General features: G+C 64.7%; 117 protein-coding genes, 4 tRNA genes and 1 pseudogene (2 of these 122 only partly in view). 30 read left to right on the top strand and 92 right to left on the bottom strand.

Annotated elements, in window-relative coordinates; all coding sequences use genetic code 11:
* Positions 1-618, top strand: the 3' portion of a protein-coding gene (locus Q7W51_05185; GenBank protein MDO8847761.1) for a diacylglycerol kinase family protein. It extends 342 nt beyond the left edge of the window; the window shows 618 of its 960 coding nt (coding positions 343-960); the start codon falls outside the window, past its left edge; its stop codon occupies positions 616-618.
* A gap of 384 nt (positions 619-1002) precedes the next feature.
* Here Q7W51_05185 and Q7W51_05180 read toward each other — a convergent pair whose 3' ends face one another.
* Positions 1003-2271, bottom strand: coding sequence for a hypothetical protein (locus tag Q7W51_05180; protein ID MDO8847760.1), 1269 nt, complete (start codon positions 2269-2271; stop codon positions 1003-1005).
* A 323-nt stretch (positions 2272-2594) separates the two neighbouring features.
* A tRNA-Val gene (locus tag Q7W51_05175) sits at positions 2595-2669 on the bottom strand.
* Between the two features lie 152 nt (positions 2670-2821).
* On the opposite strand from Q7W51_05175, the gene Q7W51_05170 reads away from it, so the two are divergent.
* The 11 genes from Q7W51_05170 to Q7W51_05120 all read left to right on the top strand — a co-directional run bounded on the left by Q7W51_05170 (position 2822) and on the right by Q7W51_05120 (position 10064).
* Positions 2822-2897, top strand: a tRNA-Gly gene (locus Q7W51_05170).
* A 93-nt stretch (positions 2898-2990) separates the two neighbouring features.
* Positions 2991-3064, top strand: a tRNA-Cys gene (locus Q7W51_05165).
* A 124-nt stretch (positions 3065-3188) separates the two neighbouring features.
* Positions 3189-3719, top strand: coding sequence for a Na+/H+ antiporter subunit E (locus tag Q7W51_05160; protein MDO8847759.1), 531 nt, complete (start codon positions 3189-3191; stop codon positions 3717-3719).
* Positions 3719-3979: a monovalent cation/H+ antiporter complex subunit F gene (locus tag Q7W51_05155; GenBank protein MDO8847758.1), complete on the top strand. Its 261-nt coding sequence runs from the start codon at positions 3719-3721 to the stop codon at positions 3977-3979. The genes Q7W51_05160 and Q7W51_05155 overlap by 1 nt, the downstream gene beginning before the upstream one ends.
* A complete protein-coding gene (gene mnhG, locus Q7W51_05150; GenBank protein MDO8847757.1) occupies positions 3979-4296 on the top strand; it encodes a monovalent cation/H(+) antiporter subunit G in 318 nt (105 codons plus the stop codon). Before Q7W51_05155 ends, mnhG begins: the two co-directional genes overlap by 1 nt.
* Complete coding sequence (locus tag Q7W51_05145) at positions 4293-4577, top strand: DUF4040 domain-containing protein (GenBank protein MDO8847756.1); 285 nt, start codon at positions 4293-4295, stop codon at positions 4575-4577. The genes mnhG and Q7W51_05145 overlap by 4 nt, the downstream gene beginning before the upstream one ends.
* A complete protein-coding gene (locus Q7W51_05140; GenBank protein ID MDO8847755.1) occupies positions 4570-5262 on the top strand; it encodes an MnhB domain-containing protein in 693 nt (230 codons plus the stop codon). The genes Q7W51_05145 and Q7W51_05140 overlap by 8 nt, the downstream gene beginning before the upstream one ends.
* Positions 5259-5576, top strand: coding sequence for a cation:proton antiporter subunit C (locus tag Q7W51_05135; protein MDO8847754.1), 318 nt, complete (start codon positions 5259-5261; stop codon positions 5574-5576). The genes Q7W51_05140 and Q7W51_05135 overlap by 4 nt, the downstream gene beginning before the upstream one ends.
* Complete coding sequence (locus tag Q7W51_05130; protein ID MDO8847753.1) at positions 5573-7054, top strand: proton-conducting transporter membrane subunit; 1482 nt, start codon at positions 5573-5575, stop codon at positions 7052-7054. Before Q7W51_05135 ends, Q7W51_05130 begins: the two co-directional genes overlap by 4 nt.
* Positions 7051-8520, top strand: a complete 1470-nt coding sequence (locus Q7W51_05125) for a proton-conducting transporter membrane subunit (GenBank protein ID MDO8847752.1) — start codon at positions 7051-7053, stop codon at positions 8518-8520. Before Q7W51_05130 ends, Q7W51_05125 begins: the two co-directional genes overlap by 4 nt.
* The gene (locus Q7W51_05120; GenBank protein ID MDO8847751.1) at positions 8508-10064 is read left to right on the top strand and encodes a proton-conducting transporter membrane subunit; all 1557 of its coding nucleotides are present in this window, start codon (positions 8508-8510) and stop codon (positions 10062-10064) included. The genes Q7W51_05125 and Q7W51_05120 overlap by 13 nt, the downstream gene beginning before the upstream one ends.
* A gap of 39 nt (positions 10065-10103) precedes the next feature.
* Here Q7W51_05120 and Q7W51_05115 read toward each other — a convergent pair whose 3' ends face one another.
* From Q7W51_05115 to Q7W51_05045, 15 genes are all read right to left on the bottom strand, one after another.
* Complete coding sequence (locus tag Q7W51_05115; GenBank protein MDO8847750.1) at positions 10104-10256, bottom strand: hypothetical protein; 153 nt, start codon at positions 10254-10256, stop codon at positions 10104-10106.
* Positions 10257-10374: 118 nt separating this feature from the next.
* Positions 10375-10863 (bottom strand): YqhA family protein, encoded by a 489-nt coding sequence (locus Q7W51_05110; GenBank protein ID MDO8847749.1) that lies wholly within the window; start codon positions 10861-10863, stop codon positions 10375-10377.
* Positions 10860-11453 (bottom strand): UbiX family flavin prenyltransferase, encoded by a 594-nt coding sequence (locus tag Q7W51_05105; GenBank protein ID MDO8847748.1) that lies wholly within the window; start codon positions 11451-11453, stop codon positions 10860-10862. The genes Q7W51_05110 and Q7W51_05105 overlap by 4 nt, the downstream gene beginning before the upstream one ends.
* An 85-nt stretch (positions 11454-11538) precedes the next feature.
* A complete protein-coding gene (locus Q7W51_05100; protein ID MDO8847747.1) occupies positions 11539-12246 on the bottom strand; it encodes an HAD-IA family hydrolase in 708 nt (235 codons plus the stop codon).
* The gene (locus tag Q7W51_05095) at positions 12243-12809 is read right to left on the bottom strand and encodes a nitroreductase family protein (protein MDO8847746.1); all 567 of its coding nucleotides are present in this window, start codon (positions 12807-12809) and stop codon (positions 12243-12245) included. The genes Q7W51_05100 and Q7W51_05095 overlap by 4 nt, the downstream gene beginning before the upstream one ends.
* Positions 12810-12883: 74 nt before the next feature.
* Positions 12884-13672, bottom strand: a complete 789-nt coding sequence (locus Q7W51_05090; GenBank protein ID MDO8847745.1) for an anti-sigma factor antagonist — start codon at positions 13670-13672, stop codon at positions 12884-12886.
* Positions 13673-13727: 55 nt separating this feature from the next.
* The gene (locus Q7W51_05085; protein ID MDO8847744.1) at positions 13728-16973 is read right to left on the bottom strand and encodes a SpoIIE family protein phosphatase; all 3246 of its coding nucleotides are present in this window, start codon (positions 16971-16973) and stop codon (positions 13728-13730) included.
* An 82-nt stretch (positions 16974-17055) separates the two neighbouring features.
* Positions 17056-17781 carry a cytochrome c biogenesis protein CcdA gene (locus tag Q7W51_05080; GenBank protein MDO8847743.1) on the bottom strand — a complete coding sequence of 242 codons (726 nt, stop codon included), beginning with the start codon at positions 17779-17781 and terminating at the stop codon, positions 17056-17058.
* A 90-nt stretch (positions 17782-17871) separates the two neighbouring features.
* Positions 17872-18096 carry a heavy-metal-associated domain-containing protein gene (locus Q7W51_05075; GenBank protein MDO8847742.1) on the bottom strand — a complete coding sequence of 75 codons (225 nt, stop codon included), beginning with the start codon at positions 18094-18096 and terminating at the stop codon, positions 17872-17874.
* 25 nt (positions 18097-18121) lie between these two features.
* Positions 18122-18478 carry a zinc ribbon domain-containing protein gene (locus tag Q7W51_05070; GenBank protein ID MDO8847741.1) on the bottom strand — a complete coding sequence of 119 codons (357 nt, stop codon included), beginning with the start codon at positions 18476-18478 and terminating at the stop codon, positions 18122-18124.
* Positions 18479-18558: 80 nt separating this feature from the next.
* Positions 18559-19908: a sigma-54 dependent transcriptional regulator gene (locus Q7W51_05065; GenBank protein ID MDO8847740.1), complete on the bottom strand. Its 1350-nt coding sequence runs from the start codon at positions 19906-19908 to the stop codon at positions 18559-18561.
* Positions 19908-21431, bottom strand: coding sequence for an ATP-binding protein (locus tag Q7W51_05060; protein ID MDO8847739.1), 1524 nt, complete (start codon positions 21429-21431; stop codon positions 19908-19910). Before Q7W51_05060 ends, Q7W51_05065 begins: the two co-directional genes overlap by 1 nt.
* Complete coding sequence (gene rpoN, locus Q7W51_05055) at positions 21428-22822, bottom strand: RNA polymerase factor sigma-54 (GenBank protein MDO8847738.1); 1395 nt, start codon at positions 22820-22822, stop codon at positions 21428-21430. The genes Q7W51_05060 and rpoN overlap by 4 nt, the downstream gene beginning before the upstream one ends.
* Positions 22823-22870: 48 nt before the next feature.
* Positions 22871-23875: an EamA family transporter gene (locus Q7W51_05050; protein ID MDO8847737.1), complete on the bottom strand. Its 1005-nt coding sequence runs from the start codon at positions 23873-23875 to the stop codon at positions 22871-22873.
* Entirely contained in the window at positions 23875-24813 is a 939-nt protein-coding gene (locus Q7W51_05045) for a cation diffusion facilitator family transporter (GenBank protein ID MDO8847736.1), read from the bottom strand. The genes Q7W51_05050 and Q7W51_05045 overlap by 1 nt, the downstream gene beginning before the upstream one ends.
* Positions 24814-24908: 95 nt before the next feature.
* On the opposite strand from Q7W51_05045, the gene Q7W51_05040 reads away from it, so the two are divergent.
* Positions 24909-25211: a metal-sensitive transcriptional regulator gene (locus Q7W51_05040; GenBank protein ID MDO8847735.1), complete on the top strand. Its 303-nt coding sequence runs from the start codon at positions 24909-24911 to the stop codon at positions 25209-25211.
* Positions 25212-25221: 10 nt separating this feature from the next.
* Here the strand turns inward: Q7W51_05040 and Q7W51_05035 are convergent, their stop codons facing one another.
* Genes Q7W51_05035 through trxA form a run of 3 tightly spaced genes read right to left on the bottom strand, consistent with a single transcriptional unit; the run spans position 25222 to position 26139 of the window.
* Positions 25222-25581, bottom strand: a complete 360-nt coding sequence (locus Q7W51_05035; GenBank protein ID MDO8847734.1) for a DUF302 domain-containing protein — start codon at positions 25579-25581, stop codon at positions 25222-25224.
* Positions 25582-25614: 33 nt separating this feature from the next.
* Positions 25615-25809, bottom strand: a complete 195-nt coding sequence (locus Q7W51_05030; protein MDO8847733.1) for a zinc ribbon domain-containing protein — start codon at positions 25807-25809, stop codon at positions 25615-25617.
* A 9-nt stretch (positions 25810-25818) separates the two neighbouring features.
* Positions 25819-26139: a thioredoxin gene (gene trxA, locus Q7W51_05025; protein MDO8847732.1), complete on the bottom strand. Its 321-nt coding sequence runs from the start codon at positions 26137-26139 to the stop codon at positions 25819-25821.
* A gap of 132 nt (positions 26140-26271) precedes the next feature.
* On the opposite strand from trxA, the gene Q7W51_05020 reads away from it, so the two are divergent.
* Positions 26272-27519 (top strand): ferrochelatase, encoded by a 1248-nt coding sequence (locus Q7W51_05020; GenBank protein ID MDO8847731.1) that lies wholly within the window; start codon positions 26272-26274, stop codon positions 27517-27519.
* On the opposite strand, the gene Q7W51_05015 is transcribed toward Q7W51_05020, so the two are convergent.
* The 8 genes from Q7W51_05015 to Q7W51_04980 all read right to left on the bottom strand — a co-directional run bounded on the left by Q7W51_05015 (position 27509) and on the right by Q7W51_04980 (position 36562).
* Positions 27509-28231 carry a CehA/McbA family metallohydrolase gene (locus Q7W51_05015; GenBank protein MDO8847730.1) on the bottom strand — a complete coding sequence of 241 codons (723 nt, stop codon included), beginning with the start codon at positions 28229-28231 and terminating at the stop codon, positions 27509-27511. The two genes, Q7W51_05020 and Q7W51_05015, sit on opposite strands and share 11 nt — an antisense overlap.
* Before the next feature lie 130 nt (positions 28232-28361).
* Positions 28362-29531, bottom strand: coding sequence for a pyridoxal phosphate-dependent aminotransferase (locus Q7W51_05010; protein MDO8847729.1), 1170 nt, complete (start codon positions 29529-29531; stop codon positions 28362-28364).
* Positions 29524-30810, bottom strand: coding sequence for a radical SAM protein (locus Q7W51_05005; GenBank protein ID MDO8847728.1), 1287 nt, complete (start codon positions 30808-30810; stop codon positions 29524-29526). Before Q7W51_05005 ends, Q7W51_05010 begins: the two co-directional genes overlap by 8 nt.
* Positions 30803-31510, bottom strand: coding sequence for a hypothetical protein (locus Q7W51_05000; protein MDO8847727.1), 708 nt, complete (start codon positions 31508-31510; stop codon positions 30803-30805). Before Q7W51_05000 ends, Q7W51_05005 begins: the two co-directional genes overlap by 8 nt.
* Before the next feature lie 73 nt (positions 31511-31583).
* Positions 31584-32180 (bottom strand): hypothetical protein, encoded by a 597-nt coding sequence (locus Q7W51_04995; GenBank protein ID MDO8847726.1) that lies wholly within the window; start codon positions 32178-32180, stop codon positions 31584-31586.
* 97 nt (positions 32181-32277) lie between these two features.
* Complete coding sequence (locus tag Q7W51_04990) at positions 32278-33201, bottom strand: peptidoglycan DD-metalloendopeptidase family protein (protein ID MDO8847725.1); 924 nt, start codon at positions 33199-33201, stop codon at positions 32278-32280.
* Between the two features lie 131 nt (positions 33202-33332).
* Positions 33333-35021 carry a carbamoyltransferase C-terminal domain-containing protein gene (locus tag Q7W51_04985; protein MDO8847724.1) on the bottom strand — a complete coding sequence of 563 codons (1689 nt, stop codon included), beginning with the start codon at positions 35019-35021 and terminating at the stop codon, positions 33333-33335.
* A 488-nt stretch (positions 35022-35509) separates the two neighbouring features.
* Positions 35510-36562 (bottom strand): site-specific integrase, encoded by a 1053-nt coding sequence (locus Q7W51_04980; GenBank protein MDO8847723.1) that lies wholly within the window; start codon positions 36560-36562, stop codon positions 35510-35512.
* Positions 36563-36865: 303 nt separating this feature from the next.
* Between Q7W51_04980 and Q7W51_04975 the strand changes: the two genes are divergently transcribed.
* The 3 genes from Q7W51_04975 to Q7W51_04965 all read left to right on the top strand — a co-directional run bounded on the left by Q7W51_04975 (position 36866) and on the right by Q7W51_04965 (position 39363).
* Positions 36866-37855 (top strand): hypothetical protein, encoded by a 990-nt coding sequence (locus tag Q7W51_04975; protein ID MDO8847722.1) that lies wholly within the window; start codon positions 36866-36868, stop codon positions 37853-37855.
* A complete protein-coding gene (locus tag Q7W51_04970; protein MDO8847721.1) occupies positions 37852-38742 on the top strand; it encodes a hypothetical protein in 891 nt (296 codons plus the stop codon). The genes Q7W51_04975 and Q7W51_04970 overlap by 4 nt, the downstream gene beginning before the upstream one ends.
* Positions 38743-38880: 138 nt before the next feature.
* Positions 38881-39363: a hypothetical protein gene (locus tag Q7W51_04965; protein MDO8847720.1), complete on the top strand. Its 483-nt coding sequence runs from the start codon at positions 38881-38883 to the stop codon at positions 39361-39363.
* 5 nt (positions 39364-39368) lie between these two features.
* Here Q7W51_04965 and Q7W51_04960 read toward each other — a convergent pair whose 3' ends face one another.
* Positions 39369-39857 (bottom strand): JAB domain-containing protein, encoded by a 489-nt coding sequence (locus tag Q7W51_04960; protein ID MDO8847719.1) that lies wholly within the window; start codon positions 39855-39857, stop codon positions 39369-39371.
* An 80-nt stretch (positions 39858-39937) separates the two neighbouring features.
* Positions 39938-40207: a hypothetical protein gene (locus tag Q7W51_04955; GenBank protein ID MDO8847718.1), complete on the bottom strand. Its 270-nt coding sequence runs from the start codon at positions 40205-40207 to the stop codon at positions 39938-39940.
* 183 nt (positions 40208-40390) lie between these two features.
* On the opposite strand from Q7W51_04955, the gene Q7W51_04950 reads away from it, so the two are divergent.
* Positions 40391-40879: a hypothetical protein gene (locus Q7W51_04950; protein ID MDO8847717.1), complete on the top strand. Its 489-nt coding sequence runs from the start codon at positions 40391-40393 to the stop codon at positions 40877-40879.
* A gap of 231 nt (positions 40880-41110) precedes the next feature.
* Here Q7W51_04950 and Q7W51_04945 read toward each other — a convergent pair whose 3' ends face one another.
* The 28 genes from Q7W51_04945 to Q7W51_04810 all read right to left on the bottom strand — a co-directional run bounded on the left by Q7W51_04945 (position 41111) and on the right by Q7W51_04810 (position 70722).
* Positions 41111-41620 carry a hypothetical protein gene (locus Q7W51_04945; GenBank protein ID MDO8847716.1) on the bottom strand — a complete coding sequence of 170 codons (510 nt, stop codon included), beginning with the start codon at positions 41618-41620 and terminating at the stop codon, positions 41111-41113.
* A 371-nt stretch (positions 41621-41991) separates the two neighbouring features.
* The gene (locus Q7W51_04940; GenBank protein MDO8847715.1) at positions 41992-42981 is read right to left on the bottom strand and encodes a phage Gp37/Gp68 family protein; all 990 of its coding nucleotides are present in this window, start codon (positions 42979-42981) and stop codon (positions 41992-41994) included.
* 178 nt (positions 42982-43159) lie between these two features.
* The gene (locus Q7W51_04935) at positions 43160-43630 is read right to left on the bottom strand and encodes a hypothetical protein (protein MDO8847714.1); all 471 of its coding nucleotides are present in this window, start codon (positions 43628-43630) and stop codon (positions 43160-43162) included.
* Positions 43631-43901: 271 nt separating this feature from the next.
* Positions 43902-44786 (bottom strand): hypothetical protein, encoded by an 885-nt coding sequence (locus Q7W51_04930; protein ID MDO8847713.1) that lies wholly within the window; start codon positions 44784-44786, stop codon positions 43902-43904.
* A 101-nt stretch (positions 44787-44887) separates the two neighbouring features.
* Positions 44888-47566, bottom strand: a complete 2679-nt coding sequence (locus Q7W51_04925) for a DEAD/DEAH box helicase family protein (GenBank protein ID MDO8847712.1) — start codon at positions 47564-47566, stop codon at positions 44888-44890.
* Entirely contained in the window at positions 47566-49842 is a 2277-nt protein-coding gene (locus tag Q7W51_04920) for a site-specific DNA-methyltransferase (protein MDO8847711.1), read from the bottom strand. The genes Q7W51_04925 and Q7W51_04920 overlap by 1 nt, the downstream gene beginning before the upstream one ends.
* Before the next feature lie 357 nt (positions 49843-50199).
* The gene (locus tag Q7W51_04915) at positions 50200-50712 is read right to left on the bottom strand and encodes a DUF5706 domain-containing protein (protein MDO8847710.1); all 513 of its coding nucleotides are present in this window, start codon (positions 50710-50712) and stop codon (positions 50200-50202) included.
* 4 nt (positions 50713-50716) lie between these two features.
* Entirely contained in the window at positions 50717-51538 is an 822-nt protein-coding gene (locus tag Q7W51_04910) for a hypothetical protein (GenBank protein ID MDO8847709.1), read from the bottom strand.
* 481 nt (positions 51539-52019) lie between these two features.
* The gene (locus Q7W51_04905) at positions 52020-52487 is read right to left on the bottom strand and encodes a hypothetical protein (protein MDO8847708.1); all 468 of its coding nucleotides are present in this window, start codon (positions 52485-52487) and stop codon (positions 52020-52022) included.
* A 44-nt stretch (positions 52488-52531) separates the two neighbouring features.
* Complete coding sequence (locus Q7W51_04900; protein MDO8847707.1) at positions 52532-53725, bottom strand: DUF262 domain-containing protein; 1194 nt, start codon at positions 53723-53725, stop codon at positions 52532-52534.
* Positions 53706-54254 (bottom strand): hypothetical protein, encoded by a 549-nt coding sequence (locus tag Q7W51_04895; protein ID MDO8847706.1) that lies wholly within the window; start codon positions 54252-54254, stop codon positions 53706-53708. The genes Q7W51_04900 and Q7W51_04895 overlap by 20 nt, the downstream gene beginning before the upstream one ends.
* A 241-nt stretch (positions 54255-54495) precedes the next feature.
* Positions 54496-55338: a hypothetical protein gene (locus tag Q7W51_04890; GenBank protein MDO8847705.1), complete on the bottom strand. Its 843-nt coding sequence runs from the start codon at positions 55336-55338 to the stop codon at positions 54496-54498.
* A 203-nt stretch (positions 55339-55541) separates the two neighbouring features.
* Positions 55542-55627: transfer RNA gene (locus tag Q7W51_04885), tRNA-Leu, on the bottom strand.
* A 57-nt stretch (positions 55628-55684) separates the two neighbouring features.
* A complete protein-coding gene (locus Q7W51_04880) occupies positions 55685-56728 on the bottom strand; it encodes a dipeptide ABC transporter ATP-binding protein (protein ID MDO8847704.1) in 1044 nt (347 codons plus the stop codon).
* Positions 56728-57747 (bottom strand): ABC transporter ATP-binding protein, encoded by a 1020-nt coding sequence (locus Q7W51_04875; GenBank protein ID MDO8847703.1) that lies wholly within the window; start codon positions 57745-57747, stop codon positions 56728-56730. The genes Q7W51_04880 and Q7W51_04875 overlap by 1 nt, the downstream gene beginning before the upstream one ends.
* 1 nt (position 57748) lies before the next feature.
* Positions 57749-58630: an ABC transporter permease gene (locus Q7W51_04870; protein MDO8847702.1), complete on the bottom strand. Its 882-nt coding sequence runs from the start codon at positions 58628-58630 to the stop codon at positions 57749-57751.
* Positions 58631-58728: 98 nt separating this feature from the next.
* Positions 58729-59700, bottom strand: a complete 972-nt coding sequence (locus tag Q7W51_04865) for an ABC transporter permease (protein MDO8847701.1) — start codon at positions 59698-59700, stop codon at positions 58729-58731.
* Positions 59701-59816: 116 nt separating this feature from the next.
* Positions 59817-61481, bottom strand: a complete 1665-nt coding sequence (locus Q7W51_04860; protein ID MDO8847700.1) for a peptide ABC transporter substrate-binding protein — start codon at positions 61479-61481, stop codon at positions 59817-59819.
* Between the two features lie 274 nt (positions 61482-61755).
* The gene (gene secG / locus Q7W51_04855) at positions 61756-62001 is read right to left on the bottom strand and encodes a preprotein translocase subunit SecG (GenBank protein MDO8847699.1); all 246 of its coding nucleotides are present in this window, start codon (positions 61999-62001) and stop codon (positions 61756-61758) included.
* A gap of 96 nt (positions 62002-62097) precedes the next feature.
* On the bottom strand, positions 62098-63645 hold the full coding sequence (gene gpmI / locus Q7W51_04850) for a 2,3-bisphosphoglycerate-independent phosphoglycerate mutase (protein MDO8847698.1): 1548 nt from the start codon (positions 63643-63645) through the stop codon (positions 62098-62100).
* A 1-nt stretch (position 63646) separates the two neighbouring features.
* Entirely contained in the window at positions 63647-64414 is a 768-nt protein-coding gene (gene tpiA / locus Q7W51_04845) for a triose-phosphate isomerase (GenBank protein ID MDO8847697.1), read from the bottom strand.
* A gap of 8 nt (positions 64415-64422) precedes the next feature.
* Positions 64423-65613: a phosphoglycerate kinase gene (locus tag Q7W51_04840; protein MDO8847696.1), complete on the bottom strand. Its 1191-nt coding sequence runs from the start codon at positions 65611-65613 to the stop codon at positions 64423-64425.
* Positions 65614-65700: 87 nt separating this feature from the next.
* The gene (gene gap / locus Q7W51_04835) at positions 65701-66702 is read right to left on the bottom strand and encodes a type I glyceraldehyde-3-phosphate dehydrogenase (GenBank protein MDO8847695.1); all 1002 of its coding nucleotides are present in this window, start codon (positions 66700-66702) and stop codon (positions 65701-65703) included.
* Between the two features lie 115 nt (positions 66703-66817).
* Complete coding sequence (gene whiA / locus Q7W51_04830) at positions 66818-67744, bottom strand: DNA-binding protein WhiA (GenBank protein MDO8847694.1); 927 nt, start codon at positions 67742-67744, stop codon at positions 66818-66820.
* Positions 67744-68667 carry a YvcK family protein gene (locus Q7W51_04825; protein MDO8847693.1) on the bottom strand — a complete coding sequence of 308 codons (924 nt, stop codon included), beginning with the start codon at positions 68665-68667 and terminating at the stop codon, positions 67744-67746. Before Q7W51_04825 ends, whiA begins: the two co-directional genes overlap by 1 nt.
* Positions 68664-69578 (bottom strand): RNase adapter RapZ, encoded by a 915-nt coding sequence (gene rapZ / locus Q7W51_04820; protein ID MDO8847692.1) that lies wholly within the window; start codon positions 69576-69578, stop codon positions 68664-68666. Before rapZ ends, Q7W51_04825 begins: the two co-directional genes overlap by 4 nt.
* A 10-nt stretch (positions 69579-69588) precedes the next feature.
* Positions 69589-69942: a phage holin family protein gene (locus Q7W51_04815; GenBank protein ID MDO8847691.1), complete on the bottom strand. Its 354-nt coding sequence runs from the start codon at positions 69940-69942 to the stop codon at positions 69589-69591.
* An 84-nt stretch (positions 69943-70026) separates the two neighbouring features.
* Positions 70027-70722, bottom strand: coding sequence for a type 1 glutamine amidotransferase (locus tag Q7W51_04810; GenBank protein MDO8847690.1), 696 nt, complete (start codon positions 70720-70722; stop codon positions 70027-70029).
* Between the two features lie 293 nt (positions 70723-71015).
* On the opposite strand from Q7W51_04810, the gene Q7W51_04805 reads away from it, so the two are divergent.
* Positions 71016-72161: a permease gene (locus tag Q7W51_04805; protein MDO8847689.1), complete on the top strand. Its 1146-nt coding sequence runs from the start codon at positions 71016-71018 to the stop codon at positions 72159-72161.
* A gap of 68 nt (positions 72162-72229) precedes the next feature.
* On the opposite strand, the gene Q7W51_04800 is transcribed toward Q7W51_04805, so the two are convergent.
* The 3 genes from Q7W51_04800 to Q7W51_04790 all read right to left on the bottom strand — a co-directional run bounded on the left by Q7W51_04800 (position 72230) and on the right by Q7W51_04790 (position 75517).
* On the bottom strand, positions 72230-74095 hold the full coding sequence (locus Q7W51_04800) for an ABC transporter ATP-binding protein (protein MDO8847688.1): 1866 nt from the start codon (positions 74093-74095) through the stop codon (positions 72230-72232).
* Positions 74096-74230: 135 nt separating this feature from the next.
* The gene (locus tag Q7W51_04795) at positions 74231-74986 is read right to left on the bottom strand and encodes a DUF6463 family protein (GenBank protein ID MDO8847687.1); all 756 of its coding nucleotides are present in this window, start codon (positions 74984-74986) and stop codon (positions 74231-74233) included.
* A gap of 96 nt (positions 74987-75082) precedes the next feature.
* Positions 75083-75517 (bottom strand): hypothetical protein, encoded by a 435-nt coding sequence (locus tag Q7W51_04790; protein ID MDO8847686.1) that lies wholly within the window; start codon positions 75515-75517, stop codon positions 75083-75085.
* 36 nt (positions 75518-75553) lie between these two features.
* Here Q7W51_04790 and Q7W51_04785 point away from each other — a divergent pair, with 36 nt between their 5' ends.
* On the top strand, positions 75554-75685 hold the full coding sequence (locus tag Q7W51_04785; GenBank protein ID MDO8847685.1) for a hypothetical protein: 132 nt from the start codon (positions 75554-75556) through the stop codon (positions 75683-75685).
* Between the two features lie 190 nt (positions 75686-75875).
* A complete protein-coding gene (locus Q7W51_04780) occupies positions 75876-76880 on the top strand; it encodes a glycosyltransferase (protein MDO8847684.1) in 1005 nt (334 codons plus the stop codon).
* 14 nt (positions 76881-76894) lie between these two features.
* Here Q7W51_04780 and Q7W51_04775 read toward each other — a convergent pair whose 3' ends face one another.
* The 14 genes and pseudogenes from Q7W51_04775 to Q7W51_04710 form a co-directional block, all read right to left on the bottom strand.
* On the bottom strand, positions 76895-77317 hold the full coding sequence (locus tag Q7W51_04775; GenBank protein MDO8847683.1) for an arsenate reductase ArsC: 423 nt from the start codon (positions 77315-77317) through the stop codon (positions 76895-76897).
* A gap of 129 nt (positions 77318-77446) precedes the next feature.
* Positions 77447-77836 (bottom strand): hypothetical protein, encoded by a 390-nt coding sequence (locus Q7W51_04770; GenBank protein ID MDO8847682.1) that lies wholly within the window; start codon positions 77834-77836, stop codon positions 77447-77449.
* A gap of 3 nt (positions 77837-77839) precedes the next feature.
* Entirely contained in the window at positions 77840-78250 is a 411-nt protein-coding gene (locus tag Q7W51_04765) for a hypothetical protein (protein ID MDO8847681.1), read from the bottom strand.
* Between the two features lie 115 nt (positions 78251-78365).
* Positions 78366-78977: a GyrI-like domain-containing protein gene (locus Q7W51_04760; GenBank protein MDO8847680.1), complete on the bottom strand. Its 612-nt coding sequence runs from the start codon at positions 78975-78977 to the stop codon at positions 78366-78368.
* Positions 78978-79016: 39 nt separating this feature from the next.
* Positions 79017-79868, bottom strand: a complete 852-nt coding sequence (locus Q7W51_04755; protein ID MDO8847679.1) for a type II CAAX endopeptidase family protein — start codon at positions 79866-79868, stop codon at positions 79017-79019.
* A 60-nt stretch (positions 79869-79928) separates the two neighbouring features.
* A pseudogene (locus tag Q7W51_04750) lies at positions 79929-80872 on the bottom strand (NAD(P)-dependent alcohol dehydrogenase).
* Positions 80869-81558 (bottom strand): DUF4386 domain-containing protein, encoded by a 690-nt coding sequence (locus tag Q7W51_04745; protein MDO8847678.1) that lies wholly within the window; start codon positions 81556-81558, stop codon positions 80869-80871. Before Q7W51_04745 ends, Q7W51_04750 begins: the two are co-directional and overlap by 4 nt.
* 16 nt (positions 81559-81574) lie before the next feature.
* Positions 81575-82324: an SDR family oxidoreductase gene (locus tag Q7W51_04740; GenBank protein MDO8847677.1), complete on the bottom strand. Its 750-nt coding sequence runs from the start codon at positions 82322-82324 to the stop codon at positions 81575-81577.
* Positions 82321-82545: a helix-turn-helix transcriptional regulator gene (locus Q7W51_04735; GenBank protein ID MDO8847676.1), complete on the bottom strand. Its 225-nt coding sequence runs from the start codon at positions 82543-82545 to the stop codon at positions 82321-82323. Before Q7W51_04735 ends, Q7W51_04740 begins: the two co-directional genes overlap by 4 nt.
* 2 nt (positions 82546-82547) lie before the next feature.
* Positions 82548-83024 (bottom strand): hypothetical protein, encoded by a 477-nt coding sequence (locus Q7W51_04730; GenBank protein MDO8847675.1) that lies wholly within the window; start codon positions 83022-83024, stop codon positions 82548-82550.
* A 145-nt stretch (positions 83025-83169) separates the two neighbouring features.
* Complete coding sequence (locus Q7W51_04725; GenBank protein ID MDO8847674.1) at positions 83170-83328, bottom strand: hypothetical protein; 159 nt, start codon at positions 83326-83328, stop codon at positions 83170-83172.
* 32 nt (positions 83329-83360) lie between these two features.
* Positions 83361-83735 (bottom strand): hypothetical protein, encoded by a 375-nt coding sequence (locus Q7W51_04720; GenBank protein MDO8847673.1) that lies wholly within the window; start codon positions 83733-83735, stop codon positions 83361-83363.
* Positions 83736-83774: 39 nt separating this feature from the next.
* Positions 83775-84737 carry an NAD(P)-dependent alcohol dehydrogenase gene (locus Q7W51_04715; GenBank protein ID MDO8847672.1) on the bottom strand — a complete coding sequence of 321 codons (963 nt, stop codon included), beginning with the start codon at positions 84735-84737 and terminating at the stop codon, positions 83775-83777.
* A gap of 25 nt (positions 84738-84762) precedes the next feature.
* The gene (locus tag Q7W51_04710; GenBank protein MDO8847671.1) at positions 84763-85164 is read right to left on the bottom strand and encodes a DUF6326 family protein; all 402 of its coding nucleotides are present in this window, start codon (positions 85162-85164) and stop codon (positions 84763-84765) included.
* Between the two features lie 155 nt (positions 85165-85319).
* On the opposite strand from Q7W51_04710, the gene Q7W51_04705 reads away from it, so the two are divergent.
* A complete protein-coding gene (locus tag Q7W51_04705) occupies positions 85320-86006 on the top strand; it encodes a TetR/AcrR family transcriptional regulator (GenBank protein ID MDO8847670.1) in 687 nt (228 codons plus the stop codon).
* Here Q7W51_04705 and Q7W51_04700 read toward each other — a convergent pair.
* The 6 genes from Q7W51_04700 to uvrA all read right to left on the bottom strand — a co-directional run bounded on the left by Q7W51_04700 (position 85993) and on the right by uvrA (position 93527).
* Positions 85993-86973 (bottom strand): NAD(P)-dependent alcohol dehydrogenase, encoded by a 981-nt coding sequence (locus Q7W51_04700; protein ID MDO8847669.1) that lies wholly within the window; start codon positions 86971-86973, stop codon positions 85993-85995. The genes Q7W51_04705 and Q7W51_04700 overlap by 14 nt on opposite strands.
* 34 nt (positions 86974-87007) lie before the next feature.
* Positions 87008-87427: a hypothetical protein gene (locus Q7W51_04695; GenBank protein ID MDO8847668.1), complete on the bottom strand. Its 420-nt coding sequence runs from the start codon at positions 87425-87427 to the stop codon at positions 87008-87010.
* Between the two features lie 28 nt (positions 87428-87455).
* On the bottom strand, positions 87456-88142 hold the full coding sequence (locus tag Q7W51_04690) for a cysteine hydrolase (protein MDO8847667.1): 687 nt from the start codon (positions 88140-88142) through the stop codon (positions 87456-87458).
* A 118-nt stretch (positions 88143-88260) separates the two neighbouring features.
* Positions 88261-90117, bottom strand: a complete 1857-nt coding sequence (uvrC, locus tag Q7W51_04685) for an excinuclease ABC subunit UvrC (protein MDO8847666.1) — start codon at positions 90115-90117, stop codon at positions 88261-88263.
* On the bottom strand, positions 90114-90665 hold the full coding sequence (locus Q7W51_04680; protein MDO8847665.1) for a hypothetical protein: 552 nt from the start codon (positions 90663-90665) through the stop codon (positions 90114-90116). The genes uvrC and Q7W51_04680 overlap by 4 nt, the downstream gene beginning before the upstream one ends.
* A gap of 9 nt (positions 90666-90674) precedes the next feature.
* Entirely contained in the window at positions 90675-93527 is a 2853-nt protein-coding gene (gene uvrA, locus Q7W51_04675) for an excinuclease ABC subunit UvrA (GenBank protein MDO8847664.1), read from the bottom strand.
* 218 nt (positions 93528-93745) lie between these two features.
* Here uvrA and Q7W51_04670 point away from each other — a divergent pair, with 218 nt between their 5' ends.
* The 3 genes from Q7W51_04670 to Q7W51_04660 are packed head-to-tail and all read left to right on the top strand — an operon-like array spanning position 93746 to position 97735.
* On the top strand, positions 93746-95047 hold the full coding sequence (locus tag Q7W51_04670) for an ammonium transporter (GenBank protein MDO8847663.1): 1302 nt from the start codon (positions 93746-93748) through the stop codon (positions 95045-95047).
* Between the two features lie 21 nt (positions 95048-95068).
* On the top strand, positions 95069-95407 hold the full coding sequence (locus Q7W51_04665) for a P-II family nitrogen regulator (GenBank protein ID MDO8847662.1): 339 nt from the start codon (positions 95069-95071) through the stop codon (positions 95405-95407).
* Between the two features lie 12 nt (positions 95408-95419).
* A complete protein-coding gene (locus Q7W51_04660; protein ID MDO8847661.1) occupies positions 95420-97735 on the top strand; it encodes an ACT domain-containing protein in 2316 nt (771 codons plus the stop codon).
* 64 nt (positions 97736-97799) lie between these two features.
* Here the strand turns inward: Q7W51_04660 and Q7W51_04655 are convergent, their stop codons facing one another.
* A complete protein-coding gene (locus Q7W51_04655) occupies positions 97800-98753 on the bottom strand; it encodes a PASTA domain-containing protein (protein MDO8847660.1) in 954 nt (317 codons plus the stop codon).
* An 11-nt stretch (positions 98754-98764) separates the two neighbouring features.
* Positions 98765-100750, bottom strand: a complete 1986-nt coding sequence (gene acs / locus Q7W51_04650; GenBank protein ID MDO8847659.1) for an acetate--CoA ligase — start codon at positions 100748-100750, stop codon at positions 98765-98767.
* A 96-nt stretch (positions 100751-100846) separates the two neighbouring features.
* Between acs and larE the strand changes: the two genes are divergently transcribed.
* On the top strand, positions 100847-101668 hold the full coding sequence (gene larE / locus Q7W51_04645) for an ATP-dependent sacrificial sulfur transferase LarE (GenBank protein ID MDO8847658.1): 822 nt from the start codon (positions 100847-100849) through the stop codon (positions 101666-101668).
* Here the strand turns inward: larE and Q7W51_04640 are convergent.
* The 8 genes from Q7W51_04640 to Q7W51_04605 all read right to left on the bottom strand — a co-directional run bounded on the left by Q7W51_04640 (position 101665) and on the right by Q7W51_04605 (position 108582).
* Positions 101665-102150, bottom strand: coding sequence for a hypothetical protein (locus Q7W51_04640; protein ID MDO8847657.1), 486 nt, complete (start codon positions 102148-102150; stop codon positions 101665-101667). The genes larE and Q7W51_04640 overlap by 4 nt on opposite strands.
* Positions 102147-102584, bottom strand: a complete 438-nt coding sequence (locus Q7W51_04635; GenBank protein MDO8847656.1) for a hypothetical protein — start codon at positions 102582-102584, stop codon at positions 102147-102149. Before Q7W51_04635 ends, Q7W51_04640 begins: the two co-directional genes overlap by 4 nt.
* A gap of 32 nt (positions 102585-102616) precedes the next feature.
* Positions 102617-103975 (bottom strand): AarF/UbiB family protein, encoded by a 1359-nt coding sequence (locus tag Q7W51_04630; protein ID MDO8847655.1) that lies wholly within the window; start codon positions 103973-103975, stop codon positions 102617-102619.
* Between the two features lie 10 nt (positions 103976-103985).
* Positions 103986-104327 carry a hypothetical protein gene (locus Q7W51_04625; GenBank protein ID MDO8847654.1) on the bottom strand — a complete coding sequence of 114 codons (342 nt, stop codon included), beginning with the start codon at positions 104325-104327 and terminating at the stop codon, positions 103986-103988.
* A 136-nt stretch (positions 104328-104463) separates the two neighbouring features.
* Positions 104464-106548, bottom strand: a complete 2085-nt coding sequence (locus tag Q7W51_04620) for a cation-translocating P-type ATPase (protein MDO8847653.1) — start codon at positions 106546-106548, stop codon at positions 104464-104466.
* Between the two features lie 18 nt (positions 106549-106566).
* On the bottom strand, positions 106567-106839 hold the full coding sequence (locus Q7W51_04615; GenBank protein MDO8847652.1) for a heavy metal-associated domain-containing protein: 273 nt from the start codon (positions 106837-106839) through the stop codon (positions 106567-106569).
* A 13-nt stretch (positions 106840-106852) separates the two neighbouring features.
* Positions 106853-107650, bottom strand: coding sequence for an ABC transporter permease subunit (locus Q7W51_04610; GenBank protein MDO8847651.1), 798 nt, complete (start codon positions 107648-107650; stop codon positions 106853-106855).
* On the bottom strand, positions 107647-108582 hold the full coding sequence (locus Q7W51_04605) for an ABC transporter ATP-binding protein (GenBank protein MDO8847650.1): 936 nt from the start codon (positions 108580-108582) through the stop codon (positions 107647-107649). Before Q7W51_04605 ends, Q7W51_04610 begins: the two co-directional genes overlap by 4 nt.
* 143 nt (positions 108583-108725) lie before the next feature.
* Between Q7W51_04605 and Q7W51_04600 the strand changes: the two genes are divergently transcribed.
* Genes Q7W51_04600 through Q7W51_04585 form a run of 4 tightly spaced genes read left to right on the top strand, consistent with a single transcriptional unit; the run spans position 108726 to position 111489 of the window.
* Positions 108726-109406: a hypothetical protein gene (locus Q7W51_04600; protein MDO8847649.1), complete on the top strand. Its 681-nt coding sequence runs from the start codon at positions 108726-108728 to the stop codon at positions 109404-109406.
* 36 nt (positions 109407-109442) lie between these two features.
* Complete coding sequence (locus tag Q7W51_04595) at positions 109443-110111, top strand: hypothetical protein (GenBank protein ID MDO8847648.1); 669 nt, start codon at positions 109443-109445, stop codon at positions 110109-110111.
* Positions 110112-110126: 15 nt separating this feature from the next.
* Positions 110127-110840: a hypothetical protein gene (locus tag Q7W51_04590; GenBank protein ID MDO8847647.1), complete on the top strand. Its 714-nt coding sequence runs from the start codon at positions 110127-110129 to the stop codon at positions 110838-110840.
* A 10-nt stretch (positions 110841-110850) separates the two neighbouring features.
* Complete coding sequence (locus tag Q7W51_04585; protein ID MDO8847646.1) at positions 110851-111489, top strand: hypothetical protein; 639 nt, start codon at positions 110851-110853, stop codon at positions 111487-111489.
* Between the two features lie 131 nt (positions 111490-111620).
* Here the strand turns inward: Q7W51_04585 and uvrB are convergent, their stop codons facing one another.
* Positions 111621-112989 carry the 3' portion of an excinuclease ABC subunit UvrB gene (gene uvrB, locus Q7W51_04580; protein ID MDO8847645.1) on the bottom strand. The gene runs 698 nt beyond the window's last position, so the window shows 1369 of its 2067 coding nt (coding positions 699-2067); its start codon lies off the right edge, out of view; the stop codon is at positions 111621-111623.

Raw genomic sequence — 112989 nt, 5'->3', positions numbered from 1 at the left:
ATCGATCTGGGCGAGCTGACGATTCCCCCCTCCGGCGGCCATATCGCCCGCAAGTACGGCTTCTCCATCGCTGCCGGCGCCGGGTTCGACGCCCGGATCATGGAGGCTGCGCACCCCCTCAAGGCAACGCTCGGCGAGGGCGCGTACATCATCGGTGCGATCCAGAACCTCAACCCCACTTCCTCGGCGTTCACGTTGACGCTCGACGGCCGGACCGTCGAAACCGAGGGCATCGCGGTACTGCTCATGAACCTCGCGCGCATCCAGTTCGACCTCGCGGTGACCCACGGTGCGGATGCCCAGGACGGCCTCTTCGAGGTCGTGGTCGTCAAACCGATGTCCGCGGCAGGCCTGCTCCCGGCCGTCTGGGCCGCCCTGCTCGATCGGCTCAGTGCACATCCGGAACGTCCCGGGCTCGAAGTCCACACCGCCTCGTCCGTCGAGGTGACCGCAACGCCGCGACTGCCACTCGAGTACGACGGCGAGGTGCTCGAAGGGACGACGCCCTTCTCGGCGCGAGTGATTCCACGTGCCGCGACTCTGATCGTGTCCGAGGAAGCGCCGCTACCGCGCGACGACTTCGGCGAGCCTGTCCTCGACTCCGAGGCCAGCTCCTGAATGCGAAAGGGCCCCGGACGGATCCGGGGCCCTGGCTTCATCATGGTGGGCGCTAGTGGATGCATTTGTGACCTCACCGATGCCATGACGCAGGGATTGTCGGCCCCACTGCAGTCCCTGCTCCGACACTCAATCCGTCCACTGGTAGCACGTGTGTTGCCGCCAGACGCCTTGAGCGGGCGATAGTCACCCTACGTCGCCGAATGCGGAAAGGTATTGAGCGCCGTGTCCGTTGGAGCAGGTGCCGTCGGGCATGACGAAGACCTGCCCCTGCCACTCAGAGCAGTACACGACTTTGGCCATCGTGCGCCTCCTGCGGTCTGCCCGATTCCGTCGGGCCCGGTCAACCGTTCGAGGAGTCGGTGGCGAACCGAACTGGCATCCTTACATCGTCGGGAAGTCCTCCTCGCCGACGCTCTCGGTCGGCGTCCCGTCGCCTTCCTTGATGCCGAACGTCACGACCGACTCCGTGTACATCCCGCCGCCACTCTTGAGCTCGCCGGTGGCATCGAAACGACCGTAGTCAAACGCCTCCGTGAACCTCTGGCAGTGCCCGCACCAGCCGGCTCCTTCCATGTAGTAGCAGACGTACGTCGTGTCCCGTACTCCGCGGACCGAGGTGGCGTTTTGAGCGGTCACATACACCGCAAGGAGCGCCGGCTGCGCCTCCCCCGGCTGCGAGATCACTACGAACACGTCGTCTTCGCTGTTGTTGACAACCGTGAAGACGTTCGACCCTCCGCTTAGCTGATTGATGAGAACCGTTCCATTGTCGGGACGCAGGATCTGATGTGCGTCGAGCGTTGCGACCTGGTCGGCCGCCGCGACCTCGTGCGAGCCCGGACCGCTCACCGCGAATGTGAACAACTCCTCTGCGGTCGACTCAGCCTCGAGGTGAATCGTGCGCTCCTCGACCACCGCTCCGTCCACGGTGAGGCTGATGACGTAGTCGCCCTCGACGTCGCCGATGTTCGAAACGCTGACCTCTGCCGTCGCCTGGCTACTCGTGTTGACGTCCAGCGGATCCGGCGTGACCTCCAGCCAATCCACGACAAACTCCGCAGGCGCCATGACCCACACGGTGTCCCCCGGCCCGTCCCATCCGGCGACCGAGATGTCGTACGAGCCGGAAATCCCGCCTGCGGGTATGGTGACTTCGACGCGCTTCTGCGACCTCGCGGCCACGCTGACTGACTGCCCGTTGACGGTAGCTCCATCCATGAGGATCGTCAGCGGATAGTCGCCCTTGGCCCAACCCGTGTTCGCGATCTCGACCGTGGCCACGATATCCTCGCCGCTCAAGACTGATTCCGGCACCGTGAAACCGGTGACGGCGATCTTCGGCCTCGGGAAGAAGACGACCGCAAGCACCACGACTAGGAGGAGCGCGGCAACCCCGCCGATGATCACGATGGGTGAGGTCAGGAACCGCTTGCGCGCGCCGAGTTCCGCGGGCATCATCGGCCCGGAGGACGGCACTGCGGCGGCCTCGGGGACAGCGGCGGCAGCCAGCTCAGGCTCGGTCACTGGAGGCGCTACGTCAGCCTCGTACGCGTTGATGATCTGATCGGGTGAGTGGCCTCGTGTGCAGCCACCCGACTCCGTGAGCCACACGTTCTCGCCGCACGCGCTGCAGAACCCCGCCATGGCCATCGTGAGCCACCCCCCTCGGCAGTCGTTACCGGGTGCCGACACGAAGCCGCGCGCGTCAGCAGGTCACAAGTCAACCGCACGGCACGGACACCCGCGCTGAGAGTCGACGACAGACGTTCTGCCTCACTGTCGCTCTCGGTGTGAGTAGTGTGGCGGACGCCGCCCCTTGATTCCCACACCCCCAACTACATGTCCTACCCTGGGAAATGGGTTCGCAAACCGACCACATGGAACAGCGACATGCGAGAGATCCCCGACGCCCCGTAGCGGGGCGAAGGGCCGTCCTCGGTTTCCCGAAACACGGCCCCTCACTGCAGTTTCTATGGTGGGCGCTAGAGGATTTGAACCTCTGACCCCTTCCGCGTCAAGGAAGTGCTCTCCCCCTGAGCTAAGCGCCCATGGCTGCCTGAGCAGCGACGACTATTGTAGCAGTCCAGCACCGAACCGCTAGACCCAACTTGGCCGGGCACGTGGCCCGCGACACCCGCATTCTGAGCACGAACTCGCGGTTGCACCCCTTCGAGAGCCCGTGGTAGTCTACCCCTTGCGCGCGGACGTGGCTCAGTTGGTAGAGCACAACCTTGCCAAGGTTGGGGTCGCCGGTTCGAATCCGGTCGTCCGCTCCATCACCACTTCGGAGGTCGGCCCGAAGGGCGCGTACGACGGCCCGATCGGCCGACCTTCTTTGATAGCGGGACTTGGCATCGGTCCCCCCAACCGGCGACGTAGCCAAGTGGCAAGGCAGAGGCCTGCAAAGCCTTTATCCCCGGTTCGAATCCGGGCGTCGCCTCCAGGACACATAACGGACCCGTCCGAGAACTCGGGCGGGTCCGTCGGTCAGACCAGGGCGGCACCCGGTCAGCGAACACGGTATCGACAACGCTGATCTCGCGCCGAGGCCTACTGGCAGGAGACACGTGCCCGGAAGCACCACACCCCCATCAGTGCCCCGACGCCTTCGCCGCACGGCGAGTCGGACGGCCCTGCTCGCGCTCGTGTGGGTGGTCATCACCGAGGCGGACCCGCACGCGCTCGCGGTCGGCATCCCTATCGTTCTGGCGGGCTCGGCACTCTCACTCACCCTCTCCCCCGACTCGCTGACACCCATACGTCCCAGCGGTGCGCTGCGTTTCGTGAGGTTCTTCGCGCTCCAGTCCGCGCTGGGTGGGATCGACGTGTCGATGCGCGCCTTGCGCCCCTCCATGCCGCTCGATCCCGCGATCATCCGCTACCCGCTCCGCATCACGGGCACGTGGCCACGGGTCTTCCTCGCCAACACCATCAGCATGCTTCCCGGGACGCTGAGCTCCCGCCTGGACGACGATACACTCGAAGTGCATGTGCTCGACTGTTCTCGACCGGTAGTACAGGAGCTCGCCGAAGTGGAGTGCCGGGTCGCCGACCTGTTCGGATCGGACCTCCCGCCACTGACAAAGGGTGATGCGTGATGACGCTCGCGCTCCAGGCCCTCGCCATCACCATCTTGATCAGCGTCGCACTCGGCATCTACCGGATCGAGCGCGGCCCGACCGGCACCGACCGCATGCTCTCGGCGATGCTGTTCGGTACGTCCGGCGTGGCACTCACCCTCGTGCTGTCCGAACTGACCGATCTCGGTGGCCTGCGCGACATGGCGCTTACCTTCGCGCTCCTCGGCGCACTCACTGCCGTTGCCTTCGTCAAGCGGGCGTGGGGAGCGGACGACTGATGACATGGCAGTCGGTCATAGACGGCGCATCATATGTGCTGTTCGCCGCGAGTGGCTTCTTCTTCCTCGCCGGCTCGGTCGGCCTGGTGCGCTTCCCCGACGTCTACACGCGGCTGCATGCGCTGACCAAGGCCGACAACCTGGGGCTCGGACTCGCCTCGGCCGGCCTCGCTCTGCAGTCCGGCTCGCTGATCGTGGCACTCAAGCTCCTGCTCATCTGGATCGTGGTGATCGTTGCCGGCGCCACCGCCTGCTACCTGGTGGCCAACTCGGCACGCAACAGCGGCATCGAGCCATGGACCGGTGAGAGCCGATGATGGCCGTCTTCGACATACTGCTCGTCGGTATGCTCATCTGGATTGCGGTGGGCTCGCTCAACGAGAACAGGCTCTTCAAGTCGGTCGTCATGTTCATCGTCTTCGGCCTGTTCATGGCGATCGCCTGGATCCGCCTCGGCTCACCCGACGTGGCGCTGGCCGAGGCAGCCATTGGCGCAGGGGTCACCGGTGCACTCATGCTCGATGCCGTCGGCCACCTCCGCAAGCGGGACACGCCGTATCCGGCGGAATCCGGACCCATGGAGAACGCCGATGACTGACCGCCGCAGGCACACTCCGATCGCTCCGCTGCTCGCCAGCATTCTCATGCTCGGTGTGATCGGCCGCGCGGTGCTCGCGCTGCCCGCAGACGGAGACGGCTTGGCCGAGGCGATGCGCACCGGCGCGAAGGCGAGCGGCATCACCAACGTCGTCACGGCCGTACTGCTCGACTTCCGCGGCTACGACACACTCCTCGAGATCGCGGTCCTGATGCTCGCCACCGTCGCTGTGCTGTCCCTCCGGGAGGATCCGGCGGCCCTCTCTCGCCGACTCGCCGGGAGAGCGGGTCCGGTCCTCGGTGCACTCTCGCGAGCCCTCGCGCCTCTGATGCTGCTGGTCGCCGGACACCTGGTGTGGATCGGTTCCTCCGGGCCCGGCGGCGCCTTCCAGGGTGGAGCCGTCCTCGGAGCTGCCGGGATCCTGCTTCTGCTCTCCGGCTACGCCCGCCCGGCATGGGCGGGTCAGCGCATGGTGCGCTGGGTGCTCGCCATCGGCCTGCTCGTCTTCATCGCCGTGGCGCTGTATCCCCTGACGGTAGGCGGCACGCTGCTGCAGTACCCCGCCGAGAGCCGCAAGGGCCTGATCCTGCTCATCGAGGTGCTCTTGACGCTCTCCATCGGCGCGAGCCTGGCGAGCCTCTTCCTCGCGTCGGCGTCCTCGGCCGAGAGCGGTGAGCGCCGGTGAGCAACTATCTCGTCTACGTGGCAGGCGGGGCTCTGCTCTACGCCCTTGGTACGTACGGCCTGCTCGCACGACGCCACCTCATCCACAAGGTGATCTCGGCGAACTTCATGGGCAGCGGCGTCTTCCTGCTCCTGATCGGCCTCGGGAACCGTGCCGAGGGCGGCCCTGACCCGGTACCGCAGGCGATGGTGTTGACCGGCATCGTGGTGACCGTGGCGCTGACCGCGCTCGGCCTGGCAATCGCCAAGCGCTACTACACCGCTACAGGCCTCACCAACCTCGACGATGAGCCATCCGGCGGTGAGGGCCGATGACACTCCTCGACCACCTCCCCGCGCTCCTGGTGGTTGTGCCGCTCGCAGGCGCTGCGCTCTCCTTCGTCGCAGGACACAGAAGGGCTCCACACGTGGCCCTGGCCACCGGCGTGGCCATCATGGCGCTCGCGATCGCACTGACCTCACGCGTGCTGACCGTCGGCCCGTTCCGTTACGCCGTGGGCGGCTGGACCGCACCGGTGGGTATCGACCTGGTGGCCGACGGCGCTTCGACGTTGTTCATCCTGCTCGCGGCCACCGTCGGTCTGGGCGTCACGCTGTACGCGACAGCATACTTCCGCACCGATGATGAGACGGCCCATGGTCACGGCCTGTTCTGGACCTTGTGGCTGTTCATGTGGACGTCGCTCAACGCGCTGTTCCTTACCGGGGACGTGTTCAACGTGTACGTCTGCCTCGAGCTGGTGGGTATCTCCGCGGTGGCACTCGTGACCGTCGGCGGCACTGCCGAGGCGCTCCGCGCCGGAGCGCGTTACCTGTACGCGAGCATGCTCGGTGCGATGACCTACCTGCTCGGTGTGGCGCTGCTGTATTCGTCCACCGGGCAGCTCGACATGGCGATACTCGCTGACAAACTCACACCCGATGTCACGGCGGCCACCGGGCTTGCACTCATGGTCGCCGCACTCGTACTCAAGACCGCGCTGGTGCCCGCACACTTCTGGCTACCTGCCGCGCACGGCTCTGCTCCTTCCCCCGTGAGCGCAGCCCTCTCTTCACTTGTGGTCAAGGGCTCGTACTTCGTGATCTTGCGCCTGATGCTCTACGTGATGCCCGCAGGCTATCTCACGGGGGCCGACGTGGTGCTCGGCGTCCTCGGCGCGACGGCCATCGTATGGGGCTCGGTGCAAGCGCTGCTCCAGACTCGCATCAAACAACTCGTCGCCTACTCCACCGTGGCGCAGATCGGCTACCTGTTCTTGGTCTTCCCACTCGCGCGCCTCGGCGCCGACGCGTTCGCGCTCGCCGTCACGGGCGTACTCGTGCACGCCGTGTCACACGGACTGGCCAAAGCGGGTCTCTTCCTCGCAGCCGGCAGCCTGATGTCACGCTTCGGACACGACCGGATCGACGCCATGCGTGGTGCAGCCCGTTCGGCACCTTTGCTCACGTTCACGATCGCACTCGCCGGCGTCACCATGATGGGCCTCCCGCCGAGCGGCGGCTTCGGCGCCAAGTGGCTGCTGGTCTCCTCGGCGCTCAGCGCAGGTGCGTGGTGGTGGGCGCTCGTGCTCGTGACCGGCGGCCTGCTCGCCGCGGCGTACATGTTCCGATTGCTGGCAGTGCTGCTCGCCGAGAGTGACGCCGCACTCAAGGCGTCCAGAGGCGTTGTGCAGACCGAGTGGGTGCCGCTGCTGCTGACCACCGCGGCGGTCGTTCTCGTGGCCGCCATCCCGCTCATCACCGAGCTTGCCGCTGCCAGTACCATCCTCATCGCGGCGGGGGTGACCCCGTGATCGCATGGATCCCGATAGCCATCCCGGCACTCGTCGGCCTCGCCACCTTCGTGCTCGGGGAGACGCGTGGACGCGCCCGCAACGCCGTGAACCTGGTTGGTGCGGTCGGCTCGTCGGCTGTCGTCATCTCCCTCGTGTACTCCGCGTACGCAGGCGATATCTTCACCTCCAGGATCCCGATGCTCCCCGGCCTCACGCTCGGGGTGAGCGCCGACTTGCTGGGTCTGCTGTTCTCAGCCGTGGCGACCGTACTGTGGGGCGTGACGCTGGTGTATGCGATCGGCTACATGGACCACGCCCGCGACCGCGCCCGATTCTTCGGGTTCTTTGCCTGGTGCATCGCCGCGGCCAATGGCGTCGCCCTTGCCGAGGACCCCTTGACCCTCTTCATCTTCTACGAGGTGCTCTCGCTAACGACCTACCCGCTCGTCGTCCACAACGGCACGCCCGAAGCCCTCGCGGCCGGCCGGAAGTACCTCTTCTACGCGCTCGGCGGCGGCGCAGCGCTGCTCCTCGGCGTCGCGTGGCTCGCGTCGATCGCCGGTCCCACTCCGTTCACCCCCGGCGGCGCGCTCAGCGCGGTATCGGGACACACCAACGAGCTTCGAGCCATCTTCGCCCTCATGGTCGCGGGCTTCGGCGTGAAGGCGGCGCTGATGCCGCTTCACGGTTGGCTCCCCGGTGCCATGGTGGCACCCGCGCCCGTAAGCTCGCTCCTGCACGCTGTCGCCGTGGTGAAGGCCGGCGTGTTCGGCATCATCCGGCTGGTGAACGAACTCTACGGTCCCGAGCTTGCCACCTCGCTCGGCGTCGCCGCACCGCTTGCGGCACTCGCGGCAGCCACGATACTGATCGCATCGGTCATCGCGCTGCGCCAGGATGATCTCAAGCGGCGACTGGCGTACTCCACCATCGCGCAGCTTTCGTACATCACACTCGGCACCGCGCTGTGCTCTCCGCTCGCCGCCGCCGGCGCGCTCGCACACCTCGCGCACCATGCGGTCATGAAGATCACGATGTTCTTCACCGCCGGCAGCGTGTACGAGACCCTTCACGTCAAGAAGGTGAGCCAGATGCCCGGCGTGGCGCGCCGCATGCCGATCACGATGGTCTCGTTCGCTATCGCGGCGTTCGCGCTCGCAGGCGTCCCGCCGCTCGCGGGATTCGCGAGCAAGTGGCTCCTGGGGCTCGGCGCCGCCGAGGATGGATCGGTCTGGGCGCTGCTCGTCTACGTCACGAGCGGCGCTCTCGCCATCGGCTACATGGTTCCCGTGCTCACCTCGGCGCTACGACCCGGTGGTCACGCCCCTGCCGACGGTGCCGAGAGCGACCCGCGCATGCTCTGGCCGATCATCACGGTCGCGGTGCTGACCGTCGTCCTCGGCGTGACCGCGGGCCTCCCGGGCTCTCCGACCCACTGGGCGATCACCGCCATCGCCCCGTCGTTCGGGGGGTGGACACCATAGGCAGCCTCATCCCGGCCGGCGCGAGCGCGCTACGATTCACGATCGATGACACTGCGGTGCCGTTCCTCGCGCTCTTCGCCTTCTTGTGGCTGGTCTCGGGCGCGTACGCCTGGACCACGACCCCGGCGTCCGAGCGAGGCCGACTCTTCGCGTATTACGTGCCCTCAGCCGTGGGCGGCATCGGCGTGGCGATGGCCTCAGACGCGATCTCGTTCTACCTGTGTTTCGCGCTCATGGCGCTGCCCGCGTGGGGACTCATCACCCACGATCGCTCGGCCAAGTCGCGCCGGGCGGGAGCCGTCTATCTCACGCTGACGGCGATCGGCGAGGCACTCCTGCTCGCCGCACTCATCCTTATGGCCACCGGCAGCGGCTCGCTCATCCTCGCCGAGATGCGAACAGGTGTGACCGCGTCGCCGCATGCCGTAGTGATCGTGGCCCTGCTGCTGGGCTCGATCTCGCTCAAGATCGGGACCCTCCCCTTTTCGGGGGTCCTGCCGCTGAGCTACACGTACACACCCGCCGGCGCGGCCTCCGCGCTCGCGGGTGCGTCGGCAAAGGTGGGAGCGCTCGCGATGGTCAGGCTCCTGCCGGCGGGCGCGGTGGGTGCCGAATGGGTCTCGACCGTGATGCTCCTCGGACTGATCACCGCCCTCGGGGCCGCCGTGCTGGGCGTGCTCACCTCCACACCCCGCGCCGTCCTGGGTTATTCCAGTGCGAGCCAGCTGGGTCTCATACTCATCGCTGGCGGCGTGAGCCTCGGTGATGCTGGTGTGACCGCACTCGCCCACGGCGCCATCGTCGCCTTCGCACTCCATCATGGCCTGGCGAAGAGCGCGCTTGTGTTGGGCGCCGATGTGATCCCGCGCACGAAGGGGCGCGCGCGGACGCTGTCACTGTGGGCACTAGCGCTACCGGCACTCGCCCTGGTCGGGGCGCCGTTCACGAGCGGTTTCGTCGCCAAGTTCGCCCTCAAAGATGCCATCCACGCACTTCACGGCCCCGTGCCTGACGCGGTCTACGCGCTGCTTCCGCTGACCGCCATCGGTACCGCGGCGCTCATGCTGCGCTTCTTCGCGCTCGTGCGCGCCGACTCCTCGGAAGATGCCTCGCCGAAGCGGTACCCGGCAGCACTTTGGGGTCTCGTACTCGGAGCCACCCTGGCAGCCGTCTGGGCGTGGCCCGCCGAGTGGAACCGGCATGCGCTCGAGGCCGCGCTCGCGCCAGACGCCCTGTGGACCGCGACGTGGCCGACGCTCGTGGCCTTGGCGGGTTGGGGCGCGCTGAGCCTGGCTCCCGCCTTCGCGGGCAGACTCGGCGGCACACTCGTGCCCGGTGACGTGCTGGTGGCCGTAGCGGAGAGGATCAGGACCTTCGATGCGGCCTCGCGCGGCACGCGATCCGGGACGGAGCCCGAAAGGACTCCGCGACCTCGTGTCGGGATCGCGCCCATCAACATCGAGGGACGACTCGTCGCGTGGATGACCGCCAGCACGATCTTCGTGCTGCTGGCGCTGGCGTTCGTCGCGCTCGCTGCCCTCTAACCGCAGCGCGACACAGACTGCTGCTCGTAGCCCCGCGTCCTAGACGCCGTACTTGAGCTGAATGCGCTTCGCCTGGTCCAGGCGGAACAGCCCGCGCTCCAGGTCCTTGGGATCCGAGATGTTCTCGATCGCCCACTTGAGGATCTCGCGGGGCACGAGCGGATAGCGCTTACGCGCTTCGGAGACGGTCATGGTGCGGCTCCTTCTGTGACGGCTGCGACTACTGCTACGACTGGTGCTGCGATTGGAATGACCCGTCATTGCGGATTGTGCTCCCCCGAGACCATAACCGTCAAGTCCGGCTCGAGGTTCAGGCGTGACCATCTCCTTTGAGGAAGTACCCCATCGCTGCCACCACGGCTCCAATGCCTACTCCCTCGTACATCAAGGACTGCGGATCGAGTCCCTTGATCACCGACCCCAGGAACGTGACCGCCAGCACGACCGCCACCACACCCACGAGCTTCTTCTTCAAGTCATCGAGCGAGTGGATCTCGAGCCACGCCGGCAGCGGAATGTTGTCATCGATGAACAGCTCGTACAGACCGAGCGCCATGATATACAGCACCGTCGCGAGCAGGAAGGCATCGGCAAGCTCGATGAACTCGAGGACCGCCTCCGCTTTCGCAAGCTCTCCGGCCACCACATGGCCGATGGTGACCGCAGTCTGTACGCCCGCCATGACGGTCAGCGTGAGGGCACCGGCGAACAGACCGAGCACGGGGATGGCTACGATGAATCTCGAGTAGGCCGGCACCCGTCGCGCGAGGCTGCCTGGCTGCTTCCGGGTCTGGGTCATGATCGCCACCTCGTGAACAACTCGTGTTCGATGTCCAGTACGTCGAGCACCTTGCCCACCACATAGTTGACCATGTCATCGACTGTCCCGGGCCGCTGGTAGAACGCCGGCATCGCCGGAACGATGGCCGCACCGGCCTCGGCAAGCGCAGTCAGATTGCGGAGATGGATGAGGCTGAGCGGCGTCTCCCTCGGCACGATGACCAAAGGACGCCGTTCCTTGAGCGCCACTTCGGCGGCGCGCTCGCCCAGGCACGACGCAAGCCCGGCCGAAATCGAGCCCACAAAGCCCATCGACGCAGGCGCCACGACCACTGCCTCGAAGCCGCTCGAGCCGGAAGACACCGCATCGAACAAGTCGTCATCCGGTACGACACGGAGCGGCAGGTCGCGTGGCAGTTCCAGATAGCGCAGAACCGTTTCCCGCGCCCCCTCGGAGGGCACCACGAGACCGAGCTCGTAGGCGGTCATGTCCGCGCCCCGCTTGGTGAAGATGAGTGTGACCTCGCCGATCTCGAGCAACTGCTCGACAAGACGCAGACCATAGGCGGAGCCGGATGCGCCGGTCACGATCACGACGTATCGCCTCACACGCACCCTCCCTCCAACGCCCTGCCGGCGGGCCGACCGCCCCGACGCACTGATGATACCGCACCTCCACGACGCTGCTCGCCGCCTAGATGCCGAGCGCAGTCTCGATGTCCTCCAGCGTGTGGACCGGCGAGAAGTCGGAATCAGCCGCGCCATGACGATCGATCAGAAGCGCCCGCATACCGACTGACGAGGCACCGAGCACATCGGCATAGTGATGGTCCCCGATGTGCGCCGCTTCGTGCGGAGACACGCCAAGCCGGCTGCATGCCAGTTCGAAGATCCGCGGGTCAGGCTTGTGAAGACCCACGTCGGCTGAGGACACGATGTCGTCTAAGACGTCACCAAAGCCGAGACCCGTGAGCAGACCCACGAGCCGCGAGTCCCAATTGGAGATGATGCCCAAGGCGAGTCCCCGTGACTTGAGGCGCTCGAACGCGGGCCGGACGTCGGCGTACGGCGCCCAACGATCGGCCCGCCCGAACTCGTCATAGACGCGTCGGGCGATGTCGACTGCCTCGGCTTCGATCCCAAGCTCCCGGCACAGGAGCGAGTACATGCCCACCCACACCGATGAGGTGCGCTCCTCGTCCGTCCAGAACGCGTCGTCCTCCTCGTAGCGCTCCTCGTAGTACGCGTCCACGAGCGGCATGTACGCATCGATGACGTGGAGGTCCCGCACGTGGCCCGCCTCGGCGAGCACCTGGCGACACACCTCGGAGACGCTCGGTTCAGCGTAAAGCAGCGTGTTGCCGACATCGAAGAAGACCGCGCGAAGTGGAGCGTCCGTCACTTCAGATAGGTGGCGACGTCCGTGTGCCGGCTCTTCTCCCAGGGCGTCTCGTCCGCGTAGCCCAGCACGATGAGCGCCATGATGTCCCAGCCCTCGGCGATCTCGAAGACCTCGAGCAGCTTGTCGCGGATCCAGACGGGGGCAGTCAGGCTGCACGCCGAAAGTCCCTCGTCCACGACCGTCAGGAGGAAGTTCTGCAGTGCCGCGCCGACGGCGATGGTGTCGTCGAGCCAGTCGGTGGGGTCCTCAACGTGTTTGGCCGAGATACCGATGATGACTGGTGCGCCGCCGAGATCGGCATAGAAACGAGCAGCGTGCTCAAGGCCGTCGGGGCCGAGCACGTCGATGTACTCATCGAGATAGGCGGTGGTCAGTGCCATTACCTCTGCCACGCGCGTCCGCGCATCGCCCAGTGCGACGTGGAACTGCCACGGCTGGACGTTGAAGCGAGATGGCGCATAGGTGGCCGCGTCGATGAGACGATCGATGATCGCGCGGTCCACGGGTTTGCCGTCGAACACGCGGATGGAACGGCGGTTACGAATGGCGTCCTTCAGCTCCATGACGAACCTTCCCTCGGACGTATCCCTCTAGTAGGATACCGCTCCCCGGTGGAGTAATCACCCCCGGGAGGGCGCTATCTGCCGCGAGTCCCCGCTCCGAGGTGCTTCACCAGGGTGACTGCCGTCCCCCCGGCAGGCAGCCGCTCGAACGTCACATGATCCATTAGAGCCTGCATGAACATCACGCCTCGCCCGGACGACGCATACGGATCGCCATCTGCGTTGGCCTGTCCGTCGAAGCCTTCGCCGCGGTCGAGCACGGTCAGGACCACGCGGTCCGAGTACACGGTCACCGTGATGCCGACGGTGTCGTTTTCTCCTCGCGGCGATCCGTGCCGTATCGCATTCGAGAGCGCCTCGCCAACGGCGACCCGGATATCGAAACGACCGGCTTCCGGGATATCAAGAGGCGCGAGTATCTCGCACACCTCGGACCGCATGAGCGCGAGCGACGACGAACGGGCGGGTAGCTCGATGGACCGCACCCACAGCGGAGCCTCGGCAGGTTCGGCGAGCATGAGACCCGCGAGCGCGTCGTCAGCGTCGATGGCGGTCGAGACCGTCGGTGCCGCTCCCACGAGTCCCGAGAGCTCGAGGATGCGGCTCACGTTGCGCGAGGCTCCGGCCAGCACCAACCGGCCGCCTTTCGGCTCCAGCACGCGGTTCATGAGCACGATCAGGCTCAGCGCAGAGCTGTCCGCATACGTGACCTTGGCGAGATCGATAACCAGGTTCAAGCAGCCGCGGTGTACGGCCGACTCCAACTCGGACTCGAGTTCGGGAGCGGTGGCTGCGTCGATGTCGCCGAGCACCCTGATCACGCATACGCGAGCATCGCTCTCAGGCTCGGTGATCACCTTCATTGGGCTCCTCCGCGGGACAAGAACGCTACCATCCCGTTCACTTTCCACCGCGGCGTCAGGACGAAACATCGTCGTCGTCGCCTCCCGGCGCGTACGCCACAGCAAGGATCGCGGCATCGTCCCTAAGCTCACCGGCCGAGAAGCGCTGCACCTGCCCCAGCAGCCGTTGCGCCACACTCGCGGGCCTGCCGCCGGCGCGCAACGCGCGCCGGACGCGGCCCTCGCCGAAGAACCGCCCGCCGCTGCGGGCCTCGGTCACACCGTCGGTATAGAGCAGCAGCGTCGCACCTGCATCGAGCGCAACCGTCTTCTGCGTCCAATGGATGCCGGACACTGCGCCGAGGAGTGCCCCTGTGGTGGCGAGCCGCTCGATACGCGCGTCCGACGGCTGCAGCAACAGCCCCGGAGGATGCCCTCCATCGGCGTACAGGAGCGTCCCTGCCGAGGTGTCGATGTAGCCGAGCCACAGCGTCACGATGCTCGTAGCATCACCCGCCTCGAGCAGCATCGCATTGAGTTCGGATAGCACCCGGGCAGGCTCCAGCCCTGCGACCACCATGCCCCGCAGCGCGTAGCGGATCATGGACGTCTTGGTGGCGGCTGCCACGCCCTTGCCGCACACATCGCCGATGGACACGACGACCCGTCCGTCCGGCGCAGTGAACAGGTCGTAGTAGTCACCGCCGATGTCGGCGTCCGTGCCGGCTGGCAGGTAGACGCTACTGGCTTCGATGCCGGGTATATGCGGGAGTCGCGTGGGCAGGATGCTCTCCTGCAGGACGGTCGCCACGTTGTGCTCCCGGCTGAACATGTCCGCCGTGTCGATGGCGAGCGCGGCCTGCGAGCCGAACGTGCGGAGGAGATCGAGCTCATCGGTCGTGAACGCAGCCGGTTCTCGCGCGAAGACCACCAGCACACCGATACTTCGGCCGCGCGCGAGGAGCGGCACGGCGAGCAGCGACTCAAGCCCCTGCTCTGCGGCGGCGTTCAGCAAGCGCGTGTCGGACGTCGAGATGCGGTCGTACCGCTCCGGCTCGCGAGTCTCGAACACACGCCCGGGGACGTCCTCGCCGGGCCGGAACGTCGCTTCGAGCATGTCTCGATGCAGGATGCCCCGCGCCATCGGGACGGTGATGTGTTTGCGCTGCGCGTCATAGGTCATCAGCATGACCGCGTCCGCCGACAGGATCTTCTGCACCACGTCGAGCACCCGGTTCAGCACGATCCGGCTCTGCAGTGACGAGCCCACCGCATGGCTGATGCGGAAGATCGTCTCGAGATTGTCGGCGCGGCTCTTCGCCTGCTGGAACAGGTACGCATTCTCAAGCGCCAGTGACGCCTGCTTGCCGACCGTCCCTGCAAGCGCCATGCGTTGATCCGAGAGAGTCTGGATCGTCGCCTTCGACGTGAGTACGATCAGCCCGGCCAACTCGGTACCCCGGTAGAGCGGCGTGAGCAGGGCCATGGCGACGTTCTGGTGTCTCATCACCTTGAGCACGTCGGGGTTCGCCGAGATGACGTCCACGCACACCGGCGCGGCAGGCGGTTCATCCTCGGCGGTAACGACGGACCACACCGAGAGCCATTCGCGATCCGTCGTCGGCTGCTCCGACTCCGGGATGCCGTAGAGCGAAGGATCGGTCAGCAGCACATGACGACCGGTCAGGCCGATCAACCCGGCCTGCATCCGCGCTACGTCGTCGAGCACCTGCTCCACATCACCCGGGGATGCTATCCGCTCGGCGATCGCCCTCAGCACCTCGGCCTCACGTCGCGAGCGACGTTCGTCCTCGAACAGTCGCGAGTTCTGCAGCGCGACCGAAGCCTGGGCCGCGAACGTACGCACCGTCTCGGTCTCAGACTCTGTGAACCGCATGCTCCCATGACGCACCACCACCGCCACACCGATGATGTCCGACCCCGCCCGTAGCGGGGCGGCGAGCGCCGCAGTGGCCGAGGGGCCATGAAGACCCAGATAAGGATCGCCTTCATCGCGAGACGCCTCGACCGGCTGACCGCTCGCGATTGCGGACTGGATCCAGGGGACCTCGGCCAGACGCACCGCAATGCCGCTGCGTCCGTCGAGGACTCCCTCCGCCGCCACGAGCTCAAGGCGGTCACCGTCTCCGATGAGCAGTACCTCGGCGTCGACCGCTCCGAGCATGTGTGCGATCGCCGACGTCACTCCTGCGAGCACGAGAGAGCGGTCCGAGGCGCGCGCCAGCAACTCGGCGATCTCGTTCGTCCGGTTCAACCGTCGTACGACCGAGTTGAACGCCTCGATCAGCCGGCCCACCTCGTCGTGCTCGACAACCGTCTCCGTCTCGACGGCGACGCCCGAGGCAAGGTCCTTCGCCCGCTTCTCAAGTTCCTTGAGCGGCTGTGTCATACGGCTCACCACCACGAGCGCCGCGATCAGGGCGATCGCCAGTGCAGCCACCCAACCGAGGACACCTGGCATCAGCGCTGCCCACGTCGCCTGCCAGGCGACCCGCGGCGAGCCGATGACCGCGATCTTCCAGTCGAGGCCCTCCGGCACCGAGGTCCCGACGTACGGCCCGACGAGCGGGGTCTGGCCCTCGACCCGCAGCTCCCCCGTCCCGGGCCGATCCGCATCACTGGAGGACTCGAGCGGGATGCTCCGGAGATCGGGGGTGCCCTCGCCCTGATAGAGCACACGATTCTCGGCATCCAGGACGAGCGCAGCCGGAGCGCCCTCAAGCTCGGATATCTCCGTGAGCGCCACGCCGACGAAGTCAGTCCGGATCCGGCCCATCAGCAGCCGCGACTCCTCGGCCCCACGCTCCACCTCCACGAGCGCCCAGAGAGCCCCGCCCTCCTGCCCCTCGGACGGCTCCACCCACAGGAACGGCGTTACGGTCGCAGAAGCCTCGTCGGCGCCGAGTTCGGCGAGCGAGCGCCCGCCAAGGACGTCGTCCGGCCATGCCTGGAGAACCGTCCCGTCCGCATCGATGAGTACCATGCCCTCAAGATGCTGCGCCGAACTCAGCGTGTAGCTCGAGAGCACGCGGCGGAACTCGGCCGGATCATCTGCGGCAAGCGGCGGCTCTCCGGCGGTGGCCGCAACCATCCCCTGCACGGTGCCGAGACGCCCGCCGATATCGGCCACCAGGATCTCGCAGTACGCCGACTGCCGGGCAGACTGCTGACGCACGGCCATGTCGTACACACCGGCGGCAGAGGTCACGAGCAACAGCACTGTCGTGGCAACCACGATGACGGCAGCCAGAAGCAGGAGCCTGTTGGTGAGTGTCATCCGTACGGGCCAGCGTCGCCGCATGCGGCACCTGTCTCCGGGAACGTGTCCTACGTGCTCTCGCCCGACATCGTAGAGCAGGAGCCCCAAGGCGGCATAGTCCGCTCTAGCCGCCGATCTTCGGGATGAAGGCCGACAGGAAGCCGACCACGGGGCCGATCCAGCCTGTGAGGATGAGCAGACCGAGCACCATCAGGACGACGCCTGCAACCCGGTTGATGACCAGCGTGTGGCGGTTCAACCAGTTCAGCAGGGGCTTGATGCGGCCGAGCATCACCGCGACCAGCACGAACGGGATTCCCAAACCGAGGGAGTAGACGGCGAGCATGAGCGCGCCGCGGCCGACCTCGGCTTCGTTGGCGGCCATCATCAGGATCGAGCCGAGGATCGGCCCGACGCACGGCGACCAGCCGAAGGCGAAGGCCATGCCCATCACGAGGGCGGCGAGGCCACCGAAGCGCCGCGCCTTCTGCATTTCGAACCGCGCTTCACCGTAGAGCCACGGGATCTTCACGATCCCGAGCATGAAGAAGCCGAGCAACATGATGAGCGCGCCGGCGACTTTCTCGAGAGTGCTCTGGTACTGCGCGAGAAACGATCCCAGGGCAGAAGCCGAGGCACCCAGTGCCACAAACACGATGGAGAAACCCGCGACGAACAGGAGCGCCGGAACAAGGGTGGCCGAGAGCTTGCGGTCTTCGGCGGCCAGCTCGCTCGAGGTCATCCCGGTCATGAACGCGACGTACCCGGGAATCAGCGGCAGCACGCACGGTGACAGGAAGGTGAGCAGTCCGGCCCCGAACGCGGTCAGCAGCGGTATGGCGTCCTGCACGTATGACCTCCCGGGGAGACATCGGAGCGCAGTGCGGTCAGCTACCTTGTACCCCGCGCCGAATGCGTGCAGACTCGGCCGACCGAGATGCTACGCCTCGAGCAGCTCCGCCCCGTAACCCGCGCGGACGATGGCTGCCACGATCTCCTCAGGGCCGACGATGGTGTCGTCGAACGTCACCTCGGACAGCGCGCTCCGATGATCGACGGTGACGGTTTGCACGCCGTCGAGATCCGAGAGGTCCATCTGGATGAGCATCGAGCATGACGGGCAGTGCATACCCGTCGTGATGAACTGCCTGGTGACGACTGCCATGGGATGCCCTTTCGCCGAGCCACGCCTACCGGTCGGACTGACCGGCGCCTGCTGCAACTCCCGGTGCGGTCCGCTCAAGCATCGCACCGCAGTAGGGGCACATGCGCCACTTGCCGAGCACTTCACGCTCACATGCGGGACAACGGGTGCTGACGCTTGCCCCACTCTGGTCGTCGTCGGGACGGCGCTGAGCCACCAGGATCCAGCCGACACCGGCGACTACGAGAACCGTTACGAGGGGAGGCATCCAGTCGAGCGGGCGGGCGATGACCGACCCCGCCACATGGGAGTCCGCGTGAAGAATGAACCCAACACCGATGATGCCGGCGGTGAGGGCGATCACGCCCACCACGCTTGCGATCAATCTGCCCGGTCTGCTCATTCGGCGGTCTCCATAGGTGATGGCTGGTGCTGGTCGGAAGATTGCAAGCCATGTGCCAACCATTCGCCCGGCGCGTGCGCCTAGAGGCCGTATCGCTCCATGCGCGCCTCGAGCGTCTTCGTCGTCAGGCCGAGCAGCTTCGCCGCCTGCGGTACGCTCCCGCCCGCGCGGTCGAGCGCCTGCCTGACCAGGTCCAGTTCGACCTCCTCGAGGTCGAGCCCGGAGTCAGGCAGCACGAAACACCGCGAGCCCGCATCGCACACTGCGACGCCGGCGCGCACCTCGGCCGGCAGATCGTCCGCCTCGATGATCTCGCCGTGCGAGAGGATGACCACGCGCTCGATCGTGTTCTCGAGCTCGCGGACGTTGCCCGGCCACTGATACGTTACGAGCGCCTCCATGGCCGCCGAGGCGATCGTGCGCTTTCCTGCGCCGAACTTCTCGAGGAAGTGGGCGACCAGCAGCGGTATTTCGGTGGACCGCTTTCGAAGCGGTGGGATTGTCAGCGGCACGACGTTCAGCCGGTAGTACAGGTCTTCGCGGAACGTTCCGTCCGCGATGAGCTGCTGAAGGTCCCGGTTCGTGGCGGAGATGACCCTCACGTCGACTTCGATGCTTCGGGTCCCGCCGAGGCGCTCGAACGTGCGCTCCTGCAGCACGCGCAGCAGCTTCACCTGCACCGCGGGCGATATGTCCCCGATCTCGTCGAGGAAGAGCGTGCCGCCGTTCGCCATCTCGAAACGGCCGGGCTTGGCGTTCACAGCACCGGTGAACGCGCCCTTTTCGTAGCCGAACAGCTCGCTCTCGAGCAGCGTCTCCGGCAACGCGCCCGCGCTGATCGAGATGAAGGGCTTACCCGCACGCGACGAGAGCCGATGGATTGCGCGCGCGACGAGTTCCTTGCCCGTCCCGGACTCACCGTAGAGCATCACAGTCGCCTCCGAAGCGGCGACCTTCCTTACCGTCTCCAGCATGTCGAGCATCCCGGGGTCGGCGGCAACGATGCCGTCCACGTCCCAGTCCCGATCGAGCTCCTCGCGCAGTCGGTCAACCTCGGCGGCTAGCGCGCTCATCTGCAGGACCTTCTCTATGCTCAAGCGGAGTTCATCGAGATCGAACGGCTTGGTGAGGTACTCGTTGGCGCCAGCCTTCATCGCTTCTACCGCGGTCTGCACATTGCCGTGAGCGGTCAGCATGATGACGGGGAACCGGTGCCCCTTCGCGCGGATGCGCCGTAGGACCTCCATCCCATCGGGCGCAGGCATCTTGTGGTCGAGGATCAGGAGATCGGGCGCCTGATCGGCGATCGACGACAGCGCTTCCTTGCCGTCGGCGGCCTCAGCGACCTCGTAGCCTTCGGCTTCCAGCGCCTGGCTCAGCACCCACCGCATGTTCTTCTCGTCGTCGGCAAGCAGCACCCGGCTCTTCATCACGAACCCTCTCCTCTCGTGCGCGCGGGCAGCGCGACTGTGAATCTCGTGCCCCGGCCCGGAGCGCTGTCAACCTCCACCCGCCCACCGTGCTGATCGATGATGCGGTGAACGATCGTCAGTCCAAGACCGGTTCCCCCGCTCCGCGTCGAATAGAACGGGTCGAACACCCTCTCCAGCACGTCGGGCGCCATGCCGGGTCCGGTGTCCGCCACCGAGGCGAGGACGAACGCATCGTCGTCCCAGACCCGGACCTTGATCGCGCCGCCCACGTCCTCCATGGCCTGCACCGCGTTGGAGACGAGGTTCACGAACACCTGCTTCAGTTGGTCGGCGTCGGCGAGCACGAGCGGGTCCGCTGCCGAGAACTCGGTCTCGATGTCGACCTTGGCCTGTCCGGCGAACTGACGGGTGAACAGCACTACGTCGCTCACCACATCTTCCACGTTCGTGATCCTGAGCGTCGGGGCGGACGGACGTCCGAAATCGAGGAGTGCCTTGATGACCTTGTCCAGCCGGTCGATCTCCTGCTTGATGACCCTCGTGGCATCCCGTACCCGCACCGGATCGCCGTGCGAGTCCTCCACGAGCTGAACCGATGCCCTGATGATGCCGAGAGGGTTGCGCACCTCATGCGCAACGCCAGCTGTGAGTTCGCCCATAGCGGCCAGCCGGTCGGCCCGGATGAGCTGGTCGGTCAGCGCCCGGACCTCTGAGACGTCCTCGAGCGTCACGACTGCGCCGAAGACGCGCCCACCCACGTCCCGCATTCGCGCCATCGCCACCTTCGCGTGGAGCGTGCGGCCGTCCACGGTGACCGCCTCGACGTCCGTTACCATCTTCGGCGTCTGCCCGTTGAGGAAGCGCATGAGGCTATCATCGAGCCCGCCGTCATCGCGGAACAGCCGGCCCAGCCTGCGTGGAACCATCTCCTCCTCGGGCATGCCGAGCATCCGCTCCGCAGCCACATTCACGGTAGCGACCGAGCCATCCGGACCCAAGGTGATGACGCCCGAGGTGATCGACCGCAGGATCGCCTGCATGTAGTCCTGGATGTTCACGAGCTGGATCGCGCGCTCTTCGAGTGTGTGGTACGCCTCCTCGAGCCGCAGGCTGACCCGCCTGAGGTCGGCGGTCTTGCGCTCCTCGAGATCGCGCATCCAGCCGAACAGCAGCCCGATCGCGATGTACATGGCGATCTCGTAGAGCGTGTCGGTGTTCTGGCCGACGAGCGCGCCGGTCAGCGCGTGCGCGTGCGGGAGCAGCAGCAGCGTCGAGGCGACCGCTACCGCAAGCCCTCCGCGCCAGCCGAAGACGAAGCCCGCGTACATGATGGGGACGTAGTAGAGCTTGCGGAACAAGAGGTGCATAGCGTCGGCCTGTGGCACGGTGTCGCTCAGCAGGTGCAGAACGGCAACCGTAGCCAGCAGCAGCACGATGACCAGCACGTCGCGCTGAGGCGTCGTCCCGGGGAAACGCCGGGATCCGGAGCGGCGTCCCGCGTCTACCGCGTTTTCACTCATCGTCGCTTGCGCGCCCAGGAGGGCTCGATGCCGAGTTCCTCCCGGTACTTCGCAACCGTGCGGCGCGCCACATCGAGGCCATCGGTCTTCAGCGCATCGGCAAGCTTCTGGTCCGAGAGCGGCTTTACGGCATCCTCGGATGCCAGCAGGTCACGGATGCGCTGCTTCACCGTGGTGGCGGCCACGTCCATGCCCGTTGAGCTGCGGTAGCCGCCCGAGAAGAAGTGCTTCAACTCGAAGAGACCGTACGGCGTAGCCATGTACTTGCCGGTGACACCCCGGCTTACGGTCGAGAGGTGCACGCCGATCTCGGTCGCCACATCCTCAAGCCGCAGCGGGCGCAGATCGCCCTTCCCGTCCTCGAAGAAGTCCGACTGGACCTCGAGAACGATCTGCGCGATGCGACTCACCGTGTCCTTCCGTCGGTCCACGTTGCGCATGAACATCTCGGCCTGGCGGATCTTGTCCTTGAGGTACCGGCGGGTCTCGTCGTCAGTGGCCGCACCCGACCGGAGCATCGAGCGGTAGCGCGGACTCACGCGAAGCGTGGGCACGACCTCGTTGTTGGACATGACCAGCCACTCATCACCGAACCGGCGCAGCGTCACGTCGGGCACCACATACGACGGCGCGGGCCCCGGGGAGAAGGCCCCGGCCGGACGGGGGTTGAGCAGCCGCAGAACCTCGACCGTGTTGCGCACCAGCTCCTCGCTCACGCCGAGACTGCGGCCGATCTTCCGGAAGTGGTTGACCGCGACGTCATCGAGGTGATCCTCGATGATGGAGGTCAGGATGACCGAGGTGACGCCGATCGTCTCGGCTTGGAGCAGCAGCGCTTCCCGGACGGACCGGGCGCCGACGCCCGGAGGATCGAGCTGCTGTACGACCGTGAGGGCCTTCTCGGCGATGACACCGGTCAGGCCGGTGATACGCGCGATCTCAGCGCAGTTGCTCACGAAGAATCCGTCCTCGTCGAGCGAACCCACGATCGCCCTGGCCGCGAGTTCGACCTCATCGGAGATGTCGAGCATGGCGAGCTGCTCGAGCAGGTACTCGCTGAAGCTCACAACGCCGCCGACGAACTCGTCGGAGTTGATCTCCTCGACGTTCGGGTCGCGCGGGCCCGAGCCGTCCATGCGCTCGAGCTCCTCATACTGGTCGAGCCACTCATCCCACGAGCGCTCGTCCTCCGCGTCGGCAACCCGGTCATCGTCGGGCTCCGCAGGCTCGTACTCGTCCTCTTCGACCTCGAGGACGGGGTTCTCAAGCAACTCGGTCTCGATGAGTGTCTGCAACTCGGCGACCGGCATGGCAAGGATGCTCAGCCCCTGGTACACCTGGGGCGAGAGGGTCACCTTCTGACGCAGTTCGGGGCGTTGGCTCAGTTCCATGGTGCACCTCAGTGGGTGGGGCGCTTAGCAAACAACGTACCACACCGATTATGCTCCTGGCGGGGACTCCCCTAACGGCTCCTCCGCCACCACGGGCATCTCGGCGGGCACGCGGGTCCTGAACTGCGACAACGCGACCGCAGTGATGACCAGCGCACCGCCAAGGAGTTGCAGCGCTCCGAGATGCTCCCCGAAGACGAACCAGGCAGCGACTCCGGCAATGACCGGCTCGATCGTGGACGTGACGGACGCCTGCGTAGCCTCGATCAGGTGAAGCGCCTTGAGGAACGCGCCGAACGGCACGATCGTGCTCACCACCGCGAGCACCACGACCGCAAGAACGGCGCGCCAGTCGGAGAGCAGTTCCACGATGCGACCCGGACCTCCCAGGACGATCAGCCAGAAGAGCGAGGCGGCCGCGAGGCCGTAGGTGAGCAGCGTCCACGGCGAGAACCGGCTTGCGGCGTATCTGCCCATGAGCGAGTACCCGGCGAAGAGCACCGCCGAGGCAAGCCCCCAGAAGAGGCCCTCGCGCGAGACGTTCAGCCCCTCACCGCCGAGGACACCGACCATCAGCGCACAACCGCTCACGCTGAGCAGTACGGCCGACGGCAGCACCCATGTTAGACGCTCGCCCAGCAACAGGACCGAGAAGACCAGTACCACGACCGGTGCAAGGTACTCGAGCAGTATGGCGGTGGCGACCCCGGTGAGCGAGATCGTCTTGAAGTACGCGAAGTGGACGAGCGCCAACCCGAAGACGCCGAAGACGGCAAGGAAAGGCACGTCGCGACCACGGATCACGAGCTGGTCCCGCCGCCTCACGATGAGGTAGCCCAGGGCGATGACGGTCGAGACGACGGCACGCGCCGCCGACAGGACGAGCGGGTCCACGTCGATGCCGAGAGGCGGGAACGGCCAGGACATGGTCGCGGCTCCCGGTGCGGTGAACAGCCACTTGGCGATCAGCCCTCCACCCGCCCAGCAGGTGGCTGCCATCACGACGAGGGCATAGCCCTCTGCGCGGCGGCTGAGCGTGACAGGACGCGCCATCAGAGCCGTCCGTCCCGTTCCTGCTCCTCGGTCTTGTGCTGCTGGTAGGTGTCGAGTGGCTCGAGATGCGCGATGACGTCCCGAACGTCCTCGAACGCGTCGGCCACCGCCTTCTCCACCCGTTCAGCGATCGCATGACCCTCGGCCACCGTCGCCCCGGAGTCGACCTGGATGTGCAGGTCGACGTACACGTTGCTTTCGGTCCCGCGCGTGCGCACGTCATGGCATCCCAACACGTCATCGATGCCGAGCACGACATCGCTCACCCGGGCGGGTTCGAGGCGAGCGGTATCCGCAAGCGACGACCCTGCGGTGGCGAGCACGCGCAGCCCGGTCACGATGATGAAGCCGGCCACCACGAGACCCAGGATCGGGTCGGCGATCGGATAGCCAAGACGCACAGCCACCAGCCCGGCTATGACGCCGAGGGTCACCAGCACATCGCTGCCGGTGTGGCTCGCGTCCGCCTTGAGGATCTCGCTGCCCAGGCGGTTGCCCGCACGCCGCTCCATGGTGGTCACCACGATGTTCACCGCCAGGGTGATCAGCATGACCGCGAAGCTCACCGCGTCGACGGCCGGTCCCTGCCCGGGAGATTGCAGCCGTGCGATCGCCGACGATCCGACCTGCCACGCCGCGAACAGGAGCAGCGCGCCGATCGCCGCCGAGGCGAACGTCTCGTACTTCGCATGCCCGTACGGATGGCCCCGATCGGCCGGCCGTGACGCCATGCCAAGCCCGATGAGTCCGATGACGTTGGACGTACCGTCGAACATCGAGTGGAAGCCGTCCGCGGTGATTGAGACCGAATCGATCAGCAGCCCGTACCCGAGCTTGGCGCCCGCTACGCCGATGTTCAGGACCAGGACCCACCACAGGACGCGTCGAACCGATCGCAAGCGATCGCCCATCCCAGTGCGCGGTTCCGTGTATCCCATGACGCCCCCTTGCCGCACATACCCCCGAGGGGTATATTGACGTGCACAAACCATTCGATTGTACGTCAGCGAACCCGCCATGCAAGGAGACCGCCATGGACGACTCCGTCGCCGCACCGCTCACCGCCAACGACGAGGAGCGACGCCGCATCCTGAATCGCCTCCGGCGACTCGAGGGTCAGATCCGCGGCCTCCAGACGATGGTCGAGAGCGGCAAGGACTGCGAGGCCGTGCTCACGCAGATCATGGCCGCCAAGTCAGCCCTCAACCAGGTCGGTCTGCACATCATCGGTCACTCGATGAAGACCTGTCTCGTGGACGACAGCATCACGGATCGCGACGAGCTCGTGGATGAAGCGATCAAGGTCTTCCTGAAGTACTCCAGCTGCGTGCAGTAGCGTTCCCGCGCTACGAGCAGACCGCGTCTACGATCGAAACGACCGACGCCTCAGCCTTCGCGTTGGTCGCCTCCCAGCCGGGACCCGTCTCCTGCCACAAAGCGACCGGACGGATGGCGGTCACCCAGACGACATCGCCTTCGGTGTAGACGTGCATCTTGCACAGGTCGGCAGATGTCATCGCGGAACCCACGTCGAACACCACAAGCGGCGCGATCTCGAAGCCCTTCGCCGCGAGCGTGGCCTGGAGATCGTGGCACCGGACGACGTCGAAGCCGTGAGAGCGGACGATCCGCTCCACGGCTTCGAGCATCTCGATGAAGGGCCTGTGCCCCTCACGCCGGTATGTGAACTCCATCGCCACCGCCATGTCGGGCGCACCTCACGGGCGGCAAGGCTACCCTCAACCGAACCCGCCTCTCGGCACGCAGGACGATGTGGACCCGATCGGCCGTGTCATGAAACCGCCACCTACGCCGGTCTCGACCTTGGTGGACCCACACTCGGGACATACCCGGTCGGCCTCGCGCAGCAGCCGCATCAGGAAGCGGTCGAACTCATGTCCACACTCCTGGCAGTGCAGCTCGTAGGTCGGCATGGCGCTGGATCACACCAGACCGAACTCGCGGCCAAGAGCGTCCGCGCCACGAGCACCCACCACCTGAGTAACCAGATTACCACCTTCGAACTTGGCGATGGTGGGGATGCTCATGATGCCGTACTTCATGGCCACGTCGCGTGCCTCGTCCACGTTCACCTTCACGAACGAGACGCCGTTGACCTTGCCGGCAAGCTTCTCCAGCTCGGGCCCCACCATGCGACATGGGCCGCACCACGGTGCCCAGAAGTCGACGATGACCGGGGTGGCCGAGTCCAGGACCTCGATCTGGAACTGGGCTTCAGTTATCTCGCGTACTGTGTCGCTCAAGGGGATCTCCTCCTCGACGGGGATTACATCTCATGCGTGTAAGTATACCCCATGGGGTATCAGTGTCAACTGTACGCCGGTGGCACGCGCGCCCGAGTTCCTCTATCGTCATGCCCGAGAGGAGCGCCGAACGTGACGATCTGGCTCGTGCTTCTGGCCGGCTGTGTGCTTTTCGGGTCCTTGCTCGTCGGGGCCCTGGTTCTGCCCCGCGCCGCTGCCCCGCTCGCGATTCTCGGCGCCCTCGCGGCGCTCGTCACCTCGGTTTCGGCGTTCGGCACCATCACGCAGCGCTACGCGAGCCCTGAGGCGATCATCTCGGCGCTCGCCGTCCTCCTCGCGGGCATCGGTGCGGGCTTCGCTGTCGCCGCGACATCCCTGCCCCACCTCGCGCGCTCGGCCGTACCACCGTCACTCCCGCAGGCCCCGCATGCGAGCGCCGACGGACATGGCATCGTCCTGGTCAGCTGCGCGGAGCCGGACCGCTACAGCCCCCGGGCGGTGGCGACGCGGCAGAACCTGCTCGCCGAGAGCGCCGAGATCGAGGTCCCGTCTACCGCGCTCCCCTTCGTCTTCTTCGCTGACAAGGCGCGGTACCGTGCGGTCGGCGGCCGGTCGCCCGCCTCCTCGGTCGCACGACAGCTCGCAGTCGCGGTGGCCGAATGCCTCGAGCCGGATGTCTCGGACGTCGTGCTCGCCTGGTGTCACGACCCGGCCTCGATTACGTCCTCGGTCTTCACGCTCGCGGCAGCCGGCGTGACCCGCGCGACGATCGTGGTCCTCGGCCCTTCCGAATCCGGTCCGCTCGATGCAGCGTGCGCAGTGCTCGACCGCGCGCTTCGCGAGAACGAAGGGCTGGAGGTGGCCTTCGCCCCGTGCGTGTGGGAGGACCGCCGACTACCCGAGCGGCTGGCCGAACGCATCCTCGCCGCCACAACGGCCATCGACCCCTCGGACATCGGAGTCGTCCTGATGGACTCGGGGCTGCCGCCGGTCTGGGAGCATCGCTACTCGGCGGCGCAGCGCGTCGAGAACTACTTCGACCAGCGCGTACGTATGCTTCTCGGCGAGGCCGGCATAGCGGACCAACACGTGCGCGTGGCGTGGCTTGAGTGGCAGACGCCGGATGTCACCGAAGCGGTCCGCCACCTGGCCGCACTCGGCTGCAGGCGGATCGTGGTGGCTGCGTCGACGATCGCGCTCCCCACCCTCGAGACGACGCTCGACCTGGGCCATGCCATCACGCTCGCCCGGGTGCCTCAGGGCGTGCAGGTGGTCACGGTCACCCCGTGGGGTGACGACAAGGGGTTCGTGGACGCGATCTGCCGCACCGTGCAGGAATCACTCGGATCAGACGGTCCAGGGGCGCCCGTCACGCCCTGACCCGGCAGCGCTCCCAGTTCGCGGCGCGCAGACGCCTGATCTGCGGGACTGCACGCACGTAGCGAAGCGCGAGCGCAAGACCGCCGCGGTCCGCCTCGGCATGCGTCTCGAGTTCATCGATGCTCGTGCGGAGATCTGCGGCAGTCGTGCCGCGAAACACCGTGTAACCGCGACCGACGCTGTGCACCATGTGCGCGTCGCTCCCGCCCACGGCGGCGATGCCCTGGCCGCCGCTGAACATCTTGGCCGCCACGCGGTTCGCCCAGCCGAGATACGGCACGGAGTTGTAGACCTCAAGCGCGTGGAAGGCCAAATCGCTCAGCGTCTGCACGAAGGCGGTGCGGCCAAAGGGACCGAATACACCCTGGGCGCTGAAGGGATGCGGGATGACCGCCACGCCACCCTGGTCGGTGATCCGACCGATGGTATCGAGCGCCGAGAGACCTGGCTCGATCTCCTCGGTGAGGAACAGGCCAAGAACGTGACCCTCCCTGGAAGATATCTCTTCGCCGACGACGACCTCGATGCCGTACACGTCCTCGAGTGCCTTGGCGAACAAGGCGCCTTCCATGGTGTTGTGATCGGTGATGGCGATGACCTTGAGGTCGGTCTTGGTCGCCACGTACTCCATGATCTGCGGGATGCTGCCGGTTCCGTCGCTGTGGTTGGAATGGATGTGCAGGTCGGCTTTGCTCCAGACCTCTGTGCTCACGTGCACCCCACCTCATTCGAAGACATGCCGCGCCAAACAAGCAATAAGCATACCGGTTCTACTGATATGTGTCGGCAGGCACACTCTCCCGCTCAAGCGGCAGACCGCCCAGCGGCAGAATATCCTTCCTCTACGGTCGTGATGAGGCCCAAGCGGCGAGTCTCGAGACACCCTCTCGGAGACGCTCGATCGATGTAGCATAGCTCATGCGCAAGAAGCCCTCGCCTCCCGGGCCAAAATCGATGCCCGGGGCTACGGCCACGCCGGCTTCCTCGAGGAGGCGTCCGGCAAGGGCGACCGAGTCGGCACCCCACGCGCGAGCGTCGGCGAACACGTAGAAGGCGCCGAGCGGCTCGGTGGCTACCCCGAGGCCGATCTCGCGCAGTGCCGGCACGAGATAGCGGCGCCGCTCGTCATAGACCGCACGCATGCGCGCAACGTCGTCCTGCGCGTGCAGAAGCGCTGCGGTGCCCGCAACCTGCACGAAGTGGTTGGCGCACAGGAAGAAGTTCTGCTGGATCTTCTCGGCGCTCCGCACGAACTGCTTCGGCGCGATGAGGTAGCCGAGCCGCCACCCGGTCATCGCGTACGCCTTCGAGAAGCCGTTCAGCACAAACGCACGGTCCGTGTACTCGAGAACGGTGTGTTCACGCCCCTCGAATTGCAGGCCGTGGTAGATCTCATCGCTCGCGAGCCAGAGCCCATGCCTGTCGGCGAGTGTGGCGAGTGCCTCGAGGTCCTGTGGGCCGAGCACGCCGCCCGTCGGATTCGACGGCGAGTTCACCATGATCACGCGCGTGCGGGACGTGATCGCCCGCTCGACCTCGTCGATCCGGAAGCGGAACCCATCCTCGGCCCGTACGGGCACGGACACCGGAACGCCGCCGAGGAACGAGACGTAGTTGGGATAGGCGGGATAGCAGGGGTCGGCGAGCACGACCTCGTCACCCGGGTCGAGCACGGAGCCGAACAGCAACAGCATCGCCGGCGACGTGCCCTGCGTGACCACGATGTCCTCGGCGTCCACCGCGACGCCATAGGAGGACTGCATGTGCGCCGTGATGGCCTCGCGCAGGTCCGGCAGGCCGAGGGACTGCGTGTAGCCGGTGTCTCCCGCGTCCATCGCGGCCTCGGCTGCCCGCACGATCACCGGCGGCGTCGGGAAGTCGGGGTCGCCGATCTCCATGTGCACGATGTCGCGTCCCTGCGCTTCGAGCTCCTGCGCACGCGCGACCACGTCCATGACGATGAACGGCCTGATCAGCCCGGCGCGCCTGGACACTTCGGAGGGTTCAGACACGTGAAGCTCCTTCGAGACGTGCTGCGTACTGCCTGGTCAGGTAGATCGAGCGCGCCTCGGCGCGACGGAGGTCCGTGAAGCCGATGCTGGCGGTCGAGACGATCTCGTGCGGCGGGGCCGGATCGAACCTGAGACCGAGGTCGTCGGCACGCTGATAGAGGTCCGTGCCCGGCAAGACGTGCAACGTGGAGGTCTGGACCTTGCCCGGATCGAGCGAGATGCAGAACGCGAGGCCCTCGAGGAAGTCGCCCACCGTGTCGCCGGGAAGCCCCACGATCAGGTCGCACTCGACACTGATGCCATGACGCTTGAGCGCCTCCACGCCCGCGACGAAGCGCTCGCGGTCGAAGCCGCGATGGCACTCGGCAAGGGCTGCTGCGCCGACGCTCTGCGGGCCGGTCTCCACCGAGACTACGCCCGCGCGCGCGAGAAGCGCTGCGCCGGCGTCATCGATGCGCTCGATGTCCACCTCAACGGTATGCAGGATGAGACCCCGGGCGGTGTGTGGAGCGAGCGCGTCGCTCAACCACTGAAGGCGCTCGGTCGTGAGGTTGAAGACGGGGTCGATGAACGAGAAGGCGGGCACGTCGCGCTCGCTTGCAAGGTACGCGATCTCGGCCTCAACGCGCGACTGACTGAACGATCGTATGCGCCCATAACCCTTGCCCTCGAAACAGTAGCCGCAGCGATGCGGACAACCGCGGTAGCCCTCGATGTAGGCCGTGCCCTCCCTCGGCTGCAGCACGCCGCTCAGGTATGGCGAGGGGATCGAGTCCAGGTCCGCGATCAAAGGCCGATCCGGCGCATCCTGTGGCTCCCCTGCCCCATCGCGCGCAGTGACGCCGTCGGCACGTGTGAGCGGCTTGTCGCGCCGCAGGAGGTCAAGGACGTCGGCGAACGCAGCCTCCCCCTCCCCGCGCACGACCGCGTCCACGGACCCGTGCTCGCGGAGCACGTCGCCTGCGATCGGTCCCACCTCGGGCCCGCCGAGGACGATCGTGATGCCGGGCAGCGCCTCCCGCACGATGCGACACACGTCGTAGACCGCCCGCGCGTTCCAGCAGAGAACCGAGGCGCCCAGCACGTCGGGTTCCATTGCGATGATGCGGTACGCCACCCACCATGGATCGTCGGCCGAGGAGAGATCGAGCGATTGAAACGCGACGCGCCCAGTCAGACGCGGGTCGGCCTCGGCAAACGCGCGGAGGTACGCGATCGCAAGCGACTGGTAGCCCGGTGCGTTCATGGCGAGGAGAGCGACCTTGAGCGGCTCAGCCACGGCGCACCGCCTCGGCCACCGCATGGAGCGCGTGTGTCGGCGGGAGCGGGAGCGCAGGGTCGGCCTCCACCCACAATTGGTTGACCATGCCGGTGTCGCATGCCGCAGCGATGACAGCGATGGCCGAGGCCGGCAGCTCGCCGCCCGGCACGAGCCGCAGTCCGTCGAACCCGTGCGACGCCAGCGCGAGCACCGTAGCGGGCAGCGACTCGAGATTGTGCTCGCAGACCGGGACGAGAGCGGTCACGAGCACGCGAGCGCCGACCTCCTCGGCCGCCGTGCGGTAGGTGTCGACGCCCGCAAGCGCGTCGCGCGTCCTGCCGGCAAGCCCGCTCAGCTCATCGCCGCGCACCTCATCGGCATCGAGCAGTCGCACGCGCAGGTGCCGTACGCCCGCTCGGATCACGCCTCCGGCGTTCGCAGGAACGGAGAGTGCGCCTCCGTCGGTCTCGAGCATGATTCGCTGGACCCCGGCCTCGACGCACACGGCGACAAGCGCAGGGAGCTCCGGATGTGCGAAAGGCTCCGGTCCGCCGAGGACGATGTTGGGACCCGGCCCATCGGTCCAGCCGTCGGCGACCGCCTGGATGCGCGCGATGACCTCGGCTGCGGGCAGGTACCCTGCGTCTGGCGTTGGTGCGCAGCGGGTGCAGGTCAGGCCGCCGCCCGTGCCGAGCGCTATGTGGGCGAACTGGAGCACGCACACCCCCGTGACTGGTCGGTCCGACGAGTATACCGCTGAGCGGGCCGCTGCCCGCCGCGTGAGGCGCCCGCTAGTAGCGTTCGAGGCTCCAGGTGCCCATCTGCACCCAACCGGGAGCACCGTCCATCGTAGAGACGTCGTAGCGGACGTCGCCGCTCATCGTCGGCTCAGGGCCGTCAGCGATCTGCCCGGTGAGCGTGAATGTGACAGGCAGCGTGGCGACGCCGGCTTCGAGCGAACCCGTCCCGGCCTGACGGAACTCGAACGTCACGGAGTCGCCGGTGCGCGACATCGCGCCGGGAATGACGAGTGACCCGTCGAAGTTGATGGTGGCGGTTTCCTGCGCTGGCTGCATGTCGATGATGATCGAGTAGGGCTTGTCCATCGTCCCGGCGATCTCATTGGCAAAGGCCAGTTCCGTCTGCTCGTCGCCCACGAGTATCTCGAAGTCACTGAAGGTGAGCGAGCCCGCCCACCGCCCCGCGATGTCAGCCTCGGCATCCTCGCCCTGCTGCCCCGGGGCCGCTGGCGCGGACGCTTCGGGCTCGGCAGACTCGGGATCCTCCTTGGCGATACCGCTGGCGAACTCGTCAAGGAGCGCGCACCCCATGAGCAGCATCGCGACGATCACGACGACGAGTGCGGCCAGGATCCTGCGACGCTCCACGGGCGTTCCCCTCTCTCACGCGGTTCCTAGTGTGAGATTGTACGGGAACGCTCAGGCTCCGTGCGCCCTGGCTTCACATCGCGCCATGAGGCGGGCGTTACTGCATCTGGATGAGGTACGGGTAAGGGTCGACCGCGGCGCCACCATCAGGATGGATCTCGAAATGCAGGTGCGGCGTAGTCGCGTTGCCCGTGCTCCCGACGTACCCGATCACCTGCCCGGCAGCGACCGGCCCTTCGGTCACGGCGTACCCGCTCAGGTGGGCGTAGTAGAACTTCCAGCCGCTTTCCGAGGTAAGCCAGATCGTAAGGCCGCCGAGCGTACTCTCGCGGGCGATCACGGTACCCGGCAGCGTTGCGATCACCGGAGTGCCCGCCGCCGCCATGATGTCGCAGCCTTCATGTGTGCGGCCGCCCGAACGCGGCGCGCCGAACGTGCTCGTGTAGTTGTTCGGCCCGAGGACCGGGAACACCATGCCGAGGGGGTTCGGCGCGGCACCCGAGTCAGCAACGTAAAACGCGACGCCATCGTACTGGTAGATAGCCCCCCAGCGCGCAGCAACCGTGTCGCGCTCGACCGGCGAGGCCGTGTAGAAGTGGCTCCCGGTACGCCGGTTGTAGAAGCGGTAGACCGGGTCGGAGTCGGGGCTGGCCGCCGGCGACACGCCGTACGCCCGGCCTTCGTAGCTGAACCTATCCGACCACGTCGCAACGACCATATCGGCTTCTTCGGCGCTCGGCGTGTAGAAGTGGCTTCCGCTCACACGGTTGTAGAAGCGGTAGAGCTGCTCCGTGTCGCTCGCCGGGTCGACGCCATAGGCGACGCCCTCGTAGTTGAAGACCTTCGGCCAGCGCGCGATGACCGTGTCGCGCTCCTCGGCCGAGCATGTGAAGAAGTGAGTCCCGTTGGTGACGTTGTAGAAGCGGTAGACCGGCTCAAGTGCGACCGCCGAGGCAGACGGGACCGCCACCATCAGTAGCGTCACGGTGAGCAGGGCCCAGATCAGGCTAGTTCGTCGCATGCAGCATCTCCTGTCCGGATTCCACTCCTACGCAGGTGGTATCGGCAGCCGAGTGACAGGGGGTGACCGCATTCCGATGGGAGGTCGCGGGGTGATTCGGTCACACGGCGCGGGCAAGCGGCGAACCGCCCCTACGAAGCGCCGGAGTCCTTTGTGATCAGGTAGGACCCCATTGCCAGCGCGTCGATGCCGGTTGTGAAGAAGCACCGCATCGCCTGTTCGGGTGACTCGACGATCGGCTCCCCCATGATATTGAAGCTCGTGTTGAGCACGACCGGCGTGCCGGTCAGGTCTCCGAACTTCCCGATGAGGTCATAGAAGAGGGGGTTCGTATCCCGGCTCACGGTGTGCAGCCGCGCCGAACCGTCGACGTGCGTGATGGCGGGCAGCCGGTCGCACATCTCGGGTCGCACCGGACATACCTTGAGCATGAATGGGCTCTCCCCGATCACGTCGAAGTACGTGCCCGTGGCCTCGACCTGCACGGATGGGGCGAACGGCCGAAAGGCCTCGCGGTGCTTGACCTCCGCATTCACCTTGTCCTTCATGCCGGGGAGCGTCGGGTTCGCCAGGATGCTCCGATTACCGAGCGCCCTCGGACCGATCTCCATCCGACCCTGGAACCAGCCCACGATCCGGCCATCGGCCAGCAGGCGTGCCACGGTCGACGCGATGTCGTCGTGTCGCTCCGCGACGAGCTTCGCGGCGCGGATCACGCCGTCGATGTACTCGTCCGAATACGATGTGCCCAGGTACGGATCGTCGTGCACGGAGACCCTCGGCTGACCGAGGACAACGTTGTAGACGTACATCGCCGCGCCGATCGCGGTCCCGTTGTCGCCGGCCGCAGGCATGACGTAGATGTCGTCGAATCCGGCCTCTCGCACGATCCGGCCGTTCATGACGCTGTTGAGCGCGACGCCTCCGGCGATGATCAGGTTGCGGCTCTGCGTCTTCTCGCGCAGGACCGCGCACAGCTCCAGCGCCTTGTCTTCGAGCACCGCCTGGAATGCTGCTGCCACGTTCAGGTGGTTCGCCTCGAACCCGTCGCCGTTCCTGCCGCTGCCGAACGCGGCCGTGAACTTGGGCGCGCACCGGGGGGTGCCGTGGAAGCCGAAGTAGGACGTGTCGAGGAGCATGGTCCCGTCAGACCGGACGGTGACCATCCGGTCCACGACCTCGCGATAGACCTCGGGGTCGCCGAACGGGGCAAGCCCCATCGTCTTCCCCTCGTCATAGTTCGCCTTGAAGCCACAGAACTCGGTCGGCGCCTCGTAGAAGACACCCATCGAGTTCGGGAAGAAGCTCTCGGCCAGCCGCGTCACGCTCGTCCCCGTACCCTCGCCAAGAAACGACGTCGCCCACTCGCCCGCTCCGTCGAGACTGAGAATGGCGGCGGACTCGTACGGCGAGACCAGGAACGTTCCGACCGCGTGTGCGGTGTGATGCGGCACGTAATGGATCTGCGGGCCGCCTTCGGGCCACGTCTCGCGATACCAGTTGCGCAGGTGGTACTGCTTCAGCCCGCCGCCGGCGACCTCGTTCATCGCGAAGGGCTTCAGGCTGCGCGGACGAGCGAGTCCGTAGGCGACCTTGGCCGACCAGTCCTTGAACGGCTTGATCGAGACGGCGATCGCATCGATGTCGGCCGGCGAGAGTCCGGCCTCTGACAGGCAGCGAGCGATCGCCTTTCGCGGAAACTTGGTCGTGTGCTTGTCGCGGGTGAGCCGCTCTTCTTCGATGGCGACCGCAATGCGCCCGTCTATCACCAGGCAGGCCGTAGAGTCGTGGTAGAAGTAGTTGATCCCAAGCACGTTCATGCTGTTGTACCCGCCTGTATCGCACGTGGATGAGACTCGCCCGACACGCTCGACTGCATGTTTCGGCATCGCGCAAGAGACACAGAGCGACCGGGAATCGCGGGGCTTCGCCGCATTGCGAGCCAGAACCTCGCCGGTCATCAACGCACATTCGATCGCCCGGCACCGCAAACCGAGTTCGCATCGGTATCGTACGATGAAGCCCGCGCCAATGAAACAGGGCTTCCTCCCTCTCGGGAGAAAGCCCTGCTAGTCACTGGTGTCCGAGGCGAGAGTTGAACTCGCACGTCCTTGCGGACACTAGGCCCTCAACGCTCGCGAACGGCTCGCAAAGTCGTCGGACGTCGCCTCGGAACTGCGGTTATTCGATTCGGGATGTCCGACTCAAAGCGCGTTCTGCCAGCCGTACATTAGACGTTGTATTAGATGTCTGGGATAGCAGATCTCCATACAAAACGAGACTGAAGCTACCGTGAGTCCACGGCAGTCTATCCGTCACCGAAAACGGCGTCCTGTATCGCCTTGGCTGCCTCAGCTTTCGCCTGGGGCAGCAGGTGGCCATATCTATCCATCGTGGTCGTAATGGATGCGTGGCCAGCCATATCCTGAATCGCCTTCAGCGGAGTGCCAGCCGCGATGTGAGCAGCCACGAACGAATGTCTCAGTCCGTGGAACGTGACCGTCGGGAGCTTCCCCTTCTTGAGCGCACGATTGAGCACCTTGTTGGGTAGCGTGTTGGCGATCGGATCCTCAGTGCCGCTGAACACAAAGTGAGTCGGGGTTGGACCGTCAGTCTCCGCTTCTACTGATAGCAGCTCATACAGAGCATCGGGCATCGGGAGAACGCGGATGGACCGCTTGGATTTCGGCTCCTGGACGACACAGGCGTAGACAGATCGCTTGACCGTGATTGCCCGTTCCTCCAGGTCGACGCAGTCCCACTTCAGACCCATGATCTCGCCCTTGCGCATACCCGTAAGACAAGCCATGGCGATCATCGCCTTCCTGCTGGTAGGCGTGACCTCGATCAGCAGCCTCATCTGAGCAGGAGTGAGGAACGCGATCTCAGGTTGTGGTACCCGAGGAAGGGTGACCGTGGCGGCAGGATTGCGCTGAAGAAGCTGCCAGTCCACAGCTGTCGACATCATCTTCTTCATCACGACCATCTGATTGCGCATCGCCTTGGGTGCCGTGGTCGCAGCCTTGGACGACACGTAGCGCTGGACCTGGTGAGGCGTGATGTCCTTCAGCCTCGTGGTCCCGAAGAACGGAACCAGGTGAACGCGGAGGTAGATCTCGTAGCTTCTGTACGTGGAGGGCTTGAGACGGACCGCCCCGTAATCACGGAGCCACTGAATCGAGTAGTCCTTGAAGGTCATCTTGGACGGCTCACTGCGTTCGCCGTTCCTGAGTTCGACCACCAGCTCGTCATGACGCCGCTTCGCGGCTCGTCGATCCGTACCCAGTGCGAACCAACGCTGCTTGCCGTTGGCGTCGTACAAGACCGCATGGAACCTGTCGCCTCTCTTGATCAGTGCCATTTCTGCCTCCAAACGACAAGAGGCCCACCCGAAGGTGGACCTCAATGAATAGACGCGGCGGTGTCGCCGCTACGTGAACGAAACCAGCTGCCTAATGATGTATGGGTCCCAACGCTCGGACCTCGAACACGAGGCAGCAAAGCTGGAGCATCAGGACGGGGTACATCAGTCGGATCGCTTCAGCCCCAAACCGCTCGCTCCGCCATTCGAAACGTTTAGGCAGGAATGCATCCTGCAGGCGAACGGCTACGCAAAGGTCGCGGAAGGGGCTTCAGCTACAGCTGGAATTGAGGACGGGGAGTTGTGCCACTGCTAGTCTTGGCGCAGGACGCCTTCGACAGGCAGGCACTGATGAGGGATCTCGTACGGGTACTTCGTAACGACCAACTCGACTACAACCAACAAGCGGTGGCCGAGTGGTCACGCTCTTCTTCCTATCCCCGTGGTGGCAGGAGAGCGGTCCCCGATCCCAAGGGCGGATTCTACGTCGAGCGTGGCATCGTCGATGGAGCGCATGAGGTCACCCGACCAGGAGTCTACGGCCGCCCCTGGCTCAACATGTACCAGTGGGACTACCTCGTCTACATGAACGCACGGGCCAACCCGACGAACGGCAGGGTCTGGACCAGAGCCAATGCGGCAGCACGAGCAGTCGGGATCCCACCCAACTACCGCAGTCGGACGTGCCTCCACAGGCCCATGATCAGGAGGGGCTTCTTGCAGGAGGCGGAGCCTCGCGACGACGGCATCCCAAGATGGACCGTCATGCTACTACCGCAGAGAGTGCTAGGCGGGTACCGCAGAAGCAGCCTGCCAAGGACGATGAACAACTTCGAAGCGGAGCACAGACCCTACTTCTGGATGCCTGGCTCACTGATGGCCACGGAAGGACCGTGGAAGCAGCTAGGTAACCACGGTGTCAGGCGGTTGCTGACGGCACTCTACGCCTACAACGACCTACCGCTTCGCGGCGGTGTTGATCCTAATCACCTGAGGATCGAGATCGACGACGACTTCAGCATGCGCCTTGTCTCCAGCGTGGAGTTCGCATCAAGCGCAGCTGCTGGTGACGCCCTGCCCAACCTGTTGCACGAGCTTCATGACCTCAGCTTCGTGGGCATCATACCTGTCAGGACCAGAAGCGACGGACCACCAAGCGGTCCGACCACGATCAGCTACCTTGAGGATGGGGATACCGCAGCCAGCATCCTCGTGGTGCGTCCGCGATGGCAGGAACCTGCAGGGTACCGATCCTGGCAAAACAGGGTTGTCGCATTGGACTCCCTACGATGAACAGCATCCTGGAGCGGTACTCACTCGACGACCCGAAAGACTGGTCGCTCGTCATCTACGAGCCTTCGGTTGGCGCACGTCCGACAGCGTCGTTCTCGGATAGACCAGTCCCTGACTTCGCCCAGATGGAATACCGACGGGCGATCGTCAACGCCTTCAACGACAAGCCAGAAGAGCCACTCACCAGAGTGTGGGTGTCGATCTACCTGCCGGCACTGCCGGATGTCTGGTGCGCTCACGCTACCAAGAACGTCCAGGACGCTCTCGTCTACGGCAGAATCATCCGAGGCGACAGAGGCTCAGTAGAGGTACTGCGTGCAATCAAGGCCAGCTCACCGTACGAAGGCGCTAGCTTCATCGAAGTGAATGACCTCGATGGTAGTGGCCTGTACGCTTCGCTTCCGATCGCTTATCCGTCCGCTGCGCGGACTATTCCCGCCAGCTACTCTCAGACTAGCGAGTCCATCGAACTGGTCGGTCTCGATGAGGCCTACCAAGCAGCTCTCGTGGAGCGCTATCAACAGCTGGACACGGACGGCAAGGTCCGCTACTCGATTGACATCACCTCTGACGATGCTTTCCAGGCAAAATCGATCCGTGTGCTGGTCGGTGAGAACAGCGGAATGCGAACACGCCGTTTCGACCCAGACAATGTGGCTCTGCGGATGCTCGACATGCTGGAAGCACGGCGGCAAACCCCTCCATTTTTGTTGGATCCTTCTACTTCACCCCCTAGTACATACACCCCCGTAGACCAGCTGGTCGGGGGGTTCGATGTCGTATACACGCCAGAACTCGAAGGCGTCGTCTTGGCACTATCGACTCTGCCAGTACTCGATGAAGCGTACGCTTATTTCAGTCGATACATGCCCTCTGACCTGCGGTAATGCTTGTTGGTTGTAGATACAGAATTGGTCTCTCCCAGGCGCGCAAGAACCCAGTCCACCACCGTTACTCTAGGTATGAGAGGTGGTTCCCCCGTACACCGGGGGCCACAGGCACTCGATTTCCGAGCGGTGGTAGCAATGGGACAGCGTGACGATCCGAAGACATGGCGAATATCGAGATACAGCTCCCTGGGCTATGGGGTGATGATCGAGGATGTGCTCCCGTCGAAAGGCCCGTCGCAGTGTGCGTATGCGGACCGCTGCCCTAGGTACTACAGGCAGTACGAGTGTGCGGCTGGTAGTCGGTGCCCGGCAGAACACACCCTTTTGTGTGAGTTCATCTCCTCAGCTACCGAGCGTTACGCCTATTCGAAGTCATGGCTAACCAAAGACGAGTACGACCAGATCATCTACGACCTAGGGATACTGTCGCTCCAGATGGCCAGACTGAGCACTCGGATAGCAGTTGAGCCGCCGTTTGGCGACGACGGTTCGAGTGACGCGGTACCTGAGATAGGGCTGGCGATCGGCCGATATGCGACCGCGTTAGCAAGAAGAAGATCGGTGTTAGTCCACAGGTTGCTGGATTCGGACACGGCGGAGTACTGGGACAGCGTGTAGACGCGTTACAGCAGCCCCACATCCCTCATCGAACAGACGCTGCCGTCGTCTCCTCCTCCAATGACTACGGAATCCAGAATCTCTATGCCTACATGATCCGCCGCCTTCACCAAGCGACGGCACAGCTGAGTGTCGGCTCCAGAAGGAGTGCTGTCACCTGACGGGTGGTTGTGCACCAGCACGATACTCGCGGCGTTAGCTACGACCGCAGGCTTCAGTACCTCTCTCGGGTGCACGATCGAGGCATTGAGCGACCCGATTGAGACCAGCACCCTGGCGATGAGGTTGTTCTTCGTCGTGAGAAGCAATACCTCGAACCGTTCCCTGTCGGCGGCCCTGAGATCCGCGCACACATGAGCCACGTCCTCAGGCCCGCTGATGTTAATCGTTGCGCTCTCATACGGAGTGCTTTCATCTCGGACCAACGCCACGTGATAGTGCGGCACGTTCGAGTCTACGAACGGGCGATAGACCCGGAGTGATGGATTACGCATGGTGCCCTCCTCTAGAACGGGAAGAAGCCCCGGCCTGATGTACGACCGGGGCCCCTCTCATGTGGGTATGCCATCGATTCCTACCTGACCTGAAGCCGTTCCATCTCCTCCGGCGCTGCGATCTGCCGTATGAAGTCCTCCACATGCAGTCCGAACTCACGGGCGATGTCGTCCGCGGTGTAGTAGCTCATATGACCCGTGCGAGCCAGGACGCTCGCCAGACCGCTGCACCTTCCGATCATCGGACCGATGTGGGACAGCGGCGTGCGATTGAGCCAGCAGAACCGACGCAACTTGTCACCGTCGATGAGCACCGTGGTCGCGCTTCGATAGTGCTTCCCTCCAGACATGTGGCCACCTCCAATTGGTGCCTGGATACACGAAAGCCCAGCTCTTTCGAGCCAGGCTCTCCTTCGGTCGTTTCCCGACATTCTTCGCCGGAAAAGTGAACATCGTTCCGAACAATCGTTACTTATAGAGAGAAGGGTTCGCACAAGGCGCAACCCAATAGGGCCAGGGTCGGAAAAGCCCTGGTGAAAGGTACCAAGATGCTAGAAGTACAACTCGTGGCCAAAGGCCGGAACAGCGGCCTCAAGATCACCGATGACGATGGGGTGACTTGGAAGACATACAAGACCCAGGTAGCCGCTGAAGAAGCACGAACAGCTATGCAGCTCGGGACGGAAGACGCGCAGTCAATCACGCTCTCAGCGTTCTACGATCGGTGCATGGAATACCACATGCTGCCCAACCTGACGCGGGACACCGTCGCCACCTACCGACGGGCGTTCACGTCGACCATCAGCCTTCATCTGGGGGCAACCACACTCGCCAAGCTCGACGCTGCTGCGGTCCGCAGCTTCATCGACACGCTTCACTCGGAAGGCATGAGCTACCGGAAGATCAAGCCGGTGGTCGAAGTCCTGAGCGCGATTCTTGGAATCGCGGTGGCATGGCGCTACATAGCCGTTAACCCGGTGTCGCAGATCGACATGCTGATGCTGGGCAATGCACCTGAGTAGCATCAAGAGCAGAAGCCACGCAGTCTGGGATCGGCTGCGTGGCCTCCTCGCTCCTCGAACACGCTACTGCCCATGCCGTGCCATGGACGGCCAATGCCCTGCGATCCTCGTCTTGGATGCCACGTGCAACGACGCACTGATCGACTTGATCCGACGAGTGCGCGGACACCAGTTCTGCCTGCCGTGCCAGACATTCGCACGAAGTCTTGAGTTGCGGCTTACGACTGGACCCTAGTCGTCGGTGAAGGTAACGCCAGCGGTGAAGTTGCAGCCCGTGTCCCTCCAGGCGTCGCACGCTGCAAACGGAACGTGCGTCTTCTTGTTCCGCCTGATGACGGTCGGGGCACTGCACCTTGGGCAAGGCGGCCCATAGACAGGACTCATCCTGCGGACGGCCTCGCTGGTGGTCCGAAAGACGAACTTACCTGCAGCTGCTGCGACATCAGCAGTGACCTTGCCTGCCTTCCTGGCTGCTGGAGCTGACTTCACGGCGGCACCCCTCACCATGTTGGTGACCGACTCCACTATCTCTGCCACCTTGAAGACCAGCGCCTTACGGATGGCGTCGGAACCAGACCCTTCTGCGGCGGCACTATCCATGACGAGCGCTGCAATCTCCGACGGCTGCATGCCGGCAGCATCCTCGCTCAGGATCCCAGCCTCCGACATGCGGGCAACCAAGACACTCACCAGTGCGACCTGCTGCTCATGGGCGAGCAGCTTCTCGAACGGAGTAACCATGATGGATCTCCTCTCTTGCGCAAGAAACGCAAAACACCGCCCACTTGGACGGCGCAACGGATAGAACGTGGCCTCAGACGGCCTTGTGTGGCCCCTCAGGGGCACTGTAGTGACCCTATTCCGACAGCATCACCTCCTTCGTGGACGGGCAGGATCAACAGAACGCGGCAACACCTACCTTTCTTGTGTGAGACCCTCCACCAACAGCACCTGACGGGTACCGGGCGCCAATCCCGACCAACACAACTGAGCAACTACCTGTACCCCCTTTCAATACTTGGCTCGGATTCCGCGACCCTATTGGCTTCACAGACGAGAAGAGGCCCCCCTCATCGAGTGAGGAGAGCCTCTCCAGTGTTGCTGAGCAGAGGCTACGCTGCTTCGCCTGACGGCCCGTCATAGTCCAGGGCCGTGATCTCACCGAAGCACTCAGACACCTCAACCACGTCGACGCTCACGGTCTCGCCCTGTGGGCTGACGATTGTTCTCGCCGCCAGTCCCTTCTCCAGCAGCAGGTGGCTGACCTCGTTGCCCTCTTCATCCCACTCGGTCATGTAGCCGCCAGGCTCCAGAGGCGGTATGTGGTCAACCTTCACCCTCCGCATCCCGCCAATCCACTCACCGTCGTTACCTGCATCAGATTCCGACCCGCCCACCTCTTGATCGGGGTACTGATGTCTTTCCACGCCATCCAGCAGCTTCGAACCCTTACCCACCTTGGCGCCCTGCTGCTTGTAGAAGAAAGCGATGCCCTCCCACTCGCACTGCATATCCAGCTCGCGTGCCCAGTCTGGATCCATTGGACGAGCGCCAGGACCTGACTCACCACCAACCACAATCCAGTCGATGCCTGTGAAGTCCGTGTCAGCAAGCGACTCCAGCAACGGCTCGCACGAGATCCATCGCTTTGCCGCAGGTATCGTGCGAAGCACATCGATCCTGCTGATGTAGTGGGGATGCTCAACCGTCACACCAACCCAGATGTTGGCGGTGAACTGAAGCTCCGACGCAAGAGCGGCCAAGCGTTCAGGTCGCTTCGTCAGAACGAGGAACGTATGCCGTTCGAGCTGGTTCATCTTCTCGAACACACGCTTGATGAAATCGTCGGTCACGTACTCGTGGAATAGATCTGACATTGAGCAGACGAATATCTTGCTTGGTTTGGCCCAGCCCTCAGGTTCGGTGAGGACTGACTCGTGCATGGTTACCTGAAAGCCGTTCACGTAGCGCGCTTGCCCCATGTTCTGCAGCCGCTTCGCCATGCGCTCGGCATAGCAGTGATCGCATCCTTCAGACTTCTTCGTGCATCCTGTGACTGGATTCCAAGACTTCTCAGCCCAGTCAATACTTGTATCGCTCATGATGAATCCTCTCCGTGCCTCTAGCGGCACAATTGAATGGTGTTAGGCGCTCTTCGCCTCTTGCGATACCGCTTACCTCTCGGCAGCGGTCCTTGTTCAACACGCGGCATCACTCCTCTTGTTCGAAATCGACATCACCAACCCCGTCGCTACTGCAGATCACGACGTCAGTACCTCTCTAGCGTGCCTTCTTGCTTTCAAGCTCTTCGAGCTTTGCCCAAACCATCTGGGCAACGTCCTCGGGCATCGTCAGGTAGCGACGCCCATCCTCTGCATCCGAGACCGAGTCGAACGGCATGACCTTCATCCCGTACCGACCCTTGACCCTCTTGTCGAACGGCCCAAGAGTCGCCACAACCTGAGCGCGCTCCAACCCTGTCAGCTTCGCGATGTCGTCCACCGACTGGGGATCCCGCCCTACCCCATCAGCGGCCAGCGAACGCAGGATCGACCGCATCTTCTCCGACGACTCCTGGACCATCCGCCCAACCAACTCCTCATCCCACTGATACGGTGGCCTCGCATACGACTTGGCCTGTTCCTCATCCCAGTCAGGGTTGTTGAATGCAGCCCTCTTCGTCTTCGCCAGGAACTCGTAGACATCCTGGACGCGGTCAGCAGGTACTGGCACATTCACGAACTCAGTCATCTCGGCCTCCAAACGGTCATCGCTGTTGCCGTGCTGCGATTCTAGCAACCTGCTAGCAACCTGTCAACAACATTATCGGTAGCAAGTGACGGCGACTTTGGCGCCTCTTCCGAAGTGATCTACTGCGCGTTCTCGTCGACAGACTGAGAAGCAGCCGAACGGGCAGCCCCACCTACTCATTTCTGACTGAAATCCCTCAACAAGAAGACCCGCCTCCCTATCGGAAGACGGGTCTCGCAATTCGTACCTACCTGAACGACGAACCCAGATTCTACGCTTCAGTCTCGCCCAGCTTTGAGATTGTCAGACCATCCTCAACGAGTCGACCGCTCCACTCATCCCCGAAGGGCCACCACGCTGAAGGAACTGGGGATGCAGCCGTCAGGTTGTGGACTAGAACGAGGTCCGATCCGATCTCGCTTGGCACGTTCAATGCGTTTGCGCCTGAGCAAATCACAGCACTGATTCCTGAGTACCCTTCGTCCAGGAAGACATCCGTCTTCACCTGGCTGCCGCTAGCCTTGGACACGGACGGGCGATACACATTGTCGACACCGAGTGTCTGACCGTCTTCACCTATGTGCACTTGCAGTGCTCCCATCGGATACACGGCACCCACGATCCGTGGCGGATCCTCACTGACGAACGCGAAGGGAATACACCCCGAGTTGACCGCGATGATGTAGACGTCCGTCGGACCCACAATTCCCGATTCGATGAACTCCAGTCGCCTTTGGTGCTTCTGCTCTATGGCGTTTCGATAGCGCAGAACTATCTGCTCCTCGGGAAAGTCGAAGGCAACACCCTCAGGGAAGTCGGGACAGCGGTCCATACTGCCATCGGCGCCCTGGGTTGCCTCGACTGCCTCAATCCAGACGCGTTGTCCCTCATGGAGCAACAGGATGTCGGGACCATGGTCCCCGCTTGCGACTTCCCAACCCTTCTCAAGGAAGGCGCAGGTCAGGTACATCTCCCAGTAGCGAGCGTTGATCTCCTTACGAAACTCCACCAGGAAGTGCCGATCTGCATGCGGCGCAAACATCGACCACATGCCTTCCAAGCGCTCCCGAAGCGCCTCAATATGCGTCAGATCACTCGTTCGTATTCGCTCATAGAGGGAGTCTGGCTCCCCTGTCTCATCGAAGAGTCCAGACATCTCAGACCGCCCACTCAGCTGACAGCACTTCCGCCTGCTCAACGATGGCGCCTGATCGCGAGGACCCATTTCGGAGCCAACGGCTAGCTTCGCACGGCGCACTACTTGTACTCCGTGAAGCCTGTTCTGAGGCTGGAGAATGTTGTAGGACGATACTTGTTGAAGCCATCTTCATCAACGTAGACGAAGTCGAATCTCTGCACTTCTTGAACAGCGTTCACATCCTGGCACCAGAGCTTCAGGCGCTGCATCTTCAGCGGCACGTCCATATCCTCAAGGCCCTTGGTCTCGACGACGACATAGTCGCCGCTCGTCTCTCGCACGACAAAGTCAGGGTAGTAGTCGGAGATGTTGCCGTCGGCGTTGACATAGTCGAGCTTGAAATGAACTGCGAAGTAGTTCTTCGCATACGACACAACGTCCGGACACTCCTCTAGGAACTGAGCAAACCGCAGCTCAAGGTTGCTGTCGCCGATGATCCGATTGAACACGCTCTTCCTCGGCACGACGTACCCCTGCTCCTTCGCCATGAAGGGTCTCGTCTGCCTCAACTTGATCGTGTCCCGAATCTCCGCGTCGCCACGATCCAGAATCGTCAGCTCGTTCACTGCCTTCTTGAATGTCTCGATGGCGGTGCGAGTTGCGGCCAACTCAGCCAAGTTCCGCAACGTGTTCGGGTCTTCCATGTCGACAGAACGACCGAACAGCTTGGTCTCCACGAATGCCTTGACCTTGCCGTATAGGACGTCGTATCCAGACACCAGCCGAAGGTCCTTCATGATGGTCCGGGCGAAGTAGCCGATGACGCTGCGGTAGTCAGCAATGCCCGCTGTGTCCAGGTAGGTGGTGTGCGTGATCTCGCCAGTAGTGATGTCTTTGAAGACAATCTCCCGCTGCTCTTCATCCGTGAACGCCTTGTATGCCACGACCTGGTGGGACAAACGGTCGACATCCAGATCAGCGAGGTTCTTGTACTCGCGGAAGACACGCGGTGTGAGAACCGGGATCTCTATGTCCAGCTTGTCGAGGTCCTTGTGCACGTTCTCGTGGTCCACCTCGATTGCGATCGGTGTGTTCGGACCGGACTGCTCGCCCATAGGACGACGCTCCAGCACAACACCCTCCTGTTGGATCGACTCTACGAACTCCATGAAGGCGTCAGTGCCGACAACACTCACGTACTCCTCGACACCGCCTGCGTACATCTTCCGAAGTCCGCGCCCAAGGGTCTGCTCAGGCAGGATGTTGCTCTTGGCGGAATAGGCACGAAGACCAACGATCGTGGTCACGTTCCGTACATCCCACCCCTCTTTGAGCATCAGGACAGAGACGATCGCCTTCCACTCGCTATCGGGCTGATCGATGCTGTTGGCCTGTTCGCGCAACCTCTCAAGCTCGTCTTTGTTCTTGCCGGTCGCTGACTCGGATATCTCGCCGTTCTCCTTCGTGTGAATGATCAGGACGGCACCCTTCAAATCTGGATACGTACCCTCCAGGTACTCCTTGACGTCGTCACAATTGCGGGTGTCATCCGTCATCACGAACAAGATGGCCTTCTTGCCCATCTTCTCGTGCTCCTCGAACGCCTTGCGCCATTCGACTACTCCAAGGTGGATGTAGTCAGCGTACTTCTCAGTGAACTTGGCGCTCTGCTGTTCCACCAGCCTGGCCCGACTCGCTGCATCGGGAAGTACCGGATGCTTCACGACGTTCTGCGAAATCGCCTCCACCAGTGGATAGTCGGCAATCGTCTGCACGAAGATCCCACCATTGTTGTGCTTGGGAGTTGCCGTCACATCAATCTGCAGAGACAGCTCCCCGCCCTTCTGAAGCAAGCGATTGCGAATGTCCTGTATGGACTTGAACCATGCTAGACGGGCGTCATGAATATGGTGCGCCTCGTCGTTCAGAATCATCAGCTCGTCGATGTCACGAACTATCATCCCCAAGTCCACTTTGGAGTCAGTCGTACCACCGACCGGGCGCTTGCCCAGGAAGTACTCCATCATGTCGTCGTCATCCGGAGTCGCGGCGATATCGTCGCCCGAATAGACACGATGGATGTTCGTTAGGAAGATGTTGCCTGTGGGGTGAGTGACCTTAACCTGATCCTGTAGGTGAAAGTCCAGCTGAAAGTCACTGCGCCAATCCTGGCCTTCGTATCCGTCGTCCGGGACTATTGGATCGCTGAAGAATATCCTCAAGCCCTCGAAGTCACGACGAACACGGTCCAGCACGATGATGTTGGGCGTGATGACTAGGAAGTTCCTGGATAGGCCCGATTCAGGCTCGTATAACTTGTGGAAGTAACTCCACGCCAGAGCCAACGCAAGCACTTTCGTCTTGCCACTGCCAGTGGCCATCTTGATGACGAAACGCCGCCAGTCCTCATCGAACATGCCTGCCGAGACCTGCCCGCTGCTGTCGAAACGCATGAGGTCATACTTGTCCTTCACGCCGACGACGTCGTGCAGGTAGATGATCGTCTCCAGTGCCTCGCGCTGAGCGAAGTAGTACTGAAACTCGCCTGTTGTGCCGTCCGCCTGTGGAACAAGGTGCGGAGTCTTGAACCACCATTCGAGCAAGCTCTTGCTCGTGTTTGCGGCTCCAACATAGCCGCTGTCTCTGAACTCCTTGACCTTCCGTCTGAGCTGCGAGACCAACGGCGGCATCAACTTGTCCATAGTGGTGGCGCGCATAGCTTCATCAGCCGGGAACCAACGAATCTCAGGGTTGAGAACTGAGTACGGCGACTGCGGAAAGTCGGGATGTAGCGCCATCAGTCCTTCCCCCCTACGTTGACCTCGACGATGGTCATTGTGTCGTTGCCGAAGATGTCGACGACCTTGACTGCGATCTTGCGACGACCAGGTGTGCACTCATGGGCCACACTCTTCAGTTCAAGCTCCCGGTCCTTCCTGGTCCTGAACGACTGCCACTCGTTCTCGAAGATGTAGTCGCCAGTCCAGCGCTCCTCCCACTCACCCGTGTCCTCGTTCTTCACCCGGATCAACTCGCGCTTGCTCTCGAAGTTGAAGTCCACGGCCCAGTAGTCGACCCAATCCGTCCACTTCTTCGTAAGCACCTCGCGACTGACGACTCCATGCTCATCCATGCTGACCTTGACGATCTGCCCTCGCTCGACGACGACCTTGTCGCCCTTCTTCTTGAGCGATTCCTCAGCCGATGCGATCGAATCCTGTGAGTAGAAGACTGAGTAGTCCGTTAGCTCCACTGCAACGGAGTCGCTCTTCATGTGAGGTTTCACCTCGATGTAGGCCACATCATGGAAGACGACCTGATTCTTATCGACGGCCCGCTTGTCGAACACTTCCCGAGGAATCTGCTTGGGAGAAATGTCGATGCCCTTGCCTCGTGCTTCGTCCAGGATGTTCGGGAAAAGCCCCATCTCAAACTCGAACCCAAGAACGTCCACTTTGGTGATGTGCTGCTTCCTGCACTCAAGAATGACCTCTTCCACGAAAAGGCGAGTCACTGGCATGTTGATCGGACCGACCACAACGAGTCGGCCAGCCTTCTTGCCGCTGATAGTCTCGAAGCCCTCAACGCCCTCCGCCCTGTAGGCACGAAGGATGAGGTCGAGGAATGCTCGCTCCCTGGCGGCCAGCTGCTGCTGCTTCTGCTCCTCACGCAGGTCAGAATTGACGCCCACATAGTGCTGGCGTTCGTACTTCCCGAGGTTCAGAAGTTCGAAGGCACGGTAGTCCTTACCTGCCGCTTTCATCTCGCGCTGAACAGCGATCATCCGCTTGCGGGTTGTGTGAATGGCGAACTTGCCGAGATCGGCAGCCATCCACTTTCGGCCAAGCTTCTCCGCGACAGCAGCCGTCGTGCCCGAACCACAGAAGAAGTCCGCCACCAGATCGCCGACGTTCGACGATGCCTCGATGATTCGCGACAGTAGTGCCTCTGGCTTCTGCGTATCGTATCCTAGGCGTTCGCTGGAGGTTGGGCTGATGCGGTTCACGTCATCCCAGAGATCCGTTACGGGAGTACCCTTGGCGTCCTTCAGAAAGCGCTTCCGACTGAGCGATCGTCCTGTTGAGGACAGCAAGATCTCGCCAGACTCGTACAGTGCTTGCATCGTCGACTCCGAGTACCTCCAGTAGCCCTTCACACCGAGGAACGAGTAATAGGGATTGCCCTTCGATGCACCGCCTGGTCCGTCCACCGGCATGAGCCTGTACCGCTCACCCGTCGCCTCATCCACGTACTTGTAGTCGCGGGAGATGATGGCGTCCGAGTAAGCCGTGTACTGAGGATTCCATGTGGGCTTGTCGCTCTTCGTGTAATAGAGGATGGCTTCAGTAACGCGACCGAAGTGAGCTGCTCCTTGACCTGTGTCACCGTGGGCGTGCGCTCTCTGCCACGTAATCTCGTTGACCAGATTCTCTCGACCGAACACCTCGTCACAGACCAGTCGAATAAGGTGGGACACATTCCTGCCCATGTGAACGTAGATGCCGCCATCAGACGACATGAGGTCTCGGATCAGCACGAGTCGTTCGTAAAGCATCGCAATGAACGAGTCGGCACCCTGGCCCCACGTATCCCGATACGCGATCTCTTCCAGGATGTTCGGCCTCTTGGTGAAGGTGTCGTCACCGATCTCGATGTCCATTGAGAAGTCCGCCCCGACATCAAATGGCGGGTCAATGTAGACCAGCTTCAGACCACCCTGCTCCTCGATTTCCTCCCTCAGAGGTCCGTTCTTCAGCGACGACAGGACCAACTTGTTGTCCCCCCAGATCAGCTTGTTGGTCCAACCCCGAAGCTGTCTTCCGCGTTCATCGAGCGAGAACAAGTCCAGCTGCAACGCCGTGTCATCGGCGGTTTCCGCCCGTGGCTCATCTACCTGTTCGATCGTCTGAAAGGGCAGAATGATATTGCAGACCTCGTTGGTCTTGCCATTCCACACGAGTTCGACCTCGCGCTTGTCACCGAACAGCAGGAACCGGTACTTGTCGGGCAGCGGCTTGTCAGCCTCAAGGAAGCGGATGATCTCCTGCTGTTCCTGCTCAGTGAGTCGCGGCAAGAATAGGACCCCCCTCAGAATGAACCGATCGCGTGTCGCTCTTGCCATCGTACCGCAGGCACACGACACAGCCGTCTGAAGACGCACGTCTACCCGGCGATGTCCCCCGGCGAGTCGAACAACCCCTGCTCCGTCACCCAGTACTCCTGACCATCAATCTCAGTCACGAAGTACCGGAGTCCATCGAACGGACCGCCTTCTACCGCTGTTGGCGTCCTTCCATTGGCGATCATCACAAGGAAGTAGTCTCGTGCCGCCTGTAGTCGACCACGACTAATAGTCACGACGATGGGCACTGGGTCCCACTAGCGGCCAGCGAATCCGAGGGGCGCCGCATGCGCCCACTGCCTAACACGGCTAGAGCGCTGCTGCAGTCGCTGCCAGTGCACCGAGCCCATATAGCGCCATTCCCCACCTGATCAGTGAGTACTTCAGTCTCGCGTACTTGGCGATGGTCAGCAGTTGCTCGCCGTCGCGGTCAGGAAGACAGGTGCACGTCCGTTCGAGCACTTCGCCCAAATGGCGCAGGTTCCAGGTCGCTTCCACATCGCCGAAGTACGTGACGCACTCGCGGTTCTGTGCGAACTGGCTCTTCTTCGTTCTGGGCCATACCGCTGAACCGAACAGCGTGAAGGCGGCAACTATCATCCCCGCCCCCGCCCACCAAACCAGGCGTTGCGTCTCGCCGAGGTGTGAAGGGCTCCACTCACCGGCAATCATTCCCGCCACAACCACACCAACGAGTAGACCGCAGAAACTGAGAAGCCCTATCGCCTTGGCATCCGCCCGCTCCAGCTCTCGGCGACTCTCGCCGAGCAGTGTCTGTGCCAGGCTAGTGCACCCGTCGGACCACCCCTCCGCTACAGCCATTCCACTACCCCCTGATGTCGTCTCTGCGAATACTCCCAGCAAGCACAGCGTCATAGAAGGCGTCGCCATGCACACGACACCACGTAGTGCCGAGACTCCACAGCATCATTCCGGGAACTCCCGGCATCTCGGCGGCCTCTGCCCAAAGCCTCTTGGGCTGATTCGTGTTCCCGGCGCCGTCGCATCCGCACGACCACGTAAGGTACTCGTTGCCAGCGATCCTGTTGTGAACCGCCTGCGTGACCAACAGCTGCTTCGGCTCGCATGTTTCGCTCGCCTTGACCGCGTACGGTACAGCTCGTCCCGCCCACACCGGTTCGTTTATGGTTCTGACGCCAACGCGCTTGACGACCGTAGTGCCGGATGCCACGCCTATCTTCAGGCCGGTTTGTGGGAACCGCTCGCCAAGCTTCTCCGCCCGATGCTTCTCTATCATGGGTTCCAGCACTCTCTCGCCAAATGTCTTCAGTGAGATGGCCGCGCAGATCGCCCGCTCGACCGCCATAGCCCCGTGGAAGAGCGCGAACAGGCCATCCCCTTGTATGTCGACGAACTGAGGGTTGAGTCGCTTCACGATCTTCGCGCAGCTCCCCGTGACGGCCTCGTACAGGCTGGCGCTTGTGCTTGCGTGAGCACCCACATCAAGAGCGGTCGAGTTTCTCAGGTCGACGGACACACAGTAGAGGTCCTTCAGGCGTTGCCACCGACGCACCTCCAGCGCCAGTTGGTCCACGTCTGGGAATGTCCCAACGTCGACCACTTCTACCGGATCTTTGAACTCACTGTCGACAACCCCTTCAAGTTCGTCCATCAAGTCCCAAATCATGCGTCTTCTCCTCTAAGCCGGGCTACGTCTCAAGAGTCAGCAGCCAAACCGATAATAGACCCAGTACCTGACATCTTCGGACGGTGCCGTCAGCAAATTCGTCAGCAAACCGCCCCTGACTCGGCAACAGCGGCCCCTCCCTTTCGGGAGAACACCCCGTTCAGCCGTCACGGGTCACGGCATGGCACGGCGACCATTTCTTGTTAAGGAATCCCTCAGTCCCAACCACCGTGTGACCACCGAAAACCAACATGCACGAGGGACGCGAGTGCTGTTCGGAGGGCTTTGCCCGACGAGGGGAATCGAATAATCCCAGGTCACAAACACAAGAGCCGGCCCGCAAGGGAGCCGACTTGTGAAGAAGTACGTAATGGTGGGCGATAGCGGACGCGTATTGAACCATGGGGTGCCGCGCCTAACGCCTGACGGATAACCTGCGAGCGAAGCGCGTCAGGTTGATCCGTTTGTTGGAGCAGCGATTCTACGCGTACAGTGCCTCGTGAACGCACGCCAGAACTCGCTTGCCAGCCTCGTAGGACTTCCTGACGTCCTCAAACGTTGCCGATGCAGACACCCTGGCCTGGTGAACGAAGTCATGACGCCACAGAATGAGGTTCGAGTATGAGGTGACAATGTCACTGCCATGCTCGACGAGGTACTTCGTCGTGGCGGCATCCAGAGCGTCCCTGAAACAGACCACATAGTCGCCCCCGAAACTCGCCAAGTAGTCGTCCTTAATGTGACAGAGCCTGATTCGTCCGTTGATTCGATCCCACTGGCTGTGTGTAAAGACCCCCAGCAAGGGATGCTGCGACTCCGCAAACTCAAACAGGATGTCCTTGAGGGCAATCTCGTATACGGTCACAGCCGCAACTGCAGCGAAGCCTGAGTACTTGGCCTGGAGGACAGCATCCGGGATTTCAGGGACGATGACAGCAAGGTGCGCCATAACGTCATCCGCATGCTCGAAGTGCGCTTCGTACGACATCCGCGTCAGCTCAATAGGTACTTGCGAACCAGGGCGACCCGAGTCTGCACCGTCGCAGTGTCGGTCGTGTTGTAGCGCGTCGCTTCGTCGAATGCAGTGTCGCCCTTCAACGACTCCCAGCAGTCCGCCAGCTTCGACCGATCAACATCGTCGTAGTACTCAATCAAGACGCTGAGAACAGCATCGAGCGCGGACACGTTCAGCTTGCCACGTAGATGGAACGGCTTCTGTCCCAACTCACCCGCAACCATGTCGGTGACGAGCGAGAAGCGATCGAAGAAGCGCGCGACTTTGGGGGTATCACCGTTCTGGTTCTGTCGCATCGCCATGTTGAGGAAGCGTACGAGCGGCTTCTCATATCCATCGATATCCTCAACCAGGGAGAAGACGCGCAAGAGAAGCTCGACGTCCTTCTGGTGCTTGTCCTTGACCGCCTTTCCAATGACTAGACGCCAGTTCGGGTCAAGGTTGAACTGCTTGAGCATGTTATTGAAATCGCCGCGAAAGACGACGTTTCGAATCTCCTGGCTCTTGAGCGGCGTCCCGCCGGTGTTGAGCCGCTCGAAGATGTGATACGCACTCGTGTCGCCGTCGATTGGTTTGAGCTGCCTGATGTTGACGGCTCGAAGCACGGCACCGCGAAGCCGACGCTGGTCAACGTCGCCCAGCTCAGTGAACTTCTTGTTCGCCCAAGGTGCCTTGTCAGACAACCCCTTCAGCCTGAAGGTCTGGCGCTTGCCCCGAGCATCCTCTTGGCCGAAGTAGCCGCTGAGATAGAAGATCACGCTCATGATGCGCTGCTGCCCGTCAATCACGAGGTTGCGATTCTGGTCGTCGATGTAGAAGAAGACCGGGGGAACCGGCAGACCGCTCAAGAATGAGTCAATCAGCAGTGAGGACTGCTGTATGGTCCAGACGAACTCCCTTTGGTAATCGGGAATCGTGATCTCTTCGTCGTCCCACATCTGTGCGATGCCCTTGAGTGTGAAGTCCGAAGGATACGTCGCGATATCGTAGGTCTGCGCGGGCGCTTCCTCTTCCTCCTCGACCTCTACTTCGAGCTCGGTGTCGTCAACCGCGTCTACCATACGTGGATCTCCCTCCAGTCCCCCAGATGCTGACTGCACAACTCTAACCCATACTGCTGTGCTCGCTCTAACGTCCGGCGCTTCCGACTCTTTAGTCCTCCTGAGCGACATACTCTGCCGCTATGTACTCATCAGCGTCTATTGCCTGAGGTTCACTGCTGGGCGGTAGTTGTTTCGCGGCAACATGGCGGGATGTGTAGAAGCTGATAGCACCAACTATCAGCTCGTCCACGGGACCGGCGATGAAACCACCCACCAGTGTGTAGAGAGCAGAAACTAGCAGTGGGAAGACTATCCACTTGGGAGTATCCGGCTGCTTTCTAACCCACAGGCCAAATGTCATCAGGGCACCCGCAGTCGCCATTGCGGTGTTGTCAAACGGAGTTGGAATGAAGTTGGGCAGGGCGGCGTACGTCATGCCAAGGGCGAAAGGCAACCCGACGGCAATCCAAGATAGGTCCTTGACTGTCGCCAGGAGAACTCCCGCCAGGAGAAAGCAGATCACGAATGTAATGAGTGCGGCGACAACGCCTGTCCGAAAGCCCCAGCCAATCCAGCCGATGGCGAGACTCGCACCCGGTAGGACAAACATCGATGCATACAGCAGAAAGGAGAGACGAGCTCTGATCTTGTCGGTCATTATCAGCTCCCTGTGGATGCCCCGCGAATACTCAATGCGGCAAACAGCGATTCTGCAGCCTGCATGACACCATACCGCAGACCGAGCGTTGGCATGTCACAGGCACGGCAATGCACTCATTTCTTGTGAGGAGATCCCTTACGTCCGTCCACCGTATAACCACCGTGAAACGGCGGCCATGCTCAGTTGGTAGACCAACGAGCGCTCGCATTGCGAGTGCCGTTCTGAGGGCTTTGCCCGTCTAGTTCCGCGTTTGGCCGTTCACATCAAAGCCGCGTCGATCGTAGCCATCGCGGTCTAGGCCCTTTGCGTCGTAGCCGTCGCGATCGCGACCGCCAGTGTCCCACAAGGTCCCAGTATCCCTGTGGATTGCTTGGGTGTTGAACCCCGTCTTGTCGAAGCCGCCTCGGTCCAGCCCGTCCGAGTCGTAGCCATCGCGATCATAGCCCTCGCGGTCGTTGCCAGACTCGTCCAGCCCGTGGCGATCGTAGCCCTCTGGGTCGCGATCTGTCGAAGTCAGTCTATGCACTCCCTGCCGATTGAATCCTCGCGCGTCCCACCCTTCTTGGTTGTAGCCGCCACGATCCATCCTTTGACGGTCGAGTCCCCATCTGTCGAACGGACTCCCTGTCTCCTTGTTGATGCCCTGACGATCGAAACCTAGCTGGTCGAATCCCTCGGCGTCGTATCCCGCCTGATCGAAGCCGTCAGGATCGAATCCCTCTTCGTCGTTGTCGAACTCATCAAAGCCATTGATGTCATAGCCGTTACGGTCATAGCCATCTGGGTCATAGGGCGTTGCCGTTTCAGCGTGTTTGCCCTCACGGTCGAAGCCGCGACGATCGTAGCCCTCGGCGTCATAGTCCTCATTGTCGTAACCATCGCGGTCGTAGCCCTTGCGGTTGTAGCCCTTGCGGTTGTAGCCCTCCCGGTTGTAGCCCTCCCAGTCGTACCCATTGCGATCGTAGTCTTCGGAGTCTCGACCGTTGGGGCCAAAGCCATCGCGGTCGTAGCCGTGAGAGTTGTAACCGTCTGGGCCATAGCCATCTCGGTCGTACCCGTAAGAGTCATAGCGCTCGCCCATTCGTCACCCCAAATCGTGCTTGGCGGACCAAAGCCAATGATACTCAATTGCCACGACACTACTCCTCGGGTCCGGGTCGCCGGACATGGACCTGCTCGCTCTCCATGCGGTAGTCGAGCACTCACATTAGACGTTACATTAGACGCCGCCCCCGACACAGCAACAGCGGCCCCTCCCCTTCGGGAGAAGCCGCTGGTCATTGCTGGTGTCCGAGGCGAGAGTTGAACTCGCACGTCCTTGCGGACACTAGGCCCTCAACCTAGCGCGTCTGCCATTCCGCCACTCGGACAAAGCGCCGTCCCTCGGGACAGCGAACGAGAGTATAGCAAAGTGCTTCAGCCGGTGCCTAGAGCGGTTCGGTCACATCCCCCGTGCCCGCTACGACCGACGCGCTCACGCCCTCGGGTATGGGGAACGGCTTCGCGAAGTGACACGCCACCTGATGGTCTGCGCCCAGCTCACGGAGCAGAGGTTCTTCAACGCCGCAGATCTCCTGGGCGATGGGGCACCGAGTGTGGAACCGGCACCCGGTGGGCGGGTCGATCGGGCTCGGCACGTCGCCCTGAAGGATGATCCTCTGGCGCGCGCGCTGCTTGTCGGGATCGGGGACCGGCACTGCCGACAGAAGTGAGTGCGTGTACGGGTGATGCGGGGCATCGTACAGACCCTGCCATCCGCCCGTCTCGACGATCTTGCCCAGGTACATGACCGCGACACGGTCCGAGATATGCCGGACGACCGAGAGGTCGTGCGCGATGAACACGTACGTGAGACCGAACTCGTCCTGCAGTTCATCGAGGAGGTTGATGACCTGCGCCTGGATCGACACGTCGAGCGCCGAAACGGGCTCATCGCAGATCACGAGCCGGGGCTTGAGGGCGAGCGATCGCGCGATGCCAATGCGCTGGCGCTGTCCGCCCGAGAACTCGTGGGGATAGCGGTTGATGTGCTCGGGGTTGAGGCCGACCACGTCGAGAAGCTCCTTGGCGCGCTGCCGGCGCTCGACCGGTGTGCCCAGCTTGTGTACTGAGAGCGGCTCAGTGACGATCTCGCTGATGGTCATGCGCGGGTTGAGCGACGCGTAGGGGTCCTGGAAGATGAACTGCACCTCGCGGCGGAACGCCTGGAGGTCCTTGCCCTTGAGCGCGAGCACATCGGCACCGTCGAACTCGACGGAGCCCGAGGTGGGCTCGAGAAGCCGGATGAGGCACCGGCCGGTGGTGGATTTGCCGCAACCGGACTCACCCACAAGTCCGAGCGTCTCACCACTTCTAACGGTGAACGAGACGCCGTCGACCGCGTGCACCTTCTTGCTGAGCTTGGATGCGATCAGGCCCTGCTCGACCGGGAAGTACTTCACGAGGTTCTCGACACGCAGCAGGTCGCCCATCACGACACCGCCGCTTCGGTGGAGGTTGTAGCGCCACGCACGAAGTCGTCTTCGCCAGCGAAGTGGCATGCAGCCATGTGGCCGGACTCGATCTCGCGTAGCTCGGGCGCCTCCGTCATGCACCGCTCCTTTGCATACGGGCACCGCGGGTGGAACGCGCAGCCGGGCGGCACGTCGATCAGGCTCGGTGGCTGGCCCTCGATGGGAAGCAGCGTCCCCTTCTCGTCGATGTCGTGCCGGGGCAGGCTATCGAGCAGTCCCCACGTGTAGGGATGCTGGGGCCTGTAGAAGACGTCTTTGGCCGTGCCGTACTCCACCTGCTTGCCCGCGTACATGACCATCACGTCGTTTGCCATATCGGCGACGACGCCGAGATCGTGGGTGATCATGATGATGGCGGTCCCCTTGCGCTGCTGGAGCTCGATCATCAGCTCCAGGATCTGCGCCTGGATGGTCACGTCGAGGGCCGTAGTAGGCTCGTCGGCGATCAGGATGTCCGGGTCGCATGCGAGCGCCATGGCGATCATAGCCCGCTGACGCATGCCGCCCGAGAACTGATGCGGGTAGTCCTTCGCCCGACTCGCCGCATTGGGGATTCCCACGAGGTCGATCATCTCGACCGCGCGCGCGTGCGCCTCCTTGCGGGTCATGCCCTTGTGGATGCGCAGCGCCTCCCCGATCTGGAAGCCGACGCGGAATACCGGGTTGAGTGATGTCATCGGGTCCTGGAAGATCATCGCGATGCGGTCGCCACGCATAGCGCGCACCGTGCCGTCGTCCATGTCCAGGATGCTTTCCCCGGTCAGCATGATGCTGCTGCCGTCGGCGATCTTGCCGGGCGGCTCGGGTATGAGCCGCATGACCGACAGAGCTGTCACCGACTTGCCGGAGCCGGACTCACCCACGATGGCGAGCGTCTCGCCCTCTTCAAGGCTGAAACTCACGCCGTCCACCGCGCGGACGATGCCGTCACGCGTGCTGAAGTGGGTCTTGAGGTTCTTGACTTCGAGCAGCGCCATGTCAGTCCTTCATCTTCACATCGAGCGCGTCGCGGAGTCCGTCGCCCATGAGCACGAACGCGAGCACGGTGGTCAGGATCGCGAAGCCCGGCCAGAGGGTGAGCCACGGAGCCGGCACCATCAGGGCCTTCGCATCGGAAAGCATGCCGCCCCACGACGGCGTCGGCGCCTGAACGCCCATACCGAGGTACGACAGCGCTGCCTCGGTGATGATCGCACCACCGATGCTCATCGTGCCGTACACGATGATCGGAGCGATCGCGTTGGGCATGATGTGCCGGAAGATGATGCGGCCGTCCGAGGCACCCATCGCACGGGCAGCGTCGACGTATTCGGTCTCTTTCACCGACAAGATCGAGCTGCGGAACACACGCGCGATCGATGGCCAGCCGAGGATACCGATAGCGATGAAGACGTTCTGATACCCCCGCCCGAGAACCGCGAGCAGCGCGATCGCGAAGAGCATGTAAGGAAACGCGAAGAAGATATCCGCCGTGCGCATGATGAACGCATCAAGCCAGCCGCCGTAGTAGCCGGAGAGCGCCCCCATGATCAGACCGAGCACGAGCGATATGCCGACCGCGAGAACACCGACCGCGAGCGACACCCTCGCACCGTAGACGACCCGCGCGAAGACGTCACGGCCGATGCGGTCCGTGCCGAAGGGATGCGCTGCCGAAGGCGGCTCGAGGCTGCTGGCCTCGGTGGAGATGGGTGACGCGAAGAACTTCGGCACCCAGAGATCGGCCGAAAGCGTGAGTATCACGATGATGGCGATCCAGACCAGGCCAACGATGGCGAGCTTGTTCTTGCGGAGCCGCGTCCACGCATCGCCCCATAGCGTTCTCTCCGGTCGCTGCGCCAGATCGCCGACGCCCGGCATGACCGGTGTCCGAACGATCTCGTCTCTGACCTCGTGGCCCTCGACGTCGAGCGGAGTGGTCTGCGGCTCATGCTGTGCGCGACGATCGGTGCGCTTACTCATTCGGCAGCACCTCCGTAGCGGATCCGCGGATCCAGAACCGCATAGCTGATGTCCACGAGCAGGTTCACGAACATGACGATGAGCACAACGATAATGACGCCGCCCATCACGACCGGCCAGTCACGCTGCATCACCGCGAGGAAGATCTCGCGGCCGACACCGGGCCATGAGAACACGCTCTCGGTGAGGATGGCGCCACCCATGAGAGCGCCCAGGTCGATGCCGACGTATGTCACAACCGGGATCAGCGCGTTCTTGAGCGCGTGCTTGAAGACGACCGCGCGCTCCGTAAGGCCCTTGGCCATCGCCGTACGGATATAGTCTTGGCCCATCGCCTCGAGCATCTGCGAGCGCATGATCCGCGCCACGTAGGCTGTCGAAACGGATGCCAGAGTAATCGCTGGAAGGATGAGGTGCATGAAGTCGGGCGGATTGCCCATGCCGGACATCGGCAGGTACAACGCCCCTCCGGTCCACTGCTTGAGCATGATGCCGAAGAACATCTGCAGCAGCAAGCCGAGCCAGAAGACAGGGACCGACACCAGGATGGACGTCGATAGCGTCACTAAGACGTCCCAGAACGAGTACTGCTTCACCGCCGAGAGGATGCCGGCACTGATGCCGATCACGATTTCGACGAGAATCGCAGCGAACGCAAGCCTGAAGGTGTTCGGGAACTTGTCGAACAGGATGTCGCGGACCGGGCGGCTCTTCTGATACGACTCACCGAAGTCGCCCTGGACGATCCCGCTCACGTACCAGGCGTACTGCGAGTAGATCGGTTCGTCCAGGTGGTTTCTCTCCTCGATCTGCGCCCTGAGCGCCGGGGTGAGCGTCTTCTCGCCCACGATGAGCTGGATCGGATCGCCCGGAAGGAAGCCCGGGATCCGAAGCGCGAAGAGGATCAGTGTGACCCCGAGGAACACAGGGATCATCTGAAGAATGCGTCGTGCGACGTACTTGACCATGGATTCAGTCTTCCTAGGAGCGGCTCGGAGTCAGCCGGGTAGAGGCTCGTGTGCCGGGACACCCGGGGGTGTCCCGGCACACGTTCGGCCGTTTGCTGGTTGTGCTTAGGCTGTGCCTACTCGGCTTCCGCCTCGCCCGACAGCCAGACCGTATCGAACGTGAACAGACCATTGGCGCTGTACACGCCGTCGTTCACGCGGTCAGACGCAACGCGGGTGTGGCGATAGTAGAACATCGGGATGACGGCAGACGCGTCGCCGACGATCTTCTCGACGTCCTGGTAGATTGCCACGCGCTCGTCAGCGTCGACGGTCTCGCGGGCCTCATCCAGCATGCTGTCGACTTCGTCGTTCGCGTAGAACGAGTAGTTGTCGCTGCTGCCGGTCTTGAAGAGCGGATACAGGAAGTTGTCCATGATCGGGTAGTCCGCGATCCAGCCGAGGCGACCGACCTGGTAGTCGGCGGCACCCACCTTGTCGAGGTACTGTGCCCACTCGGAGCCGACGAGTTCGCCGTTGACACCGATGGCCTTAAGGTCCTCCTGGACGAGCAGGAGGATGTCCTCATGACCGGAGCCGGTGTTGTACTCGAGGGTGATCGTCGGGAAGCCTTCCCCATTCGGGAAACCGGCGTCGGCGAGCATCTCCTTGGCGGCCTCGACATCGTACTTGGCGTACTGGAACGCATCGGCCTTGTGGCCGACGATGCCCGGCGGGACGATGCCCGTTGCAGGCTCGCGGGTGCCCTCGAAGACCTTGTCGCAGATGTCCTGGCGATCGATCGCCAGCGACAGCGCGGCGCGGACTTCCGGGTCGGTCAGAGCAGGATCGGTGTTGTTGATGAGCAGGTAGTAGATGGCCTGCTCGGCACCGAGGCTGACCTGCTCGCCCGGGTTCAGAGTGTAGCCGTCAGGGCTCTCGCCGTACGTATCGACCGTGGTCTGTATACGACCAGGCGTGATCTGGGTGAAGTCCAGGTTCCCGGCCTCGAACTCGAGCCATGCGGTGTCCTGATCGGCCAAGATCTTGAAGTCCACGCCGTCGATGTTCGGCACGTCGCTGTAGTACTCATCATTCTTCACGATCTTGATGTACTGGTCGTGCGCCCACGGCTCGGCCATCTTGAACGGACCGTTGCCGATAGGCATCTCGGAGAAGCCCTCAGGATCGGCCTCGACGGCCTCCTGGGAGACCGGCGCGAGTGCCGGGTGACCGACGACATACTCGAAGTCGGCGAAACCGTACTGCAGGGTGACCTCAAGCGTGTAGTCGTCGATGACCTTGACACCCTCGAGCTCGGTAGCGCTGGCGTCCTGCATCTCGTCGTAGCCCTTGACCACGCCAAGGTGGTACGCAACCTCAGACTCGTTCTCGGGATTGCAGATGCGCTCCCATGCGAACTTGAATGAGTCAGCGGTCACATCGGTGCCGTCGTGGAACTTCGCGCCCTCAACGAGGTAGAAGGTCCAGACGGTTGCGTCGTCGTTGGCTTCCCAGCGCTCGGCGGCAGCCGGCTTCACCTCAGAGGTGATCGGGTCGAAGGCGACGAGGCTGTCGAAGACGGCCTGCCCAACCTGCGTACCCTCGGACTCCTGAAGGTTGACCGGGTCGATGAACGCCGGCTCACTGATGTAGAAGTTGAACGTGCCACCCTTGGTGATGTCGGAATCAGTCTCTCCGCCTTCACCGTCACCGGTGTCGCAACCCCCGACCGTCAGCATCGTGACGGCGAGCGCGAACACCAGCATCATGGCCATACCCTTGCGGATTCGCTCAGACAAAGTGAAGCCTCCCTCCGAAATTACGTGGCTATGTGCGTGCCATCAACTCAGAACAGCATCTCGCCTCGCACATCCCTCCCTACGGCGGCTCGAGCGGCCTTCAAGGCAGCCGGAATCACTGCGCCGGCCGCGGCTGCTCCGCTTAACTAAGGCATTAGTTTGTGCCTGTTTGCATCGAAGTGCAAGCGTGGAGCCCCCTCCGGGAACCCTCGAAAAAGCATGAGGCCCGCCGGTTCGGCGGGCCTCATTCAATGCGCAGCCAGGGCGCGTGATACTACACGCCGGGGCGATAGGCCAGCATCAGCACAAGCGCCGTAACGCCGTAACCTGCGGCGAAGCCGACCGTGATGCGATCGAGGTTCTTCTCGATCATGCCGGTGCCGGTGGCCGAGGCCGGCATGCCGGCACCGAACAGGGACGAGACGCCCGTCCCCTTGCCGGAGTGCAGAAGAACGAATACAACGAGGCCGATAGCGCATATTGCGTGGATAGCCAGTGCGATATATGCAACAACGTTCACGGTACTCTCCTTGGTGACGCCGCGATGAAACGGCGAGTCAGTCGAAGCAAGCCGTGTCAGTATAGACGTGAGGCACGGTCCAGCTCAAGGGTCAAATCAGACGCGCGGTATACCCCGCAGCAGTGAGGTGCCAGTCCACTCGGTCGGCACCGCGATGCCGAGCAGCGCGCAGACCGAGGGAGCCACATCGGCGAGGATGCCGCCGTCGGCCACTTCGGGGACGTCCGGCGAGATGCAGATGAACGGCACCGGACTCAACGTATGAGCGGTGAAGGCACCGTCTGTCCTCGGGTCGAACATCTTCTCGGCGTTACCGTGGTCGGCGGTGATGATGACTGAGCCGCCCATGTCGCGCACCGCGGCCACCACCGCGCCGACGCCCGCGTCCACCGCTTCGACGGCCGCGACCGCCGCGTCAAGGACGCCGGTGTGTCCCACCATGTCGCAGTTCGCGTAGTTCACGACGTAGAAGTCGGCGCGGCCCTCCGAGATGGCATCCACGAGACGACGGGTCACCTCTGGGGCGCTCATCTCGGGCTGATGATCGTACGTGGCGACCTTCGGGCTCGGGACGAGAACGCGCTCCTCACCCGTTTTCGGCGCCTCGGCGCCTCCGTTGAAGAAGAACGTCACGTGCGCGTACTTCTCGGTCTCCGCGATGTGCAGCTGGCGCAGGCCCGCCTCGGCGAGAACGTCGGCCAGCACGCAGCACGGGAGGTCCTTGGGGAAGGCGATCGGTGCCGGGATCGTGGGGTCGTACTCGGTGAGGCAGACGAGCTGGACCGCTGGGACGTGTGCGCGCACGAAGCCCGTGAACGCCGGGTCGACGAACGCACGGGTGATCTCCCGGGCACGGTCGGGCCGGAAGTTGAAGAAGATGAGGGCGTCGTCGCCCCGCACCCGCGCCACCGGTTTGCCATCGGTGGTCACGACTGCGGGCACCACGAACTCGTCGGTCACGCCCGCTTCGTAGGACGCCTCGATGGCTCCGGTCGCGGACTCGGCGGGCACGCCCTCGCCGAGAACCATGGCGCGCCAGGCCTTCTCCACGCGCTCCCACCGGTTGTCGCGGTCCATCGCGTAGTAGCGCCCCATCACGGTCGCCACGTGACCGACGCCCAGGTCGGCGAGCACGCTTTCGAGTGCGCATACGTACTCGAGGCCACTTGAAGGCGGCACATCGCGGCCGTCGAGGAACGCGTGCACGAAGACGCGGGTCGCGCCCTGGGCCGCCGCCATGCGCACCAGCGCGTAGAGGTGCTCCTGGTGCGAGTGGACGCCACCGTCCGAGACGAGCCCCATGAAGTGCACCGCGCCGCCGGCGGCCACCGCGGTGTCGATCGTCTCGGCGAGCACGGCGTTGTCGAGAATCGACCCATCGGCGATCGCAGCATCGATGCGCGTGAGCTCCTGATAGACCACGCGCCCCGCACCCATGTTCAGGTGGCCCACCTCGGAGTTGCCCATCTGTCCCTCGGGCAGGCCCACGGCGAGCCCGCTCGAGAGCAGCGTCGTCCAGGGACACTCGGCGAAGAGCGCGTCAAGGTTGGGCGTGCGCGCGAGCGAGATCGCGTTGCCCGGACCGGGCTCGGCCATGCCGAACCCGTCCATGATGATGAGCGCGACCGGGGGACGCGAGGCCACCTTACAGGGCCGCTCTTGCGATGTCGGCGAACGAGTCGGCATTGAGTGCCGCCCCGCCCACGAGTCCGCCGTCGATGTCGGGCTCGTTGAAGAACATCTTCGCGTTCTCGGCCTTGACCGAGCCGCCGTAGAGCACGCGCACGGCCATCGCGGCGGGAGGCCCGTACATCGCGCCGATGGTGGCGCGGATGGTGCGACACACGTCGTTCGCGGCCTCGGGCGTGGGCGTGCGGCCGGTGCCGATCGCCCAGATCGGCTCGTAGGCGATCACGAGCTTGGCTGCCTCGGCCGGCTCAAGCCCGGCAGCGCCCTCGAGCACCTGCGTGCGCACGAACGACTCGGTCTCGAGCGCGTCGCGGACCGCGAGGCTCTCACCGCAGCACATGATCGGCACGAGTCCGGCCGCGAAGGCCGCCCGCACCTTGCGGTTGACGGTCTCGTTGGTTTCGCCGAAAAACTCCCGGCGCTCCGAGTGGCCGATGATGACGTAGTCGCATCTGAGCTCGGTGAGCATCTGCGGCGCGATGGCGCCGGTGAAGGCTCCCTCGGCCTCCCAGTGCATGTCCTGCGCGCCGAGCGCGATGGTGAGCTTGTCGAGCTCGATGACCGTGGACGCGGCCCTGAGGCCCGTGAAGGGCGGGCAGACAGCCACCTCCACGTCGTCCCAAACCTCGCGCACGCGATCGGCGAGGTCCTGGATGAGCACGGCCCCCTCGCCCGATGTGGTGTACATCTTCCAGTTGCCCGCGACGAGCATCTTTCGTTCCATGGGGACTCCTACTCCTTGTCCATGAGCGCGTCGACGCCCGGAAGCGCCGCACCCTCGAGCAGCTTCATCGACGCACCGCCTCCGGTCGAGACGAACGTCACGCGATCCTCGAGGCCGAACTTCTTGAGCGCGGCCACCGAGTCGCCGCCGCCGATCACCGACACGGCGCGGCCGTTGCGCCCGACTGCGACGGCGACCTCCTTCGTGCCGGTCTCAAAAGGCGTCATCTCGAAGACGCCCATGGGCCCGTTCCAGAAGATCGTCTTGGCGGACGCAACATCGCCCTTGTAGAGCTCGATCGTGCTCGGGCCGATGTCGAGACCCATCATGCCGACGGGAATCTCCTCCCGGCCGACGATCCGGGTCTCGGCGTCCTCGGTCATCTCCGCGGCGATCACGAAGTCGGTGGGCAAAACGAGCTCCACGTTGGTGGTGCGCGCCTTCTCGAGCATCTGCTTGGCCGGCTCGACCCAGTCGGCCTCGACGATCGAGTTGCCCACCTCGAGGCCCTTGGCCACCAGGAAGGTGAACGCCATGCCGCCACCGATGAGCACCGTATCGCAGACCTCGATGAGCTTGTCGATCACGCCGAACTTGTCGCTCACCTTGCTCCCACCGAGGATGGCCACGAACGGGCGGTCCGGCTCGGTGAGGATGCGGGTGAGCGTCTCCACCTCACGGGCGAGCAACATGCCCGCGTATGCCGGCAGGTACGCCGCCACGCCCGCGGTCGACGCGTGTGCCCGGTGAGCAGCGCCGAAGGCGTCGTTCACGAAGATCTCGCCCAGTGCCGCGAGCTTGCGCGCGAACTCCGGGTCGTTGGCCTTCTCGCCCGGATCGAACCGCACGTTCTCGAGCATGAGGATCTCGCCGTCGATCATGCGACCTACGGTCTCCTCGGCCTCCGGTCCGACGATGTCGGGAGAGAACGCCACATTGCGGCCGATGAGCCGCTGCAGCGCCCGGCGGACGGGCTTGAGCGAGAACTGCGGGTCCGGCTCGCCCTTGGGCCTGCCGAGGTGCGAGACGAGCACAACGCGCGCGCCGTGGTCGATGAGGTAGCGGATCGTGGGCAGCGCCGCGCGGATGCGCATGTCGTCGGTGACGGCATCACCGGCGAGCGGCACGTTGAAGTCGACGCGCACGAGCACACGCTTTCCACGCACATCGACGTCCTTCACGGTCTTCTTTGAGAACATGCGACCTCCCGGCTCGTGCTCAGAACGGGACCTTTCAACAAGCGAGGCGCCCTCGATTTCAAGGACGCCTCGCCCGGCAGCTGCCTCTCAGCCGACGATCTTGATGAGATCGCGGACGCGGTTCGAGTAGCCCCACTCGTTGTCGTACCACGACACGCACTTCACGAAGGTGCCCGACCCACCCATGACCATGGTCTGCAACGAGTCGAAGACCGAGGATGCGGGGTTACCCACAACGTCGATCGACACGATCGGGTCGGTGCAATACTCCAGGATGCCCTTCATCGGGCCGTCAGCGGCCGCCTTCATGGCGGAGTTGATGTCGTCACGCGTGACCGAGGTGTTGAGCTCACAGACCAGGTCGACCACGGAGCCGTCCGGCGTGGGAACGCGCATCGACATGCCGTCGAGCAGGCCCTTCATATCGGGCATGACCAGGCCGATCGCCTTCGCCGCGCCTGTGGACGTGGGGATGATCGACATCGCTGCCGCCCGGGCGCGACGCAGGTCCTTGTGCGGCGAGTCCAGGATGATCTGGTCGTTGGTGTAGCTGTGGATCGTGTTCATGAACCCGTACTTGATGCCGAAGCTGTCACGAAGAACCTTCGCGAACGGCGCCAGGCAGTTGGTGGTGCATGACGCGTTGGAGATGATGTTGTGCTTCTCCGCGTCGTAATCGGCATCGTTCACACCGATGACGACGGTGAAATCCTCGTTCTTGGCCGGCGACGAGATGATGACCTTCTTGGCGCCCGCGTCACGGTGCGCCTGCGCCTTGGTGGCGTCGGTGAATCGGCCTGTGGACTCCACGACCACGTCAACGCCGAGCTTGCCCCAGGGCAGGGCCGCCGGGTCCTTCTCGGCGTACACCTTGACCTCGCGACCGTCGACCGTGAACGAACCATCGCCCGCTTTGACCTCGTACGGGAAGATCTTGTGGACGGAGTCGTATTTCAGCAGATGGGCGAGCGTCGCCGCATCGGTCAGGTCATTGACTGCCACGATCTCGATAGCCGGATCGCCTGCACACGCACGAAAGACCAGGCGGCCAATGCGCCCGAAACCGTTGATGCCTACGCGGATCGTCACGTGGAACCCTCCTCTGTCGATGGACACCACCCCGTGGGGCCCGAAGACCCACCAGTGCATACTAGCCGAACAACCATGAAACGGGCACGACGGACGTCGGTGCCCGACACAGTACCTACCCGTCTTCCGCCAGTTCCTCCAGCCGTCTGATGCGATGGTAGACGGCCGATTTGGAGAGCGGCGGGTCAGCGAGCTCCCCGAGCTCGCGCAGACTCACCTCAGGGTTCTCGAGCCGCAGGAACGCTATCTCGCGCAGTGCCGGCGGGAGCGCATCGAGGCCCCGGGCGCGCTCGAGCGACCGCACCGCAGCGACCTGCTCGGCGGCCGCGTTGGCGGTCTTCTGCAGGTTCGCGGTCTCGGCGTTCACCAGACGGTTCACGTCGTTGCGCATCTCTTTGATGATGCGCACGTCTTCCGTGCGGAGCAGGGCGCGGTGCGCGCCCACGAGCGCGAGGAAGGTGACGATCGGCTCGGCACCCTTGAGGTACACGGCGTAGGAGCCGCGCCGGCTCGTCACGCGCGCGTTGATGCCGAAGCGGGTCATGAGCTTCACGAGATCGGCTGCGATCTCCTCGGACTCGGCAGTGAGCTCGAAATGGAAGTCGCCGTGCGGATCGGCGACGAATCCGCCACCGAGGAACATGCCGCGCAGGTAGGCGATCGCACAGCAGTCCTTCTTCACGAGCCAGCCCGGGACGGTGTAAAGCGGCGAGTGGTCCTCGTCCAGGATGCCGAGCTCGGTGAGCGCCACGGTGAGACCCTGCTGATCCACGACCGTGATCAGGTAGTTGTTCGACTTGTGCAGCACGGAGCGTCGCACGGTGAGTTCGGTCGTGAGGTCGAACACCGAGCGCAGCAGCTTGATGACCTTGCGAGCTACCGGCGCGGTCTCGGTGGCGATCTCGAGACGCATGCGGCCGCCGCCGGTGTAATGGAGCGTTCCCTCAACGCGTACGAGCGCCGAGAGCTCGGCATGCGCGCAGCACGGCTTGGTGTTCTCCACGCGGGCGAGTTCCTCTTTCACCTCGGCAGTGAAGGACATCACCACACCTCCGCAAGCGCAGCGAACAGACGGTCGGGGTCGTGGCGCATGGGGTCCGCATGGTCGGAGAGGTCCGCAGCACATGCGCGCATGCCGAGCGCCTCGATGCGGGCGAGCACGTCCGGCCCGCCCGTCACGTGCAGCCCGTCCTCGTGCGAGACCGCCGAGTCTACGAGCACGACGTCGATCAGGCCGGTCAGGCCGTGGCGCAGGAGGGCCTCTACGTGGTCGGCCGCGTCCATCCCGCTCGTCTCGCCGCGCAGGTTCCCGACGTTGCAGACGTAGACGACGGTGGCATCGCTTTCGGCGACCGCCCCGGCGATGCCGTCCACGAGGAAGTTCGGGATCACGCTCGTGAACAGGCTGCCCGGCCCGACGACGATCACATCGGCGGTACGAAGCGCCTCGAGCGCCGGGGGATAGGCCGGCACGGACGGCCGATCGAGACACACGGTGGTGACCGGTCCATCGCTTTCGGCGAGCTTCGCCTGGCCCTTCACGAGACGACCGGCTGCGTCGCGGCCGGAGAGCGCCACGTCGGCGATCGTTGAGGGAAGCACGCGACCCCGCACGCCGAGCAGCCGGCCTGCCTCCTCGACCGCCTCGGCAAACCCGCCCTCCAGATCCGCGAGCGCCGCGATGATGAGGTTGCCGAGCGCGTGGCCGGCGAGCCCCTCCCCCTCGGCGAAGCGGTACTGGAAGACGCGGGCGAGCTCGCTTTCCGGATCGGCGAGCGCCACGAGGCAGTTGCGGATATCTCCCGGTGGGAGCATGCCGAGCTCGCGACGGAGCTGTCCGGAGCTTCCGCCGTCGTCGGCCACGGTCACGACCGCGGTCACGTCGAACTCCCCGCGCAGCAGGCAGCCGAGGACGAGGGGAAGCCCCGTGCCTCCACCGATGGCGACCGCCGAGCGCCGCCTCATGAGCGCGACCGGTCTTTGGTGATGTCGCGATGGCTCACGGAGACCGGATAGCCGAGCGAGCGGACGAAGTCAGCGGTGCGCTCAGCGAGGACCACGCTACGATGCTGTCCGCCCGTGCAGCCCAGCGCGATGTTGAGCTGCGTCTTGCCTTCGGCTACGAAGTTGGGCAGCAGGAGATCGAGCATCGCGAACCACCGGTCGAGGAACACAGTGGTCTCGGACTTGTCGAGCACGAAGGCGCGAACCGGGCGATCGAGGCCGGTCTTGGTGCGCAGACGGTCGATGTAGAACGGGTTGGGAAGGAAGCGCACGTCCATCACGATGTCGGCATCGATCGGCAGACCGTACTTGAAGCCGAACGACGAGACCGTGACGGTGAGCTGCGCTTCGGCGCCATCGGAGATGAACTTCTCGCGGATCAGCGTGCGGAGCTCCTGGGGGCGGAGCGTGCTTGTGTCGATGATGAGGTCGGCGCGCTCGCGAACAGCCTCGACGAGTTTGCGCTCCGCCGCTATGCCGTCAGCGACGGCCCCCATCTCGGCGAGCGGATGGCGACGGCGCGTCTCCTTGAAGCGATGCACGAGCGTGCGGTCATCAGCGGTGAGGAACAGGATGCGGAACGGATGACCGACCAGTTCGAGGTCGTCGAGCTCGGCGGCAAGCTCCCGGAAGAAGTCGCCGCCGCGGACGTCGCACACCACGGCGATGCGGCGCACTCGGCTACCGGGGAGGGCGGTGAGCGACACGAGTTGCCCGATCAGTGCAGGCGGCAGGTTGTCGATGCAGAAGTAGCCGAGGTCCTCAAAGGTATGGATCGCCTCGCTCCTGCCGGCCCCGGACATGCCCGTGATGAGGACGAGATCGCCCTCGGCGGTCCCGCACGGTTCGTCGATGCCGGTGTCCTCGCTCATACCGGGCCTCTTAGTCCTCCTTGGAGAGCAGCGCGCCGGCGACCGAGCTTACGATCGCGATGACGATTGCGGCGAGGACCGTCTGTATGAAGCCGGTCGTGTGGACACCGTCCACGACCCACGCGACGAGATAGAGCATGCCGGCGTTGATCACGAGCGAGAACAGGCCGAGGGTGAGGAACGTGACCGGGAGCGAGAAGAAGCTCACGATCGGCTTCACGATCGCGTTGACGAGCGCGAGCACGATAGCCGCGATGACCGCAGCCGGCCAGAACGAGTCCACCTTCAGCAGCCAGCCGTCCGACAGATACGCAACGCCGAAGATCGCGGCCGCCGAAACGGCCATACGAAGAAGGAACTTCATGGCGCTCCCCTTCCCGCAGTGACTGCATCACCGTGCGCGTTCCAGTATACCAGCGGCGCCGACATGCGACCGTCGGCGTGGCGCCTACCTGCGCTCGCGCGTGAGAAAGGCCAGTACCTCGCTCATCAGCGCGTTGCTGACCGCGTAGCCCACGCAAGGGGCCTCCAGGATCTCGTCCTCGGTCTGCACGTGTGGCGCCGGCCGAAGGTGCTCGGCGAACAGGTACGTCATGCCCGCAACGGCCACCGGCGTGACCTCGAGGTGGCACTGCAGGGCGATCACCCGGTCGCCGTACTGGAACGCCTGATTCGCGCAGGCATCGCTGCTCGCAAGCAGCACAGCGCCTTCGGGCAGCTCGAACGTGTCTCCGTGCCAGTGGAATACCGTCAGCTCGGCAGGGAATGAGAACACGTCGTCGGACGCCGGCGCGACGGATCGCACGGGGAACCACCCGATCTCCAACTCGGGATTCGGGTGGACGGCGGCGCCGAGCGCGCGGGCCACGAGTTGCGCGCCGAGGCACACACCGAGGACCGGCGTGCCGGCTTCGATCACATCGCGGATGAACGCCACCTCGGCGGCGAGCCATGGCACGGTGGCGTCGTCGTTCGCCCCCATCGGCCCGCCCATGACCACGAGCAGGTCCACGGCCGACGGTTCGGGCAGTGACTCGCCCTCATACTGGCGCGTGATGGTGAGTTCGTGGCCCCCTGCGGCAAGCCACTCGGCGATGTACGCAGGTCCCTCGACCGCGATGTGTTGAAGGCAGTGCGTGCGCATGAACGCTCCCTCCCGTGATGACCGCCCCTCGCGGACACTGCTACCATAGCCGAGTTGCCGCTCGGGCTTAAGACCGGGATGGAGCCGAAGTGGTGCGCCGCCACCGAAGGGAATGACGCGCGCGTACGTCTGCGACTTGGCGGGAGCGGCGCGTCGGGGTACGGTGCTCGACAGCTACACATTCGTGCTCGGGTTGGCCGACCTACCGTCGAGCGCACTCGCGGCGGGGGGGACGATCGCTCGATCGGCAGTAGTGATACGGGGCAGTGCGCCAGGGGAGATCCGGGGGGATCATGCAGGAGTTCATCGACGCGGTTGAGAGCACATATACGTACATCGGTAGTGTGCTGTCGGTCATCTACGGCGCGACGCTGATCGTCTGGTTCCTGCGGAAGCGCAGTGCAGCGGTCGAGCAGTGGTGGCAGGCGATGCGCCCGCGGCTGGGGCTCCCGATGTCGGACCGAGCGAAGAAGATCATCGTGTGGGTCGTGTCGATCTTCTCGGTGGCGCTCTACATCTACTGCACGGTCTGCACGAAGGTCGACACCGAGGTCAAGGGCGAGCACGCGCCGGTGTTCTGGGACATCCTCGTGTCGTTCAGCATCAAGGTGCTCCCCTTCTTCGTGTTCGGCTGCGTGTTGTCCGCGATCATCGCGAGGCTGCTCCACAAGCGCGCGAAGCTGATGCCCACCAGCATGTTCGGTGCGGGCATCTTCGCCTCGATCATGCCGATCTGCAGCTGCGCGGCGGTCCCCTTCTCGTACAGCCTGCTTGCCACCAAACGGGTCCCGCTGCGAGCGGTGGTCTGCTTCATGGTCATCGTGCCGGTACTGAACCCGTTCGTGATCTCGTTCGGCTACGGCGTGCTCGGCTGGGAGTACACGATGTGGCGCATCGTTTCCGTTTGGCTGCTCGCCTACATCGCCGGATACGTGGTCGAGCGGTTCGCCGGCGAGGTCGACCAGGCGGCTCCGGAGGCCGGCGTTCTGTCGTGCAAGGGATGTAGCGGCGGCATGAGCCTCGACGGCTCGAGACCCATCTGGGAGTCGGCGTTCAGGCTGCTGAGCTACCTCACGCCGTACATCCTGATCGGCACGATTCTGGGCACGGTGATCACGGTGTACCTACCGCCGCGGATCGTTGGCGACTACCTGTCGAGCAGCTTCCTCGGACTTGTGCTGGCCTCCGGCATCGGGCTGCCGCTGTTCCTTTGCTCGGGTGAAGACGTGCTGATGCTCGAGCCGCTCATGAAGATGGGCCTGCCGATGGGGCATGCGATCGCGCTGACGCTCGCAGGCAATGGGATCTGCATCTCATCGATCGCGCTGCTCTTCCCGCTCTTCGGAAGACGAGCGACCTGGATCATCACGGGACTCTTCTTCTTCGGCAGCATCGCGATCGGCCTGGCGATCAACGCGATCAGTCCGCTGCTCTCGTAGGTGAAGGGTGCCTATCGTCCAATGCCTTGCCGAGGCGACGGCCTATCGGTGCTCCTCGGTCGGGCGAATCAACGCGGCTGATCGAGTGCCTCGCTTGTACTTGAGCGGAACTGCGTCCGGTACAGCTCGGCGTAGAGTCCCCCCGCTTCGAGCAGCTCCTCGTGTCGCCCATGCTCCATGATCATCCCGTTGCTGATCACCAGTATCTGATCGGCGTCCCGGATCGTGGACAGCCGATGTGCGATCACGATCGACGTACGTCCGGCCAGGGCCGTCTTGAGCGCACGCTGTACCGCGACCTCGGACTCAGAATCCAGATGCGCGGTCGCCTCGTCGAGCACCACCACATCCGGCGCTTTGAGCAGGAGCCGTGCGATCGCGATCCGCTGCTTCTCGCCACCGGAGAGACGGTAGCCACGATCGCCGACCATCGTGTCCAGGCCCTCCGGCAGAGACTCGACCAACGGCAGGATCTGCGCGCCGGCGAGTGCATCGCGCAGCTCATCGTCGGTCGCGCCCGGGTTGGCGTAGAGCAGGTTGGCACGGATCGTATCGTGGAACATGTGGGGGTCTTGCGTGACCATGCTCACCACGTTGCGGAGCGATTCGGTCGTGGCGTCACGCACGTCGATCCCGTGAATGCGCACCGCGCCGTGTCGCACGTCGTACAGACGCGGGATGAGGTTGCTCATCGTGGTCTTGCCCGAGCCCGACGGGCCCACAAGCGCCACGAGCTGGCCCGGCTCGGCCACGAAGCTGATGTCACGAAGCACCACGTGTGCGCTCGGCGCTTCGGGTACCGAGACCGACTCGAGCGACGCGAGCGAAACCTCGCTCGCCGTCGGGTACGAGAACGACACGTCGTCGAACTCCACGCGCGCCGGTCCGCGCGGGATCGCGACTGCTCCAGCACGCTCGGGAACGAGCGGTTCGACATCCAGCACCTCGAAGACGCGCTCGAACGACACGAGCGCGGTCATCACGTCCACGTGAACGTTCGATAGCGCGGTGAGCGGCGCGTACAAACGGCCGAGGTAGGCGGTGAGCGCCACCACGGTACCGACGTCGAGCAACCCCCTCACGGCGAGCACCCCGCCCCAACCGTAGACGAGTGCCGTGGCCAGAGCCGCGGTGAGCGTGAGCGAGACGAAGAAGATGCGACCGTACAGCCCTCGCGTGATCGCGATATCGCGCACGCGTCCGGCCTTGGCCGCGAAGGTGCTGTCCTCCTCGGCAGCGCGGCCGAAGAGCGTCACGAGAAGCGCGCCGGCCACGTTGAAGCGCTCGACCATCGTGGTGTTCATCTGCGCCGCGAGGTCGTAACCCTCTCGTGTAATGGCCTGGATGCGGCGCCCGAGCCATCGGGCCGGCAGCGCGAATAGCGGTAGCAACACGAGCGCGAGTAGCGTCAGGCGCCAGGACAGCGCGAACATAGCGATGAGCACAAACGCCACCCGGATTATGTTGCCGATGACGCTCGAGAGCACGTTGGTGAGCGCGTTCTCGGCACCGACGACGTCGTTGTCGAGACGGCTCACCAGTGCGCCGGTCTGCGTGCGGACGAAGAACGCAAGCCCCATGCGCTGGACATGCGCGTAGACCTGCGTGCGCAGGTCGTAGATGAGGCCCTGCCCGACCGCCATGGCGGCCCACCGCTGGACAAGCAGGACTCCGGCGTTGATCACCGACAGCCCGGCCACGAGCGCGGCCATCAGTATCACCCGCTGCGCATCACCACCGAGGATGCCGCGGTTGATGATGTCGCGATAGATGAGCGGGTCGATCGCCACGATCGCAGCGTCGATCGTCACGAACGCCAGGAAGACGGCGAGCCGCCATCGATACGGCCGCACGTAACGCATGATGCGGCGCGCGGTGCCCGGCGCGACCTTGCGGTCCCTCACCGAGGGATCGTTCTTGAGCGACTGCAGCATGCTGCGGCCTACGGTGCCTGGCGTGTCGGCCAACGGGCCTCCGTGTGACCTCCGGTGTGGATGAACTGCCGACTCCAGTGTAGCCCAGGCGCTTCCCCCCGCCCTGCCGTGGTGTGCCCTGTCCGTGAACGTACGCTATCCGACGCGATGCCCCGCTTCTGAGAGTACGACCAACGCGGTGTCGAGCGCAGACTCACGCACGAGGACATAGTCAGTTTCGTAGGTGGAAAGCGCGAAGATCGGGATTCCCGTCTCGGCCAGCGGCCGCGCGAGCGAGAGCAGGAGTCCGGTGAGGTCGAAGTCGAGTGGCCCGCGAACGGCGATCGCCCGCCACCCGCATTCGGCCTGAACGCCATCCGGCACGGCCGAGGCATCACACACGACAGACGTCTCCTCGGCAGTTCGCGTAATAGACGTCAGCGCGCCAGCCGACAGCCATCCAGGCATCGGGGCATCCGCCGGGAGGCGGACTACGGCAAGCGAGTCCGGGAGAACATCAAGGTCGAGCCCAGCGGCCGTTGCTACTGGACGCACAAGCGACCGCCGCTGCAAGAAAATGCCAGCGACGGGAACCAACAGGAGCCAGAAGCCCGACTGCGGCATCATCGCCGCTCCCACCACAGCGAAAGCCGCAAACCCCCAGCCCACGTACGCCGGAATGCGCGTGCCGGACCGCTCCGTCTGGTCCAGTAGTCCGCCGAAGAGTATCAGAAGGAACCCGCAGAAGAAGAACCAGAACGCCGCATTCCTGGCATCGGGCTGACCCTCGCCCACTGTGTTGAAGAACCCTGACTCGATGATCCCCGGCAGCACGAATCCGAAGATCATGCCGCCGACAATCGTGTGGAGCACGCCGATCACCGCGACGCTTCGGCCGACCCATCGTTTCAACGACCCTCACCCCCAGGTGACGACCAGTCGATCCAGCGCATGCCGCCGATCGCCCCGCCACATCCCGCGGCGGTCCGGTGGCCTCAGCGGCTCCAGCTACTTGATCTTGCCCGCACCCGCGAGCGTGGTGACGATAGTGGAGTAGAACGCGGCCAGAACGAGCCCCATCGGCGCTGGCAGCAGGCTCGGGAACACGGCCTGGAAGAAGCCCTGGTCGATGGCGAACATCCAGATCGCGAACGCCCCGAGGCTGGTGAGAATCACCGCGACGCTCGCCTTCGCCGCAAACCGCACGACGAACAGGATGACGAGCGCCAGCACGAACAGGATCCCGAGCGTGGTCACGCTCGGCTTCTCGAAAGCGCCCGCTGCCAGGAGGTAGAACCCGCTCGCCTCGCCCGGGATGTGCTTGAGCAGATTCAGCGCACTCTCCTCGAGCGGCTTGCGCCCGGTTTCGCCACCAGCCTCGCCCTCACCCTCGCGAAGACCGGCCTTACCCGTTCTCACCGCATGGAACTGCATGGCCCTCAACCCCTCCCCCTGGAACTGACCTGCAACTGCAACATCATGCGCCGAGTGTGTGAGCGTGTCACGCTTCGTCGACTGCTCGCCGGAGCTTCGGCGATGTCGATCTTCTTCATCTCGGGCATGGCGTTCATGGCCGAGTGGCTGCACGAGGAAGTCAGCGTCGTACCGTGAGAATGTGGGTCGCGTGAGTCGGCCGAGGATCGGACACGCCCTCAGTGGCGGTGCAGTGCGTGGAGCTGCGCACCTGGGATTCCTCTCCGTGTTCGAGGAAGCTGGCCCGTTCGACGCGTCACGCCAGCCCGGGCTATCGTTGTGTGCGAGAAACGTGACGAGAAGTCGGCAGTCCTTTGAAAGGGGCGCCATGAAGGCTGGCCTGACCGTGGTCATCCCTACCCTCAACGAGGCGCAGCGACTGCCTCGGCTGTTGGACATGCTTGCGGCCCAGACACGGCCGGCCGAGGCCATCGTCGTGGCCGACGCGCAGTCGACCGATTCCACACGCGCGATCGCCGAGAGCCGCGGAGCGATCGTGGTGGAGGGCGGTAGGCCTGCGGCCGGACGGAACGCGGGCGCCGCCGTAGCGACTACCGAGCTCATCCTCTTCCTCGACGCCGACGACGAACCGGACAGCGGGTTCATCGAACGGGCCGCGAGCGAGTTCCTCGAACGCGAGCTCGGCTGCGCCGCCGGACAGATCGAGCCGGTGGAGCGCAACCCGGCGAACATCTTCGCGTGTGACGCTGCGAACCTCTACCTGCTGCTCATGCAGCACATCGCGCCGCACGCCCCGGGCTTCTGCATCCTTGTACGGCGTGACGTGCATGAGGCGATCGGGGGATTCGACGAGGCGATCGTGCTGGCAGAGGATCACGAGTACGCGCAGCGAGCCGCGAAGGTGGCCAAGTTCCGTGTGCTCCGCACCGCCGCCATTCGAACCTCGATGCGTCGCATCGAGAAGGAAGGGCTGCCGTTGTTGGCCATCAAGTACCTCTACTGCGAGATGTACGCCGTCACCGGCCGACCGATCTACGACGCTCCATTCGAGTACGAGTTCGCGGCGTTCGACGAAGAAGCGAAGGGGCCGCGGCTCCTTGCTCTTCCGTCGCTGAAAGAGCAGCTCGAAAAGCTCGCCGAGCCCGTCGCCGAAGTGTCTGCGGATGTGCGAGAGCGGCTGCGAGCACTCGCCACGGATATCCCCATCGACACGTTCGACACGTTGCTGCACGACCTCGCGCCCGACGAGCTCCGGCAGCTGGAGCTCTACGTCGCCCGGCGTGTCGACGTCGCGCGCAGGATGCCGCCCATCGTGCTGTGGCGCATCAGGCGCAAGGGCGAGACTGCCTGGAGGCGTCTCACAGGACGATGAGGGTGTGTACCGTCTTACGGTTGTGCGATCCACTCATCGATGAGCCAGATGAGGTGATCCCGCACTTGCCGGAACGCCGTGAGTCGCTCGTCTTCCGAACCGTCGACGACCGCAGGATCATCAACGGGCCAGAAGATGCGCTCGCCGCCGGTGGGCCAGATGCGTGGGCAGTGCTCCTCGGCGTGTGAACACACGGTGATGAGGTAGTTGATGTGCATGCGACCGAGGTACTCCTCTACCCCTTTGCTGCGCAGGCCATCCGCCGAGATGCCGATCTCCTCAAGAACCGCGATCGCCTCGGGGCGGACGTCGCTGGGCTCAAGACCTGCGCTGTGAGCCTCGAATCGCTCACCGGCACGGTCTCGAAGAATGGCCTCGGCCATCTGGCTGCGCGCGGTGTTTCCGGTGCACAGGAACAGAACGCGCGTGCGGTCCATCGGAGTGCCCTCCGCTTTCGTCGGCAACTCCCACCATTATCGACGGGAACGGCTCCGGGGCGGCAGATTACACGAAGAGTTTACGACTCTGGCGCCCTGTTGCGCGCCTCGCGCCGAGACCTCGGTCAATCAGCCGAGAAGCGCAACGACCAGGCTCGATGCGAGCATCACGATCGCGACCGGCACCCAGACAAGTCGCTCGCCCTTGCTGGTTGTGATCGAGTTCAAGACGAGGCTCACCGCGGAGAAGGCGACCACCACCCATATGAGCCACGATGCGGCCGAGGCCCACGTCTCAAGCATCAACCCGGCGCGAGCGAGGACCACGCCCGCCAGCCCCACGAGGATGAGCGCCTGCACCACGGCCGCGATCCGCATCGGCGCGGGGAAGCGTCCGGGGTACCTGCCGCCCATCGCGTAGGCACCCCAAGGTGCGCCTAGAGCGAGCGCGAACTGGAACCCTGTCGCACCAACCGTCACGACTGCGAAGACAACGGCTGCGATCGAGACTGCATTCACTTGCTACCTCCGGGTTCTGAGCAGCAAGACCGAGCAAAATGCCGAGATGGCTCCGACCAAGAAGTAGCCTACGGCTGCAACGTTGAACATGAAGACGATCTCGAACCCGCACCACAGCATGAGAAGGGCTGCTGCGGCCAAGGTGACATGGTACTCGTGTGCACCCCGCCGAAACAGCATCACTGTGGCCGCGAGATTAGGGACGGCAAGAAGGAGAAGCATGGCGACGCCGATCCACCACAGGTCACGGAAGAAGATGTCGGCAAGTGGGAGCGATTGCACGACCGCAATCAGCGGCTGGAATCCCATGAGACTCCCGTCCGGGCTGGCGATGAACAGCACGCCACAGACCAGACCGGCCAGACCGTTCAGGATGCTGACGACGATCAGATAGACTCGAGCCGCTCTTCGCATACTCCCCACCTCCATATGCCTAACGTAGTCTTGGGCGTAACCTGCAACCCCTACGCCCGCTCCCAACCCGAGTTCACCCGACACGACGTTGTCAGATAGACGGCCGCTTCAGTCATCACCTCATGGGCTGACGGATGACCGTCTTCCAGTTCGCGGGATCTGCCTTGCGGATGTCCGAGAGGTAGATCTCGTGGTGCTTGCCCGCACGCTCACGCCCCGACTGCTCGATGAAGTCATGGACACGCTCGATGACCGGGCCCTCATCCGAGAACGGCCCGATGTGCATGATCTGAGCGGCCGCGCCCTCGGTGAAGGTCTCCAGTCGAACCCCGGGAAGCGCCACCGGATCCCGCTTCTTCCGAACCGCGGCAACGACCTCATCGACCATCTCGCGGGTGACGAAGTCCGGCTGCATGATCATCATGGTCCACAGCCACCCCGAGCGGTCGCCAGTGGTGAAGTCCGACATGTCGTCCGCCCACCAGAGCCCCTCCAGCGGCATCACGCCGTAGTCGATGGCAAGTGGGCCCTTCTTGACAGCGAACTTGATGGCGTACGACAGCACGAAGAGCGTCTCCACCGCATCAGTATAGGGTTGCGATGTGTTCGGATCGCCCCGCCCGTCGAGCATCAGGAAGCTCATGGCAGGGACATCGACGGCCACGACCTGCTTCGAAGACGGCAGGTAGAGGTGCTTCAACTCCCGCTTGAGATCGACCTTCTCCACGAGCTCCCCCCGGTGCATTCCTCGACGCGTTCGCCCCCATCATGCCGTCTGACCGTCGGGTAGGCCAGGGCTCCCGAGTCTGCTTTGTGCCCTTCTCGACCGGACGACCATAGCGACCACACCTGCCAGCAGCGTAAGGCCCGCCCAGATCCAGTAGCGCGGCTGAGCCGCTCCTTCGGCCATCACGATCGTGGGAAACAGGGGAACGAACGCGTTGCCCCAGCCATGGGCAACGAGACCCGCCATGGTGCGTTTGCCGGCGGCCTCGCGGACCGCGGCGTAGAGGTAGGAGTAGCCGATCAGGACGAGCGTGAACCCGACGAATGGCACGTAGCGCTGACTGGTCCCCGGCATGAAGAACAGAGGCACGTGCCACACGGCCCAGACCATCCCGAGCACCAGGTTGCCCCGCCAGGGTCCCAGTCGCTCCTCCAGCGGGTCTAGGATGTAACCGCGCCAGCCCAGTTCTTCCTGCCCGCCGCCGAGGAAGACCATCAGCAGCAGGACCGGCGGGAAGACCCACACGGAGGGCAAGAGCATCTCGAGGCGCGGCGCTCCCCACAGCTCCGGCAGTATCCACGCCAGCCAGGTGGTCACGCCGAGCACCAACGGGGGCGTGAGCCACCCCCACCAGCCGAAGCGAAGGTCCATCAGGCCGCGGAGGTACTCGCGAATCACGCCTTTACCGCGCGATGTCCGCAGCGAGTAGAACGCCCCGACGGCGGGCCCAAAAGCGCCCAGAACGACCGCCGCCACGGTCACGGGGCCAACCAGGTCCTCTCCGAGTGGAATGACACCCGCCCCTGCAAGGACCAGAGGCAACCAGATCAGCCACGACCACGCGAACGTGACCACGAAGAACCGGTGGGGGAATCGGCCTTCTGCTTCCACCACTGCTCCTTCATCGTTGGCGCGGCAACGCCTCGATGAGCCAGGCCTCGGGCCGCGGTGCTACGCGACGGAGACTACCACATGCCCCTTCTTATGCCCCTGCTCGACATACGTGTGGGCCTCGACGATGTCCTCCAGCGGATAGCACCTGTCGATGACGGCCCGGACCGCCCCGGCCTCGATGAGTTCCTTGAGGAAGACGAGATCCTCGGGACTCCCTCCACCGCCGGAGCCCGAGTCCCTGTCCACGTTGAGGTAGATGCCATTCGGCTTCAGGGCCTTCTTGCCCTGCGAGGACGAGGGCTTGGCCACGGCGTCGAAGATGACATCATAGGTCTCGTCGCCCTCGGTGAAGTCCTGCTGCGTGTAGTCGATGACGTGATCGGCCCCGAGGGATCCGACCAACTCCAGGTTGGCGGTGCTGCAGACCCCCGTGACGTCCGCCCCCAGTGCCTTGGCGAGCTGCACCGCGTAGGTGCCCACACTCCCGGAGGCACCGTAGATCAGGACCTTCTGGCCGGCCTTGATGTTCGCCTTCCGAAGCACTCTCAAAGCTGTTGCAGCACCGGTAGCGACCCCGGCGGCAGCCTCCTGCAGCGTCATGTTGGCTGGCCGCATGGCGAGCATCCCGTCCTTCGTGGCCGACTTCCTCGGCATCTCGCGTATGCATGCGTACTCCGCGTACGCGCCAAGTCCCCATCCCGTGAACCCGAAGACCTCATCGCCCGGCTTGAACAGCGTCACGTCCTTGCCGACAGACTCGACCACGCCTGCCAGTTCCATCCCGAGGATCGGGTTCTTCGGGCGGGTGAAGCCGAGGACGAGGCGAGCCATGAATCGTTGTCCCCGGGGAACGTCAAACTTGCGGATCCTCACGTCACCACGGTGCGCCGTCGTCGCGTACACCCTGATCAGTACCTCGTGATCCCCTGGGACCGGTTCGCCACGTCGCGAAGCTCAAGGACGTCGGGGGAGCCGTATGCCGTACACACTACCGCCTTCATGAGCTGATCCCTTCAGCCTGACTGTCTGTATCGAGTCCTCGCACGATGAGCCATATCGCCAGAGCCATCTGCTGCAGGCCCAGCACCGCCATCAAGGCTGCATACGCTGGACTCACGACCTCGACGAGACGGCCCACCACCAGGAGGCTCGCGACCATGGTGAAGGCGAGCCCGACGAAGCCCCAGCCCGAGAGCCACCTGGGGACCAGCCTGGCCCGGTAGAGGACCCAGTAGTACATGGCGTCGCCGGCGATCAGGGCCAGCATCATCGCGACGTGGTTCATCCCGTCACGGCCGATCCGCAACAGGGCCCCTACGGTCTCGAAGTACGATGCGACCGGAGCGCCCGCGCCGACAAACCGGTTGCTCAGATCGAGCAGTAGCAGCAAGATGAGCGCCCCGAGCATGTTGAGGACCCCGGCCGCGATCCTGAAGCCGAGGAACCCGGTGGCCGCTGTCGGACCGTACCGCCTGAGGACCGGGTGCAGGGCGATGGCCACGCCCACGTACGCACCAGCCGTGACAAGCTGGAACAGCGCTCCAGCGATCACTTGGGTCCCGTTCGCCGCGACCTCGCGCAGGTAGTTCGGACCGTCCGCGGCGCCGACGATGCTCAGCACGCCGGCTGCTGTGCCCACAAGGAACAGGACACCGGCGGTGATCGCGGCTCTTCTCGACGAGGTCACGGCTTCCATCCTTCCGTCATGCCCTGGCGGCATTGACGATGACCGGCAGCTTGCCCTGCCACGCGTGCCACACGGCCGGCTCTGTGACCAGCTCGCACATGAAGTGCGCGACGTTGGCCATGTTGGTGTCGTCCGGCTTGGCGAGACTGCTCACGATGCTCTCGTGCAACGCGTACTCCGAGACGTCGCCCTCCACCAGCGTGTCGGGGCGGACCGCCACCCATTGGACGAAGGGACTCTCCGTATCGACGTGTTCGATCAGGAAGTCGGCAGCGTCCTGGTTGTCCTTCGCCGGTGGGACGAGAGCCCGGAGGATCCCCATGAACGCCCTCCCGGCGGCGCCACGGCGCTCGTCGAGACCGCCGGACCGGTGGACCGCGACGGTGCTCATGAGGATGACCTTGATGGGCTCGGTCGGCCGAACCGCGGCCGCCGCGGCGCATGCCCGCTCGACCATGGGCGCGACGAGTTCGTGTGGAGCGCCGAAGATACCCTTGAGGTCGGTCCTGTGGCCCAGGCAGCTGATGACCGCGTCGCATCCGCGGACCTGCTCGAGCATCTCCTCGCGGGAGAGCGAGAGCACGTCGGCCTCGAGCACCGTCAGCCCGGGATGCCCGGTAACGCCCTCGGGGAGCCGGCTGGCGGACCGTACGATCGCGCGGACGGCGACCCCTCGGTCGAGCAGCTGCTTCAGGACGCGGCCGCCGGTGCGCCCGGTACCGCCGAGCAGTAGGACGCTGTGATTCGGCGTGATAGCGGTGTTCATGACTTCTCCCCCGGGTAGTGGAATACGTCGTCGAGCGGCACGCCGAACACGCCGGCGATCTTGAACGCGACCTCGAGCGACGGCGAGTAGCGGCCCTGCTCGATGGCGATGATGGTCTGTCTGGTCACGCCAACCCGGCTGGCCAGTTCCGACTGTGTCATCTCGTCGGCAGCGAACCGGAGCGTGCGGATGCTGTTGGTGACCCGCGTCGGCTTACCCATGGCTAGAAGCCCCTGCGATAGGCGACCAGTTTGGCCACCGCGGCAACGATCGCCCCGGCCACGAACGACAGGTAGAGTGCGTTCGCGATCCAGAACTGGTCGTAGCGCAGCATCGCCAGGGCCATCACGCCGACCATCCCGGCCGACGAGACGTAGTAGCCGATGAGCTCACCGCGCCGGTTGATGTCCTCGTCACGCTCGTCCTTGCGGCCGATGTCGCCGACCGAGTCCTCGATCGAGCCCTCGCCCGTGATCTTCGCGGTCACTGCGGCCCCGATCGCCGTGACAATGGCTGTGACGATGGCTCCGATGATCGTGAGCACGATCAGCGAGCCGATGGCGATGAGCAGTGGCCGCTGGTAGGCGATCTCCGCAACCGGCACGGTCCGCACCTGCCCGAGCACGATTGCGAAATAGACGGCCGCCACGCATGTCGACACCACCGTGCTGACCCAGGTGAACTTCTCTTCGAACGACATCTTGACCTCCTTGATGTCAGGTTTCTTTGACATCTCACACTGTAAAGAGGTCTAGACATGGTGTCAAGTATTTTTTACTATGCGCGCGTCGAGCGGAGACAGACGCGGCGAGCGGGGCGATCTGCACGGGTAGCAGCGGAGACGGCTACCTGTACCGCGAGACGGCAACCAGGTAGCCGATGGCACCGATCAAGCCGGCAAGCCCGAACAGAACAGCGGCCACGATGGCAGCGACGGCCCAGAGCTGCCTTGGAGTCAGGTCCGCAATGGTCGCCAATCGTCCGCTGGTCTCAACCGTATCCACTGGACTCCCTTCATGCCGGCTTGAAGCAGCCGCTAGCCAATGGACGTCGGCCACGTCCAGGCGTACCACCCGATCAACCCGCACAAGACAACGCTAACACCGATCAGGAAGTTGTCGTAGGCGCCTTCGTACGGCAGTCCGGCGAGATTGAAGATCACCGAGCCTGCTGCCGCGACCAAGGTCACCCAGCGAATCGAGGGATACGGGAGCGTCAGGGACAAAACGAGCATGACGATCGGGACGAGCATTATCGCTGCAATCAGCACCCATGTGACCTGACTGACGGCCTTGCCCTGTATCTCCCCGGGCACCACATGGCCGGCGAATCCGCGCAGCACGTCCCCCAGAAGATACGTCAGCATGACAGCAATCCAGAGTCCCGACAGCGTGATTCTCACGTCCACCATGGTCCGACCGTCTCTTCCCGGGGCTGACCCCAACTACGGCTACGCAGGCTTCACGGCGATGACGACCTTGCCGCGCGCATGCCCTTCGTCCAGATAGGCGAACGCCTGGGCGCTCTCGCCGAGGGGATAGGTTCGATCGACGACCGGAGTGACCTTGCCTGCCTCGATGAGCTCGTTGAGGGCAAGCAGGGTCTCGGTGTTCGTGGCGGCGATGAACGGAGACACCTGCTGTCGCACGAAGGCCCCCGCCAGCGTGGCTGCGATGACCCAGCTCATGCCGGCGTGACCGCTGCTCGGAACGTGGAGCCCGGTGGACGTGAGCACGCGGCGCGTGGCCGACAACGAGTGGCTTCCCACGTTGTCCAGGATCACGTCATAGCGCGCGCTCCCCTTGGTGAAGTCCTCCTTGGTGTAGTCGATGACGTGGTCGGCACCGATGGAGCGGAGCATCTCCACATTCCTCGGACTGCAGACAGCGGTCACTTCGGCGCCGAGCGCCTTGGCGACCTGTACGGCGAAGGGCCCCACGCCCCCCGACGCGCCGTTGATGAGCACCTTCTGGCCGGGCCCGACCTTGCCGTGGTCGCGAAGAGCCTGCAGCGCCGTGCAGGCCGATGTGGGAACGGCTGCGGCCTGCTCGAAGGAGAGGCTCGCCGGCTTGGGCGCGATGCTGCCTTCCCCGGCGACCGCGTACTCGGCGCACGAGCCGTGGCACTCGCCGAAGACCTCGTCGCCGGGCTGGAAACGGGTCACGTTCGGGCCGACCGCTTCGACGACCCCCGCGAAGTCGATCCCAACGACAAAGTCCTTCTTGGGCTTGGGGAAGCCGATGTAGAACCGTATCGGGAACGGCTTGCCCCTCATCCCGAAGTACTCGCCGGCGGCAAGGGACGCCGCCATCACGCGGACGAGCACCTCACCCTCCCCCGGCGTTGGCCTCACGAGCTCCTTGAGCTCCATCACGTCCGCGGAACCGTAGCCGGTCTGGATGACTGCTTTCATGGTGTTCCTCCGCCTTTCAGGCCTGTTAGCCTACCGGCTGCAGCGAAGCGGCTTCCGGGCTGCGCTGCCTCCAGACGAACAAGACGATCAAAGCCATGCACGCGACTTCCACAGCTGCGAAGAACGCGTAGAAGGGAAGCTCCATCGACCCGCCGCCTACTACGAACACGGACGTGATCACAGCCGCCACGGTGTTCACCCAGCGATTCGCAGCCCGCTTCAGGATGCGGGACATGAAGATCATTGCGAGCGGGATCTCTATGAGTAGTGCGAACACCAGCAGCAGCCCCTGAGTGATCTGCACGCCCCCCGGTCCGGCGACGCCCTCCAACGCTCCAGGCTGGATGAATCCAACGATGTCCGCAAAGGCCATGTTGAGCATGACCACGATCCAGAGCGTTGAGATTCTCGTACCCGTGTCGTTCATTCCATCAACCCTTCCAATCAGGTGTCGCCCGCGCATCTGGCACGAGCCTTGGTAACTAACACTGTTAGTACCCGTTGGTCATAGTGTACTAACGGTGTTAGTATGTCAAGGGGCGCGGGAGTTCGGTCTTGCGCGCGGACAGTCGAAGGAGTCGCATGATCGCTCGGGCAGCAGGTAGTGGCGAATCGCGAGAAACGCTCAACCGGGAACGCGTTGTGCGCGCGGCGATGGACCTCGCAGATGAGAGCGGGATCGACTCGGTCACCATGCGCGAACTCGGTCGAAGGCTCGGAGTCGAGGCGGCGTCGCTCTACAACCACGTCGCGGGAAAGGACGACCTGCTCAGCGGCATGGCCGATCTCGCCGCTGCCGAGATCGACCTTCCTTCCAGTGACGTCGACTGGAAGGAAGCGATGCGACGCCGGGCGGTCTCGGCACGGGAAGTCTTCGTGCGGCACCGATGGGCAGCGGGGCTCATGGACTCCCGGGTATGGAGCGGTCCCTACAGCCTTCTCTACGCGGATCGGGTCCTCGGCACGCTGATCCACGCCGGGTTCTCCCCGGTAATCGCCTCGTGGGCGTTCATCGCGCTCGACGGCTACATCTACGGCTTCGAGCGCCAGCGCTCCAACTTCTCGCCGAGCGAGGATGTGGACACGATCGAGGTGGCCCAGGACGTCCTCGCCGCTATCCCGCCGGGCGCGCACCCCTCCCTCGCCGCCGTTGCGATGGAATACGCCGAGGAGCCCTACGACGAAGAAGCAGCGTTCGAATTCGGCCTCGACCTGATCCTCGACAGCCTCGAGCGCCGGCTAGGAGCGGACTCGCTTACGCGACGGTGACCACGATGTTGCCCAGCTTCTCCTGTGTCTCGGCGTAGCGGTGGGCCTCGGCCATCTGCTCCAACGGAAAGCGCCGGTCGATGACCGGGCGCAGCTTTCCCGCCTCAATCAACCCTCGCAGGTGAGCCAGGTCCCCACTCGTATCGGTCGATGGCGCGAACGACACTCGCTTCGTGCTTCGCCTCGCCGCCCACTTGGCGCGAACGAACTGCATGAAGCCCGGATTGGCCATGAGCAGGCATCCGTTCTCGTTCAGTGACATCACCATGCGTCCGGACGGTGTGTTGCGGACAACGTCGAAGATGACGTCGTAGGTCTCCGTGCTGTCGGTGAAGTCGTTCTGAGCGTAGTCGATAACGCAGTCCGCACCGATCGCGCGCAGCATCTTGAGCTTTGGCGCGGCATCCACCGCGGTCACGTGGGCACCGAGGATCTTGGCAAGTTGGACCGCGAACGTGCCAAAGCTCCCGCCCGCCCCGTTGACAAGTACCCTCTGTCCGTGCCGGACGTCGGCCTTCCGTAGGAACGCCAAGGCCTCCCCGCCCCCGTAGGGCACGGCCGCAGCCTCTTCGTAGCTCAGGTTGATCGGCATGCTCGAGAGCGCCCCGGTCTGGGGGTTCTCGCGCAAGCAGACGTACTCCGCGTAGGCCCCGAGCCCGACGCCCGTCGCCGCGAAGACCCGCTCGCCCCTCTCGAGCGAGGTGACGTCCTTGCCCACCGACTCAATGTCACCGGCAAGCTCCTGCCCGAGCACGGGTTGCCTGGGTCGGATTATGCCGAACGCAAGCCGCATCGGCAGCCAGATCCAAGGGGCGAAGTCGAATCTCCGCAGCTCACAATCGGCAGCGCTCACCGTCGTGGCGCGAATTCTGATCAGCACTTCGTTGGCTTTCGGAACGGGCTTCCTCACGTCCCTGAGTTGAAGGACTTCCGGTCGTCCGTAGGCCGTGCACACTACTGCCTTCATCGGTCTCCAGTTCGTGCGTTCGAAACGCTGCTGACTAGAGCGCGCGCATCCGATTGTTGCGCGGGTTGTGTTCGACTTCCGCCAACCGGAGAGCCTCGAGCAGCGGCGGCATGTACATCCCGAAGCGTCCTCGCAGACCCTTCTTGAGTCCATACCAGCCACCGACGGGATTGTCGGAGGAACGCCCCCATGCCTCGACCGTGCCTTCCGCGGCAGGCTTCTGTTCGTCAGCGCTGCCGAGAAGCACCCAGTCGCCACGCTCCTTGAGCATCGCGTGCAGATCGTCGATCGCGCGCAGCTGATAACCGAGGACCGTCTTGCCGACGACGCACACGAGGGCCGGCGGGTCCGCACTTTCGTCGCGATACATCTGGTACTCCGACGACCCGCTCGGGGTGGTCAGCACCCAGGGATCCTCACGAGTGCCGGAGCCTCTGACGCTTGCCGGGGTCATGACGCGCCTCCATCGATCCGTGGTCGGGTCAGTCCCGACTACATGATTCATTCCCCGGTGCGGCAACGAGTTCCTCGGCGATGGCCGCCGCAGTCGTCACATATGCGAAGCCGAACGCAAGGTTCATCAGGGACGCCACGTGCATCTCCTCGTCTATCGAACCGGTCCCATCCGCCGGGAGGAATACACGATAGTCCCGGTAGTACGCGTCTCGCGCTGTCGACTCGCAGCACATGTTGGTCATGATCCCGCTGACCACGAGGTCTTCGACCTTGAGGCAGCGAAGCACCGTCTCGAGGTCCGTGTTGTAGAACGCCGAGTACCGGTGCTTGAGGACTACCTTCTCGCCTGGCATGGGCGACAACCCGGAATGGATGGCGCTCTCCGCGCTCCCTTCGAGGCACTTGCCCTCCCACCACCAACCCATGATCCCGCTGTCGAGGTCGTCGGGGTGGTGCACGTGTTGTGTGAAGATCACGGGACGGCCGGCCTGCCGAAAGGCGGTCACGAGACGCACGAGCGTCGGGAGGATCGCCAGCCCACCACAGGTGAAGCTCGGAGACGTCTGCTCGAGGAAGAAGTCCTGCATGTCGATCACGAGCAGAGCGCTCGCCGATGCGTTGAGGCGCATCTGATGCTGGTTGTAGGGCTGAATCCGCTCCAACCAGTTGAGGGCCTTGGCCTCGATGTCTTCAGGTGTCGCGTATGGCTCCAAGTTCACCCCTTTGAACAGGTCGTTCGCCTACCGTCGAGTGCCTGCCGGTCCAGAACCCACTGCTCGCCTTTGGAGGCACTGCGAGCGCCTCGGGCAAGTAGCTCACGCAGCTCCGCTCCTACTCTCGCTCGCCCTGCAGCGCCTCGCACACCGCCTCGGCAGCTACCTTCCCCACTCCCGGCAACGCAGCTATCTCTTCGACGCTGGCAGCCCGCAACCTCTTGAGGCTCCCGAACGCCTTGAGGATCGCCTTCTTGCGCTTGGGCCCCACACCGGGCACGTCGTCGAGCACCGAGGCGCTCATTGCACGCCCGCGCAGTTCCCGGTGGTACTCGATCGCGAAGCGGTGCGCCTCATCGCGTACCCGCTTCACGAGGTAGAGCGAGGGTGAGCCGGTCGGGAGCACCACCGGCTCGTCCCAGCCGGGGAGCCACAGTTCCTCCTCGCGCTTGGCGAGCGAGGCGAGAGGCAGGTTCTCGAGCCCGAGGTCCACGAGCACCGCGTGCGCGGCGTTCAGCTGCGGCTTGCCGCCGTCGATCAGCAGCAGGTCGGGGCGCTTCGCGAACCGCGTGTCGCCCGCTTGCTCGCGCGCAAAGCGCCGGCGCAGAACCTCGGCGAGCATGGCCACGTCGTTCGCCTCCTCGGCGGGCATCCGGACTTTGAAGCGACGGTATGCCGCCTTGTCCGCCCGGCCGCCGGTGAAGACCACCATAGAGCCCACCGAGGAGCAGCCGTGAAGCGTCGAGATGTCGAAAGCCTCGATGCGCAGCGGCGGAACGGGAAGCGCGAGCGCGCTTTCGAGCTCGCGCAGCGCGCGGTTGAGACGCTCCTCGTCGTAGCGGGTGCGGTTCTTGTAGCGCGCCAGCGCGTGCCGTGCGTTGGTGGTGGCGAGCTCGGCGAGCCCGCGTTTGTCACCGCGCCGCGGCACGACAAGATGCACGAGCGTCCCGCGGAGCGAGGCGAGCCACGCTTCCACTGCCTCGGCGCTCTCGGGCAGACCCGGCAGCACCACTTCCCGCGGCACGTGCGAGGCGGTGCCGTAGTAGCGAAGCAGAAAGCCCTCGATCAGCTCCGCCTCGCCCACGTCGAGGCCCTTGTCGAGCGTGAACTCGTTCGCGCCCACGATGCGGCCCTCGCGCACTTGGAGGACGTGCACGCCGGCGATCGTCTCCTCACGCTCGATGCCTATCACGTCCATATCGAGCGGCCGGTCGGAGACCACGCGCTGCCGCTCCAGCACCGCGCGCACCGCGGCGAGCGAGTTGCGCAACCGCGCCGCACGCTCGTAGTCCAGGTCGGCCGCAGCCTCACGCATGCGCCGCTCGAGCTCCTCGGCGACAGCACCCTGCTTGCCCTCGAGGAACGCCGCCACAGCATCCACGCGCTCGCGGTACGCCTCGGGCGTGATCGCACCCACGCACGGTCCGGGTCCCTTGCCCACGTGGTAGTCGAAGCACGGCTTGCCAGCGGGCTGGCCGCCCTTGGCGGTCACGCGCTTCCACTCGGCACACGTGGCGCGGCAGATCGGGTACACGCGCCGCACGACCTCGATGGTCTCGCGCGCCGCCCGCGCGTCGGTGTAGGGGCCGAAGTAGCGCGTGCCGCTTCGGTGCTTCTCGCGCGTGTACTTGATCGCCGGGAATGGGTCGTCCACCGTGAGCCCGATGAACGGGAACGTCTTGTCGTCCTTGAAATCCACGTTGTACGGCGGCCGGATCTCCTTGATGAGGTTCGCCTCGAGGATGAGGCTCTCCATCTCGGTGCCGGTCACCACGTAGTCGAACGAGTCCACGCGCTCCATCAGCCGAGGGACCATCGCGCGATCGTCGTGCAGCCCGACGTACTGACGCATGCGCTTTCGCAGACACTTCGCCTTGCCGACGTAGAGCACATCGTCGCCCTGCTTCCACAGGTAGACGCCCGGGGAGTCCGGCACGTGGCCGAGTTGGGTGGCGATGTCGGGTGCGCCGGTCACAACGCCTCGTCTTCGGCCAGGATCGTTGTGAGCAGCGTGGCCATCCGGTTGCTCGGGTTGAAGTCCGAGTCCCAGGTGCCGCCGTAACGCGAGAGAGAGTCGAACTCGCGACCCTGCGTGTAGTACGTGCCGGTGGAGAGGTCCACGAGGTAGATTGAGTTCTTCTCACCGGTGTTCGCCCGCAGGCGACGGTTCTGCTGCGCCACGGCGACAAGTTCCTCGCCTACTGGCTTGGTCGAGACGCAGAACGTCACGGTGTTGGGCACGCGGTACCGCATCGCCCTTGGCACCTTCATGTGCGACTCGCCCTCGGCCCGGTTTTGCTGGTGGAGCGCCTCGAGTTCGTCGCCGTGGCTCATCCACGCCTCGTCGAGGTCGTGCAGGAAGATGAAGTCCGTGAACGGCAGGAAGATGCCGGCGCTGTGTCCGCGCTTTGTCGCGAGCTTGCCGGGAACGTCGCCGGCAAACGGCGAGACCGCGTAGCCGTTCTCGGCCAGCCGACGTGCCAGCCGGTCGATGAACTCGTGCGCCGTTCGCGACTCAGCCATACCCGGCTCCTACCCGTACTCCGGCGCCACGCTCGCGCCGCGACCCTCGAGCACCGGCTTCAGGAAGCGTCCGGTGTGCGACTTCGGCTCAGCCGCCACGTCTTCGGGCGTGCCCGCCACGATGATGCGCCCGCCCCGGTCCCCGCCTTCGGGGCCGAGGTCGATGATATGGTCCGCGCTCTTGATCACGTCGAGGTTGTGCTCGATCACGAGCACCGTGTTGCCGGCATCAACGAGCCGCTGCAGCACCTGCAGCAGCTGCCGCACGTCGTCGAAGTGGAGGCCCGTGGTGGGCTCGTCGAGGATGTAGAACGTCTTGCCGGTCGAGACCCGCTGCAGCTCGCTCGCAAGCTTCACGCGTTGCGCCTCACCACCCGAAAGCGTGGTGGCGGGCTGGCCGAGCCGGATATAGCCGAGGCCCACGTCGTAGAGCGTCTGGAACTTGCGGCGGATCTTCGGGATGTTCTCGAAGAACGTGAGAGCCTCCTCCACTGACATGTCGAGGATCTCCGCCACGTTCTTGCCCTTGTACGTGACCTGCAGTGTCTCCCGGTTGTACCGCGCGCCCTTGCAGACCTCGCATGGCACGTACACGTCGGGCAGGAAGTGCATCTCGATCTTGATCTGCCCGTCGCCCTTGCAGTTCTCGCAGCGCCCACCGCGTACGTTGAAGCTGAAGCGCCCCTGCGAGTAGCCGCGTGCCTTCGCCTCGTTGGTCGACGAGAGCAGCGCGCGGATATCGTCCCACACGCCGGTGTACGTGGCGGGGTTGCTCCTCGGCGTTCTGCCGATGGGACTCTGGTCGATGGTGATCACCTTATCGATCTCCGAAAGCCCCTCGATCCGCCCGTACTTGCCCGTGCGGTGGCGCGTGCGGAAGACCGCATTGCTGAGCGCAGGCGCGAGCGTGTCGGCCACAAGCGAGCTCTTACCCGAGCCGCTCACACCGGTGACCACGGTGAGGTTGCCGAGCGGTACCGCCACGTCGATCTCCTTGAGATTGTTCTCGCACGCGCCGCTCAAGACGATGTGCCCGCGCTCGGCGGTCCTGCGCTCTTCGGGAATCGGAATGGCCACCTCGCCAGACAGGTACATGCCGGTGAGCGATTCGGGGCACGTAAGCAGCTTATCGGGCGTACCCACGCACACGAGCTCGCCGCCGTGCTCGCCCGCGCCCGGCCCCATGTCCACCACGAAGTCCGCCGAGCGGATGGTCTCCTCATCGTGCTCCACAACGATGACCGTGTTGCCGAGGTCGCGCAGGCGCTCGAGCGTGGCGATGAGCCGCGCATTGTCGCGCTGGTGCAGGCCGATCGACGGCTCGTCGAGGATGTAAAGCACGCCCACAAGCCCGCTGCCGATCTGCGTGGCAAGCCGGATGCGCTGCGCCTCGCCGCCCGAGAGCGTGGCGGTGCCCCGCTCGAGCGTCAGGTAGTCGAGACCCACGTCCACCAGGAAGCGAAGGCGCTCGACGATCTCCTTGATGACGCGGCCGGCGATCACCTGCTCGCGCTCGGTGAGCAGTTGGGCAGCCTCGAAGAACTCGAGCGAGTCCTTGGCTGCCATTCTCGTCACCTGGTTGATGCTCATGCCGCCGCAGGTGACCGCGAGGATCTCGGGCTTGAGGCGGGCCCCGCCGCATGTGGCGCACGGGATCACCGCCATGTACTCCTCGAGCTTCTCCTTGCTCATCTCGGACTCAGTTTCGTCGTGCCGCCGCATCACGCTTGCGAGCGCGCCCTCGTACTGCGTGTACCAGTACGTCTCGCGGCCGTCGCGCGTGATGTAGTCGAGACGGATCTTCTCGTCGCCGAATCCATGCAGCAACTTGTGCCGCGCCTTCTCCGAAAGCTCGTTCCACTGCACGTCGATCGACACGCCGAGGTGCTTGGCTGCGGCCTCCACGAGCTGCGGGTAGTAGTTGAGGTTGCCCGAGTAGGGCTTGATCGCGCCTTCGGCGATCGTGAGCGTTGGGTCGGGCACGATGAGGTCGGGGTCGGCCTCGAGGCGGCTGCCGAGACCGAGGCACTCGGGACAGGCGCCATACGGTGAGTTGAAGGAGAAGTCGCGTGGCGCGAGCTCGTCCATCGAGAAGCCGTGCTCGGGACACGCCAGCGCCTGCGAGAACTCGAGCTCCTCACCGTCGGTGACGGCGACAGTGAGCGTGCCCGAGGCGAGTCTGAGGGCCATCTCCACGCTCTCGGACAGGCGCAGGCGGATCGAGTCCTTCATCACCAGCCGGTCGAGCACGACCTCGATCGTGTGCTTGAACTTCTTGTCGAGCGGGATCTCCTCGTCGAGCGTCTTGACCTCGCCGTCCACGCGCACGCGCGTGAACCCTTCGGTCTTGAGATCCTCGAACAGCTTGTGGTACTCGCCCTTGCGCCCCTTCACGATCGGTGCGAGCACCTGGAACTTCGTCCCTTCGGGCAGCTCGAGGATGGCGTCCACGATCTGCTCGGGCGACTGCTTCTCGATCGTTCGGCCGCACACCGGGCAGTGCGGGATGCCCACGCGCGCGAAGAGCAGGCGCAGGTAGTCGTAGATCTCGGTCACCGTGCCCACCGTGGAGCGCGGGTTCTTCGAGGTCGTCTTCTGGTCGATCGAGACCGCGGGCGACAGGCCTTCGATGTGGTCCACATCCGGCTTGTCCATCTGGCCGAGGAACTGGCGTGCGTACGCCGAGAGCGACTCCACGTACCGGCGCTGCCCTTCGGCGTAGATGGTGTCGAAGGCGAGCGAGGACTTGCCGGAGCCGGAGAGCCCGGTGATCACCACGAGCTGGTCGCGCGGGATCTCGAGATCGATGTTCTTAAGGTTGTGTTCGCGTGCGCCGCGAATCGAGATGCGGTCGAGTGACATCGGGGAGTGAACCTTCCGTGCGGGAGACAGGGCTGTTTCGCTGCAACTCCCTATTCTACGCCCGGTTCGAAGCGAACGCACGTTCGCTTCGGAAGGCCACCTAACCTTCACTCCGGTGACACGCACCCGAAACATGCGCGAGTCACCCTGAGAGACGTGATGCGGGCGTGGCCGAGCAGCCGCTGCCCCGGGACCGGAACCATGAAGGAAGGTGGCACATGGACGTACAGGTAGCGTTGGACACCGTATGGGTGCTCCTCGCAGGCATGCTGGTGTTCTTCATGAACCTCGGCTTCGCGCTTGTGGAGTCGGGCTTCGCGCGTGCGAAGAACACCGTCAACATCATCTCCAAGAACTTCATCGTGTTCGCGGTCTCTACGATCGCGTTCCTGGTGGTCGGTTGGGGACTGATGTACGGCGACGGCAACGCCTTCATCGGACTGAAGGGCCTGTTCATGGTGGGCGGTGCCGACAACAGCCCGGCCGTGGGCGACGCCTACTCGGGCGTGTACTCGGCTATGGGCTGGGCGGGCGTGCCGCTCATGGCGAAGTTCTTCTTCCAGCTGGTGTTCGCGGGTACCGCCGCCACGATCGTGTCGGGCGCGGTGGCCGAAAGAATCAAGTACCTCTCGTTCATCGTGTTCTCGTTCCTGCTGGTGGCATTCGTCTACCCGACCGTCGGTCACTGGATCTGGGGTGGCGGCTGGCTCGCCTCACTCGGCTTCTGGGACTTCGCAGGTTCCACGGTGGTCCACTCCGTAGGCGCATGGGCGGCGCTCGCGGGCATCCTGGTGCTCGGCCCGCGCATCGGCAAGTACGGTAAGAACGGCAAGGTCAACGCGATCCCAGGCCACAACATGACCTCGGCGATGACCGGTGCGCTCGTGCTGTGGCTCGGCTGGTTCGGCTTCAACCCCGGCAGCACTATGGCCGCCGAACCCATGTCCATCTCGCACATCATCGTCACCACCAACCTCGCCGCCGCAGCCGGTGCGATCGTAGCCACCGCGGTGGCCTGGAAGGTGCTGGGCAAGCCAGACATCGGCATGACGATCAACGGCATGCTCGGCGGACTCGTGGGCGTCACGGCGAGCTGCGCGTTCGTGAGCATGGGCAGCGCGCTCGTGATCGGTGCAATCGCCGGCGGTATGGTGGTGTTCGGCGTGTTGCTGCTCGACAAGCTCAAGCTCGACGACCCGGTGGGCGCGCTTGCCGTGCACGGCATGGGCGGTATCTTCGGGACGCTTGCAGTGGGCCTCTTTGCGCAGGACAAGTTCATGCCCGGCACCACGGGTGACGGACTGTTCTTCGGCGGCGGATTCGGGCTGCTCGGCAGCCAGGCGCTCGGCGTAGTGGCTGTCGGCGCGTTCGTGTTCACCGTCTCGATGGTGGCATGGCTCGCCATCAAGGCGACGATGGGTGTGCGTGTGGCCGAGGAAGAGGAGCTCGAGGGCCTCGACATCGGCGAGCACGGCAACCGGGCCTACCCCGACTTCGTTCAGACCGAGACCGTAGCGTAAGCGCTGCCAAAGGAGACTGCCGTGAAGAAGATCGAAGCGGTCATCAAGCCGCACAAGCTCGACGACGTGAAGGACGCGCTGCACGCACTGGGCGTGGCCGGGCTCACCGCCTACGAGGTGAAGGGCTTCGGCCGGCAGAAGGGCCACACGGAGATCTACCGTGGCGCCGAGTACACCGTGGACTTCGTGCCGAAGGTGAAGATCGAGGTCATCGTGGACGACGCGCTGGCCCCGAAGGTGGAGGATGCGATCGTCGAGGCCGCCCGCAGCGGCAAGATCGGCGACGGCAAGGTGTTCACGTACGACTGCGAGGGCGCGATACGGATCCGAACGGGCGAACGCGGCCCGGACGCGCTCTAGGACGCGACGGTCATGGTGGCGCGCGGGCCGCTGGATGGATACCTCGCCGAGCGGACGCGGCTCATCGCGACCGCCGAGCCGGGTACCGCCGCGGCCCGCACGCTCTCCGACCTCACCGATGAGGCCATCCTCGAACGCACGGGGGTGGCCTCATCGGCCGTCTCGGCGCCGTTCGCGCTCTTCGCGCTCGGAGGCTACGGCGCACGTCGCCTGCTGCCCGGCTCGGACATCGACCTGCTCGTCGTATCCAAGGGCACGAAGGCCGATCTCGATCCGCTCGTACGGGCGGTGCTCTACCCGCTCTGGGACGTCGGCCTCGTTGTGGGGCACCAGGTGCGCACGCCGAAGGGCCAGGTGTTGGCGGTCGCCGAGGACGTCCAGAACGCCACCGGGTTCATGACCGCGCGCTTCCTGGCCGGCGACGAGGCGCTCGGCGCGCGGGTGTTCGCCGATACCTTCCGGCGGCTGCGCAGAGACGCGAAGCGGCTGCGCCTGGCGATCCTCGAACGGGAGCGGCCGGGTTCGCCCTATCTGCTCGAGCCGGATCTCAAAGACGGCGCGGGCGGCCAGCGAGACATCGACGAGCTGACCTGGCACGCGACACTGCGCGCGGGTGGGCCCTGCCCGGGACTCGAGCCGCTCACCACGGCCAAGCTGCTCACCGCGTCAGAGGCCGCGGCGATCGCGGCCGCGCAGCACGCGCTCACCGCTGCCAGATGGAGCGTCCACCGTGCCGATCCGCGCGGGGGCAACCAGCTCACGCTCGATGCGGCCGAGATCGACGGTCTCAACACGCAGGCGGTTCAGGATGCGCTCGAGCGAGTGCATCACACGCTGCTCGCCGTACGCGCCCGGCTCGGCAACGCTGTGGTGCCAACGGGGAGCGACGTGACACTCGAAGACCTCCGGCGGTTCGCCGGCGGCAGCGAGGATGCGCTCGCAGCGGCCGAGCATGCGGGGTTCCACGGACGCTTCGAGGCGCGGCTTTCCGGCTTCGGCGCGCTCATGCCGCTCCGGCGTCCGGCCCTCTCCCACCGCTTCACTGTGGGCGCCCACTGCCTGCGCGTGCTCCAGGCGACGCATGCCGAGCTCGACGGTCTCGGCGCGGACCACGTGGAGCCGACAATGCGCGACGTGACACTCGTGGCAGCCCTCGCCCACGACGCCGGCAAGCGCGACGAGTCGCCGGGACACGCCGCGCGAGGAAGCGAAGTGGCCGAGGCAGCGGCGGTCGCCTTCGGCCTGGACGCCACGCACGCGCTGCTCGCCGGGAAGCTCGTGGCCGAGCACCTGCTGCTGTCGGACCTGGCCGCGCACACCGACCCCTCGGACGAGGACGCCATCCTGGCGGCGGCGGCCCGGCTTGGCGAGGCCCGGCTCATCGCGCCGCTCTACGCCCTGACGGTCGCAGACATGCGGGCGACCGGCCCGGAGGTCTGGACGTCGTGGCGTGCCGCACTCATCGGGGATCTCGCCGCCAAGCTCGAGGACGCGCTTGCACCCGACGTGGACGGAGCCGGCATCGTGGCTGCCGCGGAGGCCACCCGCTCCTCGGCGCTGCGGGCTGCCGCCTCGGTGGGCGCATCGCGGGCAGTGCTCGACTTCCTCGAGCACGCACCGCTGCGGTACCTGGCACGCCGAACCGACGACGATGTGCTGCGCGACGCACGCCTCGCACGGTCGATCGCCGGGCCCGGGGCCCCTGGTCGCTTCTCGTTCAGCGTGAGCGTCGGTCCCGCCGACGGCACCTGGCTGGTCGATGTGGTGACCCGCGACCGTCCGGGGCTCTTCGCGATCGTGAGCGGCGCGCTCGCGCTTGCGGGGCTCGGCGCGCTTTCCGCCGAGGCGTTCACCGACCGGAGCGACATCGCGCTCGACACGTTCGTGGTGGCCTCGGCCACGCGCGCGGCGGCTGACACCGGCACCTGGAACACCTTCGAGCGCACGCTCGGGCTCGCGCTCACCGGTGCGATCGACCTCGACACGCGCCTCGCCGAGCGGCGCAAGCACTACCCCTCGGCTCCCTCGGCCTCGACCGTCCCCACAGTGGAGATCCGGCCACGCGGGATGTTCACGACCGGCGTGCGCGTCCGCGCCGCCGACCGCGTGGGCCTGCTGCACGATCTCGCCCGCGCCATCGCCTCGCAGGACCTCGACATCCGCCGCGCGGCCATCACGACCATCGGCGGCGTTGCGGCAGACGTCTTCGACGTGACCGACGCCGAGGGAGCGCCACCCGACCCGGAGATCCTCCGACAGCACCTGGTCCCTGCGCTTGAGTCAGCCGCGCGCGGTGCGCTTGATCTGGGTGCTACCGCATCTCACTGATGGCGAACGACCACGTGCTGAGGTTAGGCGTCGATGTGCAGGCGTCACGTCCCCGGAGGTGCCGCTACTTCTTCTCCTGAACCTTCACGGTCCAAAGGACCGCCGTGTTGTTCGACTTGACCATGAACGTGTGGTTACCCGCCGGTGCATCGAGGACCGTCTCGAACGTCGCACCGCCCGGAGCGGATACCACGATCGACTCGAGGTGCCAGTCGGTATCGTTCACGGCGTCCCACGACCACACGCCCACGAGATACCCGTTCGGACCGTCTGCCGTGAGCAGGATCCGCTTCTCTCCTGCGCCAAGCGTCATCGTGCCGCTCGTCCACTCTTCTGCAGTACCGGTGTGCTCGAGCACCGTGGTCCATTGCTGCAACTGGAAGATGCTGAGGTCGATCGCCCTCGGAGCAACCACGAGTTCACCGAGGTCAGCGATGGACACGTCGTCCGGGGGCGGCGGGGGCGTGACGGCGGGATCGGCGCTGCCCGACGGCGTTGTGCCGGACGTCCCCCCGGTGTCGGCCGCAGGTGGCTCGGCTGGCGCCTCGGCGATCACGAGCACGATCGCCGACCCGGGCTCGACCTTCGCCCCCGGCAGCGGGTCCTGACTGAGGACGGTGCCTGCGGGGGTCACGGACTCATCGACGACCGCAGTCGCGCTCTCGCCGATCGTGAGACCGAGTGCTTCGGCGTCCTGTGTGGCACGCTCGAGCGTCATGCCCCGAAGATCGGGCACGACAACCTCTGCGACCTCCGTAGTCTCCGCAACCTCGGGCGCTTCGTCCTTGCGAGTCCCGAGGAAGACGCCGATCGCCACCGCCGCAAGCAGCACCGCGATCACCGCTACCGCGAACCAGACCCGCGCGATCGCGACCTTCCGGGGTGGCACGCCACCGGAGCCCTCGCCGTCACTCACGCCGGTCACCGGCTCGACAGGCTCATCAGCCGGTGGCATGACCTGCGTCGCGTCCTCGGCGGAAACGGCCTCCATCGGCTGCGTTGCGTCGCTGTCGTCCACGTCTTTCCCCTCTACACCCCGGCGAGCAGGTCCTTCACGACCTTCGGGTCGGCGAGCGTGGTGAGGTCGCCGAACGCCTCCATTTCGGTCTCCCCGGCGGCGATCTTTCGCAGGATGCGGCGCATGATCTTGGCGCTGCGGGTCTTCGGCAGATCGCGCGCAAACTGGATGCGGTCCGGCTGCGCGATCGGACCGATCATCTTGCGGACATGCCCCTTCAGGATCGTGGCGAGATCGTCCGAGGCCAACTGGCCATCGCGCAACACCACGTAGGCGTGGATGCCCTCGCCCTTCACCGGATGCGGGAAGCCGACAACGGCGGCCTCCGAGACGGCATCATGGCTCACGAGCGCGCTCTCGATCTCGGCGGTGCCCATGCGGTGCCCGCTTACGTTGATGACGTCGTCCACGCGGCCGAGCAGCCAGAAGTCGCCGTCGGCGTCCACGCGTGCCCCGTCACCGGTGAAGTAGCGACCGGGGAAACGCTCGAAGTACACCTCGCGCATGCGGCTGTGATCAGGATCTCCCCAGGTCCCGCGCAGGATTCCCGGCCAGGGCTCCTTGACGGTGAGGTATCCGCCGTCACCGGGCTCGGCACGGCTGCCGTCCTCGCGGACCACTTCGGCCACAACGCCGAAGAACGGCCACGACGCCGAGCCGGGCTTGAGCCGCGTTGCGCCGGGGAACGGCGTGATGAGAAAGCCGCCAGTCTCCGTCTGCCAGTAGGTGTCCACGATCGGCACCTCGCCCCGGCCGATGGTGTCGTGGTACCACATCCAGACCTCGGGGTTGATGGGCTCGCCCACCGTGCCGAGAAGCCGGATCGAGGAGAGGTCGTAGCGCTGCGGCCAGCCGGCGCCATGACGCATGAGCGCGCGGATCGCCGTGGGCGCGGTGTAGAACGTGTTCACGCGGTACTTCTCGATGACGGCCCAGAACCGCGCAGGGTCCGGGTACGTGGGAACGCCCTCGAACATGAGCGACGTGGCTCCGGCGGCAAGCGGGCCGTACACGATGTAGCTGTGGCCGGTCACCCAGCCGATATCGGCGGTGCACCAGTACACGTCCTCATCGCGATAGTCCATGACCGTCTTGAAGCTCATCGCGGTGTACAGCAGGTAGCCAGCCGTCGTGTGCAGCACGCCCTTGGGCTTGCCGGTGGAGCCCGACGTGTACAACACGAAGAGCGGATCCTCGGCGCCCATCGGCTCGGGTGGGCACGGCTTGCGCACCTCGGGCGCCGTGACCTCCTGGTGCCACCACGTGTCACGACCCGGCTCCATGTCCACGTCGCCGCTACCGCGCTTGACCACGATGCACGCCTCGACGCTCGGGCACTCGAAGAGCGCCTCGTCGGCCGCCACCTTGAGGGCGACCTTGCGTCCGCCTCGGATGCCCTCATCGGCAGTTACCAGGAGCTTGGCCCCGCAGTCCTGGATGCGTTCCCGGAGCGCGCTTGCCGAGAAGCCACCGAAGACGACCGAGTGGATCGCGCCGATACGCGCACATGCAAGCATCGCCATCGGGAGCTCGGGAATCATCGGGAGGTAGATCGCTACCCGGTCGCCGGGCTCGATCCCCTTCTTCTTGAGCACGTTCGCGAAACGGCTGACGATGTGATGGAGCTGCTGGTAGGTGAAGGTCCGCGAGCTTCCGTCGTCGCCTTCCCAGATGAGCGCTGCCTTGTTGCGCCGCCACGTGCCGAGGTGCCGGTCGAGGCAGTTGGCCGAAACGTTGAGGGTCCCATCCTCGAACCACTTGTAGTCGAGGTTCTCGAACCCGCCGCTCCTCACCGTCTCAAACGGCTTGATCCATTCGAGTTCGGCGCGTGCAGCATCGCCCCAGAAAGTCTCCGGGTCGTCGATCGACTGCCGATACATCTCCTGGTACGTCTCCCGATCAGGGATGACGGCCATCTCGGAGAACGATTGAGGCGGCTCCACCACCTCGTCGTCCCCGCTCATGTGCTCGATACTGGCCCGGCTCTCGTCAGACATATGACCCCCTCGTCGCGGCCTCTCTAGCACCTATTCCCCTTGCCGCAGGGAACACTCATGTACGATACGCTTACTCGGTATCGCAAGGGAGTACATGTGCCGACCCTGACACGCAAGTACGACGATCTCAGAAACCGCCTTCACAACCTCGGAAGCGCCCTCGTGGGGTACTCCGGGGGTGTGGATTCCACGCTCCTTGCGTTCGCCGCTCATGCCGTGCTCGGCGAACGGTGTATCGCGGTGCTCGCGGTCTCAGACGTCCACCCCGCAGCGGAGATCGACGAGGCCCGCGCGACCGCCCGCAACCTCGGCCTGCAGCTACACGAGGCCGAGACCTACGAACTGTCCGATCCCCGCTTCCAGGCGAACCCTACCGACCGCTGCTACTACTGCAAGGCCGAGATGTTCGCGCTTCTGCGCACCATCGCCACCGCGCGCGGCATCGCCTGGGTTCTCGACGGCACGAACGCCGACGACACCGGCGACCGTCGGCCCGGCCGCCGTGCGGCCGTGGAGTTCGGCGTGGTGAGCCCACTGCTCGAGGTCGGATTGCACAAAGACGAGATTCGGCTGCTCGCCGAGCAGCTCGGCCTTCCAAACTGGGACAAGCCGGCCGGCGCATGCCTGGCGACACGCTTCCCGTACGGAACGCCCATCACCGAGGTGGCGCTCGAGCGCATCGCCGCCGCCGAGGCCGCAGCCCGCGCGCTCGGTCTTCGGCAGGTGCGCATCCGCGCGCACGGCAACGTAGCGCGTATCGAGGTGGATTCGGCCGAGATGGAGCGCGCCTTCGCGCTGCGCGAGCAGCTTGCCGCAGGGGTGAAGCAGGCCGGCTTCACCTTCGTAGCGCAGGACCTCGAGGGCTACCGCTCCGGATCGTTCGACAGCGAGCTGCCCGAGGAAGTCGGCGACCGCTAGTAGGTTGGTCGCCATCGGGGCACCGCCGCCGTCGCGACGTCGGTGCCGGGTCGGACGGCCCCGAGTCGGCCCCCTGGCCGGATCAGGGCCCAGATCACCGCCACCCCGAGCGCAACGGGAATCGCTACGAACCCGTGCGCAAGTCCGATCCAGCGCACCTCCATCAATGACTCGGGTGTGAGAAGCACGAGCGCGAGGCAGAGTGCCGGGTACGCCGCCACGCCGAGCATGATCCCTGCGGTGCTCTCTCCACGCAGAGCCACCGCGCGCGCGACCACGCAGACCGCGGCGATGATCGGGGCCAGCGCGATGAACCACGTGGCAGCCACAGCCGCGATCATCTGCCAGTCCTCCCGCAGGCCCAGCAGGAAGATGAGCAGGTAAGGCCCCGCGCCCATCACGACCAGCGCGACGATGCCAGCGGTCACCAGGCACAGCAGGACCGCCAGCGTGATCCCCGCCGTCTGCGCACCCGGCCTCATCGCGCCACCTGCGCCCAGCGATGCTGGCCGAGCGTCACGAACGCGATCGCGATGCCGACGAGCTGCATGATCGCGAGGATCGGCTCGAGTACGTCTGAGCCGCTGGCGAGCACGATGAACACCCACGCGGTGGGCAGCGCCGCCATCGCCGGCCAAATCGTCCACGGCACCTCGGCCGACCGGCCTATCCCTCGCACGATCATGTGGATGAAGACGGCGTACGCGATCGCCGTCAGCGCGATGATCACCCCGAAGACCGGCACTCCCACTTCTTCGGTGAATCCGAACATGATCGCCGAGAACTCGGCGATACCGACTCCGACCACGAAGACCGCCGAGGCCAACACCGAGGCGCACACTGCGACCCCGACCCCCCAGAGCGCCCCACGCCAGTACGCTGTGTGATCATGCCGCACCACTGCCTGCTCGTTCATGACGCCCCCCGTCTCCCGCGCCCCCGGCGCGTCTATGCCACAAGCTCCCTGAGTGCCGCCCGGATCGCCATCGGCATGCGCTCGTACAGTCGCGCCGGGTCTCCCATCGCCCGACCCAGGATGCGCGTGGTGAACGGTTGCGCCGTGGCCACGATGTCGATCTCCGGATAGAGCGCCCGCGCCACGCCCTCCACCGTCGCAAGCGACTTGATCAGCAGCCCGTAGCCGCTCGGGATCTTGATGCCGTGCTCGCCAAGGAGCTTCAGGAAGCCGAGGCCGAAGTGCGCGAAGTCGCGGGTCCCGTCGGGCCTCGTCGTGCCGTCGAGCAGCTCGCCCAGACCGCGCCGGACCGGCTCGATGCGGTCATCGGGCACGTGCACGCCCAACTCGGCGGAGTACTTCAGCGCGCGGTCCGGGTCCCGGTACACGAGCGCCGCCATCACCTGCGTGATGTTCATGCGCTCCTCCGGCGTCAGATAGCCGGTGATGCCGAAGTCCAGATACGCGATCGTGTTCTCGGGCGTCACGAACAGGTTCGCCGGGTGGAGGTCGGCGTGGTAGCGGCCGTACACGAAGACCTGTCGCATGAACGCTGTCGCTCCGTGCACCGCGAGGCCGAAGCAGTCCACGCCGGCCGCCTTCGCCTCCTCGATATCGGTGAGCCTCCAACCGCGCATGAACTCCATCGTGAGCACCTGGGCAGTGCTGCGCGGCCACACGATGCGCGGCGCAACGACCTTTGGATCGTCGCGGAAGTCGAACAGGAACCGATCGGCCACACGACCCTCGGTGCGCAAGTCCAGCTCACGTTCGACGGTCACCGCAAACTCGTCGAGGAGCGCCACCGGGTCGACTCGTCTGCCGAAGGCCGTCCGGCCGACGCGGGTGAGCAGCTTGCGCGCAACGACGATGTCCGAGCGGATCGACTCGGCGGCGCCGGGCCGCACGACCTTCACGACCACATCGGCGCCCGCCGGCAGCGTCTCGCCCCAGACCGGCCGGTACGGTGAGGCGAGCGTTGCGCGATGCACCTGCGCGATGGACGCCGAGGCGAGCGGCTCGTTGTCGAACGTCGCCCACAACTGCTCGGGCGGCACACCGAACTCCGTGATGATGACGTCGCGAATCGCGCGCGCCGGAAGCGCGGGGACCGCGTCTTGCATGGTGCGCATCTGGGTGACGAGCTCCTCGGAGAACTCGTCGGGGCGCACCGAGATCAGTTGTCCGAGCTTGATGAACGCCGGACCGAGCTCCTCAAAGGCTAGCCTGAGTGCGCGTGCCCACTCGGCTCGGCGACGTGGTCCTGACGCGAGTCCGAAGCGCGCGCGCGGAAGCGCCGCGACGAGATGCTTCAGGGTGACGCCGATGATGATGGACTCTCGGGAGGCCATGGGGCACCCCCTACTGGCCGAGTTTGCGCAGGAGCGATTCGAGCAACGACTCGATGTTGTCGAGACGGCCGCGGAGTTCGGCGACCTCGAAGCAGACCTCCTCGAGCGCCGGATCGGGCTGCTTCTCGATCGCGACCTCTTCGCCACGTGCGCGCGCCTCGAGGTCCCGCTTGAGCCGCTCCTTCTCCTCGGCCACCATGGCCGCGAGCCCGTCCACGAACGCATCCGGTCCACCTGCCATGCCCTCGGCCCCGCCCTGCTCACCGCGGAGCACGGCGGCCTTCAGACCTTCGTCGGCAGCCTCGTGCGTGAGCATCCATGCTGCGAAGAAGCGCATCACGTCGTCGGTCATCTCGGGATCCCCTATCCCTCGGCGATACTGTGTATTGGATAGTACCTCGCATTACAAGGTAGCGCAAGCGGGTTTCTGCGTGGAGTCTGCGAGCGGGTCGGGGCGCCGGCCTCGGAGGGATGCCGCGCCGGTGCGGCTAGCGGCTGCGCAGGAGCCGCAGGCCGTTTGCGATCACGATGAGCGCCACGCCGGTGTCGGCGAAGACCGCCATCCACAGCGTCGCGTGACCGGCGATCGCAAGCACCATGACGAGCGCCTTGAAGCCGAGGGAGAGCACCACGTTCTGACGGATGATGGCCATCGTCCGGCGACCCAGGAGCAGCAGCCCGACCACGGCGCCGGGGTCATCGCGCATGAGCGCCACGTCCGCCGTCTCGATCGCGATGTGTGCGCCCGCACCACCCATCGCGATGCCGATATCGGCAGCCGCGAGCGCGGGCGCGTCGTTCACACCGTCCCCCACCATCGCCACGATTCCGTACGTTTCCTGGAGGTCAGCGATCGTGGTCGTCTTTTCCTCGGGCAGCAGGCGGGCGCGGTACTCGGTGATGCCCGCCTCGGCAGCCACGCGCGCCGCGGCGCGCGGGTTGTCACCCGTCAGCATCACCACGTGGGCAACGCCCGCATCGCGGAGCGCCGAGGTGACCTCGGCCGCCTCGGGGCGCAGCGCGTCGGCGATGCCGATCAGCCCGAGCGCGATCGCGCCGGGCGCCTCTCCCTCGGCCACCGCAAGCACCGTGAGGCCCTCGGACTCCATGCGTTCGGCCTCGGCATCCATGCGTTCCGAGACCGCGCCCAGATCGCGAACGTACGCGAGGCTGCCGACCGCCACCCGGATCTCGCCGAACACGAGGGCGGACACCCCCCGGCCAGGCACCTCGGCAAGCTCGGTGACGCTCATGACCGTCCCCTGCGGCGCAGCCGCCACCACTGCAGCCGCGAGCGGGTGGTTCGAGTGCGCCTCAAGGGCCGCAGCAAGACCGAGAACGCGGGCAGGCGATGCCGCACCGAGCGGCACCGTTTCGACCACCTCGGGGCGACCCTCGGTGAGCGTGCCGGTCTTGTCGAACACGACAGCCTGGACCTTGCCGGCGAGCTCCAGGAACGCTCCACCTTTGATGAGGATGCCGTCGCGGGTCGCTCGCGTGATGCCCGAGACGATGGCGACCGGCGTGGAGACCACGAGCGCGCAGGGACACGAGACGACGAGCAGGACGAGCGCCCGGTACACCCAGTCGCGCCATGCCTCGAAGCCCGCCCAGCTCCCGGTGAGCTCGCCGAGCACGGGAGCGACGACTCCGATCGCGAGCGCCCCCACGATGACGACCGGCGTGTAAGCGCGGCTGAAGCGGTCCACAAACCGCTGTACTGGCGCGCGACTGGCCTGCGCGACCTCAACAAGATGCACGATGCGCGCGAGCGCTGTGTCGCGTGCACCCGCAGTCGTACGGATCGCTACCAGGCCGGACGTGTTGAGCGTGCCTGCGTAAACCGTGTCGCCGACCGTTCGGTCGGCGGGCACCGATTCGCCCGTGATCGGCGACTCGTCAAAGGCGGATGCACCCTCCACGATCACGCCGTCGAGCGGCACGCGCTCGCCTGGCCGAATGACCACCGTCTCGCCGACGGCAACCTGCGCGGGCTCGACCTCTTCTTCGGCGCCGTCCCGACGAACCCGGGCGCGCGGCGGCGCAAGGTCCATGAGTTCGGCTATCGAGCGGCGCGTCCGGCTGAGCGATCGCGATTCGAGCAAGCCGCCAAGAGCGAAGAGGAAGATGACCGTGGCGGCCTCGCTCCACTCGCCCATGGCCGCCGCACCCGTGACCGCGATGGTCATGAGCAGGTTCATGTCGAGCGTCCGGGCAACGAGCGATGCGGCCGCGCGACGCCATGTGAGCGTCCCGCCGATGATGATAGCCAGCCCGTACGCGAGAACCGACGGCGTCTCGGACTGCAGGCCTCCGAGCAGCCAGCCGAGGACGATCAGTGCACCCGAGATGCCGAGGCTCACCTCGGCGCCGTGATTGGTCCACCAGGTCGCCCTGACACCGGGAGCGTCGGTATCGTCGAGCGGCTCGGCGCCATGTCCGGCGCCGGCGATGACCCCCACGGCGCGGGCGCGCGGATCGAGGGCCTCGTCGTATTCGAGCAGCATGATGCCGGTCGCGAAGTTCACGTCGGCCGAGAGCACTCCGGGCAGCTGCCGTACGGACTTAGCCACGGTCCGCGCGCAGTCGGGTCAATCGAGGCCCGTGAGCCGGTAGGCGGCGTGTGCGACACCATCGGCCGCCTCCACGACGATGCGCCGCAGCGTCGACTCGAGGGCCGCACCGGACAGCAGCTTCGGGTCGCGCGTGACGCTGAGCACGCCGATGGCAAGATCGCACTCGGCCTGCGTCACGCCCTCCAGCGCGGTCAGCGCATCGCAGACGCGGCCCGCACACGCGGGGCAGTAGCGCTCGCCCGGCAGCAGCGTCGTGAGGTCGTACTCGTGAGTATGCGGCCCGGCCATGCGCTCCCCGGTCCTACGCGACGTCGCGACGGGAGAAGATCACGACGGACCCGATGAGCGTCACCACCGCGATGACCCCGTAGAGCCACCACGCCTCACCGGCCACCGGATCGCCGTTGATGATCTTGCCGGGCTGCCAGTAGCTGACGATGTTCACCGGATCGAAGAATTCGGCCGCTTCCGAAACGCTGGCCACGAGGTCGGCTATCCAGAACAGCACGAGAACGCCCGCGGCGATCGCCCCGGGCTTGCCGCCGCCGCGGAACATCGAGCTCAGCAGCAGCGCGAAACCGCCGATCGCCAGCATGAAGAGCGTGCCGAAGGCGGATAGCGTCCAGAACGTCTCGGCGCTCAGGTCGATCTCGTACTTGGGTCCGAAGATCATGATGGGCGCGAAGCTCGCCGCAGCGAGCATGATCGCGTACCCGATGAGTGCCACAACGCGCGTGATCGCGACTTTCACGCGCGAGATCGGCTGCGTGAGCACGAACTCCATCGTGCCATTGGCGATCTCGCCGGCGAACGCCCGCACCGCGAAGATGATGAGCGCCGATGCCACGATCAGCATCCACATGAGCCCGAGGTACTCGGTCTGGAAGTAGCCGCCGAGGGAGGCGAACGAGACCTCCGTACCGCCGAAGATCGCCATCATCTCGGCGGGCATGCTTTCGATCAGCTCGGCGTACTGGTTCCCGCCGAGCTGGGGATAGAACCAGGTCATCATCCAGGCGTAGCTCACCAGCCCGAAGGAGAACCAGAAGATCGAGCTGCGGTGCTGGTGCAACGTGCCACGCAGGAGCGTCCAGCTCATCGGTCCTCCCCTCCCTCTGTGACGATCGGCGCCTCGTCGCCCGCCTCAGCCCGGTAGTACTCGAGGAAGACGTCCTCGAGACTGGCCTGCTGGATGCGCACGTCGGCGACCCTCCGCTCGGCGATGCGCTTGATGACCGCATCGACCACGTCGCCTTTCGCGCGGGCGGTGAGCACCGTGTCGCTCACGGCCAGAACGTTGTCGATGCCCGGCACGCTGGCGAGGAATGCCGACTCGACCGGCTCGGCGAACGTGACCTCGATCTCCCGGAGCCGCTTGCCGAGCAGCGCCTGCACGCCCTCCTCGGCCACGAGCCGCCCGGAACGGATGATGCCCACGCGATCGCAGACACGCTCGACCTCGGAGAGCACGTGGCTCGACAAGAAGACCGTGCGGCCGGCCGCTACGCGCTCGTCGATGACCGCGTAGACGGACTCCTGGTTGAGCGGATCGAGACCGCTGGTGGGCTCGTCGAGGATGAGCAGCTCCGGGTCGTGCGCCATGCCGAGGATCAGGGCGAGCTTCTGCTTGTTGCCCTTGGAGAGCTCCTTGACCTTCTTCGAGGGGTCGAAATCGAAGCGCTCGAGGAGGTCTTTGGTGAGCGCTCCCTTCTCGCCACGGAAGCCGGCAACGTAGTCGAGGTGCCAGTGCCCGGTCTCCTTGTCGTACAGCCGCACCTCGCCGGCCACGTAGCCGATGCGGCGCCGCAGCGCGGATCCGTCGAGCGAGATGCGCTCGCCGAGGATTTCGGCATCACCGGCAGTGGGCTTCAGCATGCCGAGGAGACATCGGATCGTGGTGGTCTTGCCCGCCCCGTTCGGCCCGAGGAAGCCGTACACGGCGCCCGCGGGTACGGACATCGTGAGATTCTCGACACCTCGCGTCTTCCCGTAGTACTTCGTGAGGCCGCGAGTGCTGATCACATCGGTCATGCTCTCTCCCTCGTCCCGCCACTTGCGTCTCACAAGCGTACTCCAACCGCGCGAGCAGTCCGAGGGCTCGCCCGGCGCACATCTGTTGCTGATACGGCGCACGTGTTGCGTCATACTAGGCAACGTCAAAGGAGGACATATCCATGAGTGATGAAATCCGTGAAGCACGACGCACGACCAGCAAGAAGAAGACCCTGTACATCGCACTCGGCGTGGTGCTGTTGCTCGTGGCGGCAGGAGCCGCCTGGGCAGTGCTCGGCGACGAGCCCGGCAAGACCAGCAACGAACGTGAGAGCACCTCGACTGCAGACGCCACCGGCTCGGTGGATACACCGTCCGGCGATACGACGCTCACCGCCAGCGAAGCAACCACCACACTCGCCTCAGAGCCCGAAGGCGGCGACCTCGACATCAGCTACGATTCGGGCACCTTCCCGCCCACGATAGACCAGATGACCGGTGAAGTGGTGGGAGTGAAGGCCTCAGGCGACTCGTACGTGCTGTCGATCGACTTCGTCCAGTTCCTCACCGGGCAGGAGGCGGCAGACGCAGCGGAGGCCCACGGCGAAGAGGTGCCGGCGAACGACTTCTACGTCGTGAACGACAACCCGAAGGTGCGCGAGTTCCCGATGCAGGCCGGACTCACCGTGCGGGTCACCACCAATGCCGACGGCACCGTCGACCCGATGGGCCGATCCATGTCGCTCGCCGAATGGGCCTCGGCCGTGAACGGGTCAAGCGCAGATGCGTACAGGAGCGGCACGTACATCGTGACGCTGACCAACGGCGTGGTGACTGTGATCGAGCAGCTCTACTTGCCCTAGCTTCGCCTCCATAGGATACCGAGGGGGGAGGACCCGATGGCGGACAGTGAGCGCACGAAGAAGATCGTGCTCATCGCAGCCGGTGTGGTACTGGCGCTGATCGCGGGTGTGGCAGGCGGGTGGTTCTTCCGCGGATCCGAAGTCAGTGACCTCGAAGATCGCGTCACCGAACTCGAGGACGCTGGCGGCGATACGGAGTCGGATGAGGTCACCGAGGCCGATGAGACCGCCTCGGAAACGGATTCCGAAGATACCGAGGAGCTGCCTGCGACGACCACTGAGGAGCCCACCGCTGCGGATAGCGGGACCACGGCAGTTGCGACCGAGCGTCAGCCGGGCCTCATCGTGGACGTCACGGGGTCCTCGGGCGCGTACGTGATGCGCATCGACTACGTGTTGTGGCTGACCGGCCCCGAGGCAGCTGCCGCTGCAACCGCCCACGGAGACGAGTCCCCGCCGCCGAACGACTACTACGTGGTGAACGACAACCCGAAGATCCGTGAGTTCCCGATTCAGACCGGGATACCGGTGACGGTCGTGACGAACGATGATGGTACCTCTGATTCCGAGGGACACACGCTCACCCTCGACCAGTGGGTGGCAGCCCTGAGCGGACCGAACGCAAGCGCCTTCAAAGCATCGATCTACTGGATCACCATCACCAACGGCACCGTCACCGCTATCGAGGCGCAGTACGTGCCGTAACGGGGGGAGCCTCAGATGAAGTGGTCCGACCTGAGCAAGAACCAGCGTATCGCTGCTGGCGCAGGAGCCGCGGTACTCCTGATCGGCCTTATCGCCGGAGCGTACGCGCTCGGCCGCGCTGGCGATGATGACGTCGATGTCGCAGAGGAGTCGACCGCCACCGTCGAGGCAACGGCCACACCGGAAGTGACCGCGGAGACGGAGTCCGAGGAGCCGGAGCCGACAGAAACGGACGTTGAGGCCGAAGATGAGCCGGTCATCCCCAATGCGGGTCCGAGCGACGAGACCGAGGTGCGCATCTTCGGACAGCTCAAGGGCATCCGCGACGAAAGCGGCGGGTCCTGGGCGAGTCTCTGGGTGGACGTGGACTCGGCAGCCTTCCTCACCGGGACCGAGGCGCTCGACTACCTGACCAGCCGAGGCGATGCGGCATACTACAACGCCAACTACTGGTACCCGCGCAACGAGGAGCACGGTGTCGCGTCCTACCGTGTTCTGTCCGGCGACCAGCCGGTCGTATGGATGTACACGTGGCCCGACATGCCGGCACCCGGCTTCTACGGCCCGGGCATGGACAAGCAGGTGGTCACGTTCGGCGAGTTCTACGACCGCATCTACATGTACGAGGACGAAGAACAGCTCCTCAACCGGTACTACTGGTTCAGCGTCGAGGACGAACACGTGACGATCATCGAAGAGCAGCCACGCGATTCCTATTACGAGCCGTAAGGGAGTACCGATGACCGCCGAACCATCCGCCACTGGCACGGGCAAGAGCGTCCCTGTCTGGGTTCTCGTCGTGACCCTGCTGCTGGTTGCGATCATCGCCGGCGGCACCGCGTGGTACCTGTCTTCTCGCGCGACCGATGATGACGCATCGGTTGCCGAGGACGCCACGGAGACTGAGACCGAAGCGCCCGAGACAGAGACCGAGGCCGAAGTCGGGTCCGAGGTGGTGGAGACCGGTGAGGACGTGGCGGAGGTGCCCAAGCCGAGTTACGTACGCTACGCATACGTGCGCGCAGTCACCGGCTCAACCGGCGCATGGGAGGCCAGCGTCGACCTCTTCGACATCTTCACCGGCGCCGAGGCCGACGCGTATGCGTCCAGCCACGGCATGACCGTTCCGGGCAACGGAATCCTCTACGTCAACGAGTCGGAGACTCCCGAGTCGGTGCCACTGTCGGATGCCGCTCTCATCACCTACAACACCGGTGGCGTGGAGGGGCTTGAGACCCATTCCGCGACCATCGAGCAACTGCGTGACTACGCGGCGGGCTCCACAACCGCGATGCCGGACGCATTCCGCGACCAGTGGAAGGTGACAGTCGAGAACGGCGTCATCACGCGGGTAGAGATGATTGCTGTGGCGGACTGACGCGGCACGGCGGAACCTAAGCGGAGTCACTCCGCAGCAGGGGAAGGTGCCGAGGAGGCATGTCCTCCGAGGCACCGAGGGCCCCCTGCGAGGACTACGCAGCGTGGTTCACGGCGTACCGCGTCATGGCACTAACGCTTCCGCTTGCGCACCCCGTGGGCGCTGCCGCGCCGGGCGCCCTGCTTCAGGCGCGAGAGGACCTCATCGGCGGTGGTGGACTCCACTTCAGCCTTGATCTTCACGACCTGGTCGCGAAGGCGCGCCGCGCTCTCGAAGTCGAGCGCCTCGGCAGCGCCGTGCATGTCCTCTTCCATCGCCGCGATCACGCGCGCCAACTCCTCGCGCGGAAGCTTGCCCAGCTCGCTCGCTACATCCACGCTCGGCTCGAGGCCGACCTCCGTTTCGCGAACGTACTGCGCGATGTCGTGGATCGCCTTGCGGATCGTCTGAGGCTCGATCCCGTGCTCGGCGTTGAACGCCACCTGGCGGGCGCGACGGCGGTCGGTCTCATCCATGGCCGTGCGCATCGAGTCAGTGACCTTGTCGGCGTAGAGGATGACCTCACCGGAGACGTTACGCGCCGCCCGGCCGATCGTCTGGATGAGCGAGCGGTGGTTGCGAAGGAACCCTTCCTTGTCCGCGTCGAGTATCGCCACAAGCGAGACCTCGGGCAGGTCGAGTCCCTCGCGGAGCAGGTTGATGCCCACGAGACAGTCGATGACCCCGGCCCGAAGGTCCCGCAGGATCTCCACACGCTCGAGCGTGCCGATGTCCGAGTGCATGTAGCGGACCTTGATGCCGTGTTCGAATAGGTAGTCGGCCAGGTCCTCGGCCATCTTTTTGGTGAGGGTGGTGACGAGCGTTCGCTCGTTTCGCTCGGCGCGCTCCCGCACCTCGCCCATGAGGTCGTCGATCTGGCCGTGGGTCGGGCGCACTTCGATCGCAGGGTCGACGAGGCCGGTGGGTCGGATGATCTGCTCGACGACGCGCTGGGCGGTACGCATCTCGTAGTCGCCCGGCGTGGCCGACACGAAGACCGTCTGCGGGATGCGCGCGCGGAACTCGTCGAACTTGAGCGGCCGGTTGTCGAGCGCGCTCGGCAGCCGGAATCCGTGCTCCACGAGCGTAAGCTTCCGCGAACGATCGCCCTCGTACATGCCGTGGAGCTGCGGGACGGTCACGTGGCTCTCGTCGATGATGCACAAGAAGTCCTCGCCGAAGTAGTCGATGAGCGTGTGCGGCGGCTCCCCGGGGCTGCGACCGTCGAGGTGCCGGGAGTAGTTCTCGATCCCGTTGCAGTAGCCCATCTCCTCGAGCATCTCAAGGTCGTAGGCGGTGCGCATCTCGAGCCGCTGAGCTGCGAGGAGGTTGCCCTCGGTATTCAGCTGCACCAGCCGCTCGTGCAACTCCTCGCGTATGTTGGCGATGGCACCCTGCAGCTTCTCCTTCGGCGTCACATAGTGTGTCGCTGGCCAGACAGGCGTGGCGGTGAATCGGTTG

It is taken from the genome of Coriobacteriia bacterium, from assembly GCA_030652115.1.
Lineage (GTDB): Bacteria > Actinomycetota > Coriobacteriia > Anaerosomatales > Anaerosomataceae > UBA6100.
This window is presented reverse-complemented; position numbering and strand designations above follow the sequence as displayed.

Bases quoted from the DNA above. Each gene is read 5' to 3' on its own strand.
- Q7W51_04585 (MDO8847646.1), top strand. From the start codon at position 110,851: ATGACCGCCGAACCATCCGCCACTGGCACGGGCAAGAGCGTCCCTGTC.
- Q7W51_05115 (MDO8847750.1), bottom strand. From the start codon at position 10,256: ATGACCGTCTCCGAAGCGCGTAAGCGCTATCCGCTCGTGCCCCGCGAG.
- Q7W51_04900 (MDO8847707.1), bottom strand. From the start codon at position 53,725: ATGTCGCTCAGGAGGACTAAAGAGTCGGAAGCGCCGGACGTTAGAGCG.
- Q7W51_05060 (MDO8847739.1), bottom strand. From the start codon at position 21,431: ATGAGTGAAAACGCGGTAGACGCGGGACGCCGCTCCGGATCCCGGCGT.
- Q7W51_04905 (MDO8847708.1), bottom strand. From the start codon at position 52,487: ATGGCGCACCTTGCTGTCATCGTCCCTGAAATCCCGGATGCTGTCCTC.
- Q7W51_04870 (MDO8847702.1), bottom strand. From the start codon at position 58,630: ATGCCGGGCGTCGGCGATCTGGCGCAGCGACCGGAGAGAACGCTATGG.
- Q7W51_04630 (MDO8847655.1), bottom strand. From the start codon at position 103,975: ATGGCCTCCCGAGAGTCCATCATCATCGGCGTCACCCTGAAGCATCTC.
- Q7W51_04740 (MDO8847677.1), bottom strand. From the start codon at position 82,324: ATGAACACCGCTATCACGCCGAATCACAGCGTCCTACTGCTCGGCGGT.
- Q7W51_04785 (MDO8847685.1), top strand. From the start codon at position 75,554: ATGCGCCGAGTGTGTGAGCGTGTCACGCTTCGTCGACTGCTCGCCGGA.
- Q7W51_04715 (MDO8847672.1), bottom strand. From the start codon at position 84,737: ATGAAAGCAGTCATCCAGACCGGCTACGGTTCCGCGGACGTGATGGAG.
- Q7W51_04720 (MDO8847673.1), bottom strand. From the start codon at position 83,735: ATGGTGGACGTGAGAATCACGCTGTCGGGACTCTGGATTGCTGTCATG.
- Q7W51_04625 (MDO8847654.1), bottom strand. From the start codon at position 104,327: ATGACCGACGACGTGATGCGCTTCTTCGCAGCATGGATGCTCACGCAC.
- whiA (MDO8847694.1), bottom strand. From the start codon at position 67,744: ATGTCCTTCACTGCCGAGGTGAAAGAGGAACTCGCCCGCGTGGAGAAC.
- Q7W51_04700 (MDO8847669.1), bottom strand. From the start codon at position 86,973: ATGAAGGCAGTAGTGTGCACGGCCTACGGACGACCGGAAGTCCTTCAA.
- Q7W51_05030 (MDO8847733.1), bottom strand. From the start codon at position 25,809: ATGCCGACCTACGAGCTGCACTGCCAGGAGTGTGGACATGAGTTCGAC.
- Q7W51_04595 (MDO8847648.1), top strand. From the start codon at position 109,443: ATGGCGGACAGTGAGCGCACGAAGAAGATCGTGCTCATCGCAGCCGGT.
- tpiA (MDO8847697.1), bottom strand. From the start codon at position 64,414: ATGGAACGAAAGATGCTCGTCGCGGGCAACTGGAAGATGTACACCACA.
- Q7W51_04590 (MDO8847647.1), top strand. From the start codon at position 110,127: ATGAAGTGGTCCGACCTGAGCAAGAACCAGCGTATCGCTGCTGGCGCA.
- Q7W51_04895 (MDO8847706.1), bottom strand. From the start codon at position 54,254: ATGACCGACAAGATCAGAGCTCGTCTCTCCTTTCTGCTGTATGCATCG.
- Q7W51_04940 (MDO8847715.1), bottom strand. From the start codon at position 42,981: ATGAGCGATACAAGTATTGACTGGGCTGAGAAGTCTTGGAATCCAGTC.
- Q7W51_05155 (MDO8847758.1), top strand. From the start codon at position 3,719: ATGACGCTCGCGCTCCAGGCCCTCGCCATCACCATCTTGATCAGCGTC.
- Q7W51_04865 (MDO8847701.1), bottom strand. From the start codon at position 59,700: ATGGTCAAGTACGTCGCACGACGCATTCTTCAGATGATCCCTGTGTTC.
- Q7W51_04605 (MDO8847650.1), bottom strand. From the start codon at position 108,582: ATGACCGATGTGATCAGCACTCGCGGCCTCACGAAGTACTACGGGAAG.
- Q7W51_05045 (MDO8847736.1), bottom strand. From the start codon at position 24,813: ATGGGATACACGGAACCGCGCACTGGGATGGGCGATCGCTTGCGATCG.
- rpoN (MDO8847738.1), bottom strand. From the start codon at position 22,822: ATGGAACTGAGCCAACGCCCCGAACTGCGTCAGAAGGTGACCCTCTCG.
- Q7W51_05065 (MDO8847740.1), bottom strand. From the start codon at position 19,908: ATGAAGAGCCGGGTGCTGCTTGCCGACGACGAGAAGAACATGCGGTGG.
- Q7W51_04730 (MDO8847675.1), bottom strand. From the start codon at position 83,024: ATGTCGTTCGAAGAGAAGTTCACCTGGGTCAGCACGGTGGTGTCGACA.
- Q7W51_04990 (MDO8847725.1), bottom strand. From the start codon at position 33,201: ATGCGACGAACTAGCCTGATCTGGGCCCTGCTCACCGTGACGCTACTG.
- Q7W51_04970 (MDO8847721.1), top strand. From the start codon at position 37,852: ATGAACAGCATCCTGGAGCGGTACTCACTCGACGACCCGAAAGACTGG.
- Q7W51_05070 (MDO8847741.1), bottom strand. From the start codon at position 18,478: ATGAGCAGACCGGGCAGATTGATCGCAAGCGTGGTGGGCGTGATCGCC.
- Q7W51_05095 (MDO8847746.1), bottom strand. From the start codon at position 12,809: ATGGAGCTGAAGGACGCCATTCGTAACCGCCGTTCCATCCGCGTGTTC.
- Q7W51_04710 (MDO8847671.1), bottom strand. From the start codon at position 85,164: ATGAACGACACGGGTACGAGAATCTCAACGCTCTGGATCGTGGTCATG.
- Q7W51_04800 (MDO8847688.1), bottom strand. From the start codon at position 74,095: ATGCTGCAGTCGCTCAAGAACGATCCCTCGGTGAGGGACCGCAAGGTC.
- Q7W51_05050 (MDO8847737.1), bottom strand. From the start codon at position 23,875: ATGGCGCGTCCTGTCACGCTCAGCCGCCGCGCAGAGGGCTATGCCCTC.
- Q7W51_04635 (MDO8847656.1), bottom strand. From the start codon at position 102,584: ATGAACGAGCAGGCAGTGGTGCGGCATGATCACACAGCGTACTGGCGT.
- Q7W51_04775 (MDO8847683.1), bottom strand. From the start codon at position 77,317: ATGGACCGCACGCGCGTTCTGTTCCTGTGCACCGGAAACACCGCGCGC.
- Q7W51_04840 (MDO8847696.1), bottom strand. From the start codon at position 65,613: ATGTTCTCAAAGAAGACCGTGAAGGACGTCGATGTGCGTGGAAAGCGT.
- Q7W51_04660 (MDO8847661.1), top strand. From the start codon at position 95,420: ATGGTGGCGCGCGGGCCGCTGGATGGATACCTCGCCGAGCGGACGCGG.
- Q7W51_04880 (MDO8847704.1), bottom strand. From the start codon at position 56,728: ATGGGCGACCTGCTGCGTGTCGAGAACCTCGTGAAGTACTTCCCGGTC.
- Q7W51_05075 (MDO8847742.1), bottom strand. From the start codon at position 18,096: ATGGCAGTCGTCACCAGGCAGTTCATCACGACGGGTATGCACTGCCCG.
- Q7W51_04965 (MDO8847720.1), top strand. From the start codon at position 38,881: ATGGGACAGCGTGACGATCCGAAGACATGGCGAATATCGAGATACAGC.
- Q7W51_04925 (MDO8847712.1), bottom strand. From the start codon at position 47,566: ATGGCGCTACATCCCGACTTTCCGCAGTCGCCGTACTCAGTTCTCAAC.
- Q7W51_05145 (MDO8847756.1), top strand. From the start codon at position 4,293: ATGATGGCCGTCTTCGACATACTGCTCGTCGGTATGCTCATCTGGATT.
- Q7W51_05130 (MDO8847753.1), top strand. From the start codon at position 5,573: ATGACACTCCTCGACCACCTCCCCGCGCTCCTGGTGGTTGTGCCGCTC.
- Q7W51_04610 (MDO8847651.1), bottom strand. From the start codon at position 107,650: ATGAGCTGGACGCTCCTGCGTGGCACGTTGCACCAGCACCGCAGCTCG.
- Q7W51_04640 (MDO8847657.1), bottom strand. From the start codon at position 102,150: ATGAGGCCGGGTGCGCAGACGGCGGGGATCACGCTGGCGGTCCTGCTG.
- Q7W51_05040 (MDO8847735.1), top strand. From the start codon at position 24,909: ATGGACGACTCCGTCGCCGCACCGCTCACCGCCAACGACGAGGAGCGA.
- Q7W51_04805 (MDO8847689.1), top strand. From the start codon at position 71,016: ATGCAGGAGTTCATCGACGCGGTTGAGAGCACATATACGTACATCGGT.
- Q7W51_04960 (MDO8847719.1), bottom strand. From the start codon at position 39,857: ATGCGTAATCCATCACTCCGGGTCTATCGCCCGTTCGTAGACTCGAAC.
- rapZ (MDO8847692.1), bottom strand. From the start codon at position 69,578: ATGAGCGAGGACACCGGCATCGACGAACCGTGCGGGACCGCCGAGGGC.
- Q7W51_04815 (MDO8847691.1), bottom strand. From the start codon at position 69,942: ATGAAGTTCCTTCTTCGTATGGCCGTTTCGGCGGCCGCGATCTTCGGC.
- Q7W51_04705 (MDO8847670.1), top strand. From the start codon at position 85,320: ATGATCGCTCGGGCAGCAGGTAGTGGCGAATCGCGAGAAACGCTCAAC.
- Q7W51_05035 (MDO8847734.1), bottom strand. From the start codon at position 25,581: ATGGCGGTGGCGATGGAGTTCACATACCGGCGTGAGGGGCACAGGCCC.
- Q7W51_05110 (MDO8847749.1), bottom strand. From the start codon at position 10,863: ATGACCCAGACCCGGAAGCAGCCAGGCAGCCTCGCGCGACGGGTGCCG.
- Q7W51_04980 (MDO8847723.1), bottom strand. From the start codon at position 36,562: ATGGCACTGATCAAGAGAGGCGACAGGTTCCATGCGGTCTTGTACGAC.
- Q7W51_05140 (MDO8847755.1), top strand. From the start codon at position 4,570: ATGACTGACCGCCGCAGGCACACTCCGATCGCTCCGCTGCTCGCCAGC.
- Q7W51_04600 (MDO8847649.1), top strand. From the start codon at position 108,726: ATGAGTGATGAAATCCGTGAAGCACGACGCACGACCAGCAAGAAGAAG.
- Q7W51_04910 (MDO8847709.1), bottom strand. From the start codon at position 51,538: ATGATTTGGGACTTGATGGACGAACTTGAAGGGGTTGTCGACAGTGAG.
- acs (MDO8847659.1), bottom strand. From the start codon at position 100,750: ATGTCTGACGAGAGCCGGGCCAGTATCGAGCACATGAGCGGGGACGAC.
- Q7W51_04695 (MDO8847668.1), bottom strand. From the start codon at position 87,427: ATGACCCCGGCAAGCGTCAGAGGCTCCGGCACTCGTGAGGATCCCTGG.
- uvrA (MDO8847664.1), bottom strand. From the start codon at position 93,527: ATGTCACTCGACCGCATCTCGATTCGCGGCGCACGCGAACACAACCTT.
- Q7W51_04735 (MDO8847676.1), bottom strand. From the start codon at position 82,545: ATGGGTAAGCCGACGCGGGTCACCAACAGCATCCGCACGCTCCGGTTC.
- Q7W51_04945 (MDO8847716.1), bottom strand. From the start codon at position 41,620: ATGGTTACTCCGTTCGAGAAGCTGCTCGCCCATGAGCAGCAGGTCGCA.
- Q7W51_04765 (MDO8847681.1), bottom strand. From the start codon at position 78,250: ATGCGAAGAGCGGCTCGAGTCTATCTGATCGTCGTCAGCATCCTGAAC.
- Q7W51_05180 (MDO8847760.1), bottom strand. From the start codon at position 2,271: ATGGCCATGGCGGGGTTCTGCAGCGCGTGCGGCGAGAACGTGTGGCTC.
- Q7W51_04810 (MDO8847690.1), bottom strand. From the start codon at position 70,722: ATGCGCACGCACTGCCTTCAACACATCGCGGTCGAGGGACCTGCGTAC.
- Q7W51_04930 (MDO8847713.1), bottom strand. From the start codon at position 44,786: ATGTCTGGACTCTTCGATGAGACAGGGGAGCCAGACTCCCTCTATGAG.
- Q7W51_04875 (MDO8847703.1), bottom strand. From the start codon at position 57,747: ATGGCGCTGCTCGAAGTCAAGAACCTCAAGACCCACTTCAGCACGCGT.
- Q7W51_04670 (MDO8847663.1), top strand. From the start codon at position 93,746: ATGGACGTACAGGTAGCGTTGGACACCGTATGGGTGCTCCTCGCAGGC.
- Q7W51_04780 (MDO8847684.1), top strand. From the start codon at position 75,876: ATGAAGGCTGGCCTGACCGTGGTCATCCCTACCCTCAACGAGGCGCAG.
- Q7W51_04680 (MDO8847665.1), bottom strand. From the start codon at position 90,665: ATGGCTGAGTCGCGAACGGCGCACGAGTTCATCGACCGGCTGGCACGT.
- Q7W51_04915 (MDO8847710.1), bottom strand. From the start codon at position 50,712: ATGGCTGTAGCGGAGGGGTGGTCCGACGGGTGCACTAGCCTGGCACAG.
- Q7W51_04890 (MDO8847705.1), bottom strand. From the start codon at position 55,338: ATGGGCGAGCGCTATGACTCTTACGGGTACGACCGAGATGGCTATGGC.
- Q7W51_04935 (MDO8847714.1), bottom strand. From the start codon at position 43,630: ATGACTGAGTTCGTGAATGTGCCAGTACCTGCTGACCGCGTCCAGGAT.
- Q7W51_04985 (MDO8847724.1), bottom strand. From the start codon at position 35,021: ATGAACGTGCTTGGGATCAACTACTTCTACCACGACTCTACGGCCTGC.
- Q7W51_04955 (MDO8847718.1), bottom strand. From the start codon at position 40,207: ATGTCTGGAGGGAAGCACTATCGAAGCGCGACCACGGTGCTCATCGAC.
- Q7W51_05085 (MDO8847744.1), bottom strand. From the start codon at position 16,973: ATGCGGCGACGCTGGCCCGTACGGATGACACTCACCAACAGGCTCCTG.
- Q7W51_04615 (MDO8847652.1), bottom strand. From the start codon at position 106,839: ATGGCCGGGCCGCATACTCACGAGTACGACCTCACGACGCTGCTGCCG.
- mnhG (MDO8847757.1), top strand. From the start codon at position 3,979: ATGACATGGCAGTCGGTCATAGACGGCGCATCATATGTGCTGTTCGCC.
- Q7W51_04825 (MDO8847693.1), bottom strand. From the start codon at position 68,667: ATGAGGCGGCGCTCGGCGGTCGCCATCGGTGGAGGCACGGGGCTTCCC.
- Q7W51_05090 (MDO8847745.1), bottom strand. From the start codon at position 13,672: ATGAAGGTGATCACCGAGCCTGAGAGCGATGCTCGCGTATGCGTGATC.